Origin of the sequence: Methylobacterium sp. E-005 (assembly GCF_022829725.1) — a bacterium.
Lineage (GTDB): Bacteria > Pseudomonadota > Alphaproteobacteria > Rhizobiales > Beijerinckiaceae > Methylobacterium.
The window spans coordinates 1-93,099 of sequence record NZ_JAKSYG010000212.1; the positions used below are offsets into that span (position 1 = coordinate 1).

A 93,099-nucleotide genomic window follows, 5' to 3' on the forward strand; every position below is an offset into this window, starting at 1 on the left:
TCCCGTGAGCGATGGCGGGATTGATCGTGTATTTCGCCACGTAGCGCCGCGCGCGCAGATTGTCCGTGCCGGTGGCATCGCCGGGGAGCGCACCGCGCTGGCGCTTCATCTTGTCGGCGGTCTGCCACGTGCGGATGATGACCTCTCCGACTCGCCCCATCGCCTGACTGTCGGACGACATCATCGAGAGCGCGCCGAGATCGTGCAGGATGTCCTCGGCCGCGATGGTCTCGCGGCGGATCCGGCTCTCCGCGAAGGCGAGGTCCTCGGGGATCGACGGGTCGAGGTGGTGGCACACCATCAGCATATCGAGATGCTCGTCGATGGTGTTGCGCGTGTAGGGCCGCGTCGGGTTGGTCGAGGAGGGCAGCACGTTGGGCAGGCCGGCCACCTTGATGATGTCGGGCGCGTGGCCGCCGCCGGCGCCCTCCGTGTGGAAGGCGTGGATGGTCCGGCCCTTGAAGGCCGCGATCGTGTCCTCGACGAAGCCCGATTCATTGAGCGTGTCGGTGTGGATCATGACCTGGATGTCGTGGGCATCGGCCACCGACAAACAGGTGTCGATCGCGGCCGGCGTCGTCCCCCAATCCTCATGCAGCTTCAGCGCGCAGGCGCCGGCCCGCACCATCTCGACGAGGCTCTCCGGCCGTGATGCGTTGCCCTTGCCGGCGAAGGCGAGGTTCATCGGGAAGGCGTCGGCGGCCTCGATCATCCGGGCGATGTGCCAGGGGCCTGGTGTGCAGGTGGTGGCGAAGGTGCCGTGCGCCGGCCCGGTGCCGCCCCCGAGCATCGTGGTGACGCCGGAGCACAAAGCCTCCTCGATCTGCTGCGGGCAGATGAAGTGGATGTGGCTGTCGAAGCCCCCGGCGGTGAGAATCTTGCCCTCACCGGCGATGACCTCGGTACCGGGGCCGACCACGATGTCCACGCCCGGCTGCACGTCCGGGTTGCCGGCCTTGCCGAGCCGGAAGATCCGTCCGCGGACAATCCCGATATCGCACTTTACGATGCCCCAATGGTCGAGCACGACGGCGTTCGTGATGACCGTGTCGACGGCGCCCCCGGCATTCGTCACCTGGCTTTGGCCCATGCCGTCGCGGATGACCTTGCCGCCGCCGAACTTCACCTCCTCACCGTAGGTGGTGAAATCACGTTCGACCGTGATTTCCAGACTGGTATCGGCGAGGCGGATGCGGTCGCCGACCGTCGGGCCGAACATGTCGGCATAGGCGGCACGGGGCAGGCTGGCGGGCTTCGGGGTGTTGGCCATTGTTACAAGTGCCCCATCACGTTGCCGCGGAAGCCGTAGACGGTGCGGCCGCCCGAGAGCGGCACCAGCGTCACCTCCCGGGTCGACCCCGGCTCGAAGCGGACGGCCGTTCCAGGGGCAATGTCGAGCCGCTTGCCGCGGGCCTGCTCCCGGGCGAAGACGAGGCCCGGATTGACCTCGTAAAAGTGGTAGTGCGAGCCGACCTGGATCGGGCGGTCGCCCGTATTGGCGACCTCGAGCACGGTGCGCTCGGCGCCGTCGTTGAACACGATCTCGCCGGGCAGCGTCGTCACCGCACCGGGGACGTCGGCGGAGGCCGCGCCGCGAATCGGGTGATGGACCGTCACCAGCTTCGTGCCGTCCGGGAAGGTGGCCTCGACCTGGATGTCGTGGATCATCTCGGCGACACCCTCCATCACCTGATCGACGCTCAGCACGGTGGCGCCCGCCTGCATCAGATCGGCGACAGTGCGGCCGTCCCGGGCGCCCTCGACCACGAAGTCGGTGATCAACGCCACGGCCTCAGGGTGATTGAGCTTCACGCCACGGGCCAGGCGGTTGCGCGCCACCTGGGCCGCCATGGCGATCAGCAGCTTGTCCTTCTCGCGGGGTGTCAGCAGCACGGGCAACCTCGTCGTCACGACGGCGGGAGCAAGGATCATGCGCGCGGCGCGGTCAAGGGTACGAAATCCGGCCGTTCCGATCAGGGTGTCATCGCGGTGAACCCGGCGAACAGGTCGTGGAGAGGTGCCCCCTTGATCGCGGTCGGCAGATCCCGGGGGTGGATGAATTCGTCCCGGAACCACGGATAACGCCGCGGGTCGAAGGCGGCGCGGACCCAATCGATGGTCCGGCGAACCCGCTCGATGCGTTCGACGTCCGGATGGTAGGTCAACCAGATGTCGAGGCTGTACCGGCCGAGATTGTCGACCGGCACGACCCGGGCGCCGATCGCGCTGGCATAGGTGGGCAGCAGGCCGATCCCGGCGCCCTTGGCGATCGCCCAGTAATACGCACTGCTGACGTTGATCTTCAGGGCGATCGGTACCGTGGCGGGGAAACCCGGGATCCCCCGGCTGTATTCGTCGAGGCGGATCGTCTGGCCGCTCGCCTGGACCACGATCCTGTGGCGCGTCAGCTCCTCCGGAGAGGCAGGAATTCCGTAGGTCTCTTCGTACTCGCGTGCCGCATACGGCAGAAGGTGGATCCGCCCGAGCTTGACCATCCGCAGATCGGGGCTCGTCGGCCGGGTCAGCTGGATGGCGATGTCCGCCTCCAGACGCAGGACATCGGCGGATTCCATCGCGCAGCGCAGATCGACGGTGAGGCGCGGATTGGCCCGCTGGAATTCGACGAGCCGCGGCGCGAGCCAGAAGGCGCCGAGGCCCTCGGTCACCGCGATCCGCACCTCGCCGGTTTCCGAAAAGGGTGCGGCCTCGCCAGCCCGCAACAGCCCGAAGGCGGCGGCCTCCATCCGGCCAGCGGATTTCAGGATCGCCTGCCCCTCGGCGGTCAGCCGTATGCCGTCCACATGGCGTGTGAGCAGCGGCGCTCCGATCAGGGATTCGAGATCGCCGATCCGCCGGCGCACCGAATTCACCGACAGGCCGAGTTGTGCGGCGGCAGCCCGGAAGCTCCCGGCCCGCTCGAGCACGAGGAAGACCCGGATGCTCTGCCAATCGGGCATCAGGTCCGGGGCCGGCGCGACCTGTTCCATCTATGGAACGCCCCTGTTCCGAATTTTGCACATACAGCTGGAGCGCTAGATGCGAAGTGCTCGACGGTCAATCCGAAACCGAATGACAGGTCATCCGATGACGGTGCACGTCGATCGCTCTCAATTCGTCCCCGGGTATTCGGATCGACTTGGGCATTCACCAATCACCGGTCGGCAGCGGCATGAGCTCGGCGCCATCCGGATCGAGCGGGTCGCCCGGCATCTCGTGGTGTTCATGCCGGCGCCGACCGACCTCGCGCGGTTGATCGAAGCCGCGCGGGCTGATCTGCCGGACCTCGCGCCACCGCAGATCGTTCAGCGGGTGATGTCCCACAATCCGGATAGCGTTCTCGCCATCGCTCACCGGCACAAGTTCGATGCGGGTGCCCCCCGGGGCGAAGGCCTCGTTGCCTGCCTGATGCTGAACGCCGCAGGGCTCGCGGCTCTGAGAGCCGGCACCTTCGATGCGTCCGATCCGCCCGTCTCGATGCTGGCGGGTCAGCACGAGCGCCCGGCCGGCATCTACGTCTGGGCCGTCTACGCGCGCCGGCGGCTTGCGGGTGGTGTCGGCCTCGTCTTCGATCGGCTGTCCAGCCCGAACTATCAGGGGGTCGACTTCTACGCGCGGGCCGCGACGCCGGAAGGCGCAGCGCTCCTGACCACCTTGGGTTTCGAACCGCCCAGCGCCCATCACGGCGGCCTCTACCACTTCGCCCGCGGATCGAAGCCCGAGACGGCACCGAGCTATGACAGCCACCGCCCCGGCGGGACTGGGACAAGCGTCGCGGTGGCCCGGAGCATGGAGGATCTGTCGCGCGTCATCGCGTTGCGCGCCACCGTCTACATGGCGGAGCAGGCCTGCCCGTACGAGGAGGAGTTCGACGGAAACGACCTCTCGGCCACCCACCTGATCGGCTATGTCGGCGATGAGCCCGCGGGATGCTTGCGGATTCGGTTCTTCGCGGATTTCGCGAAGATCGAGCGGCTGGCGGTCCGGGCCGAGTATCGCAACACCCGCATGGCCTTCGCCCTCGTCCGCGCCGGAATCGAACTCGCCCGGGTGAAAGGCTATCGCCGCCTCTACGGGCACGCGCAGAAGCGCCTCGTCGGCTTCTGGAGCCGCTTCGGCTTCCGCGTGTTCGAGGGCGCGCAGGAACTCGTGTTCTCCGACTTCGACTACGTTGAAATGCTGCTGGAGGCGGAACCCCATCCCCAGGCGATCGGGATCGGCATCGATCCCTACGTCATCATTCGGCCGGAGGGCCGCTGGCACCGGGCGGGGGCCCTCGATCGCTCGCGAAGCCGCGCCGTGACCCGGCCTTCCGTCGACACCAAGGTCGCCCTGTGATGCGCCAGATCAATCCGGCGCTCTATCGGCGGCCACGCAGCGTCCCGGTGCTGGTGCTGGTCGACATGCAGCAGGAATACGAGATCGCGGGCCGGCCGCTCGCGCTCCCGAGCATCGGTCCGGCGCTCGCGAATTGCCGGCTCGCCCTGGACCACGCCCGCGAAAGCGGCATCCAGGTCGCCTACGTCCGCTGGATCGGCGCGCCTTTGTTCCAGGCCGGAACGCGCTTCGCGCGTTGGATCGACGGCTTCGGGCCGCAGAGCTGCGACATGATCTTCGATCGGGACCGGCCCTCCTGTTACGCCAGTCCGGCCTTTGCCGACGTCATGGAGCGTGGCTGTCCGCCCCTCGTCATCGCGGGCTTTGCGGGTGAAGCCGCCTGCCTCGCCACCGCGATCGACGGTTACCACCGCGGTCAGGACATCACCTTCCTCAGCGATGCCTCCGCGAGCCACGGTCTCGATGGGATCGCCGCCGCAGACATCCACCGCTCGGTGAGCGCCGTTCTACGCGCCTTCGGGGATGTCATGAACACCCAAGCCTGGATCGCCGCGTCATCGCCCTTCGGCGCGGCCGCGTTCCCCTCAAGCTCGACCCATGCCCATGATTGATCGCACTCAGAACGACCGTGCCGGGGGAGCCGCCCATGCAGCCGACGCGGAGATCGAACTCCGCCTCGGACGCCACGCGGTCGCGCTCCTGGAGGCAGCCCGCGATGCCGGCGACCCGACGCTGATCGCCCATGCCGAGGCCATGGCCATGGCGGTTGGGTACGCGCTGGCCGCCCGGGTCACCGACGGTGTCCTGCGCGAGGATTGATCAGGCTGCGTCGTCCTCACCGCCGATCAGGCGCATGGCGCGCAGCCGCTCCGTGCGCTCGTCGCGCGACCGCCGATCCGCGTCGAGGGCCAGCCAAAGGGCGATCGTCTCGGGATCTTGCCCAAGATCGTTGCGGACGTCCGCGTCGCGCGGCGAAGGGGTCTGATCGAAGGCGTCCATCGTAACGGATCCGAGCCGTGAGCGGCCGTCCACTACAGGCCGGAGATTGGCTGGTCGAGCCCGAAGCCGCCCCCTCGCTTCGACAATGAGCCGGCATCGTCACGCGAAAGCCGGCGGCCAACAGAGCTCGCTTCGAAGCACCGCCTAAAGCAAAGCTGGAGACGGCGCCTCGACAGCGCCGGAGTGTGAAATCGTAGTCACACGCCTGTGTGTCTCAGCTCGCGTCCAGCGGGACAGGCGCCCTATCTCTCCAGCAGAGCAGGCCCCTCGGACTCGCGAGGTGGCGAGGTCCGTTTCTCGCCCTCGACCTGTCAGAAACATCTTGGACACCGGCGCATCCTACAGGATCCCGCCGCCCGCGGGCGGCGTCGCGACTGCCCGGCGTTTCGCACGGGCAGTTTATCAGGCCTGGGATCCGGTCAACGTGGCGATGACGGCTTCGACCACATCGATCTGCTGCTGTACGGCGACGAAGCGTAGTCCAGCCTCCGATCCGTCGCCCAGCACGAAGCTGCCCTTCTGCCGCCGCGTCTCGCGCAGCTTTCGAACCGATGCGACAATGATCTGCCGTTCCTCGATGAGTGCGGCATGCAGCTCATTCAGGCCGTCCAGTTCCAGCGTCGGGGCCATGCAGCGTTCTGAGCTCAGCGATCCGTCGCGGAAGCGTCGGCCGAAGGGGCGGGAAGGGTGCGACGCGCCATCGATCAGACGACGCGACGGTGCCGAAGGTACGCCGCGCCCCCAGGTTTTGCACCTGTCGGGTGCTTGCAAGGTGTGTGGCCGCGCGGGCGGCGGTTGGGCGGGCGCGCCACGGTCCCCAGGCATACCCCGCCCGTCGACCGGGGGAGCATCGGCGGGACCGGATCCGAAATCCGGCACGAGAAGTGCCGCTCCACCGGCACAGTTTGCTCCCGATGGAGGCTATGCAAGGTTTGGCACTGTGTCCCGGGCTGCATTCCGCCGGCTCCGCATAAGCGCGGAATCAGGGGTGGCGCGCGATCGGCTCGACGCGATGCGTGCCGCGCGCGCGCCGTCAGGTCGATTGTTCGCTCTGCCCGCGGCGCGCCCGCGCCGGATTGCCGAACCGCACCGATGTGGATCGCTCGGATTGTATGCTACTGAATGCAAAATATTCCCGGCGGCCTCATGGTCGGTTCGAGGGGCGGATGTGAGCGCATGCTGAGCGATGATGCGGATCATCACGCCGTGTCTCGATCGGATGAGATCGAGCCGGCGCCGGGCAGGGGCGACCCGCGGCGGCCGGCCGGCAGCCGGCCAAGGCGGACCCGAGGCTTCGCGCTGATATTGATCCTGCTCGCTGCGGCAGGTGGCGGCGCCTATGGCTACACGCGCCTCAACCAGCCGGAGGCGAAGCCGAAGGCTGCCGCGCCGCGACCCGTTCCGGTGACGCTCGGCACCGTCGAGCAGGGCCCGTTCGCCCTCGTGTCGAACGGGCTTGGCACCGTCCAGGCCTACAATACCGTTCAGGTTCGCACCCGGGTCGACGGCGAGATCCAGCAGGTCGCGTTCCGCGAGGGGCAGAACGTTCACAAGGGCGATGTCCTCGTCCAGATCGATCCGCGCCCCTATCAGGCGACGCTGGATCAGGCGAAAGCCAAGAAGGATCAGGACACCGCCAACCTCAACAACGCCAAGGCCGACCTCGTCCGGTATACGGGGCTCGGTGCGTATGCGTCGCGGCAGCAGACTGAGACGCAGACCGCCCTGGTCGCGCAGCTGACCGCGCAGGTCGCCTCCGATCAGGCCGCCATCGACAACGCTACGACTCAGCTCGGCTACGCCACGGTCCGGGCCCCGATCGCCGGCATGACCGGCTTCCGTCAGGTCGATATCGGCAACATCGTCACCGCCGCGGGCCAGACTCCGATCGTGACGATCACCCAAGTCGAGCCGATCTTCGTGGTGTTCACCGCGCCGGAGGACCAGCTTCCCGCCATTACCGCGGCCATGCGGACCGGGGACGTTCCCGTCGAGGCCTGGAGCTCGGACGGGGTCACCAAGCTCGCTGACGGCAGGCTCGCCTTGTTCAACAACCAAGTCGACACCGCGACCGGCACGATCCGCCTCAAGGCCGTGTACGGGAACCAGAACCACGCGCTCTGGCCGGGCCTGTCGGTCTCGACCAAGATGCGGGTCGGGATCGTCGCAAGCGCCACGACCGTGCCGGACAACGCGATCCAGCACGGGCCCGATGGGCTCTTCGCTTTCGTGGTCGATGACAACGACCACGCCCACCAAGTGTCCCTGAAAGCCGGGCGATCCGATTCGGGCCGTACGCAGATCATGAGCGGCGACCTGAAGCCGGGTGCGCGCGTCATCACGGCCGGTCAGTACAAGGTGCAGGACGGCAGCGTGGTCGCTGAGGCGCACGCCTCCGGCGCGGCGCAGGCGGATACGTCCAAGCCTCAGGTCGAGGCGCACCGCTGATGCGCTGGATCACCCGGACGATGGATCGGCAGCGGCGCGGGATCCGGCGATGAAAGGCGGCATCTCCGCGCCCTTCATCCGGTTCCCGGTGGCGACCACGCTGATCATGGTCGGCATCCTGTTCCTCGGGGTGGTGGCCTATCCGCTGCTGGGCGTCGCGCCGCTGCCGCAGGTGGACTTCCCGACGATCCAGGTGACGGCACAGCTGCCCGGCGCGAGCCCGGAAACCATGGCGTCCTCCGTGGCGCAGCCCCTGGAGCGGCAATTCTCGCAGATCCCGGGCGTCTCACAGATGACGTCCCAGAGTTCCCTCGGGATCTCGTCGATCACCGTTCAGTTCGACCTGAACCGGAACATCGACGGGGCGGCGAGCGACATCCAGGCGGCGATCAACGCCGCCAGCGGCCAGCTCCCGAAGAACCTGCCGACCCCGCCGACCTACCGGAAGGTCAACCCGGCCGATTCACCGATCCTCCTGCTCTCGGCCACCTCCGACACGATGCCGTTGATCGAGGTAGATGACGCGGTCGACGTGCAACTCGCCCAGCGCATCAGCCAGATCTCCGGCGTGGCGCAGGTGTTCATCGGCGGCCAGCAGAAGCCGGCGATCCGCATCCAACTCGATCCCGCCAAGCTCGTGGCCAAGAATCTGTCGATGGAGGACGTGCGCACGCAGCTCACTCTCACCACCGTCAACAACCCCAAGGGCAGTATCGACGGCAGCAGCCACAGCTACACGATCTACGCCAACGACCAGCTGACCGCGGCGAAGAACTGGAACGACGTGATCGTCGCCTACCAGAACGGCGCGCCCTTGCGCGTGCGCGACATCGGCCGCGCGGTCGCCGGGCCGGAGGACACCAAGCAGGCCGGCTGGACCAACGGCAAGCGCGGCGTGTTCCTCGTGGTGTTCAAGCAGCCCGGCGCCAACGTGATCGACACGGTGGACAGCATCAAGGCGCAGCTGCCGCGTCTGACCGCAACGCTGCCAGCCGGCATCAAGATCGACATCCTGAGCGACCGCACCCAGACCATCCGCGCTTCGGTCGAGGACGTGCAGTTCACCCTCCTGCTCACCATCGTGCTGGTGGTGGCGGTGATCTTCGTCTTCCTGCGCAGCTTCTGGGCGACCGTGATCCCGAGCGTGACCGTGCCGCTCGCGCTCCTCGGCGCCTGCGCGCTGATGTGGATGGCGGGCTACACCCTCGACAACCTCTCGCTGATGGCGCTGACGATCTCGGTCGGTTTCGTGGTCGACGATGCGATCGTGGTGCTGGAGAACATCAGCCGCTACATCGAGGAGGGGATGCGGCCCATGGAGGCCGCCTACAAGGGTGCGGGCGAGATCGGCTTCACCATCGTGTCGATCTCGGTATCGCTGATTGCGGTGCTGATCCCGCTCCTGCTGATGGGCGGCATTATCGGCCGTCTGTTCCGCGAGTTTGCCGTCGTGTTGTCGATGACGATCGCGGTCTCCGCCTTCGTCTCGCTCACGCTGACCCCGATGATGGCCTCACGGCTCCTCAAGCCGCACGGTGCCGAGCGGCACGGCCGCCTCTACCGGATGAGCGAGGCCGGGTTCGATTGGCTTCTGTCGCTCTATGAGGACGCCCTCGACGTGGCCCTGCGCTTCCGCAAGGTCACGCTGCTGGTCTTCTTCGCGACGCTGGCGCTGACCGGCTACCTGTTCGTGGCGATCCCGAAAGGCTTCTTCCCGCAGCAGGATACCGGCTTCATGATCGGCGTCACCGAGGCGGGGCAGGATATCTCGTTCTCGGCGATGAAGACGCTGCAAGAGAAGGTCGGCGCCATCGTCCAGGCCGATCCGGCGGTGGCCACCGTCGGCATGTCGCTCGGCGGCAACGGGCAGGCGCTGAATTCCGGGCGCATGTACATCACGCTGAAGCCCCGCGATGAGCGCGACGTCAACGCCTTTCAGGTGATCGGGCGGCTGCGGCCGAAGCTGGAGCAGGTCGAGGGCATCCGCACCTTCATCCAGGCGACGCAGGACGTGCGCACGGGCGGCCGCACCTCGCGCACCCAGTTCGAATACACGCTTCAGGATCCGAATCTCGCCGAGCTGAACACTTGGGCGCCGAAGATCCTCGACAAGATGAAGACCCTGCCGGAGCTGCGCGACGTCGCCACCGACCAGCAGACCCGCGGCACGACGCTCACCCTGTCGATCGACCGCGACGCGGCCTCGCGCTATGGCATCACGCCTCAGCTCATCGACGACACGCTCTACGACGCGTTCGGCCAGCGGCAGATCGCGCAGTACTTCACGCAGCTCAACAGCTACCATGTGGTGCTGGAGGTTCTGCCGGCCCTGCAGGGCAGCGTCGACAGCCTGGACAAGATCTACATCAAGGCGCCGAACGGCGGTGGTCAGGTGCCGCTCGCGGCCTTCGCCCGCTGGACGACCGTGCCGGTCGCGCCGCTCGCCGTAAACCACCAGGGCCAGTTCCCGGCGGTGACGATCAGTTTCAACCTCGCCCCCGACGTGGCGCTGGGGCAGGCCACCGAGGCGATCGCGCAGGCGATGCGGGACTTGCAGGTGCCCCCCACCGTGACGAGCGGCTTCCAGGGCACGGCACAGGCCTTCCAGCAATCGCTCTCGACGGTGCCGCTGCTGATCCTGGCCGCCCTGTTCGTAGTCTATCTGATCCTCGGCATCCTCTATGAGAGCTTCATCCACCCGATCACCATCCTGTCGACGCTGCCCTCGGCCGGCGTCGGCGCGCTCGCGGTGCTGATGTGGGCGGGATTCGATTTCAGCCTGATCGCGCTGATCGGCATCATCCTGCTGATCGGCATCGTGAAGAAGAACGGCATCATGCTGGTCGACTTCGCGATCGTGGCCGAGCGTGAGGAGGGGCTGACGCCGGAAGAGGCGATCCGGAAGGCCGCTTTGCTGCGTTTCCGTCCGATCCTGATGACCACGATGGCGGCGTTGCTCGGTGGTATCCCGCTCATGTTCGCCCATGGCACCGGGTCCGAGATCCGACAGCCGCTGGGCTACGCCATGGTGGGCGGTCTTGCGGTCAGCCAAGTCCTGACGCTGTTCACGACGCCCGTGATCTATATCTACCTCGACCGACTGGCCCATCGCTTCTCCTATCGGGACAAGCCGGAGGCCGCCGAATCCGTGCTCGATGAGCCCGCGGTCGAGCCGGTGGAGGAGGTTCGAGGGCCTCCGACGCTGCGGGCAGCGGAGTAAGTCGAGACGCACGTCACGCCGCTTCGCTTGGCACGGCCGGCTTCTGAACCAAATGAGTCCGGATAGGCCGGCAGGCCCATCGGATTCGAAGGATGCGGATGAGCCGGAATCTGCCGCTGCGAGGGCTCGTTGTCCTCACCCTGGAGCAGGCGGTCGCGGCGCCCTACTGCACCTCGAGGCTCGCCGATGCCGGGGCGCGAGTTATCAAGATCGAGCGCCCGGAGGGCGATTTCGCCCGGGGCTACGATGCGGCGGTCCATGGCCTGTCGAGCTACTTCGTCTGGCTCAATCGCGGCAAGGAGAGCCTCGTCGCGGATATCAAGGATCCGGAGGATGCGCGCCTGCTCCACGCGATCCTCGCCCGGGCCGACGTGTTCGTTCAGAACCTCGCCCCGGGCGCCGCTGCCCGCGCCGGCTTCGGGTCCGCAGAACTGCGCGCACGCCATCCGCGCCTGATCACCGTCGACATCTCTGGTTATGGTGCCGGCCACGCCTACAGCGACATGAAGGCCTACGATCTGCTGGTCCAGGCCGAGAGCGGGCTCGCCGGCATCACCGGCCATCCGGCGGGTCCCGGTCGGGTCGGCGTCTCGGTCTGCGACGTGGCCTGCGGGATGGACGCCCACGCCGCGGTCCTGGAGGCGCTGATCGCCCGGGGCATCACGGGCCAGGGCTGCGCTCTCGCGGTGAGCCTGTTCAGCGGCGCGGCCGACTGGATGAACGTGCCGCTGCTCTATTTCGAGGGCACCGGCCAAGAACCGCAGCGGGTCGGCCTCGCCCATCCCTCGATCTGTCCCTACGGCGCCTTCCCGACCGCCGACGACAGCCTCGTGCTGATCTCGATCCAGAACGAACGTGAATGGGCGCGCTTCTGCGCGGTGGTGCTGGAGGATCCCGACCTCGCAATCGCCGAGGGCTACGCGCCCAACACCGCCCGGGTCGCCAACCGCACGACTGTGGACCGGCGCGTGGCCGACACCCTGGCGCGGCTGACCCGCGAAGCCGCGGCGACCCGACTTCAGGAGGCCGGCACTGCCTACGGCTTCGTCAACACCCTCGCCGATCTCGCCGCCCATCCCGCTCTGATGCGCGCCGCGGTCGAGACGCCCGGCGGGACCGCCCATATCGTGGCGCCGCCGGTCCTGATCGACGGACAGGCCCGATCCCTTGGTCCGGTTCCCGCGATCGGCCAGCACAGCGCACGCATCCGCGGGGAATTCGCAGACCGGTGAACTTCACGACAGGGGAGGGGCGTATGAGGCTCGACGGCAAGATCGCGATCGTGACGGGGGCGGGCAGCGGCTTCGGAGCAGGCATCGCCCGCCGTTTCGCCGAGGAAGGTGCACGGGTCGCCTGCATCGACATCGACAGACCGGCGGCCGAGCGGGTGGCGTCGGAGATCGGTGCGAATGCCTTCGCCGCCGGCGCGGATGTCGGCAGCGCCGCCGAGGTCGAGGCCGCTGTCGCGGCGACGCGCGAGCGCTTTGGCGATCCGCACATTCTGATCAACAACGCCGGCACCACCCACCGCAACAAGCCGCTGCTGGAGGTGACCGAGGAGGAGTTCGACCGCGTGTTCCGCGTGAACGTGAAGTCGATCTTCCACTTCGTCCGGGCGGTCGCCCCCCTGATGCGCGACCAGGGGGGCGGCGTCATCGTGACTGTAAGCTCGACGGCCGCGCTCCGGCCGCGCCCTGGGCTGACATGGTACAACGCGTCGAAGGGCGCGGCGAGCCTCGCCTCCAAGTCGCTGGCGCTGGAACTCGCGCCCTGGAAGATCCGGGTGAACGCCCTCTGTCCGGTGATGGGCGCGACAGGGCTGCTCGAACAGTTCATGGGTGTGCCCGACACGCCCGAGAACCGCGCGCGGTTCATCGGCACGATCCCGCTGGGTCGGATGTCGGAAGCCCGCGATATCGCGGCGGCGGCGCTGTTTCTGGCCTCGGACGAAGCCGAATTCATCACCGGTGTCGATCTGCCCGTCGATGGCGGCCGCACGGCCTGAGGAGCGAGCCATGGAAGCCTATACCGAGATCCGGGAAGCGGTGGCGAAGCTCTGCGCGGGCTTCCCGGGCTCCTACTGGCGGGCGCTCGATCGGGAGATGACCTACCCGACCGCCTTCGTGAACGCCCTCACCGAGAGCGGCTACCTCTCGGTCCTGATCCCGGAAGCGTATGGCGGCTCGGGTCTCCCGCTCTCGGCGGCCGCTGCGATCCTGGAGGAGGTGCAGCGGGCCGGCTGCAACGGTGGCGCCTGCCACGCACAGATGTACACGATGGGCACGCTGCTCCGGCACGGCTCGGAGGCTCAGAAGGCCGAGTACCTGCCGGGCATCGCCGAGGGGCGCCTGCGGTTGCAGGCCTTCGGTGTGACGGAGCCGACTTCCGGCACGGATACCGGCAGCCTGCAAACCACGGCACGGCGCGAGGGCGACCGCTATGTGGTCAACGGGCAGAAGATCTGGACAAGCCGCGCGGAGCATTCCGACCTGATGCTGCTCCTCGCCCGGACGACACCGCGCAGTGAGGGCATGAAGCGCACCGACGGCCTGTCGGTGCTTCTCGTCGACATGCGGGAGGCGCGGGGCAACGGCCTCACCATCCGGCCGATCCGCACGATGATGAATCACGCCACCACGGAGGTGTTCTTCGACAACCTCCGCGTTCCGGCCGAGAACCTGATCGGCGAGGAGGGCAGGGGCTTTCGTTACATCCTGTCCGGCATGAACGCGGAGCGCATCCTGATCGCCGCCGAATGCGTGGGCGATGCCAAATGGTTCATCGACAGGGCGAAGGCCTATGCCGGCGAGCGCTCGGTCTTCGGCCGGCCGATCGGCGCCAACCAGGGCGTGCAATTTCCGATCGCCCGGGCCTACGCCAACATGCGGGCGGCCGAGCTGATGGTGCGCGAGGCTTTGAATCTCTATGAGGGCGGCGCCAATCCGGGCGCCGAAGCCAATATGGCCAAGATGCTCGCCGCTGATGCGTCGTTCGAGGCGGCCAACGTCTGCATCCAGACCCATGGCGGCTTTGGCTTCGCCGAGGAATACGATGTGGAACGCAAGTTCCGCGAGACGCGCCTCTACCAAGTGGCGCCGATCTCGACGAATTTGATCCTGGCCTACCTGTCCGAGCACGTGCTCGGCCTGCCGCGTGCGTACTGAGATGAGCGACCTGACCGCCTGGATCGGCCGGACCCGCGCGCAATCGGACCTCGTCACGCCGCGTTTGATCGCCGAGTTCAACGCGACCTTCGCACCGCATCTCGCGCCGGTCGCGGATGGGACGGCGCCCCCCGCTCTGCATTGGTGCCTTGCCCCGGAGACGCCCCCGGCCGACGCCCTCGGGCCGGACGGGCACGCCGCGAAGGGCGGGTTCCTGCCCCCCGTGCCGCTGCCGCGCCGCATGTGGGCCGGCGGCCAGATCGAGACCGTGTCGGAATTGCACGTCGGCGATGCGATCACCCGCACCGAGACCGTGCGGGATGTGGTGTTCAAGGAGGGGCGCAGCGGACGTCTCTGCTTCGTCACCGTCGAGCACGCGGTGGCGACCGGCCGCGGCGTGGCGATTCGCGAGCGGCAGGACATCGTCTACCGGGAGGCTGCCGGCGCCGAGACGGGCCGGAGTTCCGATGCGGAGCGCGATGAGGCAAGCGCCTACGCTCACGTCTGGGCCGTGCCGGCGACACCGACCTTGCTGTTCCGCTACTCGGCCATGACGTTCAACGGCCACCGCTTCCACTATGACCAGCCCTACGCCACCCAGGTCGAGGGCTATGCGGATCTCGTGGTTCACGGGCCGATGCAGGCGACGCTGCTGATGAACCTCGCTGCCACGCTGCTGGGGCGGGTGCCGCGGATCTTCCGCTATCGCGGCTTGTCGCCGATGACCGCAAACCAGAGTGTTCGCGTCTGCGGCCGCCGAGGCGCGGCGGGATTCGAAGGTATCACCCTCGACGAGGCGGGCCGCCTCTGCATGCGCGCGCAGGCAGTCGAGTAGCCGACCGTTTCGGCTGCGCAGCCGTCCCCGCATCCGAGGGATGGGTGGACGCCCCGAGGGGGGATCGGGGCGCCCCGGATCGCGACCGCGTCAGGCGAGCTTCAGCCCGACATCGACGTTGCCGCGGGTCGCGTTCGAATACGGGCAGACCTGATGGGCGGCATCAACGAGCTTCTGCGCGTCGGCGCGATCGAGGCCCGGAAGGCTGACCGTCAGATCGGCGGTGATGCCGAAGCCGCCCTCGGAGCGCGGGCCGATGCCCACATCGGCGGTCACGCTGGTGTCGGCCGGGACCTTCAGCTGCAGCGAGGGCGCCACGGCCTTCATGGCGCCGAGGAAGCAGGCCGAGTAGCCGGAGGCGAAGAGCTGCTCCGGGTTCGCGCCGGGACCGCCCGCGCCGCCGAGCTCCTTCGGTGTCGCGAGCTTGACCTCGAAGCTGCCGTCGGCGGTACGGGCCGCGCCGTCGCGGCCTCCGGTGGCGGTGGCGGTGGTGCGGTACTTCACGTCGACGGGCATATGTTTCTCCGGTTTTCGGATACGTGTCGGCATCTAGGGGCGGGCGGGCCAGTGCATAGTCCCGGATTAGATTGTGCGCAATCGTTATTCAGGGGTCGATCAGGCAGAACCGATCGACATCGACCAGGCCGCGGTCGGTGATCTTGAGATGGGGAATGACCGGCAGCGGCAGAAACGCCACCTGCAGGAATGGCTCGGGCAGGACCACGCCCAGCCCCCGCGCCGCGGACCGCAGGGCGACGAGATCCCGTCGAATCGTGTCGAACGGGCGCTGGCTCATGAGGCCGGCGAGCGGCAAGCTGATCTCGGCGAGAACGCGTCCGCCCTCGACGACGACGAAGCCGCCTTCGATTTCGCCCAACCGGTTCACCGCCACCGCCATATCGGCCTCGTCGACGCCGACCACCGTGATGTTGTGGCTGTCGTGGCCGACCGAGGAGGCGATGGCGCCGCGCTGCAGTCCGAACCCCTTCACGAAGGCGACGCCGATCCCGCGATCACCCGGGGGCGTGCGTCCGTGGCGTTCCACCACCGCAACCTTGATGACATCCTGGGCAGGATCGACCTGCCGCTCGCCACCGGCATAGGGCAGCGACAGGTCGTGGCGCAGGGTGATGATCTTGCCCGGGACGACGCCGATCACCGGTGTCGAGGGTCCGGAGCCGGGCGCTGCGAAATCCGCGGCTGTCACCCGCCGCGCCCGGATGCTGTTGCGGCCGATCGGTGTGACGGGCGGGCGGGCGGCGAACAGGGCCTCCTCCACCGGCCGGCCGGCCGTGAAGACGTGTGAGACCGCGCAGGTCGCGAGATCATCGATCACCACGAGGTCGGCCCGCTGGCCCGGCGCCACGAGGCCCCGGTCGTGCAGGCCGAAGGCGCGGGCGGCCGACCACGACGCGGCCCGGTAGGCCGCCAGCGGCGGCGCGCCGAGCGCGATGGCGGTGCGGATGACGAAGTCGAGATGCCCCTCCTCGGCGATATCGAGGGGGTTTCGATCGTCGGTGCAGAAGGCCAGAAACGGCGCGGTCCGCTCGGTCAGGATCGGCGCCAGGGCGTGCAGATCCTTGCAGACCGAGCCCTCCCGGATCAGCACGGTCATACCCTTCGAGAGTTTTTCGAGCGCCTCCTCGGGCGTCGTCGCCTCATGCTCCGTGCGGATGCCGGCGGCGATGTAGCCATTGAGCTCCGCGCCTCGCAGCAGCGGGGCGTGGCCGTCGATGGGCCGGCCCTGGAAGGCGGCGAGCTTTTCCAGCACCGCGGGATCGCTGGCGAGCACCCCGGGGAAATTCATGAACTCGGCGAGCCCGATCACCTTGGGATGGGCGGCAAACGGCAGAAGATCGGCCGCATCGATCCGGGCGCCCGAGGTCTCCAGATGGTCGGTCGCCGGGACGCAGGAGGAGAGCTGCACCCGCAGATCCATCGCCAGCGTCTCGGACGAAGCCAAAAACCACGTGAAGGCATCGACGCCGAGGACGTTGGCCATCTCGTGCGGATCGCAAATCCCCGTGGTCACCCCGTGGGGCAGCACGCAGCGCTCGAATTCCTGCGGCGGCATCAACGACGATTCCACATGGAAATGGGTGTCGATGAAGCCCGGCACCGCGATCTTGCCGGCAATGTCGATCTCGCGCCGCCCGCGATAGGTCCCGAAGGTACCGACGATCCGGTCACCGCAAATGGCGATATCGGACGCAACGAGATCCCCGGTCACGAGATCGAAGAAACGCCCGCCCTTGAGGACGAGATCGGCCTCGGTGCGACCGATCCCCTGATCGATGACCCGCCGCAGGAAATCCACCTGTCGCATCGCGTAATGTCGCCTCCGCCCCGCTATCCGCCAGGAGCATGCCACGGATGCGAGGCCTTCGGCGACGCTTGCAGGCGGGCCGGTAGGGGCGCAGAAGCCCGGCACCTGCGCAACAGTCGAACCTGCCGATGCCCGCCTATCGTTCCCGCACCACGACCCACGGCCGCAACATGGCCGGCGCCCGCGGCCTCTGGCGCGCGACCGGAATGAAGGACGCCGATTTCGGCAAGCCGATCATCGCGGTGGTGAATTCGTTCACGCAGTTCGTGCCGGGCCACGTTCACCTCAAGGATCTGGGCCAGCTCGTCGCCCGCGAGATCGAGGCGGCGGGCGGCGTCGCCAAGGAATTCAACACGATCGCGGTCGATGACGGCATCGCCATGGGTCATGACGGGATGCTCTACTCGCTCCCGTCCCGCGAACTGATCGCCGACTCGGTCGAGTACATGGTCAACGCGCATTGCGCGGACGCGATGGTGTGCATCTCGAACTGCGACAAGATCACCCCCGGCATGCTGATGGCGACGCTCCGCCTCAACATCCCGACCGTGTTCGTCTCGGGCGGCCCAATGGAGGCCGGCAAGGTCCAGCTGCCGGGCATCGCCAGGAAGGTCGATCTCGTCGACGCGATGATCGCGGCCGCCGACGACCGGATCTCCGACGAGGACGTGGCGGTGATCGAGCGCTCGGCCTGCCCGACCTGCGGCTCGTGCTCGGGCATGTTCACGGCGAACTCGATGAACTGCCTCACCGAGGCGCTGGGGCTGGCGCTTCCTGGCAATGGATCGGTGCTCGCCACCCACGCCGACCGCAAGCGCCTGTTCGTGGAGGCCGGCCACCTGATCGTCGATCTCGCCCGCCGGCACTACGAGCAGGACGACGGGGGCGTGCTGCCGCGCGCGGTGGCGAGCTTCAAGGCGTTCGAGAACGCCATGACCCTCGACATCGCCATGGGCGGCTCGACCAACACGGTGCTGCACCTGCTGGCCGCTGCCCATGAGGGCGAGGTGCCCTTCACCATGGCGGATATCGACCGCCTGTCCCGGCGGGTGCCGGTGTTGTGCAAGGTCGCCCCGGCGGTGGCCAACGTCCATATGGAGGACGTGCACCGGGCGGGCGGCATCATGGCCATCCTGGGCGAACTCGACCGTGCCGGCCTGATCGATACAAGTGTCGGCAACGTCTCGGCCGGGACGCTCGGCGGGGCGCTCGCGCGCTGGGATGTGCGCGGCGAACCGGCCACCTCGGTCCAGAGCTTCTACCGGGCGGCCCCGGGCGGCGTGCCGACCCAGGTGGCGTTCAGTCAGGAATCGCGCTTCGACGAACTCGATCTCGACCGGGAAGGCGGCGTGATCCGCGACGCCGCCCATGCCTATTCGCAGGATGGCGGCCTCGCTGTGCTCTACGGCAATCTCGCCGAGCAGGGCTGCATCGTGAAGACCGCGGGCGTCGATGCCTCGATCCTGACGTTCACCGGGACGGCCCGGGTGTTCGAGAGCCAGGACGCCGCGGTGGATAGCATCCTCAACGGCAAGGTGACGGCCGGCGAGGTGGTGCTGATCCGCTACGAGGGCCCGCGCGGCGGCCCCGGCATGCAGGAGATGCTGTACCCGACAAGCTACCTGAAATCGAAGGGTCTGGGTAAGGCCTGCGCCCTCGTGACGGACGGGCGATTCTCCGGCGGGTCCTCGGGACTCTCGATCGGTCACGTCTCCCCGGAGGCGGCCGAGGGTGGTCTGATCGGCCTCGTGCGCGACGGCGACACCATCGCGATCGACATCCCGGCCCGCAGCATCTCCCTCCAGGTCGATGCGGGCGAACTCGACCGGCGGCGCGCCGAGCAGGCGGCGGCGGGCTGGCTGCCGGCGAAGCCCCGCAAGCGCAAGGTCAGCGCGGCCCTGCGCGCCTACGCGATGCTGACGACCAGCGCCGCGCACGGCGCCGTACGCCGGGTCTGATCAGCGGGCGACGGGTAGCAACGCCGCGATGCGCTGCCGCAGGGATCTGCGCGCCGGTGCGGTCGCGGCGGCCGTGCCGGACGGAAGGCGACCGAGGGCGGTGAGCATCAGCGGCTCGATCGCCGCGTAGCCGGCCTTGCTGAGGTGGAGCCCGTCGGTGCCGTAGGACCGGCGCAGGCCGCCCGATCCGTCGGTCAACACGGAATGGTAGTCGATGTAGGTCGCCCCATGCGCGTGCGCATTGTCGCGCAGCCACCCGTTGACCGCCGCGATCATCGCGGGGGCGTCCTTCACCTCCGGGTTCCAGGGGATCCGGGCGGCCGGCATGATCGAGCCGACCCAGGCCTTCACGCCCATCGCCTGGGCCTCGTCGAGCATGCTGGCGAGGATCCGGGTGATCTCTTCGGCCGGGACGAAGAACCCTTCGTTGCGACCGATGTCGTTGACCCCGCACAGGAGGTGGACGCCCCCGGCCCCTGTCTCCTCGAGATCGCGGCGGAATCGCATGGTGATCCAGCGCGCTGTCTGGCCCGATCCCCCGCGGGGAATGAGATCGTGGGCGGCAAACGTGGCGGCGCGGTGATTGCCCCACTGCTCGGTGATCGAGTCACCGATGAAAACGATCGGTCGCACCATGGCTCAGGACGATGCCTCGGTCCGTGCATCGAGAATCGTGGCGACCTCCGCCTGTAGCCTGTCCGCCATCATCTGCCGGCCCTCGGAGGTGACATGCACGATATCGGTGAACAGGAGACGGTTCTCACCCTCGAACAGCCGGCTGAAGTCCCGTGCCGCGAAGGGCGCAGCCGCGTCGTGGCCAGTGTCGAGCCGGCTGAGGACGCCCTCGAAGCGCTCGTATTGCCGATCCAGATACGCCAAGAACAACCCTGATGCGGCGGATACCTCTTCGGCGACGCGCTCAGTCTTTCGGACGACGGTTGGCTGAAGATAGAAGCGGATCGGCGCGCCGATGCCAGGTGCCAGCCGGGCGAGGCGCTTCAACGCCAGCTCGAACTGGCGGACCACCTCCCATTCCCAGATGTCCGACTGCCAGTTCGTCAAGGCACGCAGATTCTCGAGCCGCGCAAAGATCCGCTCCTGCAGGATCTCATAGGACAGCGGCTCGGTTTCGGCCTCGGACCGGCCCTGGTCGAAGACGACATCATGGAGGCATTCGCTGGCGAAGTGATTGAAGGGGTAGCCCGCCCGCGGATCGAAACTCCAGGGCTGGAAGATATCGGTCCCGCCGCCGACGATCAGGATCACGTCCGGCTGAAGATCCATCAGCCGCGTCGTGATCAGGGCGATCATCTGGTTGAGGCAAGCTGAGATCGCGCCGAAATTGTAGACCCGCGCCCCATCGCCGAGGACCCGCTTCAGCCCGGTTTCCAACCGTCCCGGCACCGTATCGGCGAAGACCTGCCCGTCGAGGAGCGTGCTGTCGCCCACGAGGAAGACCCGCAGCGTCTCGGAGGGCGGCCGCGCGTCCGCGTGCGTCGTGTTGAAATAGCCGAGGCCATCGTAGCGCCAGCCTTTGTCGGGCGGGCATGCCAGCGGCTTGCCGGCGAACTGGACGTAGGGTGTCGGGAAACGCGTATTGGTGTCGAAGCTCTGGAAAAGCTTCACGAATTTCTGCCGCTGAGCGTACGCGTCGGCGTCAGAAGGCCGTTGGGCCATGAACTCTCTCCTTCGGCAAATCGATCGATGTCGCCGCAGCGCCTGACTAGCGACGCAGGTCATCCTGATGGTTCAGGAACCAGCCGTAGGTCTGTCGCAGCCCGTCCTCCAGGGCGATCTCCGGTTGCCAGCCCATGGATGTGAGCCGCGACACGTCCATGAGCTTGCGCGGCGTGCCGTCCGGCTTGGTCGCGTCGAAGTCCAGGCGGCCCTCGAAACCGATCACCCGGGCCAGCGCCTCGGCAAGCTCGCGGATCGTGCAATCCTGCCCCGTCCCGACATTGATGTGCGACAGGTCCGGCCGCGTATTGGCCGCGTAGACCGTATCGTCCAGCTCCATCACGAACACGCTCGCACGGGCCATGTCGTCCACGTGCAGGAATTCGCGCATCGCCCGGCCCGTGCCCCAGACCGTGACGCTCGCGTGGCCCATCGCCTTGGCCTCATGCAGCCGGCGCATCAGCGCCGGCAGGACGTGAGAGTTCTCGGGGTGGAAATTGTCGTTGGGCCCGTACAGGTTGGTCGGCATCACGCTGCGGTAGCGCCGCCCGTACTGGCGGTTGTAGCTCTCGCACATCTTGATGCCGGCGATCTTCGCGATGGCATAGGGCTCGTTCGTCGGCTCCAGCACGCCGGTGAGCAGCGCATCCTCGCGCATCGGCTGGTCTGCGAGCTTCGGATAGATGCACGAGGAGCCCAGGAACAGCAGCCGATCGACACCCGTCAGATGAGCGGCCTGGATGACATTCGCCTGGATGACGAGATTGTCGTGAATGAAATCTGCCGGGAAGGTGTTGTTCGCATGGATGCCACCAACCTTGGCGGCGGCGAGGTAGACCTGATTGATCCGGTTGTCGGCGAAGAATTGCCGGACCGCGGCCTGATCGAGCAGATCGAGGGTCTGCCGCTCGGCTGTCAGGATCCGCGCGTCGTCCCGCTCTTGCAGCCGCCGCACAATGGCCGAGCCCACCATGCCCCGATGGCCCGCCACGAAGACCGTTTGACCGCGATCGTCCATTACACGTCCCGTTTCCAATCCGAGCGTCCGTTCGTCAGGGCCCTATAGCGCCGTTCGCCCGGAGAATCGCGGCGCATGCAGGAATTCTCTGCGACACCTGGGGTGGTGCCATCGGGCGGCGGACACGACGCGAATCCCCGGCACGCGACGCAAGCGCCACCGCGCCAGGTGCGATGTTATCGCGGCGGGGTACCGCATGGCGACGTCAGTCGACGATTGACCCTTGCGCGCCGTCGAAACGCCGCGATAGTGTCAAGTCATGCTGACACTTGCGGTCGATCAGAACGTAGGACAGGAGCGTGATCGGCGACCGCATGCGGTGGTCATCGGCTCAGGCTTCGGTGGGCTCGCCGCCGCCGTCCGGCTCGGCGCCCGCGGATACCGCGTTACGGTTCTGGAGCGTCTGGAACAGGCCGGAGGCCGCGCGCGGGTTCACCGGCAGGACGGCTTCACCTTCGATGCCGGACCAACCATCGTCACGGCGCCCCAATTGTTCGAGGAACTCTGGGCGCTGGCGGGCCGCCGACTTTCGGACGACGTGACGCTCGTCCCGATGGATCCGTTCTACCGGATCCGTTTCGCCGATGGTTCGTCGTTCGCCTATAGCGGCGATCCGGATCGGATGCGCGAAGAGGTCGCCCGGTTCGCGCCGCAGGATATCGCCGGCTATGAGCGCTTCATGGCCCATAGCCGGGCCGTCTGCGAGATCGGGTTCGAGCAGCTCGGGCATGTCCCGTTCGGACGGATCGGCGCGATGCTGAAGATTGCCCCGGATCTGATGCGCCTGTCCGGCCACCGCTCGGTCCACGAGGTGGTGGCACGCTTCATCCGCGACGAGCGGTTGCGTACGGTGTTCAGCTTCCACCCGCTGCTGATCGGCGGAAATCCCTTCCGGGCCAGCGCGATCTATTGCCTGATCGCGGATCTCGAGCGCCGCTGGGGCGTCCACTTCGCCATGGGCGGCACCGGACACTTGGTCGATGGCCTCGTGCGCCTGATCCGCAGCCAGCGCGGACGGGTGCGGCTCGGCGCTGAGGTCGCCCGCATCCGGGTCGAAGGCAAAGCGGCGACCGGAGTGGAACTCCGCGGCGGCGAGATGATCGCGGCGGATCTGGTGGTCTCGAACGCCGATTCAGCGGTCACCCATGCGCGCCTGCTGCCGGAGGCACAGCGCTGGAGTCCGTGGCGCTACCGTCGCGCCCGCTCCTCCATGGGTCTGTTCGTCTGGTATTTCGGAACGAAGCGCCGCTATCCCGAGGTGGATCATCACACGATCCTGCTCGGGCCGCGCTATCGCGGGCTCCTGGCCGACATCTTCGATCGCAAGGTGCTGGCCGACGATGCAAGCCTTTACCTGCACCGTCCCACCGCGACCGATCCGAGCCTCGCGCCGCCGGGATGCGATGCCTTCTATGTCTTGGCACCGGTGCCGAATCTGGCTGGCGGCCAGGATTGGCGGGCGCTGGCGGAGCCATACCGGCGCCGCATCGCCCGCATTCTGGAGACGAGCGTGCTCCCGGGCCTTTCCGAGTCGATCGTCACGTCCCGCGTGACGACGCCCCAGGATTTCCAGGACGACTTCCTGAGCTATCGTGGCTCGGGCTTCGGGCTTGAGCCCGTGCTGACCCAGTCCGCGTGGTTCCGGCCGCATAACCGCTCGAGCGACGTGCGCAACCTCTACTTGGTCGGCGCCGGTACGCATCCGGGCGCCGGCCTACCCGGCGTGCTCTCCTCCGCCCGCGTCCTCGACAGCGTGGTTCCCGATGCCCGTGTTACCGCCTGAATTCGCCGCCGCGGCGGACCGGACCGCCTGCCGGACCGCAATCCGGCGGGGATCGAAGAGCTTCTTCGCGGCCGGACAGATGCTGCCGGGGGAGGTCCGCGAAGCCGCCTACGGTCTCTACGCCTTCTGCCGCTATTCGGACGACTTGGTGGATGAGGCCGCCAACGCGGCGGCCCGCCACGCAGCGGTTGCCCGCCTCGAACATCGGATCGCCAGGGCCTATGCCGGCGAGCCCGCCGACACGCCCGCCGATCGCGCATTCTCGGAAATCGTAGCCGCGTTCGCGATACCGGAGGCTTTGCCGCAGGCACTCATCGAGGGCTTCGCGTGGGATGCCGAGGGGCGGCGATACGCCGACCTCGATTCGCTGCACGCCTATGCGGCCCGCGTTGCCGGCTCGGTCGGCGCCATGATGGCGCTGATCATGGGCGTCCGGACGCCCGAGGCCCTGGCCCGGGCCTGCGATCTCGGCGCCGCGATGCAGCTCACCAACATCGCCCGCGACGTCGGCGAGGATGCTCGCATGGGCCGAATCTATCTGCCGCTCGACTGGATGCTGGCGGCCGGGCTCGACCCCGACGCCTTCCTGGCTGATCCGCGGCCGAGCCCGGCCCTGGCCGACATCGTTGCCCGGCTGCTCGCCGAGGCGGACAGGCTCTACATCCAGGCCGAAGCCGGAATCGCTGCACTGCCGCAGCGCTGCCGGCCGGCCATCCGCGCCGCGGGGATGATCTACGGCGAGATCGGGCGGGTGATCGCAGCATCGGGACACGATCCGGTCTCGCGCCGGTCCCGCGTCGGCGGTGCGCGCAAGCTCGCCCTGATCGCCCGGGCAACCCGCCCGCGCGCCACTGCCCCAGGCTCCGCCGCGCCCGCGCTGCCGCAGGCGCGGTTCCTGATCGAGGCGGTCACGCGCCATCCCGTCTCCCCCCTGTGCCAGCGGCCCGCCCTTCGGCCCTGGTGGGATGTGGCCGGACGTGTCGTCCACGTCCTCGACCTGATCGAGCGGATGCGAGAGCGGGAGGCCTTCGGTCGATCCGCCCCGTCCTGACGGGGCGCGGGAATGGGCGAGTTCACGTTCGCCGCCCTCGATCTCGGCCTCGCCTTCGCCGTGGTGATGGGGATCGGACTCTGGCAACTCATCGCCGTCCGCCGGAGCATCCGCCGCGATCGCGAACGATCCGGCGGTCGCTCAGGCGACGATGCGAAGCGGTGAACCTCACTTCAGATCGCGCACGTAAGTCTCGCCAGCATCGGCCTTGAGTGCCGCCCCGGCTTCGCGGCCGATCCGCTCGGCGTCGGCAGCCCGCCCCTGGCGCGAAACCGACCAGTGTCGGCTGCCGTCCGGCAGGAACAGCAGGCCGTGGAGCGTCAGGGTTTCGCCTTCGATCTGCGCCAGGGCGGCGATCGGCGTCCGACAAGAGCCGTCGAGTTCAGCCAGGAGGGCGCGCTCCGCCGTGATCGCCGTGGTCGTGCGGGCGCAGGCGATCGGCGCCAGAAGGGCACGGATCGCGTCGTCCGCGGCCCGGCACTCGATGCCAAGGGCGCCTTGCGCGACGGCGGGCAGCATTTCTTCCACGGAGAGGATGCTGCGGGCCATCGACTCCAAGCCGAGGCGTTGCAGGCCGGCCAAGGCGAGGAGCGTCGCATCGCACTCGCCGGCTTCGAGCTTGCGCATCCGTGTGTTGGCGTTGCCGCGCAACGGAACGATCTTGAGGTCTGGACGGCGCATCAGCACCTGGGCACCCCGGCGCAGCGACGAGGTCCCGACCCGCGCACCGGGCGGCAGGCCAGTCAGCCCGTCAGCGTGCGGCGACAGAAAGGCGTCCCGCGGATCATCGCGCTCCAGGATGCAGGCGATGGTCAGGCCCTCGGGAAGCCAGGTCTCCACGTCCTTCATGGAGTGGACCGCGACGTCCACCGCGTCGGCGAAGAGGGCTTGTTCCAATTCCTTTGTGAACAGCCCCTTGCCGCCGATCTCCGATAGGGGGCGATCCAGGATTTTGTCGGCCACCGTGGTGACCACAACCAGCTCGGTTTCGAGGCCTGGGTTCGCCGCGACGATTTGGTCGCGTACCATCCCGGTCTGCGCGAGCGCCATCGGGGAGCCGCGGGTGCCGATGCGCAGGGGACGGTTCAGCATCTGAAATCGGATCTTTTTGGCTGGATAGGACTAGGCCTTATAGACCGGCTGTCCCGCCACGGTCAGCCGTATTCAGCTTTCCTGAACCGGCGATGCGGCAGAGTCGCCGAGGCCGCCCCGCTTTCGCCGGACTATGTCCCTAACGCGGCGCCGGCGCGACACGAGACGAGCGGACATGGTGCCATGCTGATCCTGCCGAGCCGACGGCAGTTCCTGACCGGCCTCGGCGCGGGGGTCGGAATGACCGCGGCCACGGGCGTCTACGCGTTCGACGTCGAGCCGCTGCACCGCCTCGTGGTGACCTCCTACGCGCCGGCCCTGCCGCGCTGGGATCCGGCCCTGCGGTTGCGCGTGGCCGTCCTGGCCGACTTTCACATCTGCGAACCCTACATGCCCTTCGACCGGGTCGCCGAGATCGTGGATGCCACCAACGCGCTCAAGCCGGATCTGGTGCTGCTGCTCGGGGACTATCCGGCGGGTCTGATCGCGTGGCGGAAGCTGCCCCTCGGTCAGTTCGCCCGCATGATGGAAGACCTGAAGGCGCCGCTCGGCACGCACGCGATCCTGGGGAATCACGATTGGTGGGAGGATGAGGTCGTCCAGCAGGCCCGCAGCGGGACCCCCGCGGTCAAGCGGCTCCTGGAAGACCGGGGCATCCCCGTGATGGAGAACGAGGCCATCCGGCTGGTGAAGGACGGGCGGCCGTTCTGGCTCGCCGGTCTGGCCGACCAGCAACCGTTCATGCACACGTGGATGTCGCTGAGTTATGCGGACGTGCCACGTACGCTCCAGGCGGTCACCGATTCGGCGCCGGTGATCCTGATGGCACACGAGCCCGACATCTTCGCCACCATGCCTGACCGTGTCTCCCTGACACTCGCCGGCCATACCCATGGCGGGCAGGTTCGCCTGTTCGGACGATCCCCTGCGATCCGCAAGGTCCGCGGTCACGACTATTCCTATGGCCACATAGTGCAGGATGGCCGACACATGATCGTGTCCGGGGGCTTCGGCATGAGCCGCATCCCCGTGCGGCTCGGTGTGCCGCCCGAGATCGTGCTCCTTGAACTTGGCCAGGATGATGCGGCAGCCGCCTGAAAAATTCCGAGCTGTCAAAGATAGCTCCAGCGCCCTTGCATGACTGGTGCCTGCATCGAAAATACAGATTCAGCCAGTCGTCGCTTATCGCTTGATGTCATCGTGAAATTCTTCGTCGACTGTGGGTCTTCCATCGTCGTTTGATTTTCGTCCCGCCGCATGAAACCGTCCCTTGTCGATTCGACAGAAGACGATCATGCCGCTTATCCTCGGTCTCATTGGCATCTTCACCGCGATCCTGTTCTGGGTTCTTCGGGTCCACGGCACGGTCAAGGGGCTGCAGGTCGTCGACCGCGACACGAAGGGATTGCAGCGCCGGGCTGTGTCGACCTTCGAGGATATCGTCGGCACGCCGCTGCAACGCGTGCGCGATCCGCGGTTGGCGGCGACGATCCTGATGATCCAGATCGTGCGCACGGGCAGTCCGCTCACGGCGAGCGAGAAGACGCGGATCCTCGAATTCATGGAGACGCCTCTGCAGATCGAGCGGATCTCGGCGACCTTCGAGCGGGCCTGGGGCTACACGCAGGCGCGCCGACCCTTCTCGCAAGTGTCCGAGCAACTCGTTCCGCTCCTGCGCGAGTCGTTGACGCCGGCCGAGCGCGGGGACCTCATCGCGATGCTGACCCAGGTCGCCGGCGCCCATTCGGCGCCGAGCGAATTGCAACGCGAGGGTATCGCCCGCCTCCGGCGCAGGCTTTTGGCGGGCGAGGCACGCAACCTGCGACGAGACAGGTCCGCCTGATCGCGGCCGAAGCACCGTCTATCCGGGATTGACAATCACGTCAGGGTTTCGGCGCGCAGCCCCGCTACCGAACGCCGCGGCGCTCGTCGCCCGCCGCGTGCCGCGCTACCTGTCCGGAATGCGCACGCTGCTGCCCCTTCTCGCCCTCTCCTGCCTCGCGGCGATGCCCGGATCCGCGAGGGCCCAGTCCTGCGAGACCCTGGTCGATCGCGTGATCTCCGAGACCGCCGCAAAGGCGACCGAGCGGCGCAGCGATTACGCGAGCTTCTCCGTGAGCCCCGATATGACGCTGACGCTCGCCTGCGGCGGGCCGGATCTGTCCTCGGTCGGTGCCCAGTTCCGCGGGGCGAACCCGCCGGACTCCTATTACGATCTGTTCGGCCATGCCGGTCACGCGGTGACGGGCATCGATGCTGCGGTGATCGCTCAGGCCGCCCACAAGGCCCAGGAGGCCTCCGTCCGGCTCCGCCACAGCAATGTCGATCTCGGCGGTGCCCGGGTCACCTGTTCGGCGATGGTGTCGCCCGACAAGGGACCACTGACCCTCTGCGCCGTGATCGAGCACAGCGACCGGAGTTGAAGCCGGCGGCCGGTGCCGCCGGGCCGTCCGCCCGCCTCAGAGCGGGATGTTGTCGTGCTTCTTCCAGGGCTGCTCCATCTTCTTGGTGCGCAGCATGCCGAGCGCCCGGGCGATCCGGCGCCGGGTGGAGTGCGGCATGATCACCTCATCGATGTAGCCGCGTTCGGCCGCCACGAACGGTGACAGGAAGCGATCCTCGTACTCGCCGGTCCGGGCCGCGATCTTCTCCGGGTCGCCGATCTCGCTGCGGAAGATGATCTCCACGGCGCCCTTGGCACCCATCACGGCGATCTGGGCGGTCGGCCACGCGTAGTTGACGTCGGCACCGACATGCTTGGACGCCATCACGTCGTAGGCCCCGCCGAAGGCCTTGCGGGTGATGATGGTGACCAGCGGAACGCTCGCCTGTGAGTAGGCGAAGAGCAGCTTGGCGCCGTGCTTGATCAGGCCGCCATATTCCTGGGCGGTGCCCGGCAGGAAGCCCGGCACGTCCACGAAGGTCACGATCGGTATGCCGAAGGCGTCGCAATAACGCACGAATCGCGCGGCCTTTCGCGAGGCATCTGAATCGAGCACGCCCGCCAGGACTAGGGGCTGGTTGGCCACGAAGCCGACGGTGCGCCCCTCGATTCGGCCGAAGCCGGTGATGATGTTGCGCGCGTAGGTCGCCTGGATCTCGAAGAAATCGCCCTCGTCCACGACACGGCGGATCAGCTCGCCCATATCGTAGGGCTTGTTCGGGTTGTCGGGGATCAGCGTATCGAGGGAGGAGTCGAGCCGCTCGACATCGTCGAAGCTTTTTAGCTCCGGCACGCCGTCGATGTTGTTGGCAGGCAGGAAGTCGAGCAGCCGGCGAATCTGCAGAATCGCCTCGACGTCATTCTCGAACGCGCCGTCCGCGATCGAAGACTTGGTCGTGTGGACTTTGGCGCCGCCGAGTTCCTCAGCGGTCACGACCTCGTTGGTGACGGTCTTCACGACATCGGGGCCGGTCACGAACATGTAGCTCGTGTCGCGAACCATGAAGATGAAGTCGGTCATGGCCGGCGAGTAGACATCGCCGCCCGCGCAGGGGCCCATGATTACCGAGATCTGCGGGATGACACCCGAGGCCATGACGTTGCGGCGGAACACTTCGCCGTAACCGCCGAGCGCGGCGACGCCCTCTTGGATGCGCGCGCCGCCGGCATCGAAGATGCCGATGATCGGCGCGCGCATCTTCAGCGCCATGTCCTGGACCTTCACGATCTTCTGCGCGTGCGCCTCCGACAGGGAGCCGCCGAAGACGGTGAAGTCCTTGGAGAACAGGAAGACGGTCCGGCCATTGATCGTACCCCAGCCGGTCACCACGCCGTCGCCCGGGATCTTCTGGGCTTCCATCCCGAAATCCGTGGAGCGATGCTGCACGAACATGTCGAATTCCTCGAACGACCCGTGGTCGAGGAGGAGTTCAATCCGCTCCCGGGCGGTAAGCTTGCCGCGATTGTGCTGCGCCTCGACGCGCCGCTCACCACCGCCGAGGCGGGCCTTGGCCCGGCGCTCTTCGAGCTTGTCGAGGATGTCCTTCATCGCTGCTTCCGCCCTTCCCCTGCCGGTGACCTGCGACCCGGATCGGGCCGGGTCCAAGCTTGTGCATTCGCCGATCGTGCGGCCTTAGCATGGGGCTTCCAGGCGGCAAACCGTGGCGTTTGTCAGAGATTTGGGGGAGATGGTGGACGGTGCAGGGATCGAACCTGCGACCTTTCCCGTGTGAAGGGAACGCACTACCGCTGTGCTAACCGTCCGTGCCGGCGCCAGGTCCGACGTGTCGCCCGCGCTTGTCCAGCGCGGCGAACCGGTGGCGGGCCTTCTAGGGCGCGGCGGGCCGAAACGTCAAGCGCGGTTCGCAATGATCCTGCGCTCAAGTCGCCGTCACCAGGCCGATCGCGTTGCTCCCAAGGCCGGAATTTCGTGGAAGCGCCCGGATCGCAATCCCTTATCGCTCGCTCACGGAAGAGGACCCAGCACGGGTCCAGGCGAGGTCCCTCTGCGATGATCGGCGCGGCGACGCGTATTCCGTTCAAGCCCGGATGGCGAAACAGGCCGCGACGCGGTTCAAGAACCCGATGCTCACCCCGCTGATGCGTCCACGATGTCTCAGCTTGCCGACCGCCCCAAGGTTGACAAGTCCGCCGCCCCGGTGCGCTGTGCCGGGATGCACGAGGAGCCAAAGGGCGTGAATCCCGGCAGCGACGTGACGGCGGAGGGCGCGAGCCGGGCGTTGCGCCCGCGCGTGGCGATCACCTACTGCACGCAGTGCAACTGGCTGCTGCGGTCGGCCTGGATGGCGCAGGAACTGCTCTCGACCTTTCGCGACGATCTCGGCGAGGTTGCCCTGATTCCCGCCTCGGGTGGCGCGTTCCGGATCGAGATCGGCACCGTCCTGCTGTGGGAACGGGTACGGGACGGCGGCTTTCCCGACGTCAAGGCGATCAAGCAGCGGGTGCGGGACCACCTCGACCCGGGGCGCGATCTCGGCCATATCGATCGATCATGAGGCGAGGGAACGGCAAGGAGCCCGCGGGGCACCGCGGGCCGGGGACGGGCCCCGCTTGAGTCCGGACCAGCAGGCCGAGGGCGGCGGCGTCCCGGCGGTGATCCCTGCGCGCCGGTCATGGCTGTCGCGGCTGCTTCACCGTTTCGCAGGCAATGGATTCTCGACGCAAGTCTATCTGATCGCCCTCGTCGTGGCGCTGATCGGGCCGGGTCTCCTGTTCACCGGCATCCTGCTGATGCGCTACGCCTCGGCCGAACGGGCGCGATTCGAGCAGGATGCCCGGGAAAACGTGCGTGGGATCGGCCTGTCGCTGGATCGTGATACGGCGGGCCTCGTCTCGGTGCTGCAGACGCTGGCCACGTCCCCGCGGATCCGCCAGGGCGATTTCGACGCGTTCGACGCGCAGGCGCGGCTCGTGCGCGAGTCCATCGATCTCGACGTCCTGCTCAGACGGCCGAACGGCCAGGAAGTCGTCAACACCGGCGTGCCGCGCAGCGCGCCGATGCCCGTCATGGCCCTGCCCTTCGATCAGGAACTGGCGCGGGGCACACAGCGCGCCATGGTCAGCGGCTACGTACCGGGTCTCTCCGCGCGCGAGGCCACCTACGCGGTCGGCGTGCCCGTGATGATCGACGGCGAGGTCGCCTACATCCTCAGCTTCACCGTCCCGCTGTCCCGCCTGCAGGGCATCCTGTCGCGCGAGGTCGTACCCGGCTGGACGACGGGCATCAGCGACCGCAACGGCATCGTGCTGGCACGCCTGCCCGATCCCGACGCGGTGGTGGGCCGGCCTCGGCTGGCGAGCCTCCGGCAAGTCCAATCAGCGACGCCCGGCGTCTGGGAAGGCCAGGACCGGCAGCACAAGCCGGTCGTCGTGATCGAGGCGCGGTCCCGCCTCACCGGCTGGATGGTCGCCACCAGTATCCCCCAGGCCCTGGTGGATGCCCGCGTCCGGCGTTGGGTCTGGGCCTTCGCGGGCTTCGGACTTCTGGTGCTTGCCACCTCGTCGCTGCTGGCCGTCAATCTGTGGTCGCGGGTCTCCCGCCCTCTGCGCCTGCTGGCGGCCTCGGGTCCCGCCCTGGCGCGGGGCGAGGCGATCCCGCGGATCTCTTCGCCGGTCCACGAGATTCAGCGCCTCGCCCTGGTTCTATCCGACGCATCACTCCGACTGCGGACTCGCGAGGAGGAACGCGACAGGGCGCTCGCCGATACGCGGCGGGGCCTGACAGCGCTCAGCGAGAGCGAGGCCCGGTTTCGGCACATGGCCGATTCGGCGCCGGCTCTGATCTGGATGACCGACGAGACCGGCGCGGTGAGCTTCGCGAACCTGCATTTCGAGCACATGTTCGGGATGCCGGCGGCGGAACTGGCCGACGAGGGCTGGACCCGGATCATCCATCCGGACGAGCTTGACGGTTTCCGGGCTGCGTTCTCCGAGGCCTTCGATGCCCGGGTGCCCTTCCGGATCGAAGTTCGAGTGATCGACCGGGACCGGATCGTGCGCTGGTTGCGTTGCGAGGGCGTGCCGCGCCTCGACGACGATCACAACTTCCTCGGCTATACCGGCTGCAACATCGACATCACCGACGCGAAAAGCGCCGAGGAGCACCTGCTGCTCCTGATCCACGAACTCAATCATCGGGTAAAGAATACGCTGGCCACGGTCCAGTCGATCGCCGTGCAGTCCCTGCGCGGCCTCGAAGGCCCGGAGGCCGATGCCGCCCGGGCCGCCTTCGAGGCGCGCCTGCTGGCGCTGGCCCGGGTCCACGACGTCCTCACCCGGGAGAGCTGGGAGGGCGCCGAACTTTCGGCGGTGGTCGCCGACGCGATCCGGCCCCTCGAATCCGGCGATGGCCGTGCCTCACGGTTCCGGGTCACCGGTCCGCCCCTACGACTGGCGCCGCGTCTCGCCCTGTCCATCGCCATGGCGCTGCACGAACTGGGCACCAACGCGGTGAAGTACGGCGCGCTCTCGATCGAGGGCGGCGTGGTGGATATCTCGTGGACGGTCCGGCGTGAGAGCGAGACCCGGCTCTACCTGCGCTGGTCCGAGCGCGGCGGCCCCCCGGTGAAGAAGCCGACCCGGACCGGCTTTGGCTCACGACTGATCGAGCGCAGTCTCGCCCGGGAACTCGCCGGTGAGGTCGCGCTGAGCTACGAGCCGACCGGCGTCGTCTGCACCATCGAGGCGCCGGTGCCGCTACCGGGCCTGCTGGAGCGCAAGAGTGCTGCAGCGCCGGCGCGGATCGCGCCGCTGCCGCTGGCAGGGTGAGGGCGCAGCCGCCCGGCATGCAGCAGACCCTGATGCGACGTTCGTAGGATGGAGCGAAGGCCTTCCGAACGCGTCGCGTTCGCGCGTGACGAGGGTCCGGGACAACCTACGGCCGGAGATGCGCCACGGCAGGAAACGCCATGCCGCCGCTGGGTGGACCCTTCGAGCGTTTGATGAATCGTCAGATCGCCGGCGGTCATCATGGTTCCGCCGCAGACGTCGTGCGCGCCGGACTCCGCCTTCCTGGCGCGGGCGAAATCCACCTGCGAGCACTTCAATCAGCCCTCACCGATGACTGAGCGGCCGGTGTGCAGGTCGGCAACGCTTGATCGACAGGCGAGCAGCTATCTTCGTCCTGTCTCAATGATACGGATCGGCCGCGTCCCGCAGCCCGTCCCCTAGGAAGTTGAACGCCAGCACCGTCACCAACACCGGCAAAACCGGCACCAGCAGCCACGGATAGAGCTGCACCGCCGCCAAATTCTGCGCCTCGTTGAGAAGCACGCCCCAGCTCGTCACCGGCGGCCTCAGACCCAGACCCAGGAAGGACAATGCGGTCTCGCCGAGGATCATGGTGGGGATCGATAGGGTCGCCGAGGCGATCAGGTGGCTCATGAAGTTCGGAATCAGGTGCCGGCCGATCACCCGGGCGGGCGACGCGCCCATCAGCTCGGCCGCCTGGACGAAATCCTCCTCGCGCAGGGCCAGGAGCTTGCCGCGCACCGCCCGGGCGAGCCCCGGCCAGTCGAGAAGCCCCAATATCACCGTGATGCCGAAGAAGATCAGCAGCGGGCTCCAGTTCGGCGGCAGGGCGGCCGAGAGGGCGAGCCACAGCGGCAGCTCCGGCAGGGAACGCACCACCTCGATCAGCCGCTGAACCCCGGCATCGACGATCCCGCCGAAATAGCCCGCGATGCCGCCGAAGAAGAGCCCGAGCGCGAAGGAGATCGCCACGCCCACGAGACCGATGGTGAGCGAAATCCGCGCCCCGTAGATGAGGCGCGAGAACAGGTCGCGGCCGAGCTTGTCGGTGCCGAGCAGGAACAGCGTTCCGTTCTCCGGCGGGCAGACGAGGTGCAGATCGGTATGGACGAGCCCGAGCCAGTCGTAGCCGTCGCCCCGGCAGAGGAAACGCACCGGCTGAGGGGTGGACGTGTCTGCCTTGTAGTCCCGGCGGAACGTGTCGAGGTCGAGATGCGCCCGGTACGGGTAGACGAAGGGCCCGATGAAGCGGCCCTCGTCGAACAGGTGAACGCCCTGCGGCGGCGCATAAAGGAAATCGCCGTTGCGCCGCGCCTGTCCGTAGGGCGCCAGCTGTTCCACGAACGGCACGATCGCGTAAAGCGCGATGAGAATCACGGCCGAGGCTACGGCGAGTCGGTGACGCAGGAATTTTCGAAGGATCAGCCGCCATGCGGAAGCGCTTTCCGTCCGGCCTTCGGGGCCCGCCTCCGGCTCGAACGGTGCGGGGTCGACGAAGTGGCGGTCAGCGGGGATCGCCTCCATCATCGCAGCCCCATGCGGATGCGTGGGTCGAGCCAGACCAGGGTCAGATCCGAGATCAGCATCCCGACGAGCGTCAGTGAAGCGACGAACATCAGGATGAAGCCGGCCATGAACTGATCCTGGCTGCGCAGGGCGTCGAGGAGCAGAGGTCCCACCGTGGGCAGGCTCAGCACCAGCGAGACCAGCACCGAGCCCGAGACGAGGTGCGGCAGCAGGTTGCCGATATCGGCCACGAACGGGTTCAGCGACATCCGGAACGGGTATTTCAGCAGTGCCTGCACGGGCGGCAGGCCCTTGGCGCGGGCCGTGACCGTGTAGGGCTTGGCGAGTTCATCCAGCAGGTTGGCGCGCATCCGGCGGATCATCGCCGCCGTCCCGCCGAGGCCGATCACCAGGGTCGGCACGATGAGATGGCCCAGCAGCGAGCGGATCTTTTCCCAGCTCCAGGGCTGGTTGGTCAGCGCCGAATCGTAGAGGCCGCCGATCGACAGCCCGAACCAGCGATTGGCGTAGAACAACAGGATCAGCGCCAGCAAAAAGCCCGGCACCGCGAGGCCGACATAGCCCAGCAGGGTTACCACGGCGTCGCCGAACGTGTTGCGGTGCGTCGCCGAGTAGATCGCCGCCGGGATCGCTACAAGATGGACGAAGACCACTGCGGTCAGGTTGATCAGCAGGGTCAGCCACAGGGCGTCGCCGACCACGTCCGCCACCGGCTTGTCGTATTCGAACGACCAGCCCCAATCGCCCTGGAGCAGCCCCGAGAAGCCCACCGACCCCGGCATGACCCCGATCCACATCAGGTATTGCTGCCAGACCGGCCGATCGAGCCCGTATTGCTTGATGAGAAGTTCAGCCTTCGCCACCGAGCTGGCATCGCCGGTGGCGCGCAGCTCCATGATCCGATTGGTCAGATAGTCGCCCGGCGGCAGCTTGATGATGATGAAGACGAGCGCCGAGATCACCAACAGCGTCGCCGCCATGGTGAGGATGCGGCGGAGGATGACGGCGATCACCGGGCCTCCACCCGCTTGTCGGCGGCTTGGTCCCAGAACAGCTCGTCGAGGCGCTGCACGCCGATCATGGCGGTGGGCGCCCAGGAATAGAGGGCGCGCTTCGGCAAATTGATCAGGCGATCGGCGCCGATCACAGGCTGCAGCGCCCCCGCCACCGTGCCGATCACCCAGGTGTTGCGCGCGTGGTTCATCAGCATCTCGCGCCAGATCGTAGCCTGCTTGGCCGCATCGCTGGTGTCGCGCCACTGCCGGTCGAGGTCGAGCAGGCGCTGAACCTCGGGGACGTCGCAGGGCTCCCCGTTTCTGCCCTGGCTCTCGACGTTCATGCTCCAGAGCGGCCAGGCGTAATGCTCCGGCTGCGCCGGGCTCAGCTCCGTCGGCGGCATGATTGCGGTCGGGACCGCAAGGTCGAGCCCCTGGGCGGCCACCATGACGGTCATGCCACCGATCGAACGGCGTTGCAGATTCGTACGCTCCTGCGGCTTGGCGATCAGCCGGATGCCGACCTCACGCCAGAACTCCGTGATGAGAAGCAGCGCGTCGAGCACCATCTCGGCCTCGCCGTCGCTTTCCACGACGATCTCCAGGGGGCGGCCGCCGGGCAGCAGCCGCGTTCCGGAGCCGTCGCGACCGGTCAGCCCCATCGCGTCGAGGAGCTTGGTTGCCGCGGCCGGGTCGTAGCTGGCGTTGAGGGTCCGCATCTCCGGCTCGAACAGCGGGCTATCCGAGACGATCGTGTTGTTGCCCTCGGTGCCGAGCCCGAACAACAGCGTGTTGTTCAGTGTCCGGCGGTCGATGGCGAGCGACAGGGCGTGGCGGTAGCGCTCGTCGCGGTTGAGCTGGCGCCAGATGGGATCGAGGGTCGTCAGGTTCGGGTAGAGGGCGAATTCAGAACCGCGTGCCACCGGCCAGAGGTTGGTGCGGTAGTGATGGGTCGCCTCGCCCTCCTTCAAGCTCGGAATATCGGGCATCGACAGCCCACGGAACATCAGGTCAGCCTCGCCGGCATTGGTCTTGGCGACCAGGAGACCCTGCGAAGCCACGTCCATCACGATCGAATCGACGTAGGGAAGCTGGGTGCCGGCCGTATCGACCCGGTGATAGCTCCGGTTGCGCTCGAATCGGAACCGGCTGGCGGGGGAGCGGGTCCGCGGCACCCAGCCCTGCAGGGTCGGGCAGTCCGGATTGTTCAGCTCGTAATTGTCGTCCATGCGATTGTGCAGGGCGGCCCAGCTCCGAAGCTTGAGGGCCTTAGCCTTGGCGTCGGCGGCGTCCTTGCCGATGTAGCGGGCATGGACCGGCTTGAGATAGTGCGACGGCCGGTAGATGAGCGGGTCCCGCGGCGCCGCCAGGGCGGGCAGAAACAGCGGGTTCGGCCGGTCCCAGCTGTAGCGGATGGTGACCGGGTCGAGTATTTCAACCTGAGGTAGCTTGCCGTCGATCCGGAAGAAAGCCGGCGGCCCCTCCGGGCTCAGCGCCTTCTCGTTGGCGACATCTTCCCAGAAGTAGCGGAAATCCTCGGTGGTGAACGGATGCCCGTCCGACCAGCGATGGCCCTGGCGCAGGGTGAAGGTGAAGCGCCCGCCCGCGACATCGACGCGTTCCAGCACATCCGGCCGCAGGTTCAGGTCGGCATCATAGCCGATCAGGCGGGTGTAGCCGTAGACCGAGAGGTAGCGGACATCCCGCGCCTTGGCGATCAGCGTCCGGATCGTGCCGCCGGCCGTGCCGAGCCGCCGATTATGCGCGGCGAGATCGACCACGAGGGGCGCGGACGGCGGAGCGGGGACATCGGTCGGCGGGATGTCGGCGAAGGCCCGTTGCGGTGAGTGCGACCCGATGAGGGTAGCGCCGACGCCGGCGAGAAGGGCGCGGCGGGAGACGAGATCGGACCGTCGCGCGTCGCAGCGTGAATCGCCGAGCGTCTCCGGTGCGCAGCGCGGCGGATCATTGAGCGCGACCCTTTGGGGTGAGGGGCGAGACCTCTCCGGATGGGGCACGCGATCGATGCGCCGACAGGGCGCACTTCGTCCTGAAAATTCTCGTCCCTCACCCTGTCCCTCTTCCGCACGGGAGTGGGGACCCGCGTCCGTGCCCGAAGCCGTGTCGCCAACGCGTCCGTCCGCCTCATTCATGGCCCACCCCGCAACGTCACCGAGGTCAGCCGCGCCGGCGAATACCCGGTGGCCCGATGCAAATCGTCGAAGGCGTGGGACCGCGCGATCAGGCCAGCCGCCTGACGGACCAGCGCGTCGTCCACCGGCTGCTCGAACTGGCGTCCGTTGCGGGTCCAGCGGATCGGCTCCGGGCTGCGTTCGGGGCCGGTGATCATCGCGATGGTCGGGTGTGCCGGCCCGCCATGGGCGTGAATCCGGTGACCGGCCGCATCGTCGTCGAACAGCAGCCGGGTCAGACCGCGGGCGTGCGCCTCCGCCACCCGGCGGCCCTGCGCCACATGATCGTCGAAGAACGCCACCGTGGTGGCTGGATCGAGCATCGACCACTCCGCTGTCGACCAGTCTGCGGTGCTGTAGCGAGCTTGGAGGTCGCGGTACTGGAGCCCCGACAGATCGGGATCGTGGCAGAAGATTCGCGCCTCCGGGCAGGCCTGTCGGATCACCCAAGTGGTGAGCCCGCGAAAAACCCCCGATTCGATCACAAAGCGGGGCCGCAGCGCCCGCATCGCCACGTAGAGCTGCAGCGCGCCATTGAACCCGCTGCCACCTCGCCGCTGCCGCACAGGCGCGGTCGGGATCAGCGACCAGAAGGTGCGGACCTGATCGATGACCGCGCCATCCGGCGTGAGCCCAGCCGCCGCAAGGTCGCGCTCCAGGATGGCGGCGGCCGATTCCAGCAGGGTCGCGACCTCGCGCGGGGAGGTCGGGCGGTGGCTCCAGTCGGGTGCGGCCGGCACGAGATCGTAGCCCAGCCGGTCGAACAGAGGCGCCAGCACCTTCCGTCGCAGGCGTTCCATCATGACGGGTGGACGCATCTGGCTCATGCGGCCACCGCTTCCGGCGCGCCGCCGAACCGCACCTGATGGCCGGGCTCGATGGCGCGCATCGTGCCCGCCTCGTCGGGCTGGAGACGATAGGGCGCCTCCCAACGCGTGGGGTCATTCCGGTCCGCCGCCACCGCGGCGAAGTCGAGCGGGTGATCCAGGCTCGGATCGGGTACGGCGGCGAGCAGCGCCCGCGTATAGGGATGGACCGGCCTGCGGAACAGCGCGGCCCGGGGGGCCTCTTCGACGATGCGACCCCGACACATCACGCTGATCGTATCCGCCATGTAGTCGATCACCGCCAAGTTGTGGGAGACGATGAGGTAGGAGAGCCCCAAAGCCGCCTGAAGATCCTTGAGCAGATTCAAGATCTGCGCCTGCACCGACACGTCCAGCGCCGAGACAGGCTCGTCGAGCACGAGAAGGCGCGGCTCCACCGCGAGTGCGCGGGCGATCCCGATGCGCTGGCGCTGTCCACCCGAGAAGGCGTGCGGATAGCGCCCGAGACCGCTCGCCTCCAGGCCGACCATGGCCATCAAGGCCCGGCAGCGTTCCTTCCGCTTCGCGACAGCGACGCCATGGATCTCCATCGGCTCGCTCAGGATCTGACGCACCGTCATGCGCGGATCGAGGGAGGCGTAGGGGTCCTGGAACACGAACTGGACCGTGCGCCGGTAGGCGAACAGCGCGTCGCCGCTCAGGCCATGGACATCGCGCGGGCCGCTGCCATCGTCAAACAGGATCCGGCCGGAATCCGGCGCGAGCGCCCGCATGATCATCTTCGAGACCGTGGTCTTGCCCGAGCCCGATTCGCCCACCAGCCCGAGCGTCTGGCCCGCCGCGAGGCTGAGCGACACGTCGGAGACGGCATGGACGAGCCGTGGCTTCTGCCACAGGCGTCCTGAGCGCAGCGTGAAGGTCTTGCTCACCCTCTCGACCTGGAGGATCGGTCCCGCCAGCGGCGCCCGCACCCGCACCGGCGGGATCTCGGCTTGGGCCGGGCGGATCGGGGTCAGGCGCTCCCCCGGCGCCATGTCGAACCGGGGCACCGCGTGGACAAGGGCCCGGAGATAGGCGTGGCCGGGCGCGCGCATCACGGCCTCGCGCGGACCGGATTCGACGAGGCGCCCACGATAGAGCACCGCCACGTCGTGGGCGACATTGGCAACCACGCCGAGATCGTGGGTGATGAGCAGGATCGCCATCCCGGTCTCCTCCTGAAGCCGAGTCAGCAGGGCAAGGATCTGGGCCTGGGTGGTGACGTCGAGCGCCGTGGTCGGCTCGTCGGCGACCAGCAGCGCCGGCTTCAGGATCAGCGCCATGGCGATCATCGCGCGCTGGCGCAGGCCGCCCGACAACTCGAACGGATAGGTCCGAAGGGCGCGCTTCGGATCCGGAAAGCCGACCCGGGCCAGCGCCTCCTGCGTGCGCACATCGGCCTCCCGCCGGTCGGCGCCGATGTGGATGCGCAGCGCCTCGCCGATCTGATCGCCGATCGTATGGAGCGGCGAGAGGCAGGTCATCGGCTCTTGGAAGATCATCGCGATGCGCTGGCCACGGATCGCCCGCATCGCTGACCCCTCGACGGGAAGCCGCGCGATATCGACCTCCGCGGCGCCGTCGCGAAACAGGATCTGTCCACGGGTGATGGCGGCGGAGGGCGGCAGGATCCGCAGGATCGCCTGTGCGGTCACCGACTTGCCAGAGCCCGATTCGCCCACGAGCGCCAGGGTCCGCCCGCGCGTCACGTCGAGGGACAGGCCGTGAAGCGCCTCGAACGGTTTCGGTTCGGCTCGGAACGTGATCGCAAGATCCCTGATGGACAGAAGTGTGCTCAAACCGTCCCCGCGATCTGGAGACGCGAATGATGGGGCGGCATACCACGCCTGTCCATTGCGGCATGGTCGAAGAGGCATCGTGGATGCAGCTTTTCGATCGCGGGATGCTTGAGGAGGATGGTCAGCAGTTGTTCCACGAAGCGCCAGACGGCCTTATCCTGCACCAGATGATGCGTCAGCAGGACGAGGGGGCGCTCTGGACGCCGCGCGATATCGTCGGCGAGGGCGGCGAGCATCGTTCCTGGGTTACGCACGGAGCGTGAGCCGCGCCAGTCGATCGGGTCGAGCGTGGCGTCGATCCGGCGGAGGCCAGGGATCGGCGGTCCAGGGACCGCGGACAGGCCGCGATAGCCGAGATCCGGCAGCGCGGCGGCGCATGCCGGCGCGAGGCGGTTCCAGGGCGGCACGAAGATCGGAAGCAGGTGTGCGTCCGGCACACGCTCCCGGGCGACGCGAAGGCCAGCCTCCGCATCTGCGACGAGATCGGCCACGGGGCGGTCGGCGCCGAACTCGGTGGGCTTCGTGCCGGGCGGCGCGTGGTTCCGGTGTGCGAAGCCGTGAACCGCGACGCTGACCTCCGGCGCCGTTTCCAGGCGTCGCCCAAGGGCAGGCTCAATGCCCGCCGGGATGGCGGCGAGCAGGAGCGGCGTGTCGTGAGACTGGGCCGACTCGATCAGCCGGTCGAGGGCGGGCGTGGCCGTGACCGCGTCGTCATCGCGCCAGAGGAAGGGGATGGTATGGCCGCTTGCGCTGGCGGCATCGAGGGCCTGATGCAGCACGTGCCAGGGCGGACCCGCAGCGGGATGAGGCGCGGGGGTCCGCTCCGGTGCGGAAGAGGGGCTAGTGAATGGAGGCACGGCGTCCTGCCGAAACGCGCCGTCCCGACGCGGCGATGGCGCAGCCGGTTCCGAGACGTCTCGTCCCTCACCCCGAGCGTCCCCCGCAGGAGTGAGGGACTCTCTCGCCCCGGCGACGGTCTCAGCCACGGGCGAGCGCCTCCCCTCGCACTGTCTTGCATGGAGCGCCGCGACGATGTCGACGGAGCGCGCCGCGCCCCCGAGGTCGATCTCATGCGCGGGGGGCGGGGGGGCAGCGAGCCGCGCCTCCACCGCCCGTAGCAGTGCCCCCGGGCTCAGCTCCGCCTCAGGCAACACGCAGGCGAGGCCGCGCGCGGCAAGATGCTCGGCGCGCAATCGCTGCTCGGTCTCGCCGCCCGCCTCGAACGGGACCAAGACGGCAGGCGTCTTGGCGGCGAGGAGGTCGGTCGCGGTGTTGTAGCCGCATTGGCTCACCGAGAGCGCGGCGGCGGCTAGTAGGCTCCGGTAATCCGGCCTGGCCCGTCCGAGAACGCCCGCCGGCAGCCTGGCCCCGATCTCGGACAACGCGTTCTCCGGAACGCCATGCCCGGCGAGGATCCGCCAGCCCAGATCCGGGCGCCGCCGAGCCGCATCGGCGGCAGCGCGCAGCAGGAGCAGCCCGGCCGGGCCGGAACCGGCCGCGACCAGGACGCCGGCGCGCGTCTCAGCCGGGGCCGGGCGCGTTCCCTCGTCCACATAGCCGGTGTAGCGGAGCTTACGAGCCGTCGCGGCGTCGAGCGGCCAGGACGCGTCGAGGGGCACGAGTGTCGGATCGCCGTGAACCAGCACCGCGTCAAAGAAGGCCGCGACGCGGGCATGGGCCTGCGCGATCCGCTCCGGCCGCGTTGTCGCGACGAGGATGTCGCGCACGGAGGCGAGGACCAGCGGTCGCGGCACCCGGGCATGCGCGGCCTCGACGAGGGCGAGGAACTCCGCCGCAAGGGCGCGGCGGCCGAACGGGAACAGCTCGGTCAGCACGGCATCGGGCGCGAAGGTCCCGAGGGCGTCGATCATCAGGGTGCGGCGACGCGCCAGCCATGCCGGATCCGCAGGTTCCCCGTCCGGCCGAAGCATGGTCGAGAAGGCCGTCCCGACGATGTGCAGCGACGGCAATTGCACGAGCCGCACGGCGTCGAGACGCACCAGCGGGGCCGGAACGCCCCCGGAGATCAGCATCACCTCGTGGCCGGCTGTCGCAAAGGCTCGGGCGAGGGCGGCCGCGCGGGTGAGATGACCGGCGCCGAGCAGATGCGTGACGGCGATCAGGACGCGCATGCCGGCACCTCCTGCGCGGTTTCGCCCGCCCCTGCGCCCAGTCCGGCTGAGACCCGCAGGCGGTTGGCGATCAGCGTCACCGCACGCTCTTCCGAAAAATCCCGCACGAGCCGCGCGCGCGCCGCGGTTCCGAGCCTCCGCCTCAGATCGGGATCGCGCGCCAGACGGAGAAGGGCCGCCGTCAGGGCCGCCGGCTCGCCGGGTCGGACCAGAACGCCGTGAACGCCGTCGGCAATGAATTCCGGCGTGCCGCCGAAGGCCGTGGCGAGGATTGGCAGGGCCTGGCTCGCGGCCTCCATCAGGACGTTCGGCAACCCGTCGCGATCGCCCCCGGGGGCGGGTTTGGTCGGCAACACGAACAGGTCGGCCTCGCGCATGGCGGCGATCACCTCGGGCTGCGCCAAGGCCCCCCGGAACGTCACACGCTCGGCGAGACCGCGCGCGCGCACCCGCGATTCCAGCGCCCCACGCAGCTCCCCGCCGCCGATCAGCGTGAGCTGCCAGTGCAGGGCGGCGGGCAGGCCCGCCAGGGCGTCGATCAGGTCGTCGTGCCCTTTCTTGGCGACGAGACGCCCGACGCAGAGGAGTCGCAACGGTGCCTCGCTGCCGTCGCGCCCGGTCTCCCGGCCGGGCGCCGCGGGAAAACGTCCGAGATCGAGCCCGTGATAGGCCAGCAGCGTCCGGCCCGGCGCCACTTGGTCGAGGCGCTGCTGACCGTCGCGGGTGCAGGTCACGCCCCAGCGGGCGTCCTGCAGCTTCTCGGTCAGCTCCCAGTCCGGCGTTGTCCAGATGTCCTTGGCATGGGCGGAGAAGCTCCAGCCGCGCCCCGTCAGCAGCGCGGCGTAGCGTGCGACGCTGGCGGGCGTGTGCAGAAAATGTACATGGATATGCGTGACCGCCGCGGGCAATTCCCGGGCGAGCACCAGAGCCTGTCCAAGGCGGCGCAGCCGCGAACGTGTCGGATCGCGCCACAGATCGCGGGCGAAAACGGCCAGGAGCGCGGGCAGGTGCGGCCGCCGTAGCGCGGCGCCGGCGCCCCGCAGGACGCGCGCCGGCGCCGTGTGCAGATACTCGGGAAGGTAGGAGACCGGGGCGCGGATCGCCTTGTGCATCGGGTGGTGGAACCGGTCGGTCGGTCGGCGCAGGGACCAGATCTCCAGGGGCAGCCCCCGCTGCTCCAGGGCCAGGATCTCCTGGGCGATGAAGGTTTCGGACAGCCGCGGATAGCCCTTCAGGACCACGGCGATCCGTCGCCCGGTCACGAGTAGGCTCGTACGCGCTGATCCCTCAGGCGGGAGCCGGCGAGCGCCCGGACCCGGCGGGCGACGGCTTCGAGCCCGCCGAGCAGGCCCGGAACCAGGACGCGCGACGGCTCGGTCTGGTCCGGCAGGGCCCGGAGGGCTGCGGCCATGCGTTCGGGCGCCCGACCATCCTCCTCCATCAGCACGCGGACGAGTCCCAGGGTCTCCGCCGCCAGAGCGCGGATCGCCTGTTCCCGGCGCGGCTCGGTGCGCGGCACGAGGATCGCCCGGCGATCGAAGGACAGGATCTCGCAGAACGTGTTGTAGCCCCCCATGGCGACGACGCCGGCCGCCTTGGTCATCAGGAATTCGATCTCGCTGTCGAAGGTGATGGCGGCGACCCGCCCGGCCAGGGCGCGGATGCGCGAATCGAACCCGTCGCGGGCCGCGTCGTCGAGGAACGGGCCGAAGGCGATCAGCGCGGGCAGCGGGATACCGGGATCGGCCTCGTAGGCCGCGATGACCCAGTCGATCAGCGCGGCGCCGTCGCCGCCGCCCCCCGGGGTGACGAGGATGAACGGCCCCTTCGCCACGGCGGGCTCCTCGCGCCCGAAGCGTCGCTCCGGCAGCTCACGGCGCAGGTAGCCGGTGAAGATCATCCGCTCGGCGATCCGGGCGGCGGTCTCGGCATCCATCGGCAGCGCCGCCAGGGGTTCGTGGATGCGGCTCAGGCCGTAGACCCAGATCTCGTCGTAGAAGCGCGCCATCGTCTCGACCGCCCCCTTGCGCTCCCATTCGGGGACGAGGCGGTCGGCCTCGTCGAGCACGTCGCGCAGGCCGAGGACGAGGCGGATCCCGCGCGCGGTCGCCCATTCGAGGGTCGGCAACAATTCGCCGTGGAAGCCAGCGGGCTCCTTGTCGACGATGATCATGTCGGGATCGAAGGCCGCGCAGGTGCGGGTTATGATCTCGGTCCGCAGCGCCACCGTCCGGTCGAGGGGCACGGCGGTGTCACGGCTGCCATATCTGCCATCGAGGAACTTGACGACGGCGGGCAGCCGGACGGTCTGCACGCCGGCAGCGAAGGCGAAGCGGTCGATCACCGGCGATCCCGACACGATCACCGCCCGCGCCCGGCCGTCGCTCGACACGATCGCGTTGGCGATCGCCCGCGACCGGCGCAGATGGCCGAGCCCGAAAGTATCGTGGCTGTAGATCAGAACGCGTGGGCCGGATGACGCCTCGTCCTCTCGCATTCCGGTGACCGCCTCGGTTGAGGGCGCGAGGATCGCAGCCGACGCCCTCTCGCACAAGCGGGGCCGTACGGTAAACAGCGTCGTCAGTCGGGAGGGCACCTCGCCCGATGCATCCGTCCGCGGGATCCGTTCGCCGCTGAACCTTCGCACAGCCCGGTGGAACCTGCGCGGTGCTGACCGATGCGGGTTTCACCGCGCGATCGGCGGCCTCGGCATGCGGAACGGCAGCATCAGCCGCACGAGCGGGTTGCGGAACCGGTCGAGCGACAGGCTCTCGTGCATCGCGCGTACCGGCTCTCCGCAGAGCGTCGAGGCGAGCAGCGAGCGGGCATAGAACGGCGTGTTCTCGTAGGTGGTCAGGACACGGGCACGGCCGTCATCGCTGCGGGTCTCACGCGGCATCCGCCAGAGCCGGGTCGCGGGAAGGCGGGCGGCCGTGGGCGGTCGGATCTCCCGGCGGCTGCCGTCGCGGTGGAAGCGCAGAGACAGGTTCTGGCCGCCGCCTTCCCGGTGCTGCACGTCGTACAGGATGGCTGCTCCGTCCGGCAGGTCAGCCCGGCACCACGTCCAGCGCGTGAACGCGTCCTCCAGGGCCTCGTCTCCGTCGTTGGTGTCGAAATAGGCGCTGCCGGTCCATTTGAGGTCCGGCTGATCGAACGCGACCTCCACCCGTGAGGACGGCGCCATCGGCCACCAGCGGTGGCGCCCGGCGCGATCGAGGTGGAACGGACCGGCGGTGAAGCCCGGCGGCTCCAGCCGGACCGTGCCGCGCAGCCGGTGGGGCAGGGGAGACCCGCGCTCGTCGATCCGGACGGTCAGCGCCGTGCCGTCCCAATGCATCGCGCTCGGTCCGATCGCGATGTGGTCCGCGTCGCGCGACAGGCTGTCGACGCGGCGCTCCGTCATGGCGAAGCGGCTGCGCTCGCCGTAAAGCACGACGTTCATCGCGCAATGATCGAACGGGTCCCGCTCGGCGCTCCAGGCGTAGTACGGCGAGAACACGCTGCCGATGAACGCGATGATGGTAAGGCCCTGGCGGCCATCATCGCTCACCGCATCGACGTACCACCACGCGTAGCCGCCCTGCGCGACCGCGCCATCGAAGCGCGGTCGTCCAGGATCGCCGCCGCGGCAAGCCGACCCGACTGTGCCGCCATCGGCACGCCCGGCCCCGGATGGACCGAGCCCCCCGCCAGATAGAGGCCCGGCACTGCCGTCCGCGCCCCGGCCCGCTTGAACGTCGCAGCCCAACCCTGCGCCGCCCGCCCGTAGAGTGCGCCCCCCGTCCCCGGGAACAGCGCCTCGAAATCCCGGGGCGTCGTCGTCACGGGCGCCGCCATATCCAGGTTCAGCCCGCAGGCCTCCAGCCGGCGGACGAGGGTCCTGGCGCATGTCTCGATCTCCGGCGGGGTGTGCGGGCGGTCCCGGCCATCCGCCGGGGCGTTGACGAGGAGGAGCAGGCGCTCGGGACCTGCCGGCGCGCCGCCGGACTCCGTCCGGTCCTGCGCACAGACATAGACGGTCGGGTCGTCGGGCAGACGGCGCTTGCGCAGGATGGTGTCGAACTCGGCCCGGTAGTCCCGCGAGAAGAACACGGTGTGGTGGGCGAGGGGGAAGCCCTGGGTCTCCGCCACCGTGCACAGGGTCACGGCCGAGAGCGAGCGCTCGGTCGGTCCAAGCCGCTCGCCGGCCTGGATCGCATCGGGGCCGAGCAATCCGGCGCCGAGGGCCCCGCAATCGGCGTTGCAGACCACGATGTCCGCGCTGATGCGCTCTCCGCCGGCCAGGACGACGCCGCCAACCCCGCCTTTCTCGGTGACGATGCGCTCGACATGCGAGCCGTAGCGAAACACGGCCCCCCGCTCCGCGGCGAGATCCGCGACCGCCTGCGCCAGGGTGCTCAGGCCTCCCGCCACGGTCCAGACCCCGGCCTGCTCCACGTGGGCGACCAGCATCAGCGTGGCCGGCGCGCTGAACGGCGAGGCGCCGCAATAGGTGGCGTAGCGGCCGAACAGCTGCAGCAGCCGCGGATCGCGGAAGAACGTGCCGAGCGCCGACCACAACGTGGCAAAGGGCTGGATCCGCCAGAGGTCGCCGAGGCCAGAGATCCCCACGCGCTTTGCAAGACCGGCCGGGTTGGTTCGCCCGTCGCGAATGAACGGGCCTTCGAGGGTGTTGTAGACCTCTGCCGACCGGGCGCAGAACCGCCGGTAGCCATCGGCCTCGCGGGGGCCTGCGAAGGCTGCGATGGCGGCGGCCGAGGCCTCGATATCTGCGAACAGGTCGAGGCGTTCGTCACGACTCCAGGCGTGCCGGGCAAGGAGGCTCGCCGGGCTCAACGCCACCTGGTCGGCGAGTCGGTCACCGCATTCGGCGAACAGCTCCTCAAACACCCAGCGCATGGTGAAGACGGTCGGCCCCGCCTCGACGGACTCCCCGCCGACCGGAACGCTGCGCATCTTGCCGCCCGGCTTGGCCGCCCGTTCCAGAACGGTGACGTCAAGCCCCGCCTGCGCGAGCCGCAGCGCGGCGGCCAGGCCACCGATCCCCGCTCCGATCACGACGACGCGCTCCTGCGCCACGCTTGCCCCGCTTTCAGACCCCAACCGGGATTGATCTCCCGGCTGCGCGGTGTCAATAAGAAATGACACCTGATGCTGACAAGCCATAGTGACATGGGAGGCGGCGCGATGGAGTCGGGCCGGCGAATCGAAATGGCGCTGGATCGCGCCGTGGCGCATGCGGAAGCGCCGGGGGCGCCACCGCTCCTCGCGGAGGCGCTGCGCTATGCCGTGTTTCCGGGCGGCCATCGGATCCGCCCACGGCTCTGTCTTTCCGTCGCGCTGGCCTGTGGTGACGACGATCCAGCCGGTTCCACGGCGGCGGCGGCCGCGATCGAGCTGCTGCACTGCGCCTCGCTCGTCCACGACGATCTGCCGTGCTTCGACGACGCGCCGATGCGCCGGCAGAAGCCCTCCGTCCACATGGCCTTCGGCGAACCCATCGCGGTGCTGACGGGCGACGCCTTGATCGTGCTGGCTTTCGAGACGCTGGCCCGGGCGGCGGGTCCCTATTCGGGTCGGCTCGGCCGACTCGTCGGGCTGCTCGGACGGGCCGCCGGCTCGCCCTCCGGCATCGCGGCCGGTCAGGCCTGGGAATCGGAGGCCCATATCAGCCTCAGCGACTATCAGCAGGCCAAGACCGGCGCTCTGTTCGCGGCCGCCACGGCGGCGGGCGCCGCCGCGGCCGGGGCGGAGGCGGAGCCCTGGCGCCGGCTCGGCGAGTGCCTGGGCGAGGCCTATCAGGTAGCCGACGACCTGCGCGATGTGGCCTGCCGACAGGAGGAGATCGGCAAGCCGGCCGGGCGCGATGCGACGCTGGGCCGCCCGAATGCTGCGGCGTTGCTCGGCACGGGCGGCGCGCTGGAGCGCCTGTCGCGGCTCACCCGCGAAGCCGTGGCGGCGATCCCGACCTGTCCGGGCGCCGCGATCCTCACCGCCGAGATCGAGGCGCAGGCGCGGCTGTTCCTGCCCGCGAGCCTGCGGGCGGTGATGGCCTGAGCGCCGGTTCCCTGCCCGGCGCCGAGGTGGACCCGCCGGCCCCGGCCGCCTGGGGCGACCGTTGGCTCGCGTGGCGCAACCGCCTCGTGGCAAACCCGCGGTTCCAGCGCTGGGCGACGGGATTTCCGCTGACCCGCGGTATCGCCCGGCGCAACACCCGTGCCTTGTTCGATCTTTGCGCGGGCTTCGTGTACGCGCAGGTTCTGACGGCCTGCATCCGGCTCGACCTCTTCGCGATTTTGGCCGATGGGCCGATCACCACGGACGTATTGGCGCGCCGGCTCGATCTGCCGCCCGATAATGCCCGCCGCCTCCTCCGCGCCGCTGAATCGCTCGGTCTGGTGCGGGCGCTCAAGGGCGATCGGTATGGGCTCGCGGACCTCGGCGCCGCGCTCATCGGCAACCCCGGCATCGCCGGCATGGTGGAGCACCACGCGCTGCTCTATGCCGATCTCGCCGATCCCGTGCGCCTTCTGCGGGGGCAGGCGCAGCCCACGCGCCTGTCAGGCTATTGGCCCTACGCGTCGGGCACCGCGGCCGAACCCGAGGCCTATGCCCGCTACAGCGCCCTGATGGGCGCCTCGCAGGCCATGATCGCAGAGGATGTGCTCGACGCCTGCGATCTGTCCGGCGCCCGGCGCCTCATGGATGTGGGTGGCGGCGAGGGGGTGTTCCTCGAAGCGGTCGCCGCCCGCCATCCGAATCTCGGCCTGACCCTCTTCGACCTACCCGCTGTTGCGGAGCGCGCGACGGCGCGCCTGTCACGCCTGGGGCTCGGCGCCCGAATCACCTGCCGCGGCGGCGACTTCCACGCCGGTCTGCCCTCGGGCGCCGACACCATCTCGCTCGTGCGGATCGTGCACGATCATGATGACCGACCGGCCCGGGCGCTCCTAGCGGCCGCGCACGCGGCGCTGCCCCCGGGCGGCCGCTTGATCCTGGCCGAGCCAATGGCCGGGACGCCAGGCGCTGAGCCGGTCGGGGACGCCTATTTCGGACTCTACCTGCTGGCCATGGGCTCCGGCCGGCCTCGTCGTGGCGATGAGCTGTGCAGCACGCTGCGAGAGGCGGGATTTGCGTCCGCCTACGAACGCGGGACCCGTCGCCCACTGCTCGCCCGGGTGCTGATCGCTCAAAAATCGGGCGCCCCATAGTAAGTGTGACTTGACGCGCCCTTGTGTCTATCTAGGATGACACTTAGCGTCCTCGCTCCATCGAGAGTCGCGTGAAGCAGGGCGGAAATTCCCACCATGGATGCGCTCGCCGTCATCCTCGAACGTCCGGAACATCTGTCGGTCCAGCGGCTGCCGCTGGAGCCTGCCAATGGGTCCGACGCGGTGGTCGCGATCGCCTGGAGCGGGATCAGCACCGGGACCGAGCGTCTGCTCTGGTCAGGCCGCATGCCGTCGTTCCCTGGGATGGGATACCCCCTGGTACCGGGCTACGAATCGGTCGGGACGATCGTGGAGGCTGACGAGGCTGGTGCCGTTCGGGTCGGCCAGACCGTCTTCGTTCCCGGCGCCCGCTGCTTCGGTACAGTCCGCGGTCTGTTCGGTGGCGCCGCCTCGCATCTGGTTTCGCCCGCCCACCGGCTCGTGCCCGTCGATGCCGGGCTCGGCGAGGCCGCGTGTCTCCTCGCCCTTGCGGCGACGGCTTATCGCGCGCTCGGCGGCATCAGGCCCGGCGCAACCCCGCTGATCGTCGGGCACGGCGTCCTCGGCCGGCTGCTCGCGCGCCTGACCCTCGCGGCCGGCGCGGCGCCGACCGTCTGGGAGCGGGATGCGATTCGTCGGGCGGGCGATCACGGCTACGCGGTCCTCGCCCCGGATGATGATCCGCGCCGCGACTACGCCGTCATCACCGATGTCAGCGGCGATGCCTCCGGCCTCGACGCGCTGATCGCCCGGCTCGCGTCCGGCGGCGAGATCGTGCTGGCGGGCTTCTACGAAGCGCCCCTGAGCTTTGCCTTCCCGCCCGCCTTCATGCGCGAGGCCCGGATCCGGATCTCGGCCGAGTTCCGCCCGGACGACCTGGCGGCCGTGACCCGCCTGATCGACGGCGGCCGCCTCTCGCTCGACGGGCTGATCACCCATCGCGCGCCGGCAGTCGATGCCGAGGGCGCCTATCGCACCGCCTTCTCCGATCCCGCCTGCCTGAAGATGATCCTCGACTGGAGGGACGCCGCGTGAACGTTCAGCTCAACAAGGCCGCCCTCAGCCAAGCGACCCAGCTCCGCGCCGAGGCCGCGATCGAGCCCGATGCCGTCATCACCGCACCGGCCAAGAAGGAAACGCAGATCATCGCGATCTACGGCAAGGGCGGCATCGGCAAGTCGTTCACGCTGGCCAACCTCAGCTACATGATGGCCCAGCAGGGCAAGAAGGTCCTGCTGATCGGCTGCGACCCGAAGAGCGACACGACCTCGCTCCTGTTCGGCGGCAAGGCCTGCCCGACCATCATCGAGACCTCGACCAGGAAGAAGCTTGCCGGCGAGGCGGTCGCGATCGGCGACGTCTGCTTCAAGCGCGACGGCGTCTACGCCATGGAGCTCGGCGGCCCCGAGGTCGGGCGCGGCTGCGGCGGGCGCGGCATCATCCACGGCTTCGAGCTGCTGGAGAAGCTGGGCTTCCACGAGTGGGGCTTCGATTTCGTCCTGCTCGACTTCCTGGGCGATGTGGTCTGCGGCGGCTTCGGCCTGCCGATCGCCCGGGACATGTGCCAGAAGGTCATCGTCGTCGGCTCGAACGACCTGCAATCGCTCTACGTCGCCAACAACGTCTGCTCGGCGGTGGAGTATTTCCGCAAGCTCGGCGGCAATGTCGGCGTCGGCGGCCTCGTGATCAACAAGGATGACGGCACCGGCGAGGCGCAGGCCTTCGCGGAGGCCGCCGGCATCCCGATCCTCGCCTCGATCCCGGCCGACGAGGACATCCGTCGCAAGAGCGCGAACTACGAGATCATCGGCAAGCCGGACGGGCGCTGGGGCGACCTGTTCTCTGAACTCGCCGCCAACGTCGCGGAGGCCGCGCCGCACCGCCCGACGCCGCTCACGCAGGACGGGCTGCTCGGCCTGTTCTCCAGCGAGACCACGGGCCGCGACGTGGTCCTGGTCCCCGCGACTCAGGAGGACATGTGCGGCGTCGCCCAGGTGACCAAGCCGTCCCTCGAAGTCGTGTACGACGAGGTCTGACGCGCATGGCCGTCTCCCTCGACATCGCCGATCTGCGGGCCCGCAAGGCGCCGGCCACCATCGATCTCGCCGCCGCGCAGGCCGACGGGCTCGGCTGTCACGCCGGCAAGGACGCGATGGTGGCGGCCGCGGAAGCCGCGGGCATGTCGGAGACGCTGGCGCAGCTGCGCAGCGACTATCCACAGGGGCCGCACGACCAGCCGCAGAGCATGTGCCCCGCCTTCGGCTCCCTGCGGGTCGGGTTGCGCATGCGCCGCACCGCCACGATCCTCTCGGGCAGCGCCTGCTGCGTCTACGGCCTGACCTTCACGTCGCATTTCTACGGGGCGAAGCGCAGCGTCGGCTACGTGCCGTTCAATTCGGAGACGCTGGTCACCGGCAAGCTGTTCGAGGACATCCGCGAGGCGGTCCACGCCACCGCGAAGCCTGAGGATTACGACGTTGTCGTCGTCATCAACCTCTGCGTACCGACCGCCTCGGGGGTGCCGCTCCGTCTCCTGCCAAAAGAAATTGGCGGCGTCCGGGTGATCGGCATCGACGTGCCGGGATTCGGCGTCCCGACCCATGCCGAAGCCAAGGATGTCCTGGCCGGCGCCATGCTGAAGGTCGCTCGTGCGGAGGCCGAGCAGGGTCCGGTTGCAGCACCCCGCGGCGGCCGTTCGGAGCGCCCGAGCGTAGCGCTGCTGGGCGAGGTGTTTCCGGCCGATCCGGTGGTGATCGGCGGGCTGTTGGAGCCCCTGGGGCTGTCGGCCGGGCCGGTGGTGCCGACCCGCGAGTGGCGCGAACTCTACGCCGCCCTCGATTGCGCCGCGGTGGCCGCCATCCATCCATTTTACACGGCCTCGCTCCGCGAGTTCGAAGCGGCCGGTCGCCCGATCGTCGGCTCGGCCCCGGTGGGGGTCGACGGCACCGCCGACTGGCTCGACCGGATCGGCGAGGCCTGCGGCGTGCCCCGCGCCACCGTCGAGTCGGCCAAGAACCGGATCCTGCCGGGCATCCGCGGTGCCCTCGGCGCCATGCCGATCAAGGGCCGGATCACGCTCTCGGGCTACGAGGGCTCGGAACTGCTGGTGGCGCGCCTCCTCGTCGAGAGCGGCGCCGAGGTGCCCTATGTCGGCACCGCCTGCCCGCGCACGCCCTGGTCGGAGGCCGATCGCGACTGGCTGGAAGCCCGCGGCACGCAGGTGCAGTACCGGGCCTCGCTGGAGGACGATCTCTACGCGCTCGAGTCGCTCAAGCCCGATCTCGCGATCGGCACGACACCGGTGGTGCAGCGGGCCAAGGAGCGCGGCACCCCGGCGCTCTACTTCACCAACCTGATCTCGGCGCGCCCGCTCATGGGCGCGGCCGGCGCCGGATCGCTCGCCACGGTGATCAACGCCGCGCTGGGCAACATGGCGCGGTTCGACGCCATGCGCGACTTTTTCAAGGGCGTCGGCACCGGACATGCCGCCGGCGTCTGGCAGGAGGTCCCGCAGAAGCGTCAGGGCCCGAAGATCGAGGGCCCCAAGAAGCCGATCGGGGAGATGGCCTGATGCTCATCCTCGATCACGACAGGGCCGGCGGCTACTGGGGCGCGGTCTACGTCTTCACGGCGATCAAGGGCCTGCAGGTCGTCATCGACGGTCCCGTCGGCTGCGAGAACCTGCCGGTGACTTCGGTGCTGCACTACACCGACGCGCTGCCGCCGCATGAATTGCCGATCGTCGTCACCGGCCTCGCCGAGGAAGAACTCGGTCGCCACGGCACCGAGGGTGCCATGAAGCGCGCCCACGCCACCCTGGATCCGGGCCAGCCCAGCGTGGTGGTGACCGGCTCCATCGCCGAGATGATCGGCGGCGGCGTGACGCCGGAGGGCACCGGCCTCCAGCGCTTCCTGCCGCGCACCATCGACGAGGACCAGTGGCAGGCGGCCGACCGGGCCATGCGCTGGCTCTGGCAGGAATACGGGGCCAAGAAATTCGCGAAGTCGGGCATCCCGGCCCGGCCCGAGAGGAAGCCCGGCGAGAAGCCGCGGGTGAACCTGATCGGCCCGGCCTACGGCACGTTCAACATGCCCTCCGACCTCGCCGAGATCCGGCGGCTGGTCGAGGGGATCGGCGCCGAGGTGAATCTGACCTTCCCGCTCGGCGCGCACCTCGCGGACGTGCCCAAGCTCGTGAATGCCGACGCCAATATCTGCCTCTACCGGGAGTTCGGCCGGTTGCTCTGCGAGGATCTGGAGCGGCCCTACCTGCAGGCGCCGATCGGCGTGCTCTCGACCACCAAGTTCCTGCGCTCGCTCGGTGCGACCCTCGGCCTCGATCCGGAGCCGTTCATCGAGCGCGAGCGCCACACCACGATCAAGCCGATCTGGGATCTCTGGCGCTCGGTAACGCAGGATTTCTTTGGGACCGCGAGCTTCGGCATCGTCGCGACCGAGACCTACGCCCGCGGTGTGCGCCATTTCCTCGAAGACGAGATGGGCTTGCCCTGCCACTTCGCCTTCGGACGCTCGGCCGGGCTGAAACCCGACAACGCGGCCGTTCGCGCTGCCATCGCCGCCAAGCCTCCGTTGGTGCTGTTCGGCTCGTTCAACGAGCGGATGTACCTCGCGGAGTGCGGTGCCCGAGCGACTTACGTGCCAGCCTCGTTCCCCGGGGCGATCATCCGGCGGCACACCGGTACGCCGTTCATGGGCTACGCCGGCGCGACCTATCTCGTGCAGGAAGTCTGCAACGCCCTGTTCGACACGCTCTTCCACATCCTGCCGCTCGCCCGCGACATGGACAAGGTCGAGGCCACCCCGGCGCGGCGCCACGCGGAGCTGCCCTGGGACGAGGCTGCCCGGCAAGCGCTGGAAGCCCTGGTCGAGGCGCAGCCGGTGCTCGCCCGCATCTCGGCCGCCAAGCGCCTGCGCGACGCCGCCGAGCGCGCCGCCCGCGATGCCGATTCCGATGCCGTGGCGCCCGCCCATGTGGCGCGCGCCCGTGCCGACTTCGCCGGGGGGATCCCCGCGTGACCCTGCCTTTCCCAATCCCCAGAGGAGACCTGACGATGCGCACGATGGTCCCGACCGCCCGCCAGCACCAAGAAGAGATCCAGTTCCGGCTGATCCTGGCGGCGACCTACCCGTTCTTCCTCGCCGCCGCCACGCTGAACCGGTTCCGGCCCGCCCGCGAGGTCGCCCGTCCGGGCCTCGTGCCGGCGCGGCGGTCCGTCTTCGGGGAGGCCCGCGCCATGGCGGTTCAGGCCATCCCCTTCGCCTTCATGGGCTGATTGCCCTGATCGAGATGCTTCCGTCCGGTGACGCGGGGGAAGTCGAGCCGGGGGCGCCGCGAGGTCTCACGGCTGTACCCGTCGCGCCTCGCCAGAGGCGCGGCCAACACACGGAGGTCTGAACGATGGCGAGTGGACCCGTCACAACAGAAAGACCGAGCAGCCTGTCCGGGCTGACGGAACCGGAAGCCAAGGAGTTCCACGCGATCTTCCTGACGAGCTTCCTCATCTTCACGGCGATCGCCGTGGTCGCCCACATCCTCGTGTGGCTGTGGCGTCCGTGGCTCCCTGGACCGCAGGGCTACGCCTCCCTTGAGGGCGTCCGCGATGCGGCCCACGCCCTCGTCACGATGATCGGCTGAGGAGGCTCGAATGCACAAGGTCTGGTTGCTGTTCGATCCGCGGCGCACGCTGGTGGCTCTGTTCACCTTCCTCTTCATCCTGGCGCTGCTGATCCACTTCATTCTGCTCTCGACCGACCGGTTCAACTGGCTGGAAGGTCCGAAGGCCAACAAGCAGGCGAACGCCATCACGCTGGCGCTGCCGCAACTGCCGGCCTGACGTCCGGTCCGGACCGCGGCGCGCGAGGGCCGCGGTCACCCCTGTCTTCTCTCGGCCTGATCGAGGAGCCGCCGCCATGGCGATGCTGAGCTTCGAGCGCAAATACAGGATCCGCGGCGGCACGCTGCTCGGCGGCGACCTGTTCGACTTCTGGGTCGGACCGTTCTTCGTCGGATTCTTCGGCGTCGTCGGGCTGTTCTTCACCGTGCTCGGCACGGCGCTGGTGATCTACGGCGCGGCGATCGGGCCGACCTGGAACATCTGGCAGATCAACATCGCGCCGCCCGACATCAGCTATGGCCTGAAGCTCGCGCCCCTCAAGGAAGGCGGCCTCTGGCAGATCATCACCATGTGCGCTCTGGGATCGTTCGTGTCCTGGGCTTTGCGCGAGGTGGAAATCTGCCGCAAGCTCGGCATCGGCTACCACGTGCCGGTGGCGTTCGGCATGGCGATCTTCGCCTATTTCACCCTGGTGGTGATCCGCCCGTTCCTGATGGGTGCCTGGGGCTACGGCTTCCCCTACGGTATCCTCAGCCACCTCGATTGGGTGTCCAACACCGGATACCAATATCTCCACTTCCACTACAATCCGGCGCACATGCTGGCGGTGACATTCTTCTTCACCACGACTTTGGCGCTCGCCATGCACGGCGGCCTGATCCTCTCGGCGACGAACCCGAAGAAGGGCGAGACCGTCAAGACGCCCGAGCACGAGGACACGTTCTTCCGCGATACGATCGGCTACTCCATCGGCACGCTGGGCGTGCATCGGCTCGGCCTGTTCCTGGCCCTGGCGGCAGGGTTCTGGAGCGCGGTCTGCATCGTGATCAGCGGCCCGTTCTGGACACAGGGCTGGCCGCAATGGTGGGGCTGGTGGCTCAACCTGCCGGTGTGGGGATGAGGGCGGCAAGGCAAGCGGCACGACACGGATAACACGGGGCCCGCCGCCGTCTGGGCGCGGATCCTCGGGGGAGGCAGGCCATGGCCTATTATCAGAACATCTTCACGCAGGTTCAGGTACGCCCGCTGAAACCGGAACACGGGGTGCCGGTTTCGGTCGATGACCGGGTCGGCAAGCCATTCAACAGCTATCTGTTCGGGCTGATCGGCAACAGTCAGGTTGGGCCGATCTACATCGGCTACATCGCGGCCCTGTCGATCACCTGCGGGCTGATCGCCTTCGAGATCATCGGGCTCAACATGTGGGCCTCGGTGAACTGGGATCCGATCCAGTTCGTCCGGCAATTGCCGTGGCTCGCCCTCGAACCACCGCTGCCCAAATACGGGCTCCGCGTGCTGCCGCCGCTGAACGAGGGCGGCTGGTGGCTGATCGCCGGTTTCTTCCTCACCGCCTCGATCCTGCTCTGGTGGGTCCATCTCTACCGGCGGGCGAGGGCGCTCGGGCTGGGCACCCATGTGCCGTGGGCCTTCGCGTCGGCGATCTGGCTCTACCTCGTCCTGGGCTTCATCCGCCCGGTCTTGATGGGCTCGTGGTCGGAGGCGGTGCCATTCGGCATCTTCCCGCATCTCGATTGGACGGCGGCATTCTCGCTCCGCTACGGAAACCTGTTCTACAACCCGTTCCACATGCTTTCGATCACGTTCCTCTACGGATCGACGCTCCTGTTCGCGATGCATGGCGGCACCATTCTGGCCTGCTCGCGCTACGGCGCCGAGCGCGAAATCGACCAGATCGTCGATCGCGGCACCGCCACCGAGCGCGCCGCCCTGTTCTGGCGCTGGACCATGGGCTTCAACGCCACGATGGAGTCGATCCACCGTTGGGCGTGGTGGTTCGCGGTGCTGACGACGCTGACCGGCGGCATCGGCATCCTGCTCACAGGCACCGTGGTCGACAATTGGTACCTCTGGGCGGTCAAGCACCACGTCGCCCCCAACTATCCGCAGGTCTACGGCCCGATCGTGGATCCCGCCCATCTCGCACCCGGCCCGAGGCCGTGAGGAGGCCGTCATGAAGACGATTCTGGCGGTTGTCGGAGGCGCGCTCGCGCTGTTCCTCACCATCGCGATGTTCGGTGGCGCGGGCTGGACCCATCCGCCCATGGCGGTCAAGCAGACCGGCTTTCGCGGCACCGCGATGGACCTGATCCGTACCCGGGCCGGCAATGAGGCGCTGGCGGAGGCCAACCGGGCGCCGGCACCGGCCGATCCCGCGGAACCCGGCGGGGAGAAGGCCTCCGCGGTCTACGAGAACGTGCAGGTTCTCGGCGATCTTTCAGCTGAGCAGTTCAACCGCATCATGGTGTCGATCACCGAATGGGTCGCGCCGCAGCAGGGCTGCACCTACTGCCACAGCACCGAAAACATGGCCTCCGACGAGCTCTACCAGAAGCGTGTCGCCCGGCGCATGTTTCAGATGACGCAATACATCAACTCGTCCTGGAAAGAGAATCACGTCCACGAGGCGGGCGTGACTTGCTACACCTGCCACCGGGGCAATCCGGTGCCGGCGAATATCTGGTTCGACCATCCGATCCAGGGCGCCGGGCGGTTCATCCCGCGCAACAACAGCCAGAACCTCGCCTCGCCTCAGGTCGGCAACACCTCGCTGCCCTACGACGTGTATCAGGCCTTCTACCAGCACAAGGAGACGTCCGAGGATGCGATCCGGGTCAACGCCACCACGGCGCTGCCGGAATCCAAGGGCAAGCCGATCCAGGATGCCGAAAAGACGTTCGGCCTGATGATCAGCATGTCGCAGTCCCTCGGCGTGAACTGCACCTTCTGCCACAACACCCGCTCGGTGGCGCAGTGGGATACGAGTACGCCCAATCGCGTCCACGCTTGGTATGGGATCCGCATGGTGCGGGACCTCAACCAGGACTACATGACGCCGCTCACCTCGACTTTCCCGCGCAACCGGCTCGGCGCGCTCGGGGACGCGCCGAAAATCTACTGCGCGACCTGCCACAACGGCGCCAACAAGCCGCTGAACGGTGCCAAGGTGATCGAGCCCTATCCGGAACTGTCGCACCCGACGGTCGCGGTGAACCTGCCGACCGGCGAGGCCAAGGATCCGATCCCGGGAACGCAGACGCCGACACCTATCCCGACAAAGCCATGATGTGAGCGGCGGCGGAGCTTACGGCTCCGCCGCCCGCAAGCCACAGGGAACCTCCGGCGGGTAAGGACGTCGATATCGACGGCCAAGCTCGGCCTTACGAGGCACCCATGACGATCACCATCTCGAATCTCCAGCCGCTCATCGCGATCCTGGCCGGGATCCTGATCCTCGTGATGCCGCGGCTCCTGAATTACATCGTCGCGATCTACCTGATCGTCATCGGTGTCATCGGCCTGGGAATATTGCGCTGAGCCGCGGCGCGCCCGGGCGGGGGCGTCACGCCTGACAGACCGTCGCCACCGTCAGCCGCGTGCGCACAACGCCATCGCGCGTTCATCTTGCGTTGCGGTGCGGGATGGTCCAACCCCGCCCATCAGCTCGGCCGGAGCCGGGCATCTGAGATGGACGGGATCGACATGGCGACCGACAGCGCGAAGTGGGTCTATGCCTTCGGCGACGGCAAGGCGGAGGGCAAGTCGCAGATGCGCGACCTGCTCGGCGGCAAGGGCGCCAACCTCGCCGAGATGTCGAACCTCGGCCTGCCGGTACCGCCCGGCTTCACCATCACCACCGAAGTCTGCACCTACTATTACGATCACGGCAAGGCCTACCCGCCGGAGCTGAAGGATCAGGTCGCCGCCGCGCTCGCTCAGATCGGCGCCCTGACGGGCCGCAAGTTCGGCGACAGCACCAACCCGCTCCTCGTCTCGGTCCGCTCGGGCGCCCGCGCCTCGATGCCCGGCATGATGGACACGGTGCTGAATCTCGGCCTCAACGACGAGACCGTACTGGCGTTGGCCAAGGAAGCCGACGACGAGCGCTTCGCCTACGATTCCTACCGTCGCTTCATCACCATGTACTCGAACGTGGTGCTGAACGTTGAGCACCACGCCTTCGAGGAGGCCCTGGAGCAGTACAAGGAGACCAAGGGTTTCGAACTCGATACCGAGCTCGGTGCCGGCGACTGGAAGACCCTGATCCAGACCTACAAGAAAATCGTTCGCGAGGAGCATGGCTCGGATTTCCCGCAGGGGGCCGACGACCAGCTCTGGGGCGCGATCAGCGCTGTCTTCGATTCCTGGATGATCCCGCGCGCCAAGAAGTACCGCGAGTTGAACAACATCCCCGAGAGCTGGGGCACGGCCGTCAACGTCCAGGCGATGGTGTTCGGCAACATGGGTGACACCTCGGCGACCGGCGTCGCCTTCACCCGCAATCCCTCGACCGGCGAGAAGGCGCTTTACGGCGAGTTCCTGATCAACGCCCAGGGCGAGGACGTGGTGGCGGGTATCCGCACCCCGCAGAACATCACCGAAAAGGCCCGGATCGAGGCCGAGAGCGACAAGCCTTCCATGGAGAAGGCCATGCCCGAGAGCTTCGCGGAGCTCACCCGGATCTACGGGATCCTGGAGAGCCACTACCGCGACATGCAGGACATGGAATTCACCATCGAGAAGGGGAAGCTCTGGATGCTCCAGACCCGCAACGGCAAGCGCACGGCCAAGGCCGCCCTGCGCATCGCCGTGGACCTGGCGGGCGAGGGGCTGATCTCGAAGGAGGAGGCGATCGCCCGGGTCGAGCCCGGTGCCCTCGACCAGCTGCTGCACCCGACCATCGACCCGAAGGCCGACCGCAAGGTCATCGCTTCGGGCCTGCCGGCCTCGCCCGGGGCGGCGACCGGTGAGATCGTGTTCAACTCCGAGGATGCGGAGGCCCACCGCAAGGCCGAGCGCAAGTGCATCCTGGTGCGGATCGAGACCTCGCCCGAGGACATCCACGGCATGCATGCCGCGGAGGGCATCCTGACCACCCGCGGCGGCATGACCAGTCACGCGGCCGTGGTCGCCCGCGGCATGGGCAAGCCCTGCGTGTCGGGCGTCGGGTCGATCCGCATCGATTACAAGGCACAGACCCTGACGGTTGGCGGCGTGACGCTGAAGGCCGGCGACAGGATCACCATCGATGGCTCGACCGGTCAGGTGATCCAGGGCGAGGTGAAGATGCTGGAGCCCGAGCTGTCGGGCGACTTCGCCACGCTGATGGAATGGGCAGACGCGTTCCGGGTCATGAAGGTGCGGGCGAATGCCGACACCCCGACCGATGCCCGCACTGCCCGCAACTTCGGCGCCGAGGGCATCGGGCTCTGCCGCACCGAGCACATGTTCTTCGAGGGGGACCGCATCATCGCGGTCCGCGAGATGATTCTCGCCGACGACGCCGAGGGCCGCCGGGCGGCTTTGGCGAAGATCCTGCCTTACCAGCGGCAGGATTTCCGGGAGCTGTTCACGATCATGTCCGGCCTGCCGGTCACGATTCGCCTCCTCGACCCGCCGCTCCACGAATTCCTGCCGCATACCGACGCCGAAGTCGCCGAGGTCGTGAAGGCGACCGGCGTGGCCGAGGAGAAGATCCGGCACCGGATGCGCGAACTGTCCGAGCACAACCCGATGCTCGGCTTCCGCGGCTGCCGCCTCGCGATCGCCTTCCCGGAGATCGCAGAGATGCAGGCCCGGGCGATCTTCGAGGCCGCCGTGCAGGCTGCGGCCGATACCGGCCAAGCGGTCACCCCCGAGGTGATGGTTCCGCTGGTCTTCACCCGCGCCGAGTTCGACATCGTGAAGGCGCGGATCGACGCCATGGCAAAGGCCGTGTCGGAGGAGAAGGGCGCGACCCTCGACTACCAGGTCGGCACCATGATCGAGCTGCCGCGGGCGGCGCTGAAGGCCGGTGAAATCGCCGAAACCGCCGAGTTCTTCTCCTTCGGCACCAACGATCTGACCCAGACGGCGCTCGGCATCTCCCGCGACGACGCCGCGACCTTCCTCGGCCCCTATACCCAGAAGGGAATCCTACCGGCCGACCCGTTCATCACCATCGATCAGGAGGGCGTGGGCGAGCTGGTGCGGATCGGCGTGGAGCGGGGCCGCAAGACCCGGCCGAATATCAAGCTCGGCATCTGCGGAGAGCACGGCGGTGACCCGGCCTCGGTCGGCTTCTGCCAGGAGGTCGGGCTCGATTACGTCTCCTGCTCGCCCTACCGGGTGCCGATCGCCCGCCTCGCAGCCGCCCAGGCGGCCCTTGGGAAGGTTTCCGGCAAGGAAGGCTGAGCGACCCGGGGAGGGCGCGCGCGCCCTCCAACCAAGTCTCAACCAAGCACGAGAAAAGCCGTTGAAAATGCCGGCTCGCTCGACGAACTCGACCGGAGATCCGACGTTGACCTATTGAGCCGATGGATCGAGCGTGTCTCTTTTCGATCCGCGGCGGGTCTTACGTCACCCGTCAGAAGCACCGGCCATGATCCGATCCGATCCCGCACCCCTGTGCCTCGGCGAACCGCCGGCCGTCGCCGTGGCACCCCGCGCCGCCATGCGCGCCTATCTGGCGCTCGTTGCAACGCTGGGCGGGGTGGTCACATGCGGGATGCTGATGATGTCGGTGGCAACCAACAGCGGCGCCGAGGCCGATCGTATCGCCTCGATGCAGGATGGCGGCTACGCGGCGACTCTGGTGGCGGCGCTGAGCATCAACCTCTCGAAGCCCCTGCGCTGACGTCTTCCGACCGGCCACCGCTCACAGCCGCCCAACCGGGATCCGGACCATAGACAGGTGCGGTCGGGGTTGCGACTTCGGTCAGCTTAACGCCCCCCGGAGGCGGCCCGTGTCGCCGATCCGGTGAACCGGGCCGCCTCAAGATCGTCGCCCGGACTGCGGGTGCTGAACCGCGTCGTCGTACGCTCCGGCGCCGCGGTCACAACGGCGGCGGGCGCGGTGTCGCGGACGCGCGTCGCGGCGATCCGGACGGGCGCGCCGCGGCTCGCCGGTGTCGCGACGGGACCGGACGCGACGGCGTCGAAGAGGGCGCGTAGCTGCACCTTGGCGTCGGCATCCGGGGCGACCAGGGTACGGGTACGGGTCGGCTCGGCGGGAACAGGCTTCGCCAGCGCGCGGATCTCGGTTGCGGCTGGAAGGTTGGCCATGCCGCTGTTCAGCGCGGCGAACTGCACCGGTCGCGGCGGCGGCAACGGCATGGTGAGCGCCGCTACGACGGCAGCGAGATCGGACGGTCGGCGCGGCGGAAGCGGCGCCACCACGGCGGCGATGGCCTCCTCCGCGCTCGAGGTTGGCGGTACGGCGGTGAGCAGAGCCTTCGCGTCGGTACCCTTCGGGTCGGGCGCCTTCGCCATCTCGCGCTGGATGAGGGAGCCGCGCAGGGCATCGTCGGCGGCGGGCGCCGCGTAGGCGAGGGCGGTACGGGTCCCGACCGGATCCTGCGGATCGGCACTCGCCACTGCGACAAGAGGTGCGCGACGGGTCCTGGTCGCCACCGCCACCGGTGGCGGAGCCGGCGCCGGCTCGGACTTGCCGCCACCGAACAGGCTCGCCAGGAAGCCGAACAAGCCGGGCCCGTCCTCCTCCTCGCCGCTGGCCATCTGCGTGGTGATACCCGCCACGGTGCCGCCGCGGGACAGGATCTCGGCCTTCGCCTCCTCGTAGCGGGGGAACGGACGGTTGTCGCTCGGCAGCAGCACCGTCTTGCCGTCCGGGAACAGGCGCGCAAGCTGATCGTGGGTCATGCGCGGCCACATCCGAACCGAGCCGACATCGAGATGGATGAACGGCGTGCCGGCATGCGGATACCAGCCGACGCCGCCGCGCTGCATCTGAAGACCAACCTCGCGGATCCGGTCGATCGATACGTCCGGCAGGTAGAAATCCATCGCCTTGCCGAGCATATGCTGGCTGTATTCGGCGACCATCTTCGAGCGGCGGCGCAGCATCGCGTTGGTGCCCGGCGAACGATAGGCCGACACGATATGGATTGCCTGACCGGAGCCGACCTGGCGATAGGCCTCCCAAACGGTGTCGAACAGGCGCGGATCCATCTTGGTGGGCTCGTTGATGCGCCAATCGCGCAGGAGCCAGTTCAGCTGATCGAGCGCCGCGCGGTCGTAGCGCCCGTCACGCTTGAACGTGATGGTCGCGCTTTCCTGCGTGTGCGTGTGGTAGATCGTCAGCGTGCGGGTGTCGCCGTTGGCGACCGCGTCCTCGGTTTCGGCGGTCCCCGCCAGGAACCCGAGCGCGATGCCCGAGAGGGCGAGGACGAGCTTTCGAAGGGGGAGAAGGCTCGGCACGACGGTCCTGATCCTCTCCCGCCCGCAGCAATCATTGCCGGGCGCCTCCGGCTGTCGCGGAAACGGCTAAGGCTGGACCGTGGCAAAATCGTGCCCGGATGTGTGGCCGCGCACGTGAAAGTTGCGAGATCGGCTGCCGATGACCCGGCGCCTACCAGTAGCTCCGCGGCGCACCCTGCTGCGGCGCCGGGGTCCACAGCCCGGGCTCACCGTATTCAGGGGCGTCATCGGCCCGTGCAGCACGGCGCAGATGGCGGCGCGGCGGCTCGGCCTCCTCGTAGCGTCCGGTCGGCCATTCATCAGCCACATGGCGATGGGGCCATCGGCGCTGGGCGCTGTGTGTCTTCGGCGGCATCGGCACAGCCTCGGCCTTGCGCCTGGGCGCCTCGTCCGGCAGCCGGGCGACCGCTGCGCCGCCGCCGCCCGGCAGACCGAGCGCCGCGCGCATCGGGGCATCATAGCCGTAGAGATCGGGCAGGGTCCGGTAGGTGCCGCCATCGTCCACGTAGGCCGTGAAATAGGCGAGGTGGACCGGCAGCTTCTCGGGCAACCGAAGCGTGCGCTCGCCCTTGCCGATCAGCTTCTTGAGGCGCTCGGCGGACCAATCCGGCAGCACCACGTCGGCAAGGCGGAACGGATCGTCCACGCGCACGCAGCCATGGCTGAAGTCGCGCTTGGATGCGGAGAACAGCGAGCGGTTCGGCGTATCGTGGAGGTAGACCGCGTGCTGGTTCGGGAACATGAACTTGATGAAGCCGAGCGCGTTCCGCTCACCCGGAGGCTGGCGCAGCGAGATATGACCCCCGTGTCGGACGACCTCGTATCCGCCCCAGGTCTTGCCGCCGTAGCCGGCAAGCTTCGGCGCCATCGTCTTCAGGATCGAGGGCGGCACATACCAGGACGGGTTGACGACCGCGTATTCCATCAGCCCTGAGAACAGCGGCGTACGCGAGTCCGGCTTGCCGACGATGACCCGGGCCTCGTCGCGCAGGACACCGCCGCGATAGGCGCGCAGTCGATATTCCGGCACGTTGACCAGGATGTAGTTGGCGCCGAGATCCCCCGGCAGCCAGCGCCACCGCTCCATGTTGACGATCAGTTCGGCCTCGCCGCCGGTCAGACGGCCAGCATGGCCGGCATCGGCAAGGGCCAGCACGGTCTGAACGTTCAGGATGCCGGTGGCGGGCAGCCCGCGACCGCGCTGAAACTTGCTGACCGCGTCGGCGACCACGGAATCGTAGGTGTCCGGCTCGCCGGGACCCTGATCGAATGTGCCGGCCGGCCTGCTCTCAAGGCCGAAATGCGCGCGCAGCAGCGGCACGCGGGCATCGCGCATGCCGAGCCGCAGGGCCGGACCGGACGGCAGTCGCAGCGGCTTGACCGCGCTCGGCGCCGGGCCGCGCAGAGCGGCGAGCCGGGCCTTCAGCGCTAGGTAGCCGGGCGTCGCCGGATTGTAGGCCTGAAGCGCTTCGCCAGCCTTCGCGCCGGCATCGCTGAGCTTGGTCAGCACGTCGTTGCCGGAGGGCAGGTCGAGATGCGGGGTGATCAGCCGTGAGATCGACGCGAGGTTGATCCGACCGCCGCGCGCGTCCCGGGCGTAGAGCACGGCCGCCGCGGACAGGCGCAGATCGGCGTCCGCAATCGCCTTGTCGTCCGGCTTCTCGGACAGAGTGGGAGTCGTGTAGGCATGGGCGTCGAGACCATCCTCACCGGCAGCCGCCAAGCGGGCCGAGACGGACTTGGCGGCCTCGGTCCAGCCGCCGTCGGCGACCCAAAGGGGCTTGCCTGCCCGAGCCTCGTAGAACGACCGGATGGCGTCGCGATCCTTGGTCGTCAGTCGCAGCAGGAGTGGCGCCGGATCGCCGACCCGGGCGAGCACCGCCGCGCCGAGGGGATCGGTCGGGGCGACGGGTGCGGAGGCCGCCGGCGCCGGCTCGGCGGCGGGGACTTCGGGCTTATAGTCCGGCAACGCGGTCGGTGCTTGGTCCGGAGGCGCGGTCGGCGTTGGCGCCACCGAGATCGGCGCAGTGAGGGACGGATCGAGCGCAGCGGTTTCGGCAGCCAGGGCGGCCGTGGCCACCGAGCCGGTCAAGAGGGCGGCCAGCGCCATGAGGCTTGAGCGCGGGACGCGCATCGTGATCTCCCGGGGAGCGGCGACAGGACCGCACGCGCAGATTGTGATTATCCGCGCAAGCGTGGCATTCAGCAACCGCAGTCGTTCCCAGTAGAGAGTTCGATCTGTTGGAGCTGGTTGGTTATCGAAGCTGTCGAAGCCTCAACTTGATCGGTGCTCAACCGTTATCGCGTAGCAGTTTCGCAATTGGTTCGCGGCTCGCGGCGGTACGGTCGCCCCGTGCGCTAGCGCACCCAACGCTCCGTCAGGCCGCGTCCTCACCCTTCTCGTCGCCTTCGAGACCAAGATCCTTCAACTTGCGATAGAGGGTGGATCGACCGATCCCGAGGCGGCGCGAGACTTCCGACATACGCTGACGGTAGAACTGCAAGGCGTAGCGGATGATCTCGGCTTCGAGCACATCCATCGGCTTCATCTCGCCGGTTTCCTCGGCGACCAGCGACATCGTATGCGGATCGCGAACCTCGACGCGCACGATCTCGCGCACCGGCTCCGGGGCGTAGGCCGGCATCACGGGCTGGCTCGGCAGAGCCGGGATACGAACGTCGAAGCCCTCGACCTGCGCGGCGATCTGCGGAAACTCGGCCACCGTCAGTTCGTCGCCATCGGCCAAGACCACGGCGCGAAACAGCGCGTTCTCCAACTGACGGACATTCCCGGGCCAGGGGTAGCGGGTCAGGAGCGCCATCGCTTCCGATGTGATCGCCCGAACGCGCTTGCCCTCCTCGGCGGAGAAGCGCGCGCAGAAGGAGCGGACGAGATCGGGGATATCCTCCCGGCGCGCCCGGAGCGGCGGCAGGGTCATCGGGAAGACGTTGAGGCGGTAATAGAGATCCTCGCGGAATTTGCCCTGCTTCACGAGATCGAGGAGCGAACGGTTGGTCGCAGAGACGAGGCGGATATCGACCCGCACCGCGCGCTTGCCACCCACAGGATCGACTTCGCCCTCCTGCAACGCGCGCAGCAGCTTCACCTGCGCGTCGAGGGGCAATTCACCGATCTCGTCAAGGAACAGGGTGCCGCCCGAGGCCTCCACGAACTTGCCGGCATGCTTCTCGGTGGCGCCCGTGAACGCCCCCTTCTCGTGGCCGAACAGGGTCGATTCCACGAGATTTTCCGGGATCGCCCCGCAATTGACCGTCACGAACGCCTTGCCGCGCCGGTCGCCCGACCCCTGGATCGCCCGGGCCAGGACCTCCTTGCCGACGCCGGATTCGCCCTCAATCAAAACGGGGATGTTGGACTTCGCCGCCCGCTCGGCGAGGCGGATCACCCGCTCCATGTCGGGGCTTTTGGAGGCGAGATCCTTGAAGGTCAGCGCCCCGGAGGCCCGGCGGCGCATGCGGCGCACCTCCTCTTCCAGGGTATCGACCCGCAGGGCGTTCTTGATCGAGACCTGCAAGCGCTCCGCGCCCGCCGGCTTGACCACGAAGTCGACCGCGCCGGCCCGCATCGCCGTCACCACCGCGTCGATCGACCCGTTGGAGGTCTGAACGATGACCGGCGTCGCCAGGCCGCTCTTGCGCATCTCGGCCAGCACGCCGAGCCCATCGAGGCCCGGCATCACCAGATCGAGGAGCACCACGTCGGCGCCCTCGGATTTGAGCACGATCAGCGCGTCGGCGCCGTTTTCGACCACCCGCGCCTCGAAGCCGAACCGGCGCACCGCCGCCTCGGCGAGGCGACGCTGGACCGGATCGTCGTCCACGATAAGCACGGTGGTGGACATGGCGGCTCCCTGACCGGCACGCGGACCGGACCGGAGGCGCGGGAGCGATCCCGGTCGTCGGTTCCGATTCGGCAGCTGTTTCGTTTCGAGCCGGAGGGTGAACCACAGACGTAAAGTGGCGCTTAACGACGTTTGCAGCGCTCGGTTGGGGATCGGCCGGGCGCGTCGGCAACGCGCCGCGTTGAACGCGTGGCGGCCCGCTCGATATCAGGCTACGGAGCCAAGCCCCGTGAAAGGAATGCACGACATGATGCCGAGCCCCACCGCGTCGCCGGTGACCGTCCGCCTGCCCGAGGGCGTGAGCGCCGCGCGCGCCGCCGCGAAGGCGGCCGACCTCGGTGTCCTCCCGGAATGGGATCTGTCGGACCTCTATGCGGGCATCGACGATCCGAATTTCTCTGTCGACATGACCCGGGCCGAGGAGGAATGCCGCCGCTTCTCCGAGACCTATGCCGGGCGCATTGCGGCGATCGTCAGCGGCGCCGATGCCTCCGCGGCCCTCGCCGAGGCCGTGCGGACCTATGAGGGAATCGAGGATCTGCTCGGCAAGCTCATGTCGTTCGCCGGCCTCGTCTATTCCGGCGATACGACCGATGAGGCCCGGGCCAAGTTCTACGGTGACACCCGCGAGCGCCTGACCAACGCGTCGGCCGACCTCCTGTTCTTCGCCCTCGAACTGAACCGGGTCGAGGATGCCGTGATGAATGCCGCGATGGCGGAGGGGCCGCTCGCCCGATACGCGCCGTGGATCGAGGATCTGCGCCGGGAGAAGCCGCACCAGCTCGATGACCGCACCGAGAAGCTGTTCCTCGAGAAGTCGGTGACCGCGAACGCCGCCTGGGACCGGCTGTTCAACGAGACCATCGCGTCGCTGCGCTTCACCGTGCAGGGCGAGGAGATGCCGCTTGAGCCGACCCTCAACAAGCTTCAGGACGCTGATGGGGCCGTCCGCAGGGAGGCCGCGGGCGCGATCAGCACGGTGCTGCGCGGGCATCTGCGGGTGTTCACGCTGATCACCAACACACTCGCCAAGGATAAGGAGATCTCCGACCGCTGGCGCGGCTTCAAGGACGTGGCCGATGCGCGCCACCTCTCCAACCGGGTCGAGCCCGAGGTGGTGGAGGCCCTGGTCGATGCCGTGCGGGCGGCCTATCCACGCCTGTCGCACCGCTATTACAAGTTGAAGGCGCGATGGTTCGGGCAGGAGGCGCTGCACTACTGGGACCGGAATGCGCCGCTGCCGAAGGTCGAGCAGCGCACGATTCCGTGGACTGAGGCGCGCGATACGGTCCTGTCGGCCTACGATGCCTTCTCGCCGAAGATGGCCGGCATTGCGAAGCGCTTCTTCGACGATCGCTGGATCGACGCGCCGACGCGGCCCGGTAAGGCGCCCGGCGCCTTCGCGCACCCGACCGTGCCTTCGGTCCACCCCTACGTGCTGGTCAATTACCAGGGCAAGCCCCGGGACGTGATGACCCTCGCCCACGAACTCGGCCATGGCGTCCATCAGGTGCTCGCCGGCCCGAACGGCGCGCTGATGGCGCCGACGCCCCTGACTCTGGCCGAGACCGCAAGCGTGTTTGGCGAGATGCTGACCTTCCGCAAGCTGCTTGCCGCCACCACAGACACGACCCAACGTCGCGCGATGCTCGCCGCCAAGGTCGAGGACATGATCAACACGGTGGTCCGCCAGATCGCCTTCTATTCGTTCGAACGGAAGGTACACCTCGCCCGCGCCAAGGGAGAGCTGACGACCGACCAGATCAACGCCCTCTGGCTGTCGGTTCAAGCGGAATCACTGGGTCCGGCAATCACATTGGATTCGGGCTACGAGCCCTATTGGGCCTACATCCCGCACTTCATCCACTCGCCGTTCTATGTCTACGCCTACGCGTTCGGCGATTGCCTCGTGAACTCGCTTTACGGGGTCTACGCCCGGGCCGAGGAGGGCTTTGTGGACCGGTACTTCGCGCTGCTCGGGGCCGGCGGCTCGAAGCCCTACGGCGAGCTGCTCGCGCCCTTCGGCCTCGACGCGAAGGATCCGGGCTTCTGGCAGATCGGGCTCGGGATGATCGAGGGGATGATCGTGGAGCTGGAGGGCATGGAAGGGCAAGGGTGAGACAGCGCTTCCGACACGGCATCCTGGATGTCATACCGATCGTATGACATCCAGGAGTTGATGCCGAAGCTTGAAGTCAAGCGTGTTGGGAACTCAACCGGGCTCATCCTGCCGAAGGAACGTCCGGGCAAGCGCAATCTGCTTCAGGGTGATTGGCTCGGCGTGACGGAAAATTCGGACGGCTCCGTCCGGCCGTCGCCTGACGATCCGGCCTTCGGTAAGGGCATGACGGTCGCCGAGGAGGCAATGAAGACCGATCGCAATGCCCTGGCGGAACTCGCAGTACGCGCACCGGTCAGGGGATCGAGAGGCTCACGAGTGAGCTCCTTCCGGCCATTCACGCTCAGCAGCTTCGGCTCTTTGGCGAGCCGCCATGATTGCGTGACGTTCCCCGGGATAACGGCATCGATTTCATTGCCGACAAGGCGGAGGCGGAGCTGGTGATCCGCGGCCCCGCCGTCGGCGAGATCGACGAATCCGGCTTCACCCGCTGGATCCGCGTTCCAGGCCGGCCTGACCGCGGCGCAGGGCCCCACGCCCCTGGTGCCCGACCCGGCGAGGCATATCTGCATTCCGGCAGCAGACAGACAGATCGAGACATGGCCGAGATCGACCGCGAAGCCAATCGCTTCTCCGCCCGGGCGGGGCGCTACGCCAGCGTCGGCGCGAATGTCGGGGGCGTGGCCGCCCGCATGGCGATGGCCCGCCTGTTCGGCAAGGAGGGCACGACCAACGCCGCCGCCCTGGCGCAGGCGCTGGGCGGCCTGAAGGGCCCGATCATGAAGGTCGCGCAGCTCCTGGCCACCGTACCCGACCTGCTGCCACCGGAATACGCCACCGAATTGCAGAAGCTTCAGGCCGATGCGCCGCCCATGGGCGCCGCCTTCGTCCGCCGCCGGATGCAGTCCGAACTCGGCGCCGGGTGGCAGGGGCGATTCGGCAGCTTCGATCTGAAGCCCGCCGCGGCCGCCTCGCTTGGCCAGGTTCACCGCGCCACCGCGAAAGACGGCGAGCGACTGGCCTGCAAGCTCCAGTATCCGGACATGCAATCGGCGGTCGAAGCCGATCTCAAGCAGCTCGAGGTGGCGTTCGCCCTCCACCGGCGGATGAATTCCTGGCTCGACACGCGGGAGATCGCCAAGGAGATCGGCGCGCGCGTGCGCGAGGAGCTGGATTATGAGCGCGAAGCCAAGCACGCCGCCCTGTACGGCGCAGTGCTCAAGGACATCGCGGCGGTCCGTGTTCCCGAGGTTTTCCCCGATCTCTCCACCAAGCGCTTGCTGACGCTCGGCTGGCTCGATGGCGACAAGATCCTGGGCTTCGCCGAGGAGCCGGTCGAAATCCGCAACCGCATCGCGCAGGCGATGTTCAAGGCGTGGTGGCATCCGTTCAGTCGGGCCGCGGTCATTCATGGCGACCCGCATCTCGGCAACTACACGGTGTTCTCGGAGGGCGGGGAAGCCGCTGGAATCAACCTGCTCGATTACGGCTGCGTGCGCATCTTTCACCCCCGCTTCGTCGGCGGCGTGGTGGATCTCTACCGGGGGTTGCTGGAGAACGACTCTGCCCGCATCGTGCACGCCTACGAGGTCTGGGGCTTCAAGGATCTGGACAAGGAGAAGATCGAGATCCTGAACATCTGGGCACGGTTCATCTACGGACCGCTCCTCGAAGACCGTACCCGCACCGTCGCCGACGGTGTGAAGCCCGGCGAGTATGGCCGTCGCCAGGCCTTCGAGGTGCATCAGGCTCTGAAGGAGCGGGGCCCCGTCACCGTTCCGCAGGAATTCGTGTTCATGGACCGCGCCGCGGTGGGTCTCGGCGCCGTCTTCCTCCACTTGCGCTCGGAGCTGAACTACCACCGGTTGTTTGAGGCCGAGATCGAGCATTTCTCGCTGGACGATCTCGCGGAACGCCAGGGCCACGCCCTGGCCGAGGTCGGGTTGCCGAAGCCGGTATGACGGGCCGCTGAACCTCTATCGGGGCGGTGATCAATTGCGTGCGTCCGATTGCGGCAGTTAAACGCTTGAGCTACATCCCACCGTGACCGCAAGAAGTCGCGTCTAAGGGAACGAGCGCACGATGGCTGAGAGTGATACGGTGGCCGGACACAGCTACAGCCCGGCGATGGACGCGAAGACCCACGAGCAGACCTATCGCGGCTTCGTCCGCTTCGTCGAGATCGCGACGGGCGTCGTGATCTGCTGGGTTCTGGCCCTGGCGATCGGCGGCGTCCGCGAAGCTTGGCTGCTGGCGATCGTGGGCGTCATCGCCTCGGGTGCAGCCGGTGCAGTTGGTGCGCTCGCCCCGGCGGTCGGATGGCGCGGCCCTCTCGTGGTCGGCATCCTGCTGCTGCTCTACCTCTTCTTCGCGTAAGCTGATCCCCTCTGGTCCGAGGGACCGGATCCGCCGTTCCAATATCCCATCCGGGCCTGCCGGAGAGGGCCTCTTGTGCACGGCGTGCAATTTAATTGAGCACAAGTTACATTCGAACCTGTTTCATCGCAGTCTCTTAGGTCCGCATCTCGCAAAGCCGCGCCGGTTCGCGCATTCGGGATGCCGAGCTTATCCAGAGGAATCCGCGCATGCGTATTGCTGTGCTGTCCGAGACGGACTCCGCGGAGCCGCGCGTTGCTGCGGTTCCCGAGACCGTGAAGAAATTCAAGGCCCTCGGTGCCGACGTCGTGGTGCAATCCGGAGCGGGCAAGAAGGCCGGCATCCTGGACGACGAGTATGAGGCGGCCGGGGCCAGCATGGTCGGCAGCGCCGCGGATGCCGCGCGGGACGCCGACCTTATCCTGAAGGTCGGCCGGCCGAGTGCCGAAGAGCTGCCGCACTTCAAGCGCGACGCCGCCGTGGTGGCGATCATGGACCCCTACGGCAACGACGACGCCCTCAAGGCCATGGCGGATGCCGGCGTGGCGGCCTTCTCGATGGAGCTGATGCCGCGCATCACCCGCGCGCAGGTGATGGACGTGCTGTCCTCGCAGGCGAACCTCGCAGGCTACCGGGCTGTGGTGGACGGCGCTGCCGAGTACGGCCGCGCGATGCCGATGATGATGACCGCCGCCGGCACCGTGCCGGCCGCCCGCGTCTTCGTGATGGGTGTCGGCGTCGCGGGCCTTCAGGCCATCGCCACGGCCCGTCGCCTCGGGGCGGTCGTGACCGCGACCGACGTGCGTCCGGCCACCAAGGAGCAGGTCGAATCGCTGGGCGCGAAGTTCGTCGCCGTCGAGGACGATGAGTTCAAGCAGGCCGAGACCGCAGGCGGCTACGCCAAGGAGATGTCTGAAGGCTATCGCGCCAAGCAGGCCGAACTGGTCAAGGGGCACATCGCCAAGCAGGACATCGTCATCACCACGGCCCTCATCCCCGGTCGGCCGGCGCCGAAGCTGGTTTCGGAGGAGATGGTGGCGTCGATGAAACCCGGCTCGGTCCTCGTCGATCTGGCGGTCGAGCGCGGCGGCAACGTCGCCGGCGCCAAGCCCGGCGAGATCGTCACCACGGAGCGGGGGGTGAAGATCGTCGGACACACCAACGTGCCGGGCCGACTCGCCGCCACCGCATCGAGCCTCTACGCGCGCAACCTCTACGCCTTCGTCGAGACCCTGATCGACAAGGAGTCGAAGGCGCTGAACATCAAGTGGGACGACGAGCTCGTGAAGGCGACCAACCTCACCCGCGACGGCTCGGTGGTCCACACATCCTTCCAACCGAAGACCGATGGGCCCGCCTCGGAAGCCGCGTCCCTGGGTCTCGCCAAGTCCGAGGCCGGCAAGGGCTCCGCCGCCGCCTCGAGCGCGCACTAAGACCCCGTCGCGAGGAGTAGCAGAATGGCAACCGTCATCGTCCCTCCCGACCAAGCGGCCGATCAGGCCCGCGTGCTGGCCGACGCGGCCCGCGCCGCCGCCGCTGTGGCGCAGAACGCCGCGAATCAGGCTCAGGTCATCGCCGATGGCATGGGCCACGGGCTCAGCGCAGCCACCGGCGGGGCCGTCGACCCGACCGTGTTCCGGCTCGCGATCTTCGTCCTGGCGATCTTCGTCGGCTATTACGTGGTCTGGTCGGTGACCCCGGCCCTGCACACGCCGCTGATGTCGGTTACCAACGCGATCTCCTCGGTGATCATCGTCGGCGCGATCCTCGCGGTCGGCGTGCCGCTGATCGAGAAGGGCACCGGGCTGGCCCGGTTCTTCGGCTTCATCGGCATCGTGCTCGCCAGCGTGAACATCTTCGGGGGCTTCCTCGTCACGCAGCGCATGCTCGGCATGTACAAGAAGAAGGGCTGAGCTCGTGTCAGAGAACGTCTCCTCCCTTCTCTATATCGTCTCCGGCGTCCTGTTCATCATGGCGCTGCGGGGGCTCTCCCACCCCACCACCTCCCGGCAGGGCAACCTGTACGGCATGGTCGGCATGGGGCTCGCCATCGTCACCACCCTGGTCGGACATCCGCCGGCCGGCTTCGGCGCCTGGATCCTGGTTCTGCTCGGATTGGGGCTCGGCGGCGGCGCCGGCGCTGTGATCGCCAAGCGCGTGTCGATGACCGCGATGCCGCAGCTCGTGGCGGCCTTCCACTCGCTGGTGGGCCTCGCAGCGGTGTTCGTGGCGGCCGGCGCGCTCTACGCGCCGCAGGCCTTCGGCATCATCGAGAACGGTCACTATCACAAGCAGTCGCTGTTCGAGATGGGCCTGGGCGTCGCCATCGGCGCCATCACCTTCACGGGTTCGGTGATCGCATTCGCCAAGCTCGACGGGCGGATGTCCGGCAAGCCGATCATGCTGCCGCAGCGTCACCTGATCAACGCGCTGCTGGCCGCCGGCCTCGTGCTGCTTCTCGCGCTGTTCATCGGCACCGAATCGAAGGCCCTGTTCTGGCTGATCATCATCGCCTCCCTGGTGCTGGGTGGCCTGATCATCATCCCGATCGGCGGCGCCGACATGCCGGTGGTCGTGTCGATGCTCAACTCCTACTCGGGCTGGGCGGCGGCCGGCATCGGCTTCACCCTCGGCAACCTCGCGCTGATCATCACCGGCTCGCTGGTCGGCTCCTCGGGCGCGATCCTATCCTACATCATGTGCCACGCGATGAACCGGTCGTTCATCTCGGTCATCCTCGGCGGCTTCGGCGGTGATACCGCCGCGGCCGGCTCGGGTCAGGTCGAGACCCGGCCGGTGAAGCAGGGCTCGGCCGACGATGCCGCCTACATCATGAAGAACGCCGAGCGGGTCATCATCGTCCCGGGCTACGGCATGGCGGTCGCCCAGGCGCAGCATTCGCTGCGCGAGATGGCCGACATGCTGAAGAAGGAGGGCGTCGACGTGAAGTACGCCATCCACCCGGTCGCGGGCCGTATGCCGGGACACATGAACGTGCTGCTCGCCGAGGCGAACGTGCCGTACGACGAGGTGTTCGAGCTGGAGGATATCAACGGCGAATTCCCGCAGGCGGACGTCGCCTTCGTGATCGGCGCCAACGACGTCACCAACCCGGCTGCGAAGACCGACAAGGCCTCGCCGATCTACGGCATGCCGATCCTCGACGTGGAGCGGGCCAAGACCGTGCTGTTCATCAAGCGCGGCATGGGCTCGGGCTACGCGGGCGTCGAGAACGAGGTGTTCTTCCGCGACAACACGATGATGCTGTTCGGTGACGCCAAGAAGGTGGTGGACCAGATTCTGAAGACCTTCTGACGCTTCAGCATCGGTACGGATCTGTGGGGGGCGGGCCGTGGGGCCCGCCCCGTTTCGTTTTGATCGAACGGACGGCGGGCTGTTGCCACGGCGCCCGGGATTTCACGGCGCCACCAGTGTAGGTTGCCGCCCGTGTCATCCGCAGCGCTCCTCGTCGATCCGCCAGCCTTTCTGGGTGTAGCCGCCTCTGTCACCGGCCGACGCTGGCAGGAGCGGTGCGGCGGCGCCGTCGTGCAGAATCAGATCGCCAAGATGGTGCAGGCCCATGGGCTGCCGGAGCTTCTGGCGCGGGTTCTCGCCGGCCGAGGCGTGAGCCCCGAGGATGTCACCCGCCATCTCGCGCCGCGCCTGCGCGACCTGATGCCCGATCCCGATACGTTGCTCGACATGGACGCCGCGGTTCGGCGCCTCGTGCGCGCCGTGCGCCGAGGCGAGACCGTGGCGGTGTTCGGCGATTACGATGTGGACGGCGCCGCCAGCGCCGCCCTGCTGGCCGGTTATCTGCGCGGCCTCGGCATCCGGGCGCCGATCCACATCCCGGACCGGATCACCGAGGGCTACGGCCCCAATGTCGGGGCCATCACAGCCCTCGCGGCGGATGGCGCGACCCTTCTGGTCTGCGTCGATTGCGGGACGAGCGGTCACGCGCCCCTCGAAGAGGCGGAGAAATCTGGTCTCGACGTGATCGTCCTCGATCACCACGCCGCCGCCGAAGTGCTGCCGCCGGCCCGCGCCGTGGTGAATCCGAACCGGCTCGACGACCTCTCGGGCCTCGGACATCTCTGCGCCGCCGGCGTGGTGTTCCTGACGCTGGTCGCCCTGAATCGCGCCCTGCGCCGCGAGAATTTTTTCGGACCGAACCGACCGGAGCCCGTTTTGACCGACGCCCTCGACCTCGTCGCGCTGGCGACCGTGGCCGATGTGGTGCCGCTCACCGGCCTGAACCGGGCCTTCGTGAACCAGGGTCTGACGGTGATGCGCCATCGTGGCCGCACCGGGCTCGCGGCTCTGCTCGATGCCGCCTCGCTGAGCGAACCGCCGGAGGCGTGGCATCTCGGCTACGTGCTCGGGCCGCGCATCAATGCCGGCGGGCGCATCGGCGATTCCGGCCTCGGCGCCCGGCTGCTCACCACGGCGGATCCCGCGGAAGCGACGCGCATCGCCGCCGAGCTCGATCACCTCAACCGCGAGCGGCAGGCCATCGAGGCGCAGGCCGTGATGGAAGCCGAGGCCGAGATGGATCGCGCCGTGACCCTCGATCCCGCCCGGACCGTGCTGGTGGCGGCGAGTGCCGCATGGCATCCAGGCGTCGTCGGCTTGATCGCGTCGCGGCTGAAGGAACGGTTCAACCGTCCGTCCTTCGCCTTCGCGCTCCGCCCGGATGGCAGCACCACCGGCTCGGGCCGCTCGATCCCCGGGGCGGATCTGGGCCTCGCCGTGCGCGCCTGTGTCGAGGCTCGGATCGCCACCAAGGGCGGCGGTCACGCCATGGCGGCCGGCGTGACCCTCCGGACCGACGACATTCCGCGCTTCGAGGCGCATCTCGCCCTGCTGCTCGGGTCGAGCGTCGCGTTAGCGCGCGCGGCGGATGCCCTGCTGATCGACGGGAGCCTCAGTGCCGGCGGGGCCACGGCCGAGACGGTGCGGCTGTTCCAGAAGGCCGGGCCGTTCGGCCAGGGGGCACCGGAACCGATCTTCGCCCTGGGTCGTCATCGGCTGGTCGATGCGGGCGTCGTGGGATCGAGCCATGTCCGGGCCCGCCTGCGCAGCCGCGACGGTCAGGCCGTGGGCGCCATCTGCTTCCGGGCGGCCGAGCGGCCCCTCGGCCTCGCCCTGCTGAACGGCATCGGCCGTGAGATGCACGTGGCCGGCACCTTGTCGTGCGATCGGTGGCGCGGGGCCGAGCGGGCGCAGTTGCGGATCGTCGACCTCGCCCCCGCCGATCTTTGATGCGGGGTCAGCCGCCCGCCATCACCAGGGCCCAGAAGCGCTTGTAGCGCGTGTCGGGGGCATCCACCCGGGCGATCCCGATCCGGCGGATCTGCGGGAGAAGCATGTTCTTGTTGTGCTCCGGGCTGGCCTTCCAGCGGGCGAGCACCTGCTCGAGGGTTTCGGACCCCGCGCTCAGATTTTCCGCCGCCCAGGATTTCGCCAGTCCGGCCGACGCCATGCGTGACGTGAAGCTGCCGCCGATCTCGTGACTGAGCTGCCCATGGCGCGCGTTGTTGCCGGCTTGGAACGCGGCGGCCTTCACCAGAACCGGATCCACCACGACGGGGCTCAGCCCGTGCTGAACGCGATAAGTCGAGATGGCTGCGGCAGCCGCCACTTCATCGAGCACGGCCGTATGCGTCGCGTTCTCGACCGTCGGCTCAGGCGAGAAGGTCAGGCCGCCGCACCCGGCGAGGGTGAGCAGAAGAGCAGCGGTGAGGATGCGAGTGAGGTTCGGCACGGTCCGGACGGCGGTTTGTCGAGATTGGGCGCTTCCCTCCTGCTCACGTGCGGCGAAAGCGCGGCGGCCCTCGCTCACCGCAGCCTGTTCAAGCCGAGTGTGTCACTGAGGCCACAGCGATCAGGCCGACAGGGTCTCGTTTCCCAGCATGACCGGTGTGAACGCGCGCAGGAGATCCCGGTCGAGGTGCCCCTCCGCCTCGACCATGATCGACAGCGCCTCGGCACCGCTGGCGGGCTGCCGATAGGTCCGACGCTCCGTCAAGGCCGAGAACACGTCGCAGATGCTGATGATTCGTACGAGATCGCTGATCGCGGAGCCGGCGAGCCGGTCCGGATAGCCCCGGCCATCGAGGCGCTCGTGGTGGTGGCGAACGACATCGATGATGGCAGGCTCGAACTCCCCCTGGGCGGTCAACAAGGAAGCGCCGATATCGGGATGGCGCTGCATCAGGCGAAATTCCTCGGGGGTGAGCGGACCGGGCTTATTGAGAATGTCGACCGGGATGCGAGACTTGCCGATATCGTGCAGCAGGGCGGCACGCACGAGGCGACCAAGATCGCTGCGGCTTAGGCCGATCGTCGCGCCGAAGGTGGCCGCATGGCCGGCGACGCCGAGCGTGTGCTGATAGACCCCGATATCGTGGCGCCAGACCGCCTCCAGCCAGGCGCCGATGCCGACCTCCGAGACCGCATCGAGCACCAGCTCGGTCCCGCGGTCGATGTCGCTTTGCCGGAGTCCCGCACCCAGGGCGGCGCTATCGAACAGGTCGGCGACGATCGCGGTGGCCCCGGAGACATGCTCGATGAGGCGGCGCTTGCGCGCCTCCACCGAACGCGCCGCGTCTTCGATCATCGCGAAGGCATTCGCCAACACGACTTGCCGCGGCGCCGTTGCGGGGATCTGGCGGACATGGGCCCCCGTGAAGGGGGCCGGGCCGCCGCGGGCGAGGATCAGGCACGGCACCGGCCGCGCCGACGCCCCGGCGACCAGATTGACCGCCGCGGCCCGGTCCGGCGGGGCGTCCACGATGACGAGATGGGGCCGTATGGATGGCAGGACCGCGCCGGGCTCAACGGCTTTGCAATCCATCACCAGCGCGATGGCCCGTTCCAAAGCCGAGCGTTCCGCCGGCCGATCGGAGATCAGCAGGACGAAGGGCGGACCTGCGTTTCGCGTTGCAGCGCCGGGGGCTAACACGATTGCACCCTCGCCCATTAGATCAACTGTGCGTTGACCCTAACGGGAAGTTACGAGGAAAGTGTAAACCCTACGCAATCTCCGCGACGCAAGCAAACCGAACTCAGGCGAGCTTGGCGGCCCCAACATTTCTGGTCGAACCGATCGAGCGATCGGTATCGGCCGCGGGGCTCAGAAAATCAGCAAACTTGACCGTGAGAACAGCCTGGCAGGCCGCAAACGCGACGAAGATCAGTGCGAAGCTGGCGATCATGGGGCACTCCGGGTCAGCGCGAAGCCGTATGTTGCGATGCGATAAATGCCATGCCGCTCCGCAAACTGGTATGCCAGATACGGAATATCGCACATGTTCCCCATGCATGAATGGCACGCGACCGGCGTAGGACCCATCCCGGACAGGCGTCCATATGCAACCAGCGATGGCGAAAGCGGATAATGGACGTCAGCCCGCAATGCTGCGCTGCAGCCAAGCGTCCTCCGAGGACGAGCGTGATCCGAAGATCGCCCCCGCAATCAACTCGTCAGCCGATAACCGTCCAGCGGATGGGCCTGAATTCAGCGAACGAGATCGCGGCTTGCGAAAAAGCGCCGCGGGCTTTCGCCAGAGACGACAGGTTCGCGGCAGCTGATTGACAGCTTGGCGCGGTGCTTCGTCGATCCACGAGGGACGACCAGTCGACGGTTGCCGCGATCAGGAGCAAGACAGATTGCGTCCGCAGCGGAGTCGCAATCGTTATTCCGCCCGGTTCGACCCTGTCGCGACCTCAGTGTTCCGACATTATGCAGCGATCAATCGAGATAATCGCCGTAGGTGTCGACATGCTGGGCAAGGCCGAGCCCATGTTCGCGCACCAGGCGCTCGGCGAGATCGGCGTCGCGCGCCTCCAGGGCCGCGATGATGGCCACATGCTCGCGTATCGAGTGCTCGGCCCGGTCGCCCTGGCGCAGAGCCGTGCTGCGGATCCCGCGGACATGCATCAGCAGGTTGCTGGTCAGATCCGCGATCGCTTCGCAGTGACCCAATGCGATGATCCGCTGGTGAAAGCGGATATTGGCGTCCGAGTACTCGTCAATGTGCTCAGACGGCTGCCCCTCATAGAACTCGGGAAACGCTTCACGCAGGGATCGCAGCTGCGCGTCGGTGGCGCGCGTGGAGGCGAGCCGCGCCGCCATGCTTTCCAGCGCCGTCCAGGCGTGGATCATGCTGACGATCTCACGCTTGTTCTTCTTGATGACGAAGACCCCGCGCCGCGCCTCGGATCGGACGAATCCCTCTTGCTCGAGAACCGTCAAGGCCTCGCGCACCGGCGTGCGGCTGACGCCGAGATCCTGCGAAAGCTTGCGCTCATCGAGCCTCACCTCATCCGGACGCCCGTAGATATCCATGTTGGTGATGGCCGTCTTCAGCGCCTCGTACGCCAAGGTCCGGAGACTTGAACTGGCAACGATCGGCTTGACGCTCAGCGGTTCGGAGTTCGACATCCCGGGTCCGGCGGCTCACACACATGATGTACCGCACGCATTCTCAGTCGTGCGCTTATAAGCGGACTACCCCAAACCTTAGCGAGATCCTAGTCGACAGCGAACAGGTCCCACAGAACTGTGACGAGAACGTGTGACCGTGCGCGCGATCGGGTGCGACGCCCGGATGCGAGCGGCTGCGTGCATCACGTCCAACGCATCCTGGTTAATCCGAACCCGCGAACATGTATTTTTCTGCAGGTTCGATTGACACCCGATCGCAATATAAGCACCATCCTTCTGGCATACCGTCGACCAAATCAATCGACGGTGTGATGCAACGAGTTGCTTCGTCGCGGAAGACCTCGTTTGATCAGCGTTCAAGAATTTTTTGAAGTACGACCGTCGTTTTGTTCTGCCACATCAGGTTCGGGCAGTGCATACGGTTCGCTGAAGACAAGCTCCAAAAATATAATCTGCCAGGAGGGAAGCGTATGTCCGAGATCCGCAAACCCGTGGGGAGCGGCCGATGGCTGCAACTCGCCTTCGGCGTCGTCTGCATGTGCATGATCGCCAACATGCAGTACGGCTGGACCTTCTTCGTGAACCCCATGCAGGAGCGTCATGGCTGGGACCGGGCGGCGATCCAGGTGGCGTTCACGCTGTTCGTAGTCACCGAAACCTGGCTGGTGCCGATCGAGGGCTGGTTCGTCGATAAATACGGCCCGCGCATCGTCACCCTGTTCGGCGGCCTGCTCTGCGGCATCGCCTGGGTGATGAACTCCTACGCCGAGTCGCTCACGATGCTCTACGTCGCCGCTGCGATCGGTGGCACAGGCGCGGGCGCGGTCTACGGCACCTGCGTGGGCAACTCGCTGAAGTGGTTCCCGGACCGCCGCGGCCTTGCCGCCGGCATCACCGCAATGGGTTTCGGCGCGGGCTCGGCGCTGACCGTCGTGCCGATCCAGGCGATGATCAAGTCGCAGGGCTACGAGGCGGCGTTCTTCTACTTCGGCATCGGGCAGGGCGTCATCGTGATGCTGATCGCCCTGTTCCTGCGCTCCCCCGCCAAGGGCCAGGTGCCTGTGGTCGCCCGGGTCAGCCAGTCGAAGCGTGACTACAAGCCGGCCGAGATGGTTCGCACCCCGATCTTCTGGGTGATGTACGCGATGTTCGTCATGATGGCCGCAGGCGGCCTGATGGCGACGGCACAGCTCGGCCCGATCGCCAAGGACTTCAAGATCGCCGACGTGCCGGTCTCGCTGCTCGGCATCACCTTGCCGGCGCTGACCTTCGCGGCGACCCTCGACCGGGTGCTCAACGGCGTGACGCGGCCATTTTTCGGCTGGGTCTCCGACCATATCGGTCGCGAGAACACGATGTTCATCTCGTTCGCCATCGAAGGCCTCGGGATCTACGCCCTGAGCCAGCTCGGCCACAACCCGATCGCGTTCGTGCTGCTGACCGGCCTCGTGTTCTTCGCTTGGGGCGAGATCTACTCCCTGTTCCCGGCGACCTGCGGTGACACGTTCGGCTCGAAATACGCGGCCACGAATGCAGGCCTGCTCTACACCGCCAAGGGGACGGCGGCGCTGATCGTGCCCTACACCAGCGTGCTGACCACGATGACCGGTAGCTGGCACACGGTGTTCCTCGCGGCCGCGGGGCTCAACATCCTGGCGGCCCTGCTGGCCCTCTTCGTCCTGAAGCCGATGCGCGCGGCCTACACCAAGAAACCCGAAGCGAGCCTCGCTCCGGTGCTCGCCCAGTAACGCAGATCGCACGCCCGAAACGAGCCCGGCGCTTTACGGCGCCGGGCTTTTGCGCATACCCGGAGCCCGCATCTTCCGGAGACCGTGCATGGACAGGGACGAGCGCAACGCGCGGACGAGCGTCGTGGCGGCGGCGCAGGAGCTCGACGCGCAGGGCCTGAACCGGGGCACCTCGGGCAACGTCTCGGTGCGGTTTCGCGACGGGCTGCTGATCACGCCCTCGGGCCTGCCGACGGCCCGGATGCGGCCCGAGGATGTCGTACCCCTGGGGCTCGACGGCACGCACCCGCCGGATCAGAAGCCCTCATCGGAATGGCGCTTCCACCGGGACATCCTCGCATCCCGTTCGGATTGCGGCGCGGTCGTCCATGCGCACCCGGTCTACTGCACGGCGTTCGCGCTGTGCCGCAAGGAGATCCCCGCGGTCCACTACATGATCGCGGCCTTCGGCGGCCCGACCGTGCGCTGCGCGCCCTACGCGCCCTACGGCACCGCCGAGCTGTCGGAGCTTGCGCTGGCGGCGCTCGCCGATCGCAGCGTCTGCCTCCTGGCCAATCACGGCATGATCGCCGCCGGAGCGAGCCTGGAGAAGGCCCTCTGGCTCGCCGTCGAGCTGGAAACGCTCTGCCACCAATACGCGGTGGCTCTCCAAGTGGGCACGCCGGCTCTTCTGTCCGATCACGAGATCGGCGCTACGGTGGAGCGCTTCCGCGGATACGGTTTGAACGCCTCCGATCCCGAGTCCCGGTGAGGCCGGCGGGCCCGATCGTCAGCGGCCCAGCACCTGTCCCACCGCAAGCCCGGTCTCCCGGGCGTAGTCGGCGGCTGCGATCTTCTTGCCGCCCTCCGGCTTGACCTTCCTGATCTCGATCTGGCCGCCCTGCGCGCAGACGCTGAAACCCTCGTCGTCGATCGCGATCACCTCGCCGGGCTTGCCCTTCACGTCGCTGAGGCGCCGGACCGGATGCAGGCAGGAATCGAAGATCTGCAGCTTCCGCCCGTCCCGGGTCGTCCAGGCACCGGGGGCGGGGTTCGCCGCACGGATCAGGTTGTAGATCTGCTCCGCATGGGCCGACCAGCGGATCTCGGCCTCCGCGGCGCGGAACCAGCCCTCGTAGGTCGCGGCATCCTCGTCCTGATCGATCTCGACATGCTGACCGGCGACAACGCGGTCGGCCGCCTCCAGCATCGCATCGACGCCCATCGGGAAAAGGTTGTCGAAGTAGACCTCGCCCAGGGTTGCGTTCGCACCGATCAGGCAGGTCTTCTGAAGGATCACCGGTCCCTCATCCAGGCCGTCGGTCGGCCGGAAGATCGTGAGCCCGGTCTGAAGGTCGCCTCGCGCGATCGGCCAGTTGATCGAGGAGGGCCCGCGGTACCGCGGCAGCAGGCTCGGGTGATACTGGATCGTGCCGTGCTTCGGGATCGTGACGAAGCTCTGCGGCGCGAATTGCAGAACGTACGCCATGATGCCGATATCGGCGTCGAGGCTGCGCATGGCCTCTTCGGCCTCCGGGCTCTTCAGGCTCGGAAATTGGAAGACCGGCAGCCCCTTCTCCTCGGCCGCCGTCTTCAGGACGTCCGGCTTCGCGCCCGGCTTCTCCGGCGCGCAGAACACGCCCGCCACCGTGTCGCCTCGCTTGAGGAACGCCTCCAGGACGGCCTTGCCGAAATCCTGCTGACCGATGAAGGCGATGCGCATGCGATCTCCAGAACCTATCCCGCCCGTATCGGGCGCAGGGCAGGGGAACAGCGGCATGCCAAGGCCCGTTCCCTGGGCATCGACAGTACCGCCGATCTCGTCGATTATCGGCGGGCGGCGTACCGCCCGCCCGTCAGCTCACTCGGCCGCGATCTTCTGGATCGCCCCGATCGCCCCCGAATTGGCGATCTCGCCGACTTCGGTCTCGGAATAGCCGAGCAGGCTGCGCAGGATCTCCTCCGTGTGCTCGCCGAGCAGCGGCGACCGCTCCACCTCGCTCGGGCTCGCCGAGAGCTTGATGGGGTTTCCGACGGTCAGGTACTTGCCGCGCGTCGGATGATCGACCTCCACGATGGTGCCGGTCTTCCGCAGGGCCTCGTCCTCGGCGATTTCCTTCATCGACAGGATCGGGCCGCACGGGATGTCATGCTTGTTGAGCGTGTCCATCGCCTCGAACTTCGACACCTTCATGGTCCACGCCTCGATGCGCGTGAAGATCTCGTTCAGGTGCGGCAGACGGGCCTTCGGGGTCGCGTAGTTCGGATCGGTCTTCCAATCGGGCTCGCCGATGATGTCGCAGATCGGCTCCCACACCGCGGCCTGGGTGATGACGTAGATGTAGGCGTTGGGATCCTGCTCCCAGCCCTTGCAGCGCAGGATACGCCCCGGCTGGCCGCCGCCGGAATCGTTGCCGGCCCGCGGCGTCGCCTCGCCGAACGGGATGCCCTCGCCGAACTGGCTGTACTCCTTCAGCGGTCCGTGCTGCAGGCGCTGCTGGTCGCGCAGCTTCACCCGGCACAGGTTCAGCACGCCATCCTGCATGGCGCAGTCAACCTTCTGGCCGAGGCCGCTATGGGTGCGGTGGAAGAGGGCGGTGACGATGCCCAGGGCGAGGTGCAGCCCGGTGCCGGAATCGCCGATCTGCGCCCCGGTCACCATGGGGATGCCATCGCGGAATCCGGTCGTGGAGGCCGAGCCGCCCGCGCATTGCGCGACGTTCTCGTAAACCTTGCAATCCTCGTAGCGGCCGGGCCCGAAACCCTTGACCGAGGCCAGGATCATCCGCGGGTTGGCCTCGTGGATCTTCTCCCAGGTCAGGCCCATCCGGGCGAGCGCGCCGGGGGCGAAGTTCTCGACGAGGACGTCGCATTCCTTGATGAGGCGCCAAAGCACCTCTTTACCCTTCGGGTTCTTCGAATCGAGCGTGATCGATCGCTTGTTGTGGTTCAGCATCGTGAAATAGAGGCTGTCCACGTCCGGAATGTCTTGAAGTTGCTGGCGCGTGGCATCGCCGACGCCAGGCCGCTCGACCTTGATCACGTCTGCGCCGAACCACGCGAGGAGCTGCGTGCAGGTCGGGCCGGATTGAACGTGGGTGAAATCCAGGATGCGGACGCCTTCGAGGGCCTTGGTCATGATCGGTCTCGGAGCTGGGGACAGTCGTCGGGGGTGCGGAGGTTGGCTCAGGCCGACCGGGCAAGGGGCAGGCGGGCAGCCTCGATCCGCAGGGCGCGGCGCGGGCTCACGGGGCAGCCAGGCCCCATCCTCGAACGAATCATGACTACACGTCCTCCCAGTGCGCGGCCCCGTCGTCTTGCGAAACCGTCGTGCGGATCCCGATCGGAACCCGATCGTCTGTATACCACATGCCATTCGCGAGACGCGAGACCCCAATTGGTGCGTGGTGCGCGGGTGAGTTACGCACCGTAAGCTGTGACGACAAACGGCTCAACGCGCGGCCGTTGATGAATCGCCGGGGCGCGGCCGATGCCCCTTGGCATCTCTCCGAATGCGGTCCATGATTTCGCCAAAATCGGACGCCGACCGGCTCCGGAAGACGCGACGCTGCAGGAGGGACGCCCATGCTTGCCAGCACCAGCCTGATCAAATCGTCCTGGATCGCGGTGGATGTCGCTCGCGACCGGGCTGAGCGTGTCCTCGTGGTCGAGACCTATATCGCGGTCAGTCCGCTGGAGCCCAATTTCGACGCCGCGCAATACGAGCGCGTCCTGTGTTGCGTACAGAAGGTGCTCAAGGCCCATCCGGAGATCGACCGCGCATCGATCCTGAGCATGCATCGCGGCTCCGGTTGCACGGCGCTGTTCCGCGAGCCGCCGGCAAGCGTGGATCGGCCGGCGGCTGCTTAGGGCCTTTTCGGCCGGCGCGCACGAGGGTGGAATGCGCGGCCCTCTCGGAGTGGTGGGCTAGCCACGCGGACTCGAGATGCGCGCGCCCCTTCCCCCGCGCCTGCAGCCCAGGGACACTGCGACCCGGGACCTAGTGCAAAGAATCGCGCAGCGTCGATCTGAACCGACCCGTACCGCATCCAGGATCCGGTCCAGCTTCAATCAATCTCTCCGGAGAAGGCGCCCACCCTGAGCCTGCGTGCTGGCCCGATACCGTCAAGGGACGGAGTCGCGCATCCTTCAGGTCGCATCCTCGGACGAATCGCTCGGAGCGTCCGGCGGCGTCAGTGCCACGCGCGCCGCATGGAACCACCACAGCGGGATGTCGCGATTGGCGTGGGCCAACTCCGAGGCCCAGCCCTCCTTCGGCATGACGTCGGCGCGGTCGGCGAAGAGGCGCAGAGCGCTCTCGGCCCGCTCCCTCCGGCAGCGCTCGCGGATCGCGTCCCGCTCCGCCGCGGCCCGCGCCTCATTCTGCTCGATGAGGCGGCGCGTCGCCAGATCGTCCGCGTCGAACGCGAAGTGCTGCCAGAATGTCTCGGCCTCCCGCGCCACGTCCCGCTCGCGCTGCATCCGCACCAGCGCGGCTTCGGCGGCCTCCCTCATGGCCTCGGCCGCCTCGGCGCGACTGAGCAACCGGTTGTTGGCCTCCAGCAATTCCCTCTCGCGATCCGGCGCCATCCGCTGACGCCGGAGCACGCGCAACTCCTCGTCCGCAGCCGCCCGCTCCGACACGTCCGCAAGCATGGGGGCGAGGGGGCCTGCCGCCAGGGCATCGACACGCCGCAGATAACGCGCACGCAGGCCCGGATGATCGACATCGAGGGCCGTGTCGTCCCACGCTGGAAGGTTGGGCTGCGCATCGCGATCGCACCCGTACAGGGCGCGCGCCAGGGCAATGCGCAGATCGTCCGGAAACGGCGCCGTGGCGGGTTCGGTCATGGACCTGCATTCGGAATGGGTGAGCGACGCAGCCTACAACGCGATGGAGCGCTGGAAGAGGCCGTCACAGGCCGGAGGGCGTAAATTTTTCCTCGCTGCGTCATTGTTCCGTGAGCGAACCGTCAGACGCAGCGTCGATCCGGCCGCGCCGCCGTATTTGTATGAAACTGCGCACTTTTGCGGAGCCGCTTACTGCATGAGTGCTGCCTGAACAGGTCTTGAGGATGACGATTCAGCGTGAACAGAGACGAAGTCCGTTCTTTCGACGCGGGCACCATATCCTTCGGCGGCCCGGAATCAGGATATGTGGCGTCGTGGCTCCAAGCGCTGACAAGGCCCGCGCTTTTCAATCCCCAGTGGAGCACGCGACGTCCGAACTTGTGGCGCGCGCAGCCGCTGCGGGTTACATCGACGCTTGCACCCGCGCCGCGTCGACGCACCCATGATCCATACGGGCTATAATCCGGCGCTCGTCGCCCTTTCGATCGGCCTGGCGGTCTTCGCTTCCTATACGGCCCTCGACCTCGGCGCACGCATCCGCCGGCCTTCACCCGGACCCCGCTGGCCGTGGATTTTGGGAGCGGCCCTGGCGATGGGCGGCGGCATCTGGTCGATGCACTTCGTCGGCATGCTGGCCTTCGACATGGGCATGGCCGCCGCCTACGATGCCGGCCTGACAGTGCTGTCGCTCCTCATTGCCGTCACGGTGACGGGACTGGCCTTCATTTGGGTCGCTTACAGGGGCGAGGGCGCGGCGACGATCCTGGTCGCGGGACCGCTCATGGGGCTTGGCGTCGCCGCGATGCACTATACGGGCATGGCGGCGCTGCAGATCCCAGGCGATCTTGCCTACGATCCGGTGTTCGTCGCGGCCTCGGTCGCGATCGCGGTCAGCGCAGCGACCGCTGCCCTGTGGCTCGCGTTCCGGAATCACGGCGTGGGCCGGAAGCTGATGGCTGCCGGAATCATGGGGCTCGCCGTCGCCGGGATGCATTACACCGGCATGGCGGCGGCGACCGTCACGGCTGAGGCGGAAGGCGCTCCCCACGCCCATGTCGCCATGCTGGCGCCGGGGCAGCAGAACCTCGCGCTCTACGTGGCGGGGGCGACCTTCTTCATCCTGTTCCTGGCGATGCTGGGCTCGTCCCTCGATCAGCAGCGAATCCAGCGCGACCTCGAAGCCAGCGAGGCCCGGTTCCGGGGCGCGGTGCAGGCGGTCCGCGGCGTGCTCTGGACCAACGATGCGACCGGCCGGATGATCGGCGAGCAGCCGGGCTGGAGCGCGATGACCGGGCAGTCGCGCGACGAATACGAAGGCTATGGCTGGGCCAAGGTGGTCCATCCGGAGGATGCCCAGGCGACGGTGGAGGCCTGGAACGAGACCGTTCGGGCCCGCAGCACGTTCGTTCACGAGCATCGCGTGCGCACGGTCGACGGGACGTGGCGCCATTTCGCGATCCGCGCCATCCCGGTTCTGAACGAGACGGGCGGCATCCGCGAATGGGTCGGCGTGCACACCGACATCACCGAGCAGCGGGAGGCCGAGGCCGAACTGCGGGAATCCAACGAGGAGATCCAGCGCTACGCCTACATCGTCAGCCACGATCTGCGTGCGCCGCTGGTCAACGTCATGGGCTTCACCAGCGAGTTGGAGGCGACGCGGCTCGACATGCGGGCGGCGCTCGCCGGGCACCCGCAGGCGGAGCGGATCGACGCGGATTTCGATGAGGCCCTCGGCTTCATCAAGGCCGCCGTGAACCGCATGGAGGGCCTGATCGCCGCGATCCTGAAGCTGTCCCGGGAGGGCCGGCGACAATTCCGGCCGGAACGCCTCGACATGACGGCACTGCTCCAGAGCCTCGCGGATGCACACCGGCACCAGGCCGAGGCGGCCCGGGCGGTTGTGACGATCGCACCGGACCTACCCTCAATCGTTGCCGACCGGCTCGCCATCGAGCAGATCTTCGGCAACCTGCTGGACAACGCCATCAAGTATCTCGATCCATCCCGGCCCGGGCAGATCGTGGTCACAGCCCAATGCGCCGGATCACGGGGCATCTGCTTCTCGGTCGCCGACAACGGCCGCGGCATCGCCGAACGGGATCACGCCCGCGTCTTCGAGCTTTTCCGACGCTCCGGGACGCAGGATCGACCAGGTGAGGGCATCGGCCTCGCCCATGTGAAGGCGCTCGTTCGGGGCTTCGGCGGCCGGATCGAGGTCCGTTCGCAACTTGGCGCGGGCACGACCTTCAACGTGACCTTGCCGCGCGGCGCGTCTACAGCGAGCGCCGAGGATCCTGAATTGACACCCCGCGTTGCCGCATGAGCGTGGAGCGACCCGTGCATCCGGTCAGCATCGTGATGATCGAGGACGACGAGGGGCATGCGCGTTTGATCGAGCGCAACATCCGTCGCGCCGGCGTCAATAATGAGATCCTGGCGTTCCGGGACGGCACCTCGGCACTCACCTACCTGCTCGGGCCGGACGGGTCCGGCGAGGCGAGCGCCCGGCGCCATCTCCTCGTTCTGCTCGATCTCAACTTGCCCGATATGACGGGCCTCGACATCCTCGAGAAGGTCAAGGCGAACCCGCATACCCGTCGCTCACCGGTGGTGGTGCTGACCACGACCGATGACAGCCGCGAGATCCAGCGCTGCTACGATCTCGGTGCCAACGTCTACATCACGAAACCCGTCAACTACGACGGCTTCGCCAACGCGATCCGCCAGCTGGGGCTGTTCTTCTCGGTGATGGAGGTTCCCCAGAACCCATGACCGCGGAGCACGCCGGCGGGGACGGCACCGCTGCGGCGGCCCGGATACTCTACATTGACGACGATCCGGGGCTCAGCCGTCTGGTCCGACGCTCGCTGGAAGCGCGCGGCTATGCGGTGGAGCTGTGCGCCAGCGGCGCCGACGGGCTGCTCCGCTTAGGGCGGGGCGGGATCGACGCCGTGGCCCTCGATCATCACATGCCGGGACAGACCGGCCTCGATCTGCTGCCGGAGATCCGGGCGCTGCCGCACGCGCCGCCGGTGATCTACGTGACAGGGTCGGAGGATTCGCGTGTCGCGGTCGCCGCCCTCAAGGCGGGTGCGGTCGATTACGTCTGGAAGGACGTGCAGGGCCAGTTCCGCGAACTGCTCTGCGAGGCGGTCGACACTGCGCTCCGGCAGGAGGCTTTGCGGCGCGACAAGGAACGGGCTGAGGCCGAGATGCGCGAGGCCCGTGACCGGGCCGAGCTGATGCTGCGCGAGGTCAATCACCGCGTGGCCAATTCGCTCGCCCTGGTGGCCGCCCTGGCGCATATGCAGCGCAATGCCGTCACCGACCCCGCCGCCAAGGCGGCACTCGACGAGATGCAGGCACGCATCTCGGCCATCGCGGGCATCCACCGCCGGCTTTACACTTCGGACGATGTCGAGTCCGTGGCGCTGGACGCCTATCTCGGCAGCCTGATCGAGGAGTTGCAGGCCGCCATGCGGGCGAGCGGGCGGGACCACGCGATTCATCTGCGCGCCGAGCCGGTTCATCTCTCCCCCGACAAGGCGGTTTCCGTCGGTGTCGTGGTGACCGAACTCGTCACCAACGCCTACAAGTACGCCTATCCGCCGGGTACGTCCGGCGAGATCCGGGTCGCGGTGGATCGGGACGGCACCGACTCGATCCGCCTCGCGGTCGAGGATGACGGAATCGGCTGGACCGGCGAGGGGGAGATCCGCGGCACCGGCCTCGGATCGCGCATCGTGCGCGCCATGGCGACGAACCTGCGCTCAGCCCTCTCCTACGCCCCAGGCGGAAAGGGCACCCGCGCCATTCTAGCGTTCCGGGCGTAAGGCCCGGCTCAGGCGCCCGAGCGGTCCGCCATGCGATCCAGGGCGGCCAGCATCGGTTGAAGCTCCGCTTCGCCGAGTTGGTGGAAGCCCAGCGCCCGTCCGATGAAGAGCCCCAGAATCGCGAAGAACAGCACGGAGCCCTCGCCCGGACAGGTCTCCGCGATCCGACCGACACGATCGAGCTGATCTGCCACGAAGGCCCGGTAATCCCTCAGCGCCTCCGACGAGTCGAGGGACGCCAGGAGCAGCGTACGGGAGGATTCGTCGTCCTCGCAATAATGCGCGCGGACATGCGCGACCATCGCCTTCGGAAGCTGTGAAGGGCCGGGCGGAACGGCGGCCTCGCAGGCCGCGATCTCCTCCCGAAGACGGGTGAGTTCCCGGGCGACCAGGGCGGCGATCAGCGCATCCTTCGACGCGTAGTGGTGGAGCACGCCCCCCTTACTGAGGCCCGCCTTGGCGGCAACGGCATCGATGGTCAGCGCCCGCGCACCCCCCTTCAGCAGAACCGCCGCCGCGGCTTCGAGGATGATCTCGGGCCGGTCCGCCAGCCTCTTGCGCTTGCCCTGCATCCGACACCTATTTAAAAACCGACTGGACGGTATGTAGCGAGAGCGGTATGAACGCGCTACGGCGTTTTCAGGAGCCCGGCCAGGGTGGTCGATCGCATGACTATATCCCAGAACTGCGCTGCATTCCGGCTTCTTCTCGTAATAAGTGCGTTCGGCGCGATCGGGTGCGCTCATGCGGCGCCTGAGGCCACCGACGACCCGTCAGTGGCGCGGGTCAGGATCGTCGAGGCCCGCCGGACGCCGATCGCCTCCGAGGCCGTGCTGACCGGGGACATCCAGCCCCAGGCGCAGGTCAACGTCGCGTTTCGAACGAACGGCAAGGTCGCTGAGCGGCGCGTCGAGGTCGGCGATCACGTCGAAGCCGATCAGGTGCTCGCCGTGGTCGAACCGCTGACCCAGCAGGCGAATCTCGACAATGCCAGGGCTGCCCTTGCCTCGGCGGAGGCGCTGCAGACCCAGGCGAAAATGGCGTTCGAGCGGCAGAAGCAGCTTCTGGCAGGCGGCTTCACGACGCGATCCACCTACGACAACGCCGAGCAGGAGCTGCGCACGACCCAGGCCGCTGTGGATTCGGCGCGGGCGGCCCTCGGCACCGCGCAGGAGCAGTTTTCGTATACGGAGCTGCGCGCCGGCGTCGCCGGGATCGTGACCAGCCGCAGTTTCGAGGTCGGTCAGGTGGTCCAGTCGGGCCAGACCGTCCTGGTCCTCGCGCAGGACGGCCCGCGGGACGCTGTGTTCAACGTCTACGAATCGCTCCTGGCGCAACCGCCGGCCGACGGCTCGATCGCGGTGGCGCTCCAATCCGATCCCACCGTGACGGCGACCGGGACGGTGCGCGAGGTCTCGCCGACCGTCGACGCCAAGAGCGGAACGGTCCGGGTCAAGATCGGCCTTCAGACGACGCCGCCCGCCATGGGGCTCGGCGCCGTTGTGGTCGGGCGCGGTCGGTTCGCCCCGCGGGAATCGGTCGTGCTGCCCTGGTCGGCGCTCTACCGCTACGATGGTCATCCCTCGGTCTGGATCTTCGACCCGGCCACGCGGAAGGTCTCGATCCGCGCCGTCGAGATCGACCGCTTCGGGCCGGACATCATCGCGCTGAAGCGCGGGGTCGAGCCGGGCGAGCGCGTGGTGGTCGCCGGCATCCAGTTCCTCCGGCCGGGCCAGACAGTGGCCGCCGCCGAGATCGCAGGCCACTGATGAGCGCGCGCCTCCCCCTCGTCCTCATGGGTATCGCCCTGCTGGGCGGCTGCACTGATCGCGGCGACAGGGCCGAGGTCGAGACCCCCGTCCGGCCCGTCCTGACTCAGGTCGCCGAGCCGAGCGACACAATCACCCTCGGCCCCTTCGCGGGGACGATCGAGCCCCGCTATCAGGCTCAGCTCGGCTTCCA

81 protein-coding genes, 1 tRNA gene and 2 pseudogenes are annotated in these 93,099 nt (G+C 68.0%); 50 read left to right on the forward strand and 34 right to left on the reverse strand.

Annotated elements, in window-relative coordinates; genetic code table 11:
- The 3 genes from ureC to MKK88_RS24825 all read right to left on the reverse strand — a co-directional run.
- Positions 1-1,270 (reverse strand): urease subunit alpha (gene ureC / locus MKK88_RS24815; RefSeq protein ID WP_244004512.1); only part of this gene is annotated, 1,270 nt, incomplete at its 3' end.
- 2 nt (positions 1,271-1,272) lie between these two features.
- Positions 1,273-1,893, reverse strand: coding sequence for an urease subunit gamma (locus MKK88_RS24820; RefSeq protein ID WP_244004514.1), 621 nt, complete (start codon positions 1,891-1,893; stop codon positions 1,273-1,275).
- A gap of 80 nt (positions 1,894-1,973) precedes the next feature.
- Positions 1,974-2,987 (reverse strand): LysR family transcriptional regulator, encoded by a 1,014-nt coding sequence (locus MKK88_RS24825; protein WP_244004516.1) that lies wholly within the window; start codon positions 2,985-2,987, stop codon positions 1,974-1,976.
- A 97-nt stretch (positions 2,988-3,084) separates the two neighbouring features.
- Between MKK88_RS24825 and MKK88_RS33945 the strand changes: the two genes are divergently transcribed.
- Genes MKK88_RS33945 through MKK88_RS24840 form a run of 3 tightly spaced genes read left to right on the forward strand, consistent with a single transcriptional unit; the run spans position 3,085 to position 5,154 of the window.
- The gene (locus tag MKK88_RS33945) at positions 3,085-4,335 is read left to right on the forward strand and encodes a GNAT family N-acetyltransferase (RefSeq protein ID WP_279602520.1); all 1,251 of its coding nucleotides are present in this window, start codon (positions 3,085-3,087) and stop codon (positions 4,333-4,335) included.
- A complete protein-coding gene (locus MKK88_RS24835) occupies positions 4,335-4,946 on the forward strand; it encodes a cysteine hydrolase (protein ID WP_244004518.1) in 612 nt (203 codons plus the stop codon). Before MKK88_RS33945 ends, MKK88_RS24835 begins: the two co-directional genes overlap by 1 nt.
- Entirely contained in the window at positions 4,939-5,154 is a 216-nt protein-coding gene (locus MKK88_RS24840) for a hypothetical protein (RefSeq protein ID WP_244004520.1), read from the forward strand. The genes MKK88_RS24835 and MKK88_RS24840 overlap by 8 nt, the downstream gene beginning before the upstream one ends.
- Here MKK88_RS24840 and MKK88_RS24845 read toward each other — a convergent pair whose 3' ends face one another.
- Positions 5,155-5,334, reverse strand: a complete 180-nt coding sequence (locus MKK88_RS24845; protein WP_244004522.1) for a hypothetical protein — start codon at positions 5,332-5,334, stop codon at positions 5,155-5,157. It abuts the gene before it with no gap.
- Positions 5,335-5,736: 402 nt separating this feature from the next.
- Positions 5,737-5,964 (reverse strand): HOOK family protein, encoded by a 228-nt coding sequence (locus MKK88_RS24850; RefSeq protein ID WP_244004524.1) that lies wholly within the window; start codon positions 5,962-5,964, stop codon positions 5,737-5,739.
- Positions 5,965-6,510: 546 nt separating this feature from the next.
- On the opposite strand from MKK88_RS24850, the gene MKK88_RS24855 reads away from it, so the two are divergent.
- The 6 genes from MKK88_RS24855 (at position 6,511) to MKK88_RS24880 (ending at position 15,001) form a co-directional block, all read left to right on the forward strand.
- Positions 6,511-7,782 (forward strand): efflux RND transporter periplasmic adaptor subunit, encoded by a 1,272-nt coding sequence (locus tag MKK88_RS24855; protein WP_279602521.1) that lies wholly within the window; start codon positions 6,511-6,513, stop codon positions 7,780-7,782.
- Positions 7,783-7,831: 49 nt separating this feature from the next.
- Entirely contained in the window at positions 7,832-11,002 is a 3,171-nt protein-coding gene (locus MKK88_RS24860; protein ID WP_244004528.1) for a multidrug efflux RND transporter permease subunit, read from the forward strand.
- Between the two features lie 98 nt (positions 11,003-11,100).
- Positions 11,101-12,234, forward strand: coding sequence for a CaiB/BaiF CoA transferase family protein (locus tag MKK88_RS24865; RefSeq protein ID WP_244004529.1), 1,134 nt, complete (start codon positions 11,101-11,103; stop codon positions 12,232-12,234).
- A gap of 23 nt (positions 12,235-12,257) precedes the next feature.
- Positions 12,258-13,007 (forward strand): glucose 1-dehydrogenase, encoded by a 750-nt coding sequence (locus tag MKK88_RS24870; protein ID WP_244004531.1) that lies wholly within the window; start codon positions 12,258-12,260, stop codon positions 13,005-13,007.
- Positions 13,008-13,017: 10 nt separating this feature from the next.
- The gene (locus MKK88_RS24875; RefSeq protein WP_244004533.1) at positions 13,018-14,166 is read left to right on the forward strand and encodes an acyl-CoA dehydrogenase family protein; all 1,149 of its coding nucleotides are present in this window, start codon (positions 13,018-13,020) and stop codon (positions 14,164-14,166) included.
- Between the two features lies 1 nt (position 14,167).
- On the forward strand, positions 14,168-15,001 hold the full coding sequence (locus MKK88_RS24880) for a MaoC family dehydratase N-terminal domain-containing protein (protein WP_244004535.1): 834 nt from the start codon (positions 14,168-14,170) through the stop codon (positions 14,999-15,001).
- Between the two features lie 90 nt (positions 15,002-15,091).
- Here MKK88_RS24880 and MKK88_RS24885 read toward each other — a convergent pair whose 3' ends face one another.
- Positions 15,092-15,517 carry an organic hydroperoxide resistance protein gene (locus MKK88_RS24885; RefSeq protein ID WP_244004537.1) on the reverse strand — a complete coding sequence of 142 codons (426 nt, stop codon included), beginning with the start codon at positions 15,515-15,517 and terminating at the stop codon, positions 15,092-15,094.
- A gap of 88 nt (positions 15,518-15,605) precedes the next feature.
- Complete coding sequence (ade, locus tag MKK88_RS24890) at positions 15,606-17,327, reverse strand: adenine deaminase (RefSeq protein ID WP_244004539.1); 1,722 nt, start codon at positions 17,325-17,327, stop codon at positions 15,606-15,608.
- A gap of 128 nt (positions 17,328-17,455) precedes the next feature.
- On the opposite strand from ade, the gene ilvD reads away from it, so the two are divergent.
- Complete coding sequence (gene ilvD, locus MKK88_RS24895; RefSeq protein ID WP_244004541.1) at positions 17,456-19,285, forward strand: dihydroxy-acid dehydratase; 1,830 nt, start codon at positions 17,456-17,458, stop codon at positions 19,283-19,285.
- Here ilvD and MKK88_RS24900 read toward each other — a convergent pair whose 3' ends face one another.
- The 3 genes from MKK88_RS24900 to MKK88_RS24910 are packed head-to-tail and all read right to left on the reverse strand — an operon-like array spanning position 19,286 to position 21,980.
- On the reverse strand, positions 19,286-19,921 hold the full coding sequence (locus MKK88_RS24900; RefSeq protein WP_244004543.1) for a GDSL-type esterase/lipase family protein: 636 nt from the start codon (positions 19,919-19,921) through the stop codon (positions 19,286-19,288). It abuts the gene before it with no gap.
- Positions 19,922-19,924: 3 nt separating this feature from the next.
- The gene (locus tag MKK88_RS24905; protein WP_244004545.1) at positions 19,925-20,962 is read right to left on the reverse strand and encodes an SGNH/GDSL hydrolase family protein; all 1,038 of its coding nucleotides are present in this window, start codon (positions 20,960-20,962) and stop codon (positions 19,925-19,927) included.
- Between the two features lie 46 nt (positions 20,963-21,008).
- A complete protein-coding gene (locus MKK88_RS24910) occupies positions 21,009-21,980 on the reverse strand; it encodes a GDP-L-fucose synthase family protein (protein WP_244004547.1) in 972 nt (323 codons plus the stop codon).
- A 259-nt stretch (positions 21,981-22,239) separates the two neighbouring features.
- Between MKK88_RS24910 and MKK88_RS24915 the strand changes: the two genes are divergently transcribed.
- Genes MKK88_RS24915 through MKK88_RS24925 form a run of 3 tightly spaced genes read left to right on the forward strand, consistent with a single transcriptional unit; the run spans position 22,240 to position 24,979 of the window.
- Complete coding sequence (locus MKK88_RS24915; RefSeq protein WP_244004549.1) at positions 22,240-23,763, forward strand: phytoene desaturase; 1,524 nt, start codon at positions 22,240-22,242, stop codon at positions 23,761-23,763.
- The gene (locus tag MKK88_RS24920) at positions 23,744-24,814 is read left to right on the forward strand and encodes a phytoene/squalene synthase family protein (protein ID WP_244004551.1); all 1,071 of its coding nucleotides are present in this window, start codon (positions 23,744-23,746) and stop codon (positions 24,812-24,814) included. Before MKK88_RS24915 ends, MKK88_RS24920 begins: the two co-directional genes overlap by 20 nt.
- Before the next feature lie 12 nt (positions 24,815-24,826).
- Entirely contained in the window at positions 24,827-24,979 is a 153-nt protein-coding gene (locus MKK88_RS24925; protein ID WP_244004553.1) for a hypothetical protein, read from the forward strand.
- Positions 24,980-24,982: 3 nt separating this feature from the next.
- On the opposite strand, the gene hemC is transcribed toward MKK88_RS24925, so the two are convergent.
- On the reverse strand, positions 24,983-25,906 hold the full coding sequence (hemC, locus tag MKK88_RS24930) for a hydroxymethylbilane synthase (RefSeq protein ID WP_244004555.1): 924 nt from the start codon (positions 25,904-25,906) through the stop codon (positions 24,983-24,985).
- Between the two features lie 183 nt (positions 25,907-26,089).
- Here hemC and MKK88_RS24935 point away from each other — a divergent pair, with 183 nt between their 5' ends.
- From MKK88_RS24935 to MKK88_RS24945, 3 genes are all read left to right on the forward strand, one after another.
- The gene (locus MKK88_RS24935) at positions 26,090-27,004 is read left to right on the forward strand and encodes a metallophosphoesterase (protein WP_244004557.1); all 915 of its coding nucleotides are present in this window, start codon (positions 26,090-26,092) and stop codon (positions 27,002-27,004) included.
- Positions 27,005-27,200: 196 nt separating this feature from the next.
- Positions 27,201-27,749: a TerB family tellurite resistance protein gene (locus MKK88_RS24940; RefSeq protein ID WP_244004559.1), complete on the forward strand. Its 549-nt coding sequence runs from the start codon at positions 27,201-27,203 to the stop codon at positions 27,747-27,749.
- Positions 27,750-27,777: 28 nt separating this feature from the next.
- Positions 27,778-28,329 carry an ABC transporter ATPase gene (locus tag MKK88_RS24945; RefSeq protein WP_244004561.1) on the forward strand — a complete coding sequence of 184 codons (552 nt, stop codon included), beginning with the start codon at positions 27,778-27,780 and terminating at the stop codon, positions 28,327-28,329.
- 36 nt (positions 28,330-28,365) lie between these two features.
- Here the strand turns inward: MKK88_RS24945 and MKK88_RS24950 are convergent, their stop codons facing one another.
- Positions 28,366-29,898 carry an acyl-CoA carboxylase subunit beta gene (locus tag MKK88_RS24950; RefSeq protein WP_244004563.1) on the reverse strand — a complete coding sequence of 511 codons (1,533 nt, stop codon included), beginning with the start codon at positions 29,896-29,898 and terminating at the stop codon, positions 28,366-28,368.
- A 140-nt stretch (positions 29,899-30,038) separates the two neighbouring features.
- Positions 30,039-30,113 (reverse strand) — tRNA-Val (locus tag MKK88_RS24955).
- 410 nt (positions 30,114-30,523) lie between these two features.
- On the opposite strand from MKK88_RS24955, the gene MKK88_RS24960 reads away from it, so the two are divergent.
- From MKK88_RS24960 to MKK88_RS24970, 3 genes are all read left to right on the forward strand, one after another.
- Positions 30,524-30,865, forward strand: coding sequence for a SelT/SelW/SelH family protein (locus MKK88_RS24960; RefSeq protein WP_244004662.1), 342 nt, complete (start codon positions 30,524-30,526; stop codon positions 30,863-30,865).
- Between the two features lie 55 nt (positions 30,866-30,920).
- Positions 30,921-33,137: a sensor histidine kinase gene (locus MKK88_RS24965; RefSeq protein WP_244004565.1), complete on the forward strand. Its 2,217-nt coding sequence runs from the start codon at positions 30,921-30,923 to the stop codon at positions 33,135-33,137.
- A 140-nt stretch (positions 33,138-33,277) separates the two neighbouring features.
- The gene (locus tag MKK88_RS24970) at positions 33,278-33,436 is read left to right on the forward strand and encodes a type II toxin-antitoxin system ParD family antitoxin (protein ID WP_279602522.1); all 159 of its coding nucleotides are present in this window, start codon (positions 33,278-33,280) and stop codon (positions 33,434-33,436) included.
- A gap of 61 nt (positions 33,437-33,497) precedes the next feature.
- On the opposite strand, the gene MKK88_RS24975 is transcribed toward MKK88_RS24970, so the two are convergent.
- From MKK88_RS24975 to crtD, 10 genes are all read right to left on the reverse strand, one after another.
- A complete protein-coding gene (locus MKK88_RS24975; protein WP_244004567.1) occupies positions 33,498-34,646 on the reverse strand; it encodes an ABC transporter permease in 1,149 nt (382 codons plus the stop codon).
- A complete protein-coding gene (locus MKK88_RS24980) occupies positions 34,643-35,659 on the reverse strand; it encodes an ABC transporter permease (protein ID WP_244004569.1) in 1,017 nt (338 codons plus the stop codon). Before MKK88_RS24980 ends, MKK88_RS24975 begins: the two co-directional genes overlap by 4 nt.
- The gene (locus MKK88_RS24985) at positions 35,656-37,422 is read right to left on the reverse strand and encodes an ABC transporter substrate-binding protein (protein ID WP_409566703.1); all 1,767 of its coding nucleotides are present in this window, start codon (positions 37,420-37,422) and stop codon (positions 35,656-35,658) included. Before MKK88_RS24985 ends, MKK88_RS24980 begins: the two co-directional genes overlap by 4 nt.
- A gap of 368 nt (positions 37,423-37,790) precedes the next feature.
- Entirely contained in the window at positions 37,791-38,660 is an 870-nt protein-coding gene (locus MKK88_RS24990) for a hypothetical protein (protein ID WP_244004573.1), read from the reverse strand.
- On the reverse strand, positions 38,657-40,498 hold the full coding sequence (locus tag MKK88_RS24995) for an ABC transporter ATP-binding protein (protein ID WP_244004575.1): 1,842 nt from the start codon (positions 40,496-40,498) through the stop codon (positions 38,657-38,659). The genes MKK88_RS24990 and MKK88_RS24995 overlap by 4 nt, the downstream gene beginning before the upstream one ends.
- On the reverse strand, positions 40,495-42,630 hold the full coding sequence (locus MKK88_RS25000; protein ID WP_244004577.1) for a glycosyltransferase: 2,136 nt from the start codon (positions 42,628-42,630) through the stop codon (positions 40,495-40,497). The genes MKK88_RS24995 and MKK88_RS25000 overlap by 4 nt, the downstream gene beginning before the upstream one ends.
- A complete protein-coding gene (locus MKK88_RS25005; protein WP_244004579.1) occupies positions 42,618-43,892 on the reverse strand; it encodes a glycosyltransferase family 4 protein in 1,275 nt (424 codons plus the stop codon). The genes MKK88_RS25000 and MKK88_RS25005 overlap by 13 nt, the downstream gene beginning before the upstream one ends.
- The gene (locus tag MKK88_RS25010; RefSeq protein WP_244004581.1) at positions 43,889-45,127 is read right to left on the reverse strand and encodes a glycosyltransferase family protein; all 1,239 of its coding nucleotides are present in this window, start codon (positions 45,125-45,127) and stop codon (positions 43,889-43,891) included. Before MKK88_RS25010 ends, MKK88_RS25005 begins: the two co-directional genes overlap by 4 nt.
- A gap of 189 nt (positions 45,128-45,316) precedes the next feature.
- Complete coding sequence (locus MKK88_RS25015; protein WP_244004583.1) at positions 45,317-46,180, reverse strand: carotenoid 1,2-hydratase; 864 nt, start codon at positions 46,178-46,180, stop codon at positions 45,317-45,319.
- Positions 46,177-47,733 (reverse strand): 1-hydroxycarotenoid 3,4-desaturase CrtD, encoded by a 1,557-nt coding sequence (gene crtD / locus MKK88_RS25020; protein ID WP_279602523.1) that lies wholly within the window; start codon positions 47,731-47,733, stop codon positions 46,177-46,179. Before crtD ends, MKK88_RS25015 begins: the two co-directional genes overlap by 4 nt.
- 84 nt (positions 47,734-47,817) lie before the next feature.
- On the opposite strand from crtD, the gene MKK88_RS25025 reads away from it, so the two are divergent.
- The 15 genes from MKK88_RS25025 (at position 47,818) to MKK88_RS25095 (ending at position 62,330) form a co-directional block, all read left to right on the forward strand.
- On the forward strand, positions 47,818-48,687 hold the full coding sequence (locus MKK88_RS25025) for a polyprenyl synthetase family protein (RefSeq protein WP_244004585.1): 870 nt from the start codon (positions 47,818-47,820) through the stop codon (positions 48,685-48,687).
- A 26-nt stretch (positions 48,688-48,713) separates the two neighbouring features.
- Entirely contained in the window at positions 48,714-49,841 is a 1,128-nt protein-coding gene (locus MKK88_RS25030; RefSeq protein WP_244004587.1) for an acetylserotonin O-methyltransferase, read from the forward strand.
- Positions 49,842-49,937: 96 nt separating this feature from the next.
- The gene (gene bchC / locus MKK88_RS25035) at positions 49,938-50,876 is read left to right on the forward strand and encodes a chlorophyll synthesis pathway protein BchC (protein ID WP_244004589.1); all 939 of its coding nucleotides are present in this window, start codon (positions 49,938-49,940) and stop codon (positions 50,874-50,876) included.
- Positions 50,873-51,877 carry a chlorophyllide a reductase iron protein subunit X gene (locus tag MKK88_RS25040; protein ID WP_244004591.1) on the forward strand — a complete coding sequence of 335 codons (1,005 nt, stop codon included), beginning with the start codon at positions 50,873-50,875 and terminating at the stop codon, positions 51,875-51,877. The genes bchC and MKK88_RS25040 overlap by 4 nt, the downstream gene beginning before the upstream one ends.
- 5 nt (positions 51,878-51,882) lie before the next feature.
- Complete coding sequence (bchY, locus tag MKK88_RS25045) at positions 51,883-53,412, forward strand: chlorophyllide a reductase subunit Y (RefSeq protein ID WP_244004593.1); 1,530 nt, start codon at positions 51,883-51,885, stop codon at positions 53,410-53,412.
- Complete coding sequence (gene bchZ, locus MKK88_RS25050; RefSeq protein WP_244004595.1) at positions 53,412-54,878, forward strand: chlorophyllide a reductase subunit Z; 1,467 nt, start codon at positions 53,412-53,414, stop codon at positions 54,876-54,878. The genes bchY and bchZ overlap by 1 nt, the downstream gene beginning before the upstream one ends.
- 35 nt (positions 54,879-54,913) lie before the next feature.
- Complete coding sequence (locus MKK88_RS25055; RefSeq protein ID WP_244004597.1) at positions 54,914-55,135, forward strand: hypothetical protein; 222 nt, start codon at positions 54,914-54,916, stop codon at positions 55,133-55,135.
- Between the two features lie 125 nt (positions 55,136-55,260).
- Positions 55,261-55,497: a light-harvesting antenna LH1, beta subunit gene (gene pufB / locus MKK88_RS25060; RefSeq protein ID WP_012319767.1), complete on the forward strand. Its 237-nt coding sequence runs from the start codon at positions 55,261-55,263 to the stop codon at positions 55,495-55,497.
- Positions 55,498-55,507: 10 nt separating this feature from the next.
- Positions 55,508-55,696 carry a light-harvesting antenna LH1, alpha subunit gene (gene pufA / locus MKK88_RS25065; protein ID WP_243919609.1) on the forward strand — a complete coding sequence of 63 codons (189 nt, stop codon included), beginning with the start codon at positions 55,508-55,510 and terminating at the stop codon, positions 55,694-55,696.
- A 76-nt stretch (positions 55,697-55,772) separates the two neighbouring features.
- Positions 55,773-56,597, forward strand: coding sequence for a photosynthetic reaction center subunit L (gene pufL, locus MKK88_RS25070; protein WP_244004599.1), 825 nt, complete (start codon positions 55,773-55,775; stop codon positions 56,595-56,597).
- Between the two features lie 80 nt (positions 56,598-56,677).
- The gene (pufM, locus tag MKK88_RS25075; protein ID WP_244004601.1) at positions 56,678-57,658 is read left to right on the forward strand and encodes a photosynthetic reaction center subunit M; all 981 of its coding nucleotides are present in this window, start codon (positions 56,678-56,680) and stop codon (positions 57,656-57,658) included.
- Positions 57,659-57,668: 10 nt separating this feature from the next.
- On the forward strand, positions 57,669-58,781 hold the full coding sequence (gene pufC, locus MKK88_RS25080; RefSeq protein ID WP_244004603.1) for a photosynthetic reaction center cytochrome PufC: 1,113 nt from the start codon (positions 57,669-57,671) through the stop codon (positions 58,779-58,781).
- Positions 58,782-58,888: 107 nt separating this feature from the next.
- Complete coding sequence (locus MKK88_RS25085; protein WP_244004605.1) at positions 58,889-59,032, forward strand: DUF3096 domain-containing protein; 144 nt, start codon at positions 58,889-58,891, stop codon at positions 59,030-59,032.
- A 165-nt stretch (positions 59,033-59,197) separates the two neighbouring features.
- Complete coding sequence (gene ppdK, locus MKK88_RS25090; protein WP_244004668.1) at positions 59,198-61,888, forward strand: pyruvate, phosphate dikinase; 2,691 nt, start codon at positions 59,198-59,200, stop codon at positions 61,886-61,888.
- A gap of 187 nt (positions 61,889-62,075) precedes the next feature.
- Complete coding sequence (locus MKK88_RS25095) at positions 62,076-62,330, forward strand: hypothetical protein (RefSeq protein WP_244004607.1); 255 nt, start codon at positions 62,076-62,078, stop codon at positions 62,328-62,330.
- Positions 62,331-62,416: 86 nt separating this feature from the next.
- Here MKK88_RS25095 and MKK88_RS25100 read toward each other — a convergent pair whose 3' ends face one another.
- From MKK88_RS25100 to MKK88_RS25110, 3 genes are all read right to left on the reverse strand, one after another.
- On the reverse strand, positions 62,417-63,913 hold the full coding sequence (locus MKK88_RS25100; protein WP_244004609.1) for a DUF882 domain-containing protein: 1,497 nt from the start codon (positions 63,911-63,913) through the stop codon (positions 62,417-62,419).
- Positions 63,914-64,064: 151 nt separating this feature from the next.
- Positions 64,065-66,047 carry a murein L,D-transpeptidase gene (locus MKK88_RS25105; protein WP_244004611.1) on the reverse strand — a complete coding sequence of 661 codons (1,983 nt, stop codon included), beginning with the start codon at positions 66,045-66,047 and terminating at the stop codon, positions 64,065-64,067.
- Between the two features lie 244 nt (positions 66,048-66,291).
- Positions 66,292-67,776, reverse strand: a complete 1,485-nt coding sequence (locus MKK88_RS25110) for a sigma-54-dependent transcriptional regulator (protein WP_244004613.1) — start codon at positions 67,774-67,776, stop codon at positions 66,292-66,294.
- Between the two features lie 247 nt (positions 67,777-68,023).
- On the opposite strand from MKK88_RS25110, the gene MKK88_RS25115 reads away from it, so the two are divergent.
- The 8 genes and pseudogenes from MKK88_RS25115 (at position 68,024) to recJ (ending at position 77,536) form a co-directional block, all read left to right on the forward strand.
- Positions 68,024-69,895: a M3 family oligoendopeptidase gene (locus MKK88_RS25115; protein ID WP_244004615.1), complete on the forward strand. Its 1,872-nt coding sequence runs from the start codon at positions 68,024-68,026 to the stop codon at positions 69,893-69,895.
- 27 nt (positions 69,896-69,922) lie between these two features.
- Positions 69,923-70,177: pseudogene (locus tag MKK88_RS34325) on the forward strand (AbrB family transcriptional regulator); the annotation flags it as partial.
- 317 nt (positions 70,178-70,494) lie between these two features.
- Positions 70,495-71,856, forward strand: coding sequence for an ABC1 kinase family protein (locus tag MKK88_RS25125; protein WP_244004619.1), 1,362 nt, complete (start codon positions 70,495-70,497; stop codon positions 71,854-71,856).
- Between the two features lie 121 nt (positions 71,857-71,977).
- Positions 71,978-72,271, forward strand: coding sequence for an aa3-type cytochrome c oxidase subunit IV (locus MKK88_RS25130; RefSeq protein WP_244004621.1), 294 nt, complete (start codon positions 71,978-71,980; stop codon positions 72,269-72,271).
- A 209-nt stretch (positions 72,272-72,480) separates the two neighbouring features.
- Positions 72,481-73,704: a Re/Si-specific NAD(P)(+) transhydrogenase subunit alpha gene (locus MKK88_RS25135; RefSeq protein ID WP_244004623.1), complete on the forward strand. Its 1,224-nt coding sequence runs from the start codon at positions 72,481-72,483 to the stop codon at positions 73,702-73,704.
- 24 nt (positions 73,705-73,728) lie between these two features.
- A complete protein-coding gene (locus tag MKK88_RS25140) occupies positions 73,729-74,184 on the forward strand; it encodes a proton-translocating transhydrogenase family protein (RefSeq protein ID WP_244004625.1) in 456 nt (151 codons plus the stop codon).
- A gap of 4 nt (positions 74,185-74,188) precedes the next feature.
- Entirely contained in the window at positions 74,189-75,586 is a 1,398-nt protein-coding gene (locus MKK88_RS25145; RefSeq protein WP_244004627.1) for an NAD(P)(+) transhydrogenase (Re/Si-specific) subunit beta, read from the forward strand.
- A gap of 132 nt (positions 75,587-75,718) precedes the next feature.
- Positions 75,719-77,536 carry a single-stranded-DNA-specific exonuclease RecJ gene (gene recJ / locus MKK88_RS25150; protein ID WP_244004629.1) on the forward strand — a complete coding sequence of 606 codons (1,818 nt, stop codon included), beginning with the start codon at positions 75,719-75,721 and terminating at the stop codon, positions 77,534-77,536.
- Between the two features lie 7 nt (positions 77,537-77,543).
- Here recJ and MKK88_RS25155 read toward each other — a convergent pair whose 3' ends face one another.
- The 4 genes from MKK88_RS25155 to MKK88_RS25170 all read right to left on the reverse strand — a co-directional run bounded on the left by MKK88_RS25155 (position 77,544) and on the right by MKK88_RS25170 (position 80,720).
- Positions 77,544-78,038: a CAP domain-containing protein gene (locus MKK88_RS25155; RefSeq protein ID WP_244004631.1), complete on the reverse strand. Its 495-nt coding sequence runs from the start codon at positions 78,036-78,038 to the stop codon at positions 77,544-77,546.
- A gap of 120 nt (positions 78,039-78,158) precedes the next feature.
- Positions 78,159-79,154 (reverse strand): HD domain-containing phosphohydrolase, encoded by a 996-nt coding sequence (locus tag MKK88_RS25160; protein ID WP_313902345.1) that lies wholly within the window; start codon positions 79,152-79,154, stop codon positions 78,159-78,161.
- A 187-nt stretch (positions 79,155-79,341) separates the two neighbouring features.
- On the reverse strand, positions 79,342-79,491 hold the full coding sequence (locus tag MKK88_RS25165) for a hypothetical protein (RefSeq protein WP_244004635.1): 150 nt from the start codon (positions 79,489-79,491) through the stop codon (positions 79,342-79,344).
- Between the two features lie 536 nt (positions 79,492-80,027).
- Positions 80,028-80,720, reverse strand: coding sequence for a GntR family transcriptional regulator (locus tag MKK88_RS25170; protein WP_244004637.1), 693 nt, complete (start codon positions 80,718-80,720; stop codon positions 80,028-80,030).
- 473 nt (positions 80,721-81,193) lie between these two features.
- Here MKK88_RS25170 and oxlT point away from each other — a divergent pair, with 473 nt between their 5' ends.
- Both oxlT and MKK88_RS25180 read left to right on the forward strand, forming a co-directional pair.
- Entirely contained in the window at positions 81,194-82,471 is a 1,278-nt protein-coding gene (gene oxlT, locus MKK88_RS25175; RefSeq protein ID WP_244004639.1) for an oxalate/formate MFS antiporter, read from the forward strand.
- Positions 82,472-82,559: 88 nt separating this feature from the next.
- Positions 82,560-83,222, forward strand: a complete 663-nt coding sequence (locus tag MKK88_RS25180) for a class II aldolase/adducin family protein (RefSeq protein ID WP_244004641.1) — start codon at positions 82,560-82,562, stop codon at positions 83,220-83,222.
- A gap of 18 nt (positions 83,223-83,240) precedes the next feature.
- On the opposite strand, the gene MKK88_RS25185 is transcribed toward MKK88_RS25180, so the two are convergent.
- On the reverse strand, positions 83,241-84,173 hold the full coding sequence (locus tag MKK88_RS25185) for a methionyl-tRNA formyltransferase (RefSeq protein WP_244004643.1): 933 nt from the start codon (positions 84,171-84,173) through the stop codon (positions 83,241-83,243).
- Positions 84,174-84,311: 138 nt separating this feature from the next.
- Positions 84,312-85,589 (reverse strand): formyl-CoA transferase, encoded by a 1,278-nt coding sequence (frc, locus tag MKK88_RS25190; protein ID WP_244004644.1) that lies wholly within the window; start codon positions 85,587-85,589, stop codon positions 84,312-84,314.
- A gap of 446 nt (positions 85,590-86,035) precedes the next feature.
- On the opposite strand from frc, the gene MKK88_RS25195 reads away from it, so the two are divergent.
- Positions 86,036-86,320 carry a hypothetical protein gene (locus MKK88_RS25195; protein ID WP_244004646.1) on the forward strand — a complete coding sequence of 95 codons (285 nt, stop codon included), beginning with the start codon at positions 86,036-86,038 and terminating at the stop codon, positions 86,318-86,320.
- A 279-nt stretch (positions 86,321-86,599) separates the two neighbouring features.
- Here MKK88_RS25195 and MKK88_RS25200 read toward each other — a convergent pair whose 3' ends face one another.
- A complete protein-coding gene (locus tag MKK88_RS25200) occupies positions 86,600-87,301 on the reverse strand; it encodes a hypothetical protein (RefSeq protein WP_244004648.1) in 702 nt (233 codons plus the stop codon).
- A 442-nt stretch (positions 87,302-87,743) separates the two neighbouring features.
- Between MKK88_RS25200 and MKK88_RS25205 the strand changes: the two genes are divergently transcribed.
- Genes MKK88_RS25205 through MKK88_RS25215 form a run of 3 tightly spaced genes read left to right on the forward strand, consistent with a single transcriptional unit; the run spans position 87,744 to position 91,137 of the window.
- A complete protein-coding gene (locus tag MKK88_RS25205) occupies positions 87,744-89,627 on the forward strand; it encodes an MHYT domain-containing protein (RefSeq protein ID WP_244004650.1) in 1,884 nt (627 codons plus the stop codon).
- Positions 89,624-90,076: a response regulator gene (locus MKK88_RS25210; protein ID WP_244004652.1), complete on the forward strand. Its 453-nt coding sequence runs from the start codon at positions 89,624-89,626 to the stop codon at positions 90,074-90,076. Before MKK88_RS25205 ends, MKK88_RS25210 begins: the two co-directional genes overlap by 4 nt.
- Entirely contained in the window at positions 90,073-91,137 is a 1,065-nt protein-coding gene (locus MKK88_RS25215) for a sensor histidine kinase (protein ID WP_244004654.1), read from the forward strand. The genes MKK88_RS25210 and MKK88_RS25215 overlap by 4 nt, the downstream gene beginning before the upstream one ends.
- Before the next feature lie 8 nt (positions 91,138-91,145).
- Here the strand turns inward: MKK88_RS25215 and MKK88_RS25220 are convergent, their stop codons facing one another.
- On the reverse strand, positions 91,146-91,709 hold the full coding sequence (locus tag MKK88_RS25220; RefSeq protein ID WP_244004656.1) for a TetR/AcrR family transcriptional regulator: 564 nt from the start codon (positions 91,707-91,709) through the stop codon (positions 91,146-91,148).
- Between the two features lie 96 nt (positions 91,710-91,805).
- Between MKK88_RS25220 and MKK88_RS25225 the strand changes: the two genes are divergently transcribed.
- Both MKK88_RS25225 and MKK88_RS25230 read left to right on the forward strand, forming a co-directional pair.
- Entirely contained in the window at positions 91,806-92,906 is a 1,101-nt protein-coding gene (locus MKK88_RS25225; RefSeq protein ID WP_244004658.1) for an efflux RND transporter periplasmic adaptor subunit, read from the forward strand.
- Positions 92,906-93,099 (forward strand): annotated as a pseudogene (locus MKK88_RS25230) (efflux transporter periplasmic adaptor subunit); the annotation flags it as partial. The gene MKK88_RS25225 and the pseudogene MKK88_RS25230, both read left to right, overlap by 1 nt.

What these genes read in the sequence shown, in the direction of transcription:
- MKK88_RS24825 (WP_244004516.1), bottom strand. Translation starts at nt 2,987, where the DNA reads ATGGAACAGGTCGCGCCGGCCCCGGACCTGATGCCCGATTGGCAGAGC.
- MKK88_RS33945 (WP_279602520.1), top strand. Translation starts at nt 3,085, where the DNA reads ATGACGGTGCACGTCGATCGCTCTCAATTCGTCCCCGGGTATTCGGAT.
- MKK88_RS24835 (WP_244004518.1), top strand. Translation starts at nt 4,335, where the DNA reads ATGCGCCAGATCAATCCGGCGCTCTATCGGCGGCCACGCAGCGTCCCG.
- MKK88_RS24840 (WP_244004520.1), top strand. Translation starts at nt 4,939, where the DNA reads ATGATTGATCGCACTCAGAACGACCGTGCCGGGGGAGCCGCCCATGCA.
- MKK88_RS24845 (WP_244004522.1), bottom strand. Translation starts at nt 5,334, where the DNA reads ATGGACGCCTTCGATCAGACCCCTTCGCCGCGCGACGCGGACGTCCGC.
- MKK88_RS24850 (WP_244004524.1), bottom strand. Translation starts at nt 5,964, where the DNA reads ATGGCCCCGACGCTGGAACTGGACGGCCTGAATGAGCTGCATGCCGCA.
- MKK88_RS24855 (WP_279602521.1), top strand. Translation starts at nt 6,511, where the DNA reads ATGCTGAGCGATGATGCGGATCATCACGCCGTGTCTCGATCGGATGAG.
- MKK88_RS24860 (WP_244004528.1), top strand. Translation starts at nt 7,832, where the DNA reads ATGAAAGGCGGCATCTCCGCGCCCTTCATCCGGTTCCCGGTGGCGACC.
- MKK88_RS24865 (WP_244004529.1), top strand. Translation starts at nt 11,101, where the DNA reads ATGAGCCGGAATCTGCCGCTGCGAGGGCTCGTTGTCCTCACCCTGGAG.
- MKK88_RS24870 (WP_244004531.1), top strand. Translation starts at nt 12,258, where the DNA reads ATGAGGCTCGACGGCAAGATCGCGATCGTGACGGGGGCGGGCAGCGGC.
- MKK88_RS24875 (WP_244004533.1), top strand. Translation starts at nt 13,018, where the DNA reads ATGGAAGCCTATACCGAGATCCGGGAAGCGGTGGCGAAGCTCTGCGCG.
- MKK88_RS24880 (WP_244004535.1), top strand. Translation starts at nt 14,168, where the DNA reads ATGAGCGACCTGACCGCCTGGATCGGCCGGACCCGCGCGCAATCGGAC.
- MKK88_RS24885 (WP_244004537.1), bottom strand. Translation starts at nt 15,517, where the DNA reads ATGCCCGTCGACGTGAAGTACCGCACCACCGCCACCGCCACCGGAGGC.
- ade (WP_244004539.1), bottom strand. Translation starts at nt 17,327, where the DNA reads ATGCGACAGGTGGATTTCCTGCGGCGGGTCATCGATCAGGGGATCGGT.
- ilvD (WP_244004541.1), top strand. Translation starts at nt 17,456, where the DNA reads ATGCCCGCCTATCGTTCCCGCACCACGACCCACGGCCGCAACATGGCC.
- MKK88_RS24900 (WP_244004543.1), bottom strand. Translation starts at nt 19,921, where the DNA reads ATGGTGCGACCGATCGTTTTCATCGGTGACTCGATCACCGAGCAGTGG.
- MKK88_RS24905 (WP_244004545.1), bottom strand. Translation starts at nt 20,962, where the DNA reads ATGGCCCAACGGCCTTCTGACGCCGACGCGTACGCTCAGCGGCAGAAA.
- MKK88_RS24910 (WP_244004547.1), bottom strand. Translation starts at nt 21,980, where the DNA reads ATGGACGATCGCGGTCAAACGGTCTTCGTGGCGGGCCATCGGGGCATG.
- MKK88_RS24915 (WP_244004549.1), top strand. Translation starts at nt 22,240, where the DNA reads ATGCTGACACTTGCGGTCGATCAGAACGTAGGACAGGAGCGTGATCGG.
- MKK88_RS24920 (WP_244004551.1), top strand. Translation starts at nt 23,744, where the DNA reads ATGCCCGTGTTACCGCCTGAATTCGCCGCCGCGGCGGACCGGACCGCC.
- MKK88_RS24925 (WP_244004553.1), top strand. Translation starts at nt 24,827, where the DNA reads ATGGGCGAGTTCACGTTCGCCGCCCTCGATCTCGGCCTCGCCTTCGCC.
- hemC (WP_244004555.1), bottom strand. Translation starts at nt 25,906, where the DNA reads ATGCTGAACCGTCCCCTGCGCATCGGCACCCGCGGCTCCCCGATGGCG.
- MKK88_RS24935 (WP_244004557.1), top strand. Translation starts at nt 26,090, where the DNA reads ATGCTGATCCTGCCGAGCCGACGGCAGTTCCTGACCGGCCTCGGCGCG.
- MKK88_RS24940 (WP_244004559.1), top strand. Translation starts at nt 27,201, where the DNA reads ATGCCGCTTATCCTCGGTCTCATTGGCATCTTCACCGCGATCCTGTTC.
- MKK88_RS24950 (WP_244004563.1), bottom strand. Translation starts at nt 29,898, where the DNA reads ATGAAGGACATCCTCGACAAGCTCGAAGAGCGCCGGGCCAAGGCCCGC.
- MKK88_RS24960 (WP_244004662.1), top strand. Translation starts at nt 30,524, where the DNA reads ATGCACGAGGAGCCAAAGGGCGTGAATCCCGGCAGCGACGTGACGGCG.
- MKK88_RS24970 (WP_279602522.1), top strand. Translation starts at nt 33,278, where the DNA reads ATGCCGCCGCTGGGTGGACCCTTCGAGCGTTTGATGAATCGTCAGATC.
- MKK88_RS24975 (WP_244004567.1), bottom strand. Translation starts at nt 34,646, where the DNA reads ATGATGGAGGCGATCCCCGCTGACCGCCACTTCGTCGACCCCGCACCG.
- MKK88_RS24990 (WP_244004573.1), bottom strand. Translation starts at nt 38,660, where the DNA reads ATGAGCCAGATGCGTCCACCCGTCATGATGGAACGCCTGCGACGGAAG.
- MKK88_RS25000 (WP_244004577.1), bottom strand. Translation starts at nt 42,630, where the DNA reads ATGCGCGTCCTGATCGCCGTCACGCATCTGCTCGGCGCCGGTCATCTC.
- MKK88_RS25010 (WP_244004581.1), bottom strand. Translation starts at nt 45,127, where the DNA reads ATGCGAGAGGACGAGGCGTCATCCGGCCCACGCGTTCTGATCTACAGC.
- MKK88_RS25025 (WP_244004585.1), top strand. Translation starts at nt 47,818, where the DNA reads ATGGAGTCGGGCCGGCGAATCGAAATGGCGCTGGATCGCGCCGTGGCG.
- bchC (WP_244004589.1), top strand. Translation starts at nt 49,938, where the DNA reads ATGGATGCGCTCGCCGTCATCCTCGAACGTCCGGAACATCTGTCGGTC.
- bchY (WP_244004593.1), top strand. Translation starts at nt 51,883, where the DNA reads ATGGCCGTCTCCCTCGACATCGCCGATCTGCGGGCCCGCAAGGCGCCG.
- bchZ (WP_244004595.1), top strand. Translation starts at nt 53,412, where the DNA reads ATGCTCATCCTCGATCACGACAGGGCCGGCGGCTACTGGGGCGCGGTC.
- MKK88_RS25055 (WP_244004597.1), top strand. Translation starts at nt 54,914, where the DNA reads ATGCGCACGATGGTCCCGACCGCCCGCCAGCACCAAGAAGAGATCCAG.
- pufB (WP_012319767.1), top strand. Translation starts at nt 55,261, where the DNA reads ATGGCGAGTGGACCCGTCACAACAGAAAGACCGAGCAGCCTGTCCGGG.
- pufA (WP_243919609.1), top strand. Translation starts at nt 55,508, where the DNA reads ATGCACAAGGTCTGGTTGCTGTTCGATCCGCGGCGCACGCTGGTGGCT.
- pufL (WP_244004599.1), top strand. Translation starts at nt 55,773, where the DNA reads ATGGCGATGCTGAGCTTCGAGCGCAAATACAGGATCCGCGGCGGCACG.
- pufM (WP_244004601.1), top strand. Translation starts at nt 56,678, where the DNA reads ATGGCCTATTATCAGAACATCTTCACGCAGGTTCAGGTACGCCCGCTG.
- pufC (WP_244004603.1), top strand. Translation starts at nt 57,669, where the DNA reads ATGAAGACGATTCTGGCGGTTGTCGGAGGCGCGCTCGCGCTGTTCCTC.
- MKK88_RS25085 (WP_244004605.1), top strand. Translation starts at nt 58,889, where the DNA reads ATGACGATCACCATCTCGAATCTCCAGCCGCTCATCGCGATCCTGGCC.
- ppdK (WP_244004668.1), top strand. Translation starts at nt 59,198, where the DNA reads ATGGCGACCGACAGCGCGAAGTGGGTCTATGCCTTCGGCGACGGCAAG.
- MKK88_RS25095 (WP_244004607.1), top strand. Translation starts at nt 62,076, where the DNA reads ATGATCCGATCCGATCCCGCACCCCTGTGCCTCGGCGAACCGCCGGCC.
- MKK88_RS25105 (WP_244004611.1), bottom strand. Translation starts at nt 66,047, where the DNA reads ATGCGCGTCCCGCGCTCAAGCCTCATGGCGCTGGCCGCCCTCTTGACC.
- MKK88_RS25110 (WP_244004613.1), bottom strand. Translation starts at nt 67,776, where the DNA reads ATGTCCACCACCGTGCTTATCGTGGACGACGATCCGGTCCAGCGTCGC.
- MKK88_RS25115 (WP_244004615.1), top strand. Translation starts at nt 68,024, where the DNA reads ATGATGCCGAGCCCCACCGCGTCGCCGGTGACCGTCCGCCTGCCCGAG.
- MKK88_RS25125 (WP_244004619.1), top strand. Translation starts at nt 70,495, where the DNA reads ATGGCCGAGATCGACCGCGAAGCCAATCGCTTCTCCGCCCGGGCGGGG.
- MKK88_RS25130 (WP_244004621.1), top strand. Translation starts at nt 71,978, where the DNA reads ATGGCTGAGAGTGATACGGTGGCCGGACACAGCTACAGCCCGGCGATG.
- MKK88_RS25135 (WP_244004623.1), top strand. Translation starts at nt 72,481, where the DNA reads ATGCGTATTGCTGTGCTGTCCGAGACGGACTCCGCGGAGCCGCGCGTT.
- MKK88_RS25140 (WP_244004625.1), top strand. Translation starts at nt 73,729, where the DNA reads ATGGCAACCGTCATCGTCCCTCCCGACCAAGCGGCCGATCAGGCCCGC.
- MKK88_RS25165 (WP_244004635.1), bottom strand. Translation starts at nt 79,491, where the DNA reads ATGATCGCCAGCTTCGCACTGATCTTCGTCGCGTTTGCGGCCTGCCAG.
- MKK88_RS25170 (WP_244004637.1), bottom strand. Translation starts at nt 80,720, where the DNA reads ATGTCGAACTCCGAACCGCTGAGCGTCAAGCCGATCGTTGCCAGTTCA.
- oxlT (WP_244004639.1), top strand. Translation starts at nt 81,194, where the DNA reads ATGTCCGAGATCCGCAAACCCGTGGGGAGCGGCCGATGGCTGCAACTC.
- MKK88_RS25180 (WP_244004641.1), top strand. Translation starts at nt 82,560, where the DNA reads ATGGACAGGGACGAGCGCAACGCGCGGACGAGCGTCGTGGCGGCGGCG.
- MKK88_RS25185 (WP_244004643.1), bottom strand. Translation starts at nt 84,173, where the DNA reads ATGCGCATCGCCTTCATCGGTCAGCAGGATTTCGGCAAGGCCGTCCTG.
- frc (WP_244004644.1), bottom strand. Translation starts at nt 85,589, where the DNA reads ATGACCAAGGCCCTCGAAGGCGTCCGCATCCTGGATTTCACCCACGTT.
- MKK88_RS25195 (WP_244004646.1), top strand. Translation starts at nt 86,036, where the DNA reads ATGCTTGCCAGCACCAGCCTGATCAAATCGTCCTGGATCGCGGTGGAT.
- MKK88_RS25200 (WP_244004648.1), bottom strand. Translation starts at nt 87,301, where the DNA reads ATGACCGAACCCGCCACGGCGCCGTTTCCGGACGATCTGCGCATTGCC.
- MKK88_RS25205 (WP_244004650.1), top strand. Translation starts at nt 87,744, where the DNA reads ATGATCCATACGGGCTATAATCCGGCGCTCGTCGCCCTTTCGATCGGC.
- MKK88_RS25210 (WP_244004652.1), top strand. Translation starts at nt 89,624, where the DNA reads ATGAGCGTGGAGCGACCCGTGCATCCGGTCAGCATCGTGATGATCGAG.
- MKK88_RS25215 (WP_244004654.1), top strand. Translation starts at nt 90,073, where the DNA reads ATGACCGCGGAGCACGCCGGCGGGGACGGCACCGCTGCGGCGGCCCGG.
- MKK88_RS25220 (WP_244004656.1), bottom strand. Translation starts at nt 91,709, where the DNA reads ATGCAGGGCAAGCGCAAGAGGCTGGCGGACCGGCCCGAGATCATCCTC.
- MKK88_RS25225 (WP_244004658.1), top strand. Translation starts at nt 91,806, where the DNA reads ATGACTATATCCCAGAACTGCGCTGCATTCCGGCTTCTTCTCGTAATA.